This window comes from Dyadobacter sp. CY261, from assembly GCF_021440085.1.
In the GTDB taxonomy this organism is placed as follows: Bacteria; Bacteroidota; Bacteroidia; order Cytophagales; family Spirosomataceae; genus Dyadobacter.
In genome coordinates, this window is sequence record NZ_JAKCPW010000003.1 from 461371 (window position 1) to 576713 (window position 115343).

Here is a 115343-nt window from a genome sequence, read left to right on the forward strand (position 1 = left end):
TGCCAGGATTGGCGGGATCAGGCTTTTCGGAAGCATCGTACATCCAGGCGACCTGCAACTGCCCCACATTGCCGAGATTAATCTGATCCAGTGGCGAATAACGGTTCCCAGCCTTGTTACCGCCATAATTCGGCCAGTCTGAGCCGGGGCCTGGCTGATCCGGGGCTGAAAAACCATTGCCCAGCATCATCGCTACACATACTGCGCCCACCGACATGCCAATGCCCTTTCTCCAAAGCGCAGGCCGCAAAAACTGCTTGCTTACCATTAATTTCAAGTTTCGGTTTAAAGAATCAGTTATTGGATCGATAGTTCATCAAGCGTATAGGCCTTGTCACGCGATGCCGTTTGTTCCCGGATCGTTTTCACATCTGCGGGGCGTACGGGTGGAGAGTTCGTGAATTCGAAGCGTACATAACTCAGTACCGACGCAATCCATTCGTCGTCGTTATCTTTCATCGACGGCATCTCCGTCGGATAGGTATTGCCTTCAATAGGTCCCGATAGGCCATGCAGCAGAATACGGACGGATGCATTGGTATTGTTCCTGTTCAAACGCCGCGAACCGGCAAGTGGTGGTGCCGTTTTACTAACTAATCCCCTTCCATCCGCACCATGACAGGTCGCGCAAAGAGATTTATAAATCACCGAGCCATTCATCACCAGCGTGCGGTCCGGCGCATCCAACCGGCCCAGTTTCGTCCCGAATTTCTTGGCATCCTCATTTTTCTCAACACTTCGTTGTGCACGGGCCAGCACCTCTACTCCTGCCGATTGTTTGACAATATCATCGGCCAAGGCCTTTGCTTTCGGCGACTTGCTTTGTGCCAATGAAAATATCAGTTGCATACGAACGTCTGCAACCGCGTCGGATTTCAGAGCGGCCAGGTTTTCAATCATCGCATCGTCTTTTTTCAGGAACGGCTCCGTCATACGCACGGCGGCTTTGCGGATTTCGAAATCACCGTCTTTCAATGCTGAGGCAATGCTGTTTTGATCCAAAGCTCCCAACCCTTCCAGCGTCCACAACGCATGCAACCGCGCCAATGCCGATGGTTCTTTGATCGCATCGTTGCTTTTACCGGCGGCTATTGCTTTTAAAAGTGGCACAATCGATTGGTCATTGCGGATAATGAGCTCCTTCTGCGCATTGTCCCGCCACCAGCCGTTGGAATGGCCGAGATAACCTGCTAATGTCCTGGGGCTTTCGTCGAGCATTTGGGGCTTGGGCCCGGGAGCCATGCCGTCGTGTACGAGGCGGTAAATGCGTCCGTGCTGGATATTTTTATCCAGACCAAACCGCTTGATCTGCGGACGGAGATAGCTATTGGGGCCGGTCCAGTTACCTTCCTGGATGATACCGCGGTTCATATCCACAATGTACAGACAGCCGTCGGGGCCGGTGTACATGTTCACCGCGCGGAAATTCATGTCGGTAGAGGCTATAAACTCTTCATTTTGATAAGCATTTTCCAAAGTGATCTTGCCGTTTTTGTTGATCACTTTCGCGCGACGAATGAGTCGACCAACCGGTTCGCTGATCAGCAAGTCTCCTCGGAGATCGGCCGGCAGCCGGTCGCCACGAAAAATTAGCTGGCCACAACTTGCAGTGAAATGGTTGAGCGTGGTATCGGGCTTCAATCTTTTCAGACCGCCTTCCACATCGGGTGTTTTGATAATTGGCCAGACTTCGTTGAATTCTTCCTTATACTGATCATTAAACTCCATCCGTCCATAAATCGGGTTGATCTGGAAACCCAATGCGGGTACCTCGCCACCCGCCGAGGAGAAGTACAGCCGTCCAAAGTTATCGTGCGTCAGCCCCCATTGCCCATTAGATCCGCTCGGAATAGAGTCGGGCTTGAGAATGCCATCGGCATACCGGAAGCGGACTGGGTCAACGGCCACGTAAATCCAGTTATCGACGTTCCAATCCAAGCCGCTACGCTGGTGTTCGAGGTTGCCGGGTGCTTTTTTATCAGGCGTGTAAACGGGACGTTTTACATCGGCCACACCGTCTCTATCGGTGTCCTTATAGCCGTAAACATTATAAGTATCCGTCTCATTTACAAGCAATTCATTACCTACGCAGAGCAACATCCGCGGCAGGAGCATTTTATCGATGAACACCGAGCTCTTGTCCATCTTTCCATCATTATTAGTGTCTTCGAGCAGCATTACCCGGCTCGTGGGTGCATGCTCGTTGGTACCTTCTACATCTTGCATGTACGTGTTGAGTTCGGCCACATACATGCGCGCATTGCCATCCCAGGCAACGGCCACGGGCTCGTGGATCATCGGCTCGCTGGCTACCAGTTCAAGATGATAGCCTTTGGGTAATTTAAATGTCTTGATACTTTGCTCGGGCGTAAGGTGTGCGGGTGAAGGGTTTTCGGTAAATGCCGGGATAGCATTCACCGACTCATCGGTCGTGCGCAGCACTTCGTCTTTGGAGCTGTTCTGCCTTGAAACCTGGCAGGTAACGAGCGTCACAGCCAGCGCGCCGGCTATCCAGATCTTCTTATTCATGGTGATGGGTTTAGAAAGGGTGTTACCAGGTGAATGTGTATGTCTTGCCTTTTTCGGTTTTGAAATCGTAAAGGGCCGTTTCAGGTAAGGTCAAACCAGTGATTTTTGCCGCCGGTGAAATCAATGGCTTCGGGATGTCGAGTGTTTGGTAAAATGGATTGCTGTTGGCGTTTCCATTGGTCGCCAGGACAATTCCATTTCCTTTCAATGCATTGGATAGTCTCAAACGGCAATTGCCGCCCAAGGTGGATTTGATGACCAGCTTCGAGACCTTTCCCTCTTTCCATTCCAATGACACGATTTCAAAACCGCCACGGGCCCGTAAGCCGCTGATCGATCCGGCTTTCCAGCTGTCAGGGAGGGCCGGAAGCAAGTGAATGGCGCCGTCGTGGCTTTGCATCAGCATTTCAGCGATACCCGCTGTGCATCCAAAGTTGCCGTCTATCTGAAATGGCGGGTGGGCGTCAAAAAGATTGGTGTAGGTGCCGCCCCCGCCTTTTTTACCGGGCGCGTCCACAGGTGAAAGCTGGTCTGTAATCAATTTGTAAGCGCGGTTTCCATCGAGCAGGCGCGCCCACCAGTTGACCTTCCAGCCCATTGACCAGCCCGTAGACACATCGCCGCGGTGTTCGAGCGATGTTTTGGCCGCGCTGAAAAGCTCAGGAGTCCGGTAGGCCGAGAGCTGATGTGAAGGATACAAGCCATACAAATGCGAAATGTGGCGGTGCTTATCTTCCGGACTGTCCAGGTCTTCCAGCCACTCCTGTAACTGCCCAAATTTCCCAACCTGCATCGGCGGAAGCTGCTCGCGTTTCGTTTTCAACGTTTTGACAAAATCGGCATCGGTCCCCAATGCCTCCGCAGCGCGAATTGTACTGGTGAAAATGTCATAAACGATCTGATTATCCATGGTATTCCCAGCACCGATCGTCGTTTTCGGACGGATGGAGGGCGCATTCTCGGGCGACATACCTGGTGCAACCACCAGCCATTGATGTGTAGGCTCGGGAACCAGAAAATCCACAAAAAACTGCGCTGAGCCCTTCAAAGCCGGATACACCGATTTCAGGAACATCTTATCTCCCGAATAGCAATACTTCTCCCACAAATGCGTGCTCAGCCACGCACCGCCCATCGGCCACATGGCGTAGAAGATCGGGTCGACCGGACCGGTTATGCGCCATAAATCGGTGTTATGATGTGCCAGCCAGCCTTTTGCACCATACATGACCCTGGCCGTTTCCTGACCGGTTACCGACAATTCCTTCACCATCTGGACCAACGGCTCGTGCATTTCGGTCAAATTGGTGACCTCGGCAGGCCAGTAATTCATTTCCGTGTTGATATTGATCGTGTATTTGCTGCCCCAGGGCGGGTTCATTTCCTGGTTCCAGATTCCCTGTAAATTGGCAGGCTGCCCAGCGGGCATGCCATTGCTGCCCGGCTGTGAGGAGGATATCAGCAGGTAGCGGCCAAACTGGAAGTACAATGCAACCAGCTGCGGATCATTTCCGGAAGCAAATTGGACGATCCGTTCATCCGTAGGCCGTTTTGCCGCTTCGGATGTCCCCAAATCAAGCTTCACACGATTGAAATAGTGCTGATATGCTGTAATGTGACTTTTCAGGATTGTGTCAAAAGACCTTACCGAGGCTTTACTCAAATATTCACTGGCTTTTACCTGTGGATTGGCCGTCAATGTCTTATAATCGATAAAATTCGTAGCAATAGAAATGTAAATTGTAGCTGCATTAGCTCCCTTGACGGTCAAAGACGTGTCTCGTTCACTCAACTGCCCGCCCTCAGGTTTCACCAGCACATGCGCCTGAAATGCAACCTGCCCTTTTACACCCTCTTTATCTCCACTAACACCCGCAAAAACCAACTTCCCTCCTTTCTCCATCCTCCTTTCTCCTTTCTGAGGACTGTTCAAAAATGAAGTAAACGTGAGCTTCCCGGGCTTATCGGCCGTCAAACGGATCGCGATGACCTCATCGGGCACTGAGGCGATCACCTGACGCGTATATTTTACTCCATCCACAATATAGGACGTCGTGGTTACTGCCTTCTCAATATCCAGCTCACGGTAATAGTCAGTAAACTTCTCGTGTCCCGGAAAGTCGATATTCAGGTTCCCCACCGGCTGGTACATCATCCCATTGGTGGTTTTCGACTCGATTTTCTCTGCCGCGAGCTTGGCGGCATCATTCTGTTTGCCTTCAAAAATCAGTTTTCGGACTTCGGGTAATGCGGCGAGAGCATTCGGGTTATCATTCCGGTTCGGGCCACCTGCCCATACGGTCGATTCGTTGAGTTTAAGAACCTCTTTTTCGGGATTGCCATACACCATCGCACCCAGCCGGCCATTTCCGACAGGCAGCGCGTCGGTCCAGGTTTTCCCGGCTGGCTTTTTATACCAGAGTTTTAACGAACCTGATGTTTGTGCAAAAATTGGATTGATAAACAGAAAAAGGGTCAGGCTTAGGAATAGGCGTTTCATGAAAGATGGTTACGTGATCTTGTCCTTTGTGTTAAGAGGACACGAACCCGGATTTTTAATGCTTTGGGTTATTAAAGTTTGGGTTAACCGGGACGACTATGTGCTCCGGCATGGCGTGAATGCCAGTTTCGGACTTACCCGACAACGGCAGGCAAATTAGACGGGCAGGATTAACGGGGGCATTAATAAAAGCTTAATGCGTAGGGAAAACTGTAAATAGTTCTTTGGAAAGTGAAAAATCACAAGATAAGCTCTCGTCGAAACGGTCATCATTTCCTCGGGATGCTGTTAGTTCCACAGAAAATGAGCCGTTGATTGTATTACCGCAGGAACGGCACTTGCGGTATTGGACGAAGGTGCAGGCTTTTTTAAAAAAATCATTGCGCCGGCAAATGCAGGCATCCGGTTTGGTACGATTGTTTAATAGAGGTGTCGAAAACCGATCTTACACGAATGTAAACTACCCTTCCAATGGCCGCCACACGCACATATTCCAGAAAAAAACGTACAGCCAAAATCCTGATCGGCATTCTGATAGCCATAGTTGTTATCCGATTGGTGTTGCCTTACGTAATCCTGCATTTCGCCAACCGCAGCCTGGCAAATATGAATGGTTATTATGGACACATCAAAGACATTGACCTCGCCATTATCCGCGGCGCTTACAAGATAGACAGCATTTATATTGATAAAAAAGACACCGTATCAAGCAAGCGAACACCGTTTTTTGCGTCCAAAACGATTGACCTCTCTGTCGAATGGAAGGCTTTGCTAAAAGGTTCTATTGTAGGTGAACTTGTGCTTCAGGGGCCGTATTTGTTATTTACCAAAGATAAAGTCGAACCAAAGGAAATTGTAAGGGACTCGGCGGATTTCCGGCAGGTGCTCGACAAGTTTATGCCACTGAGTATCAACCGCTGCGAACTACGCGACGGGAAAATCCAGTATAAGGATTTTGGGTCCACGCCGAATGTGGACATAGCGATGACCAATCTGCATTTGGTCGCCCAAAACCTGAAGAACAGCTACGACTCGACGACAGTCCTGCCCGCAAACATTCATGCGACCGCAGATGTGTACGAAGGCAAATTACGCTTCGACGCCAAGCTCAATCCGCTAGCCGCTTCCCCTACTTTTGATATGAGCGCGGAACTTAAAAATACTAATTTGGTGAAGCTTAATGACTTTCTCCAGGCCTATGCCAAGATAGATGTCAATAAAGGGCGCTTCGGCCTTTATACAGAGGTAGCTGCCAAAGATGAGGCATTTAAAGGATATGTAAAACCGGTAATTAAAGACCTGGACGTCCTTGGGAAAGAAGACCGGGACGATAACCTGTTCCGGAAGCTTTGGGAAGCGGTTGCCGGAGGGGCAGGTAAGCTTTTTGAGAACAGATCAAAAGATCAGGTAGCTACCAAGGTGCCTTTTCAGGGCAGGCTGGACAATCCCAAAACCAATATCTGGCTAGCGATTACGAACATCCTTCAAAACGCTTTCATCCATGCTATTCAACCGTCCATTGATAACGAGATCAGCATTGCTTCGGTGAAGGAAGACAAAAAAGAGAAGAAGACCTTTCTTCAAAAGATCTTCTCCAAGGATGATGATAAGAACGACGATGATAAAAAGAAGAACAATAAAAAGGATAAGAAGAAAGGGAAATAATTATTCTATCTGCATCCGCCATATCGGCTATAACCAGAAATATTCCAAGCAAAAATTATAATTTCTTGTGATTGTCTGATAGTTACGAAAATCACAATTAGATTTTATTCAATTCTTCGTAAATTCCTAAAACATGACAAATGTCATATTTTAGGACGAACTACTTCATTTATATTTGTAGAAATACTTCAATTGCTTTACTCAACGTTGTAAAAAGGGCTTCCTAATGAAGCCCTTTTCCATATCAGTGATTCATGGCAGTGCCAGTTCCATGCTGTTCATGCGGATTTTCAGCTTTTCCCACTTTGTTGCTGTAATCTTTAAGCACTTTTTTGGAGTCCTCGGTGCCGATCGCTTCCACGCGCTGAATCATATAGGGTAGCATTTTAGGGAACTTCGATTTTTCCGCCAATTGCAATGCACGTCTGGCGTCTATCGGCGCTAATGGTTCAGCAGCGTACCACTCCAAGAGCGGCAGGTTATGATCGTCCTTGTCTTCGTCTTTCTGCACCAATGCATCGAGCACCTCCCAGCGTTGCGCGGGATCTAAGCGGAGCATTCCGGAAGTCAGGTACAGCCGTACCAGCTTGGAATTATCCTTTTGCGCCATTTCTGCGAATTTCCCCAGTGTTTCCGGAGAAACGGATTTATTTTCGGTCAAAAGCTGCACAGACCAGCTGCGAATGTACTCGCTGTCGCTGGAAAGCAGATCTGCAAGTTCTTTTTCTGTCAGGCCTTTGGTTACATGCAAAGTCCAGAGCGCCCGCAGTTTCCGTGTTTCATCCGGGTTTTTAGCTAAAATTTCTTTCAATGCCTTATGCACCTTCTTATTGGGGCCGCGCTCCTGCAAGATTGTGCGTGCCTGGCGGACGTACCATTCGTTAGCGTTCAACTGGTAATTAACCAGCTCCATATCTGACGCCTTCGACAAATCGACTTGCACCCATTTGTCGTTACTGTGGGTTATTTTGAAAATGCGCCCCATGGTCTTGTTATGAACGTCGGGATTCGGGCTGTGGCATTGGTTCTTGTCGTACCAGTCGATCGCCCATACCGAACCGCTCGCATCATACTTGAAGTTCAGCCATTGCGACCATGAGTCGTTCATGGCCATGAAGTCGTTCTTGTGTGTGGCTTCGTAGCCCGAACCCGAGCGCGTCAGATGGTCGGTATTCAGGCGGGCACCGTTGATGTTGTTCATAAAAATATCATTACGATACTCTTTCGGCCAGCTGTTACCCAGGTAAATCATCGCTCCTGCATGCGCATGGCCTCCTCCCGCGGATGCCGAACGGAAATTACCCGCATGCGGGCCCCGCTCGCCTACCCAATGCACGTGATCGGCAATGGTTTTAATATCATCATAGGTGTACGGATTGAAATGTTTACCGGCCTGGCGCTGATAGCGCGCGCCCTGGATGATGTGGTACATGTGCGGGATGACACAAACCGTGATAAATGGATGTCCATAGTCGTTAAAATCTATTCCCCAGGGGTTGCTGGACCCTTCGGCAAATACCTCGAATTTGTGGGCAGTCGGATGGTAACGCCACACACCGGCATTAATCTTCGTCCGCTCGGAGTCGGGGGCGCCTGGTTTGCCTACATTAGAATGGGTAAACACGCCATGCGTTCCGTAGAGCCAGCCATCCGGGCCCCAGCGGAGGTTGTTGAGCACCTCGTGCGTGTCTTCGAGGCCCCAGCCGTCGAGCAGGATCTGCGGCGGTCCGGCAGGTTTGTCGTTTTTGAAATCGGCTGGGATAAAAAGTAAATGAGGCGCTGAGCCAAGCCATACGCCGCCCATTCCCACTTCAATGCCGCTGATAAGGTTAAGACCTTCGGCAAATACTTTGCGCTTATCGAGCGTGCCGTCGCCGTTGGTGTCTTCAAATATCAGGATCTTGTCCTTGCCCTGACCTTCCGGGGCGCGTACCGGATAGGTATGGCCTTCTACTACCCACAATCTTCCACGAGAATCAATTGTAAAGCTGATTGGCCGGATAATGTCCGGTTCCGCTGCTGCGAGGCTGATTTTGAAGCCCTGTGGCGGCGTCATCGCCCGGGCCGCCTCAGTACCCGATAACCCTGCATTGAGAACCGGGTCGAGGGGAGGAAGAATGATGATATCCTTTTGTTTCAGCTCATTAGGAAAATCGGGGCGGCTCGGATAAAAGCGAAAATCGTCGAAGTTGATATGCCCCCATTTATCGTTGGGAATGTAAGGGATTTGCGAAATACCAGTCTCATTATCGACAATCCTGATAAAAATCTCTTTGTTTAAATATGGTTGTAAATCAACCACCGCCGGTTGCAAAGTGGCCCTACCCTGGCCGGTAATATGGTAAATGACCTTGTTATCAGCCACTGTGACAAGCTCCACCCGCGTATCCTGCAAAGCTCCACCCGAAACACGGAATGCGGCAAAAGGCTGAGTTACCTGAAATGGCACAGAAGTGAGCGTGCCGGTTTGTTTGTAATTGAGCGTGCCTCCGCTACTCAGAAAGTACTTCCCTTCGTAACCAATGTGCATTTCCTTCTCATGAACAGGCGAAGGATCGGAGCTGAACAGCGCGTTGGTAAATGCATCGCCAGTGGCAGTCCAGTTTTTCAGATCGCCCGTTTCAAAACCGAAGTTGAGCGGCTGACCATCCTTCACCGGCACTTGTCCTGCTACCGTTTCATCGGAAATCACCCCTTCTACTACCTCAAAACTGCCTACCATACCGGCAGCCCGGTGCCCGGGTACAGAGCAGAAGTAAGTGTCAGTTTGCTCCGCTTTGAATGTAATGCTTGTGCTGGTCCCTTTCTCGATAATCACCTTGCTTTTGATGCCTAGCTTTTCGAGGGCAATATCGTGGGTCATTAGCTCGCCGTTCGTGATCGTGATCCGGACACGGTCGCCTTTGTTGGCTTTCAATGTCGGGTTTCTGGCACCGTCTTTGGCGAAAAAGCCGAGCATGGTGGCTTCCAGCGCATAGTCGCGATCAAATTTTTCGGTGGTTTGTGTGGTTTTGGCCTGCTGCGCAATGGACTCATGCACGGGGATCGTCATCATTGCGAGCGCCAGCGGTAAGAGGATGTGGGTCAACCTTATCATATTCATCTGTTTAGGAATTTCTGCACCAAAATTTGAGGAATAAAGGAGTGGCATACCGGATTTATACTGATGGTAATTTTCCTGGAATTCATGAAAAAAAGAGGAAAAAATTCGATTATTGTTTTGAAAAAATTCCTAAATTTGATGTACTCAATCTCCTTTGTTATGAAAGCCCTTGCCCTCCAGCCCGGTTTGGCTTTAAAATCCAAATTTAAAGACATTGACATGGACAGCAACTTTGCCATCGTGCGCTCTGCCCGCAAAGGTTTGAACACAAAGGTTTTCTATGATTTCGCTGGGGCGATCAAAATGCCGGAAAAGCGGCTTGCGGCGATTATGAATGTTTCTGCGCGTACCATCAGCAATTATAAGGATGCGCAAAAAACACTGGAGCCGCTATATGGCGAGCACCTTTTGAAGCTCATTGCGCTGTTTAAGAAAGGAGAAGAGCTTTTGGGCTCAATCGATGAATTCAATTACTGGCTGCAAAAGCCGTTTTGGAATTCGGCTGAGAGGCCTGCTGAGTGGCTGACGACCGGTGGCGGTGTGGATTTTTTGAGCGAAGAGCTCGATAAGCTGGCCGAAGGTTATCCTGCATAAATATGCTGGTAGCCCGCATCGTTCACAAGCTATATGCCAACACCTTATTCGCATCAGGCATGCGCGGGCGATGGAACAGTACGGGTAACAAGGTCATTTACACATCCGAATCAATTCCCCTCGCGTTTATGGAAAACATGGTGCGAAGGCAGGGTGTCGGATTCAATACCGATTTCAAAATCATGCTCATTCAGATACCTGACGACGTGCTCATCGAGTCCGTCGCGATGACTAGCCTTGAAACCGGATGGCGTGATCCCAACGATTACTCGCAATGCCAGCCGCTAGGTGACAAGTGGTTCAATGCTGGTAAATCGCCTGTATTGAAAGTCCCTTCGGCCGTGATGCCGGAAGCATTCAACTATGTGATTAATACCAGCCACCCCGATTACGCACGGGTGGAATTGTTGGCCGTCACCGACCTGGTTCCGGATGCGCGGATTGAAGAGATTTTGAAAAAATACTCCTGAAAATCACCGTTACCCCCTTACTCTATTTCTTTGCCGCCATTTGATTTTCTGCCACGCGCAGTTTGGTAATTTTTTTGATCAAGTCCAGCGGCATCGGCTTGCTTAATGGGAAATGTACCGAACTCTTTGTGCCATTGTACGCCTCAAGTTCTGTTGAAAGTGCTTCAAAGATCTTTTCAGTGACCGGATAAAGTGCCACATGCTTCTTCCATCCTGCGAAATAGATGAGATAGGCCCCGTTCAGGTTGAACGTCGGCATATCATAGGAAATCACCTCTTCGGCATCGGGAGCCACTTGCCTGATCGTCGCGCGGATTTCTTGTAATACCCCCCGGACTTCTTCCGGAAAGCCTGCAATGTATTCATCGATTGAACTGGGTTTTATCGCAGCCATATTAGTTTTGTCGAATGGAGTTATAAGTTAGTAAAATTCCAGATTTTCTCCGACAGCCTGGTATCGCCGCCAGCTACGCAATAAACAAGCAGACTACTCAATTGACTGGTAGAGAATGCATTTGCAAAGATAGTTTTGTGTCATCATTCTATATCCTAAATCACTATGAGATGGATTCTATTTATTTCGACACTCATTGCATGGCTGTCTAGTAATATGGCCTCAGTGTCCTGTTGTGGTTACTTAACAGCTATTTTGAAGTACAAAAATCATCCGGTGGCATTCGTTTCACAACCATTACGAAAATCGAAGGGTCGGGTACGGTTTACGGGCAGAAGACCTACGATGCAGTGGATATATCGCCTTACGAACATACCTATTTCCGCCTTAAACAAGTCGATTACGATGGGACATTTAGCCTCTTTCTTATTATTTACGTTCAGCAGGCTGATCATGCCGGGTTTGCATTGTATGCCAATCCGGCGAGCGATGTGCTTTATTTATCGGGTGACAAGCGTCACGGCGATCTGCATATCTCGATTTTTGATCATAGTGGCCGCATTGCTTTACAGCAAACGCCCCCTCAGCAGGATCATATCAATTTGAAAATTGGCTCACTCTTGCCCGGAACTTACGTCATCCGGATAGCGAGACCTTTTTCGATGTCGTTATGGTCGTCTAGGTTTGTAAAGCGATGAATGTTCGTGTAAGTATCCGGCACCATCAATCGCGACTATTAGCTTTTCGGGGTTATATTGCTACGGAAATAGCCGCGCCGGAAATATAAGTGTAGACCGTTGACCACCGGCCTGCGCAGAATGCATCACTTTCATGTCTAAAACCAAACTATCCCTGCTTGCATTAGCCGTGCTGACCAGCTTCGGCCTTGTCGCATTGAACACCGGAAATGATCCGGGAACACCGAAGGCTGCCAAACGCCCGAACATTGTCGTGATCCTGGCCGATGATATGGGTTATTCGGATATGGGTTGTTACGGAGGTGAGGTCCGGACACCAAACCTCGACTTTCTGGCACAGAACGGCTTGCGCTACCGGCAGTTTTACAACACTTCACGTTGCTGTCCTACGCGCGCATCGCTGCTCACAGGCCTGTATAACCAGCAGGCGGGCATTGGCAAAATGACTGAAGCGGAGAACCAGCCGGGTTATCAGGGCCATATTACTGAAAATACCGTGACATTGGCCGAAGTGCTTAAAACGGCCGGGTACCGGACCGGCATGGTGGGCAAATGGCACGTTTCCAACACACTTACCCAAAAGAACGCACAAGACCAACTTGCATGGCTGAACCATCAGAAAGATTTCGGGCCCTTTTCGCCTATTGAACAATATCCGACAAGCCGGGGCTTCGACAGGTTTTTCGGGACAATATGGGGGGTGGTGGATTTTTTCGATCCATTCAGTCTCGTAAATGGGAAGGAACCTGTGAAAAGTGTCCCAAAAGACTATTACCACACCGACGCCATTAATGACACGACCGTGGCGTACATCAGCGAATACGCGAAATCGGAGAAACCATTTTTTCTTTACGTGGCGCAAAATGCTCCGCACTGGCCGTTACAAGCGAAGCCGGAAGATATAGAAAAGTACAAAGACACTTACAAAGGCGGCTGGGAGGCAATCCGCAAAAGGCGTTATGAAAGGATGGTCAAATGGGATTGATCGACCCGAAAACCACAAAACTACCCGAAACACCCGCGAGTGCCCCGAAATGGGAGGACAATCCCGACCGTGAGTGGGACGCGATGGCGATGGCCGTCCACGCTGCGATGATCGATCGGATGGACCAAGGCATCGGACGGATCATCCATGCTTTGAAACAAACCGGTGAACTGGACAATACGTTAATCCTCTTTCTGACTGACAATGGAGCCAGCCCCGAAAACTGCGCAAAATATGGCCCGGGCTTCGACCGCCCCAGCGAGACACGCGATGGACAGAAAATAGTTTATGCTACAGAAAAACAGGTAATGCCGGGACCACAAACCAGCTACGCGTCCATTGGTGCGCGCTGGGCCAGCGTTGCAAACACGCCCTACCGCTATGCCAAGGCCGAGTCATTCGAAGGCGGGGTCAACACGCCGATGATCGCTTTTTGGCCAAAAGGCATTACGGCTAAAAAAGGAGGTTTCAGCGACCATACCGGCCATGTGATGGATTTGATGGCGACATTCTGCGAGCTTTCGGGTGCGGTATATCCAAAGCAGTTCAACAACAAGCCTATTAAACCGACAACCGGTGCGAGCATTGTCACTTCTTTTGGCAACAACCCTTCAAAAGGCCATCCTATGCTCTTCAATGAGCATTTCGGGGCACGCTATGCCAGACAAGGCAACTGGAAACTGGTCTCCCCGGCCTCAGACTCGGCCTGGCAGTTATATGATCTTTCGACCGACCGCTCTGAAACGACAAACCTCGCTGAACAGCATTCCGATAAAGTTAAACGCCTGGCAAGTCTTTGGCACGAATGGGCCAATACCCACCAGGTATTCCCGAAACCGGGCAAACCGGCCTCGTCGAAATGAGCTTTTAACGCCCTAAACTGCCGCCAGCGTTGGTCAACGCCGAACTCAAAGCACCAGCTTATACCCTCTTCCCCGGATATTAATAATCTGAACCTTAGAATCTTCCCGGAGGTAGCGACGGAGTTTGGTGATGAATACGTCGAGGCTGCGACCATTAAAGAAGGAATCGTCGCCCCAGAGTTCGGTCAGGATTTCGCTGCGGCCGAGTACCTGGTTCCGTTGCTGGTAGAGCCTTCGGAGCAGCTCGGCTTCGCGATGCGATAATGTAACTTCACGGTCTTCGACGGTGAGCTTTTGTTTCGCGGGGTCGAACAAGTAACGGCCTATTTTCAAGGTTCCGTTCGTATTAGCCAGCGACGCTCCGGCACGGAGGAGCGCATTGATCCGCACGATCAGTTCGTCGAGGCTGAATGGCTTTTTGAGGTAATCGTTTCCACCCAGTTCGAACCCCCGCACGACGTCGGCTGTTTGCGAACGCGCCGTCAGGAACATGATCGGAACATTTGGGTCTTCACGGCGAATATGTTCGGCCATGGTGAATCCATCCATATCGGGCATCATGATATCGGCCACGACAATATCGGGCTGATGTCGGCGAAACTGTTGGAGCCCCTCTACACCATTATCAGCATAAAGCACTTCAAACCCTCTGAAAATCAGGCTATCTTTCACGATCATTCCCAGCGCAGTTTCGTCTTCGATCAATAATACCGTGGCCATTTTTCAGAATTTTAATACAAAAGCACTCCCCTTGCCCGGCTCGCTCGCCAGACTAATGCTCCCACCATGTTTTTCGACCACTTGCCGTACATAGGCAAGCCCCAAACCAAACCCTTTTACCTGATGCAAATCACCCGTTGGGACACGGAAAAAGCGATCGAAAACCGATGCCTGATACGTTTTTGGAATTCCAATACCATTATCGGTAACAGTCAATTGCCAGCCCTCCGGTTCCTGCCGGAAATCGAACGAAATCGTTACACGTTCATAGGAGTATTTGATCGCATTGTCGATGAGGTTATTGAGCACATTGCCAAAATGCATCCTGTCTACCTGCACCGTGGTCCCAAATGGAATATGCATATTAAAAATCACGGTCTTGGCAGCTTTGATCCTGTGATTTGCCGCCAGGTCGCTCACCATTTCTGCCAGGCCGACCGGCTCCTTCTGGAATTCCAGTTCCTGCTTTTCTTCAACAGCCAGGTTCAACACTTTCTCAACGAGATCCGACAGTCTTTGCAGGTTATTCTGCGAAATACGGAGATACTCCTCGCTTTTACGCGGATCATTCAAAGCGCCGAAATGCAGCATGGCGTCAACGGCTGCGGTTACCGTCGAAATCGGCGTTTTGAGCTCATGGGTCATGTTGTTGATGAAATCGTTCTTGATGTCGGAGAGCTTTTTCTGTCGGAGAATCGTCCGAAGCATGAATACGAAGCAGCAGGTGGTCAATAACAAAAGCATCATGGAACAGCCTAGCAGCCATCCCATTCGCCTCAGCAAATAAGGGACAGGCGTTTCGAAAGTAGCTTGCACGAACAAATGCCGGATAGGATTAATGGGCAGTGGCAGGGTTTTGAAACGGTCACCGCTTTGCTTTCTCAAACCGTTAAAAACGATCATGTTGTCAGACCCTGGTTCGGGAAGAATATATAGGGTATCAATCAAAAAAGCTGCGTCAATGTTTCTCCTCGACAATTCCGCCCGATAGGCAGCATAGATCTTCCGCAAATCCACCCGCTCGCCGTCCGTCCACTCTTGTACAACAAAGCGGGAAATGCGGCGAGCAAGCGTGTCGGCCGGCGCTACAACCGCGCTGTCATTGTTAAATTTATAATAGAAACGCGATCCGGCACCGCTGGTACCCAACCGGCTCACCACCCGAATGCCTTTGTGGGGCTGCCCGGGGCTGCGCTTCCCGAGCAGCCTGCTTGCACTTTCAACCTGATGCTCTTCGATAACACCAAATAAAGCATCCTGCACGATATTACCGAACTGCTGACGGTTGAGCTCGTAAGTCGTCCAAAGCCAATATCCCTGAAATGCGTTGATAGCAACAATGCAGATAGTCATCAGCCAGAAAATCGAACGGATACGGCGGTTCATCATACCACAAAGCTAACTTTCCGCACGGACGATTTCCGGCGGTTTAACACTATTTAACACTAAATAGCATTGATTAATAAGCCGTTCTAGGTAAAAGAGAAATCGAGGGATTTTCCTTGCGATGGAAGATCTTCACACCGTCCATATCCCGAATGAAGCGGTAATGTTTCCGCACATATTCACGGACTACCGGCACTTTATCGTGCGGTAAAAACAAGTGGCCTCGTTCCGAATAGTCCCTGATCATGGCTTCGACGAAGATTTTCGGTTTGTTTTCTTCCATATCTTCCAGGAAATCCTCGGTCCAGTTCGGAATGAGTGGCGATTTCATCGAAAAATGAAAAGTATGAACGTCGCGGTAACCCATTGGGCGTTGAGAGCTTACCAACAGGCCATCACGCCAGCCCCAGACCACCACAGGGTCGGTCGACCGCGAGTGCCGCATAATGTGTCCTACCACTTTTCGGTCAGTCTCGGATCGTCTGTCGTATGCAATGTCGGGATTGAGGTATTTCAAACTGACTGCGGTTTGTAAAACGCTTCCCAGCAAAAGAAATCCCACCGCGTATTTCCGTATCGAAGGTTCAGCAATCGAAAGAAATAATGCGTTGAAAATCAACAGCGGAACAAACAGGAAAAGTTTATAGTGCTCAAAATTGTTGCCCGACTGCAACACCGCATATATGCTGAGCAAAAGCAACAAAAACGAGAACAGAAATGGCAACCAGTTATTCGTGACCTCAAACCGCCATTTTTTAAAAGATAAAAGCGGCAAAGCAATGGCCAATGCAAAAAGCGTCAATGCGTAAATACCGGAACTGGTTGCATAGAAGAAAAAACGGATGATGCGGACAGGGTTGAACCGCTCGGCCATAGGCATGGATGAAAATTGCGTGGTGAATGAATAGTAAAAATAATTCCAGAAGTAATTATTCCAGAATACATCCACCTTCCCACGGAGACCATAAAATACATTCACCAGAACGGTCGGCAAAAGGCAACCCAGAAACAATGCAGCCATATTCCGCCAATCTTTTCGCCGGGCCATGCTCAGCAACAAAAATGCCCCAGTGAGTAATCCCATGGGGGCATTTTGAAACTTGGCGTAAATGAGGCTTCCAAGCAATATACCCGTCGACGCGGCGACTACCGGACTTGTCCATCGCCTGTAAACATATAAAAAGAACAATGCGACGCCCGCCGTCACCAAAAAAATGCTGCTATGCTCGGAGTTGTAGGCTGCGAAAATATGGCAGAAGGTAGCCAAAAAAAAGGCCAGGCTCGAAGTCACGACGAGACTGAGATTCCTGCCGGCGAACATTTTACATATCTGGTAGAGTAATAGAACCGTACCGGTCCAGAGAAGCAAACCGATAATTTCGGCACTACTGTAATTGACCGGCATTCCCACCCACGAACCGGCTAGTAATGGAAATACGGTGAGCGGCCGCGCATCGGTGTAATTGAGTAAAGTCCAAAGCTTGTCGGGGTAGTGATTGATAGCGATCACCGCGCTTAGCCAGGTGCTAGTGTCGATATCATACTCCTTTTCGCGCAAAAACGGCAGCCTGACGAGCCACACCATCAGAAGTATGATAGCAATAATCACTGTTACATTTTTTCCGGAAAGCTCACGGGTTGGGTTCCTGATATACCCCCTATAAATCCATAAACTCGACAGGAAAAAGATAATAAACAGAAATAATTTGAAGTAGAGGTTATAAACCATTAGTAAACAGATGGTTGCTGAGTATAATATAGTTCAACCAATATACGCAACCTTCGGGCCAACACCTGATGGAATGCGATGTTTTTTAGTTTACGGCCTGACGAAAGGACTTGGGCTGTGTTTTGAACTCTGCCGTGATCAGGGTCTTAACACTACTTAACATTAAATAGCAGTACCTTACAAACCGTCGACTGACCTTTGATACGTCAAATCAAAACTCAGGCGACATTATGAAAAAGCTTCTTTTAATCATCACGCTGCTCTTTGCGGCGAACTCCGACATCCTCGCACAAGCCTCCGGGCAAATCAATTACGAAGTCGTACGCAAGATCGACCAATCGAGATTACGCTTCATGGTCAACGGCGAGGAGGTAAAACAGGGCGATCCCAACTTCCCGACTGACGTTCCCGACACACGCACCATTGGGCAGAAAGTGCTGTTTGCCGGGAATTTTGTACGCGAAAACCGTGACGAAGAAAACATGATGAAAAGAGTGATGATGGAACCGGGCGGGGTCCCGCAAATGAGCAACGCCGGACGTCCATTTGAAGAATATCTGGTCACCGACATTGCGGCGCAAAAAATCCTGACGTTCGTGACCGTCGGCACAGAAAAAGAGGCCCGTACTTACAAAAGCGAAGCACCCATCGAACCGATCGGTGGATGGCAACTCACGCAGCAGACAAAGAAAATTGCAGGGTATATATGCCAGAAAGCGATAGTCACCTATCACAACGAACCCTACACTGTGTGGTTTACGACCGAATTGCCGATCCGATACGCACCTGTCCCAGCCCTTACGCCGGAGAAAGGAGTTGCATTGCTCATCGAAGGCAGCCGTGAGCAATTCCGGGCAACGAAGGTGAGCCTGGGCAAGGTTGAAGCTGTATCGGTCATGCCGGACATCCAGGCCGAAACTGTAAAGCCAGAGGAACTGACAGATATCCGCCAGAAAGCAATGGCCGATTTTCACCAGAAAATGGGACCCGGTGGTGGAGGCATTTAAGCGCGTATTGTTCCTGCTGCTGGTGGTGCTGGCACCAGCAGTCGCACAAAAACCGCCCGCCAGTGGTGAACTCACTGGTACGGTTCTTGACTCGGCCACCCGAAAACCTCTGCGGATGGCATCCGTGTCCCTGCTGCAAGCACGTGACTCCACATACGTAAGCGCGACGATCACCGATGGCGACGGGCATTTCCGGTTCCGGAAAGTCGCGCCAGGTGCCTATCGCCTCCTGGTTACATTTGTAGGATATAAAAACGCATCCCGATCTCTAACGGTAACCCGCGACACTCCTGCCGACGCAGGCACATTGCTCATGGAGGAACAGGGCAACTTGTTGAATGAAGTCGTGATCCGTCAGGAAAGTGCGCCGGTGACGATCAAACTGGATACACTGGAGTTCAATGCAGGATCATTCAAAACACAACCTAATGCACAGGTAGAAGAGCTTTTGCGCAAATTGCCTGGCGTGGAAGTTGCGCGAGACGGGTCTATTAAGGCCAATGGCCAGGCTGTGAACAAAGTACTGGTGGATGGCAAACCGTTTTTTGGCAACGACCCAAAAATGGCTACCCGTAACCTGCCCGCCGACATTGTGGATAAGGTACAGTTGTACGACCAATCCTCGGACCAGTCGCAGTTCTCGGGCGTCGACGATGGTGACCGAGAGCGGACTATCAACATTACCATTAAAAAGGACAAAGGGAAAGGCTATTTCGGACAAAATGCCCTGGGTGCTGGGCCAAGCGCTGGTGATCAGACGGCCCGCTACCAGGCCAGATTGAACATTAACCGGTTTAATAACCGCAACGGCGGTCCAACGAAACAGCTCTCGCTGATAGGACAGGCAAATAACCTCAATCAGCAGAATTTCACAATGTCCGATGGTAATCTACCGGGGCCGGGTTCAGGAGGGCCACAATTCATTGGGCAGCCAGGTGGTTCGCTTGACGGCCCTTCTACTCCATCCAATATTACGGAAGTTGGTGCATTGGGCATCAATTATCGGACCGAAAGCAAGACTATTAAATGGGGAAAGCGGGCTGAAATGGCCGCCAGTTATTTCGCGAACCGGTCGATGACGACGACCGACCAGCAAAGTCATCGGGAAAATGTTTTGCCCGGTCGCTCATTTTTGACAGATCAGGTAAATTATTCTAAAAATACCATGGTTACCCATCGTCTAAACGGCCGCTTCGACATGCCGCTGGATTCACTGACCAGCCTTCGTTTTACGCCGAACGTCAGCTTTCAAACCAAGGATTTCCTGAATAAAACCACCAGTTCCTCGTATCGCCCGGCAGCAGATTCACTGAATAAGGGGCTTACTCATTACGATTTGAGCGGTACAGGTGTGAATGGCTACAACAATCTGCTGCTCATGCGAAAATTCCGGAAGGAAGGCCGGTCACTTTCTGCAAACCTTAATTCAATACTCACAACGGGCAACACAACTGCTTACAATCAGTCTATGAATACGTTTTTTGATTCTTTGGCCACCTCTTCCAAAATCGATCAGCGCAATGCCCAGAACCAGTTCGCATTACAGAACACATTGAGCCTATCGTTTACCGAACCGCTTTCCCTCAACCAGAAACTGGAATTCCGGTATGCATATGGTAACAACTTTGGCAAACTCCTTCGCGATGTGGACAATAAAAGAGACGAAACGAATGGCTATGATTTGCCCGACAGTTTGCTAAGCAGAAATTTCGCAAGCACCTTCGAAACCAACCGCCTTGGCGCTACTTTCCAGACCAGGCGTTTGCGGTACACGATGGCATTGGGTGGCGACTTTCAACTGGCATCACTGCGGCCTGTGGACAGGTCTACCGACACCGCTTATGGCAGCAGATATGGCTATTTCATGCCGAATGCGCTTTTTTCATACACATTTCGCGGCGATAAAAGCTTGCGGCTGCAATACCGGACGCGCATTTCCCCACCCGGAATCATTCAGCTCATTCCCGCGGCCGATAATTCGAATCCTCTTAACATCAGTATAGGCAACCCAGCTCTGAAACCAGAGTATTACCACACCGTAACGCTTTCATTCAACGCTTCCTCGCGGGGTGGGAACGATAACCTGTTTGCTTTTCTGGCATTTAATCAAAGTAATAACCGGATCGGCTTGTCGACCAATACGGATGGGTCGGGCGCGCAAGTAACGACGCCTTTAAATACGCGTGGCTTTTTCTCTGCCAACGGTGTTGTTTCGCTGGGTAAAAAGATCGAACCCCTTCGGCTAACGGTGAACCTGACCACGCAGGGGAGTGTGGCACGCAATACGAACCTCATTAACCTGGCCGACAACATGGCTACATCGACCGCCGTTGGACAGAGCTTCCGGCTGCAATCGGATTACAATGGACGGATCGACTATGGCCTCACTGCCCGCATTACGTATCAGCAAGCCCGTTATTCGCTTTTACCTCAGCAAAATTTGCAGTACTGGTCGCAATACGCCACAGGAGACGTGCATGTTCAATTGCCGGGTAATCTGGTGATTGAATCGGATCTTACTTACACGGGCAACACTGGCCGCGCCGAGGGTTACAATCAGCGTTTCCTGCTCTGGAACGCTTCATTCGCCCGCCAGTTTCTACGTACCCGGCAGGCTGAGATACGATTGCAGGTATTCGACCTGCTCAACCAGAACCGCAGCCTTCTCCGGAACACCGGCGACGCTTATGTCGAAGATGTGCGTAGCCGGGTTTTGAAACGCTATTTCCTGATCAGCTTGGTATATAATCTGAGAAAGTTTGGTGTATAGGTCTTACTTCTTGCCCACGACCAGCCTACCCGTTCTATCACCCGTTCCGCTGCCTGTGATGGTATAGAAATAGGTTCCCGGCTCCAATTCTGAAATGTCGAGCGATTGGTTATCGGAGGTAATCTGGCTTGACAATGCCACTCTTCCCTGGTCATCGGTCAACCGAAACTGCCCGCCGCCGGTAGCGAGCCCGTTGGCCAATGTCACATCAGCAACCGACGGATTGGGATAGACGTAAAAATCCAGACGCGGAATTGTTTGCCGTGGAATTTCAAAAGATCTGCCTAAGGAAGTGCTGATCAAACCATGCTGTGTGGCCACATACAATCGTCCGTTAGCCTGGGCGATACTGTAAGTGTAATATCCCTGCAACGTATCGACCGTCGTCCAGGCATCCGATAGCGGGGCGGAAATGCGGCGGCTGTAAAGAATTGTATGGTTGTTACCGAAGTTTACCGCCGCATAAATGCGGCTCGTTGTCGCTGTCGCGCGTGCATGGCTTCCGTGGCGCATGCCGGCCGGCACGTATACCCATGTGCGGCCGTTGTCGCTGCTGGCATAGGCTTTGTTGTTGGTAAATGCCCAGATATGTTTGCTGGTTTGCAGGAAATCAAAGGTACTGAGGCCAGGCTGTATGCGTCCACCTTGAAAACGGATATCCCAGGCGGCAGTATTGTCGTCGAGGACCGCTAATGTACCGTTGGCCCCCACTCCGCCGATGAGGCAACTGTCGGTATTGATGAGTGCATTGAAACTGTAACTGGTCTTAAAATCCAGGCCTTTGTTAAATGACACCCAAGCCGTTCCGGCCGCATCGAGTTGCTGTATACCCTGGTCGTCGGTGGCAACGTACAATGCACCATTTCGCTCGGCAAACCGCACCGCCCCGGAGATTCCCTGTGATGCGAGACGCCACGTTTTGCCATTGTCAATGCTTTCGTAAATACCTTTCCCATAGCCGGTGGCATACAATTTCCCTTTGAATCTGATCAGGTCGTCGATCCCGTCGGGCGCAGGGCTAAAAAGGGCGGATTGGGTCCATGACAGACCGCGGTTATCGGCGACATAAACCTGGCTTGCGGTGGAAGCATAGAGTTTCCCCTCTATATTCCTGACGGTGTAGATGTCCGTAACCGGGATTTGTTTTTCAGTGCGCCACCCATGCGGGGATTGTGCTACCGCATATTGCAACGAGAGGAAACAAAGAATAAAAAGTGAAATTTTCATGGCTAATGAATAATGTTTAAAACATCAAGTCACATTTGCCACGAGAATGGTTTGAGCGGTTTGAGTGAACGTGCGGAATTCTTTTGGCGATAAACACAAAAAGCGTGTCGTAACAGCTCACGACACGCTTCCACACTACTGTTCGTTTATCGGCTTATTATTCTTTCTTACTGAAATTTCTGACATTTACATGCTGTCACGTATGGGCTTATCCGGTTGCCTATGGATAATGGACAGACGCTACAGAGACAATGTTAGTAAAATTAATTCTATATTACTAATAGCAAATAGTTTGTAGATTTATTTTAGTCAAACCGGCCCTTACCGTGCTGGTGTTCTGTCAGTTTTGGCATAGTCAAAATACCATCTGGAATCCAATACAGATATTTCGGCGGACAATTGGTAGGTCCCCCATGGATACTCCGCAACGGCGCGGACCATACGCTTTTTGAACTTAGGTACCGGCCTTCTCATTTTCCTCATGGGATAATCCCGGAAAAGCTCATGAATAACCCGGCCATTCCCACCTACCGGATTTGGCAAGCCATATATTGACAAGATAGAAGGCATAATATCCACGTTCGAAGTCGGGAAAGTGGTGGTGTCGCCGCTACGGATATAGGGCCCTGACGCGAGCAACGCAATATTGATCTCATAAGGGCTTGAACCGCCGTGACCTGCCACGCCGCCGGAAAAATCGGTTCCCGCATAACCTTTGTCATTCTTCGAGTCATTCCAGTTTGGAGCTACTAAAATATCTCCGGAGCGTTTTGGATGGTCGTAATGAATTGCATGGAACGAAAGCGTTCCTTTTACCCAACCTTGCATATCGCCCTTTTTCCTACTTTTGGTAAAAACAGCCCCTACCCATTCTTCCTTATGCAACGCTGCCACAATAGAACGAATGGTTTTCGGATCGTGGCCTTTCACATAGATTGCGCCTTCTGCCACCACCACGTCGTCCGATTCTTTGTCTTTTTTAAAACCCTGTTTGATCAGGAAGTCGGCCAATCCTTGTTTTCCGGTGTGTGTAACAAAGCCATGATCGGTCGAAATGATCACATTATAGCGTTCGCCCGCCCCTTTCGCGTTTAGTACATCCATAATCCGGCCAAACTGCCCGTCGACATATTTGATCGCGTCCACTGCCTGCTGCGAGCCAATACCATGTTCATGCGCCGCACCGTCCGGGTCCGAGAACCAGATCGCGCTCACGAGTGGTCCGTCTTTTACTAGTCCGTATTTCAGAAGCGCGTCGGTGATCCATTTGTGCCTGCCGAAATCCTCATCGGATCCTTGGGCAACTAGCCCTATCTCGTCAAACACGCGCTTCTTGAATGATTCAGGTAAAATCAAATCGGGATTGACTACCGCTCCATTCACGGTATGATTTTGTAAAAAAGCCTGTCCGGTTGTCCCGGAGCTGAAAACCATCATTTTCTGGCCTGCATCTGCCAACACTTCGCCAAGCGATTTGGCAGTGAGTAACGGACCGGATGTTGCTGCGGGTATTTTGCTCAAATCTCCATAACCGGTTCCAATCGCCTTGTTACCTGCCACTTCCGGGACGAAAATCGAGTTACCGAGTAACCCGTGGGTGCCAGGGTAAGAACCTGTTGCATAAGAGGCTGAATTTACGCGTGTCACGGTCGGGAACACGCTGTGATGGTTTTTGCCCCATGCCGCCGTTTTTTTGAATGCAAACAGGTTCGGCATTTGCTCTTCGGTAATGTAATCAGGCCTGAGACCGTCGAAAAAAATGATCAGCGTTTTGACTTCAAAGCGGTGGTTTACTTTCCTGGTCGTATCCTGCGCGCTAACAATGCCTGCGGAAGTAAGGAGAATGGCAATCAGTAGGAGTCGGAACTTCATGTTTACAAAGGTTAGCGGATTTCAGAAACAGTGACAGTGTGTTTGCTACGCTGGATGCCATACAACAATGCCTTTCCCGGCACCGCGCGGTCGATGGCGATCCCCTGACCTTCTATCGGCGCCGGAAGCGTGCGTATATATTCAAGCGTGTAGCCCGATTTCGGCAGTTTTAAAACGTACACCTCGGCGCGGTCGTGACCGGTACAATATAACAGTCCATCGGCACCCCATGCCCCGCCAGAATTACTTTTAGGTGTAAACAAATCGATCAGATTTTTCGGAAATACCCATGCCTCCACCTGCCGCCACTCCATATCGTACTTCACCAGCGATGTCCACCGCACATCCCGCCCCTCGCTCGACTCCTTCCCCGCATAATGCGCGAAGCCAATAAACCAATGCCCATCTTTCTGATCCAGCCAGGTTAGCGACCCATGCTGGGCAATGCCAAAACTATGTGTATCAACGTGCGTGAGCGTTTTTACATCAAAAATCTCTACCGAACTCGTCATCGGTATTTCAGGATAATTTGAATTCGCGCAATACAACCGTCCTTCGATCACCACCCCGCTGTTCAAATGCACAATGCCTTCTTTCGCACCGTCCCAGGTCGCTACTATCTTGCCATTGGCCTTGCTATGCTTGGTAATCGTGCTGTTGTTGATCACGTAAAAATACTGCGCATCCACTGCTACGGCCTGTTTGGCTTCCTTTACATCGAATTCCTTCGCCGGTAACAATATCTGCGCAAAACCTGTTTGCGAAAACAAAAACAGCAAGAAAGTACAGATTAACAGCGATTTGAGACGCGACATAGGGTTACAAATGTTTTCAAATGCTAAAAGTAGGGAAATGGCGTGTTTTCTACTTTACCTGAGTGTTATTCCGAAGCTTGATCATTGGAACCTACCCATATGAAATCGTCTGCGATGATCGGGATCGTTACTAATCACAACCCTCACCACGATTTGATCCGGAATGCACTTACAGGTATTCCTTGCTCGGACAACCAGTCGCTAGCCCAAGTCACCTCAAATACAGTATAACAGACACAACACCGAACTTGTACTTGTTATGCATTCCCCAATCCGCTTTATGCAAAAAGTTAACTTCCTGTTATCATGTACAATCCTGCTTATCTCAGCTACCTCATTGCAGTGCAAGGCGCAAGCTGTTGACCTGAAAAATGCATCTCTTATCATTTCCGCAAGCATTCCGTCACCTATGAGGGAAACAGCTCCGGAGGTGCTATCGCAGGAGATTTCGAAACGGACGGGCATAACGCTCAAAAACGTAGCTGCCTGGCCAAAAGGGAATGTACCTGTAATTGCTTTGGCACTGGCATCAGATAAAACTTTATTAATCCGAAACGTCCCCGCCAGTAATGGCAATGGACCCGAATCCAAGCCCGAAGGCTACCGCATCGTGACGGAGACGAATGGTAATTCCAAAACCATCTGGATTATTGGCGCCGATACGCGAGGAGTACTGTTCGGCGCTGGATATTTGCTGCGGCATTTGAAAATGAGCAAGTCTTTTATGGGCAAGCCGCTTTTGGAACTGGCTGGTCCGGTGAATGTAGCTTCGTCGCCCGCTTACGCTATCCGCGGACACCAACTCGGGTATCGCTCGACCGCGAATACGTACGATGCCTGGTCGGTGGCGCAGTTTGATCAGTATATCCGTGAACTCGCCATTTTTGGCAGCAATGCAGTAGAAGGTATTCCGTTTCACGAAGACGATAAGCCTAGTCCGCATTTCAAAATACCGGCGGCACAAATGCGCATCAAAATGAGCGGGATTTGCCAAAAGTATGACATGGACTACTGGGTATGGACCCCAGGTACCTTTGAACTGAAAGATGAGGCCAAACGCAAAGCGGAGCTAGACCTACACGAGCAATTTTACAAAGAATGTCCCCGCCTCGACCACATTTTCTTCCCAGGTGGTGACCCCGGTGACAATCATCCGTCGGAAGTACTGCCGTTCCTGAAAGAGCTTCAGTCAAAACTCATCAAATACCATCCCAAGGCCAAAATGTGGATTTCGCTGCAAGGCTTCGATACCGAGCAGATCGATTATTTTTACAAATACCTTGAAACGGAAAAACCAACCTGGCTCCAAGGTGTGGTATCCGGTCCCGGGAGCCCGCCCATAGCCGAAACACGTTACCGCCTGCCCAAGCAATACCAGCACCGCCAGTACCCCGACATCACGCATCAGGTCCGCTGCGAGTTTCCGGTGGAAAAATTTGATCAGGCATATGCATTGACGCTCGGACGGGAGTCGGTGAACCCGCGGCCGAATGCATTTGCCAAGATCCACGCGAAATATGCCCCGTTTACCGATGGCTTTGTGTCCTATTCCGACGGCAGCCACGACGACGTTAACAAAGTATTATGGAGCATGCGCGGCTGGGATCCCCAATTGGATGTGCATAGTATTTTAGAAGAATATTCGAATTTTTTCTTCAACCCTATGGCTGCTTCAACTGTCGCCAGCGGCATTGAAGGCTTGGAGCAAAACTGGAAAGGGCCACTAGCTGAAAATGGCGGTATAGAGATGACTTATCTGAACTGGCGAATACTTGAAAGAGTAGAAGAAACATTGACAGACAACTGGCGATGGCAAATGCTCGTTTTCAGGGCCTATTATGACCAATACACCCGACTGCGCCTGATCCGCGAACAGCGATTGGAAAAACAGGCAAACGAGGTTCTCGCCACGGCCAACCAAACTAATTTGCAGCAAGTCATGGACTCCGCGATGATTATTGTGAATAACAATCGCGCAGCACCGATCGAAAAAGACATCTGGAAACACCTCGACGTGCTTAGCGAAGCAATGTACAGTTCCATTGGATTTCAAACGAGTTCTAAACACAAACCCCGCAGCCCGGAGCGTGGCGTTGTGATGGATTTCGTAGACTATCCGCTCAACAACCGCTGGTGGCTGGCCGATGAGTTCGACAAAATCAAAAAAATGGATTCTCCCGAAAAACAGCTGGAAAGATTAAAAATGATTGCATTCTGGGAAAATCCGGGCATGGGAAGTTACTATGATGATATTTCGAGCGTCGCTAAGGGGCCAAGGGTGAAAACGATCTCGGATGATGCTACCGATGTGGCCTGGTGGGATAATGGTATGAGCCGTAAACGCTTGTCGACCCAGCTTTTCCAGCGCGAACCCGAGCTTGATTATGAAAATCTCGACCCGCATGGGCGTTACATCATACGCGTAGCAGGCGAAGGCGATGCGCTCCTGCGTGTGGATGGTCACCGCCTTTCCCCGACGGTTTACAACAAGGAGCCAGAGACATTCAAAGAATGGATAGTGCCATTGTCGCTCACGCGGGATGGAAAAATATCAGTGACTTTCGATGGGCCTGAGGAATCGCAACTCAATTGGCGGAAACAATCCAAGATTTCTGATATATGGTTATTGAAACAGCATTAAGACCGAACCTTAATCGTGAATACCTAAAAACCGGTTCCGAACCAGCAGGCATGCACCTAGCAACCCGGCATCCTCACCTAATTTGGAATGCACCAGTCGTGTGTCGTTGTTGACAAGGCTCAGGGAGTATTTGTTAATAGCAGTTTTAATGGGTAAACCAATATAGTCGCCGGTCGCGAGGAGGCTGCCTCCCAGGATAACCAGTTCTGGATTGAAGACGTTGATCAACGAGGCAATGCCCCTGCCAAGGTTATCACCCAACTGCGCGATGAGTTCAATGGCAAGGACGTCGTCGGCAATGGCCGCCTCTATAATGTCGTCCATGGTAATGCGATCGGGATCGGGGATTTTCTGGGTTATTAGCGAGGACGAACCTTCACGGATCTTTTCGCGGAACATTCTTTCCAGCGCCCAACCGGCCGCTTCGGTTTCGAGGCAGCCCTTCTTGCCACAGCGACAAATGTGTTCATTGTTAAAAACAGGCATGTGCCCAAATTCGCCCGCGTAGCCCGATTTGCCATAATACAGCTTGCCGTCCATCAGGATTCCGACGGCAATGCCGTAATCGAGGTTCAGGAAAAGCACATTTTGCTCTTTCTCCACAGCTCCCAGACAAAATTCACCATAAGCCATTGCGCGTGTATCGTTTTCAAGAAAAACCGGATACCCAATTTTTTCCTCCACGATCTCACTTAATGGCCGGTCGTCAAAATGGAAATAGCTGTAACTGTGGCCCGTCAGATAATTGACACGGCCTGAAAGGTTGACACCCACGCCTTTGATCCGGTCCTTTGAAACCGACAAGCCTTCGATAAACGCTCCAATATGCATACAAAGCGCGTCCCGCGATTCGAGGGTATTGGCCAGGGCATAAGGCAATGCACCTGAATGCACAATGAGCGTTTTGTCGAGATTCAGAAGCCCTATTGTAACATGACTTTGCTTTACATCGACACCGATAAAATATGCAGCTTCCGGCGCTACGCCGTACAGGTTCGGCTTGCGCCCGCCCGAAGATTCAATTTTACCATAATCGCTCACAAACCCCTCATTTCGCAGTTCACTGACTAGTACCGTCACCTTTGGTACGCTGATATTCAACTGCTTACCAAGCTCCGGTAACGTCATGCCGCCATGATTGGCCAAATACCCCAGGACGATTTGTGCCGGATCTTTGGTTTTGTAGTTGGCTGCAACACGTAGCGGTCTGCTCATAGGAGGTTCAAGACAAATGGGGCAGCAAAATTAAGCTTTACTTTGTTTATACCCATTTAAACCAAAAAACAGGATGAAAAGATAGCATACCAATGGCATCAGAAAGGCAATCTGCCAGTTGTAATGATCGATGAGCCAGCCTTGCAGATAGGACACCACTGCCCCGCCGACGATGGCCGTTGAAAGCCAGCCCGATGCCCGGGTCGCATATCGTTCCAGGCCTGCCACGGAAAGCGAAAAGATGGTAGCAAACATGATGGAATTGCACAAACCGACCGCGATCATACTCCATACCGCCAACATGCCGCTGGTCGAAACCGATAGCAGGATCAATGCAACAGCCGCTGTTGCGCAAACGCTTAATACAACCGGCGGACGTACAACTTTCAGAATGCCTGCGCCGACGAACCTGCCTACCAGCATGCTTCCCCAGTAAAATGCGACTAAAGTATTGGCTTTGTTTTCGTCAATCCCTGCTGTGTCGGCAATGTAATTGGTTAGAAAAGAGCCAATCGACACCTCCGCACCCACGTAACAAAACAATGCGACAACTCCGAAACGAAGGTTTCTGAAACTGAATATGCCGGTCTCTTGCTTCGCCGCTTCTCCAACTTCCGTTACTGGCACGGGTAATTTCAATCGACTCACCACTACCGCAATTAAAATAAGCAATGCCGTAATGCCAAGATACGGAACCCGCACTGCATCACTGGATTGAGCCAGCTGACCGGCTTTTGAAAGAATTAACCATCCACCTAAAAGCGGTGCAACAGTTGTTCCCAACGATCCTACGGCCTGAATAAGATTGAACCGCGAGGAAGCCGTTTTCGCCGGCCCAAGCATGGTAATGTATGGATTTGCGGCAACCTGCAACAATACGATGCCGATCGCCAGAATGAACAATGCAGCCAGAAACAGATAATACTGGTGCATCAGCGACGCCGGAAAAAACAAGAAAGTACCCACTGCCGCCACGGCGAAGCCTGCGACCATACTCTGCTTGAAACCCAATTTCCCTACAATCGCCCCGGCGGGAATGGACATTACACCATAAGTGGCGAAAAAATAGAACTGCACCAGCGCCGATTGCGTGTAATTAAGCTGAAAACTGTTCTTGAAAAAAGGCACGAGCGTGTCGTTCAGACAGGTGATAAGGCCCATCATAAAATACAAAACCGCGAGCGTCGCAAGGGCGGGTCGGTAGCTTTGGCCCTCCGCAATGCCCGCAGGCTGACCGGAAGCAACAGGTATCTGTGCCATAATCAGACGTTTACAGATGATTTTACCTGAATCGCTTCCAATGTTTTCCAGCATTGGTAAAGTCCGCGTGGAACGTGAAAGCACCCTTTCCATTTGCCGCCCTTCAATGTGACCAGCGGCTCACCCTGGCGGTTGAGATAGCCAAACCACTCCCCATATTCGGGATCGGGGAAATGGCTCCATGTGTACGCATGCATGCGTTCGAACCACTGCGCGCACCGCTCGTCACCCGTGTGCAGGTAACCTTTTAGTAGCGTAATGAGCGTTTCCATATGCACCCACCAGAGTTTCTGGTCCCATTCGAGCTGCTGGGGCGGGTTGCCTTTTACATCCATGAAATAGAAAATACCGCCATGCTCCTTGTCCCAGCCGTATTCGATCAGTTGAATGGCAATGTCCACCGCCCGCTGCGCCAGCTTTTGATCCGAAGTCCGTTGGGCAAGATCCATAATAAACCACATCGCTTCGAGCCCGTGCCCGGGATTGACCAGCCTGCCTTCGAACGAATCCGAAAACGAGCCGTCCGGACTGATGTTTTCGAGGATTACTCCCAGCTCAGGCCGGTAAAACTTGTTCATCACAGTGTCGATCCCGCGCTCGATCACCTGGTTCACCAGTGCCGGATCCAATAGCGACTCTATTTCCAGCACCAGGTTACAAAGGATCATCGGCAGTGCAAAACTTTCCAGCGGCCGCGCGCCCGGTACGGCTTTGCTGTAAACGCCCTTTGGGTTATCCTGATTTTTTAAGATATTCTCAAACGTATCTGCCGCAATGGCCTTGAACTCCGCATTGCCGGTTGCATTGTACAACTGGCCAAATGCCATGGTGGCAAAACAATCCGAGAATATACTGTGTGGCTGCATGAGTGGGTTACCGTGGCGGTCTAATGAAAAATACCAGCCGTTGGCACTATTCTCATTAGCGCGAACGTCCCGTTCGTGCCGCCGCCCGTGCTTTTGTAAAAATGTAGCCCCCGAAAGTGCCATATCGAGCCAATCCTGCCGCTTTTCGACTTGGTTATAAAACATGGCAAAGCACCATACCTGCCGGCACTGGAGCCACATAAACTTATCGGTATCAAAAACCTTCCCCTCACGGTCGAGGCAGGTAAAAAAACCACCCGATTCGCGGTCAGGCGAGTTTTTCATCCAGAAAGGGATCACATCGTTTAACAGCGCGTGGCGGTACTGGTCAATATACTTCTCGGGTTGCATGAAAGGTTTGGTTTCGGTTTCAGGAATAGTACTGATCGTGGGTTATGCAAGGTCAGGGATTAAGATCGTTTTCGAAATACATCCAGTCGATATGGAACATCGGCGCTTTGATCTTTTCATTTTTGAAAACCAAATAAAGATCATGAACCCCAATGGCACTGTTTACTGGCAGTAAAACCTCTTTCCACCCGATTTTCAGATCCTCCAAACGGCCATCTGTAATATCCACCTTGCCCAGCAGCATGCCATCCCGCGCGTCCTGCCTCAGCTCAATCGTCCCTCCTGCACCATGCTCCTGAATGCGGAAACGGATGTTTTTGATATGGGTTAAGTCAATTTGATTGAAACGGGTGTATTTGCCATTCGTGATGTTGGAAATGTAGGAAACAAAACCCGTGTTCTGCGTAGCCACCACCACGCCCACATTGCCTTCCTGATAGTCCTCCATCTGGATCAGCGGGTTTCGCAGCACAATGTGCGTTGCCATTTTCTGCGGCCCGATGCCGTTTGCACCCTTATCCGTATACGAAGCCAGCAATACATAAGCGCCTTCATTGCCTTTTCCGACATGTTCGGTCAGCTTTACTTGTGCTGTCAGCGGCGTCCGGGAACTGGTTTTGCTTAATGATAAAATATAGCCGGCGATTTCCTTCGCATCTTTTTCGGGCAAATCGGCATGCGGGGGCATCGGGTAAGAACCCCACGTGCCGCTCCCGCCGGTAATGATCTTACGTGCCAGCATATCGGCCACGTCGGGTTTACCTTCGTATCGCTTCGAAATAGCCTTCAATGCCGGTCCGATAGACTTGGTTTCCATCGTGTGGCACGCTTTGCAATCGAGCGAGGAGTACAGTTTGGCCGTGGCGGCATACCGGATATTCTCCCCTTCCGAACCCGACAATGCCCCGGCCAAATCTTTTCCAAATGCCAGGTAATTGAACCCTGCATGGATTTTGGAAGGCTCGATTTTACCGTCTTCCTTATCTGTAACCGTGATTTTGTAATCAAAAGGAACATTGTCCCAATAAAAACTGCGGTTCGCTTTGGTCAAAATTTTCACATCGGGAGGTGTGTTACCGATCTTGAATTCGGTGGTTGCCGTACCCCTTCCCCCATGCTGGTCTGACACGCTGAGGACTACATTATAAATGCCTGGTTTTGTGAATGTATGTTTGATCTCCTCGCTGACCAGCTTCTTCGCTCCTATTTTCCATTCATAGGTTAGCTGATCACCTTCATCGTAATCCTTCGAGCCCTTCGCCGAAAGTGTGACCGTAAATGGCGCGGCTCCGATAGTCTTGGAAGTTGACACCGTCGCGATCGGGTTGCGGTTGCCCTCGGCATATTCCACCCGGATAATGCCAGAGTCGGTATTGCGGGCAAACCAGTTAGTACCGTAGGCCAACAGATAAATGGCACCGTCGGGCGCAATCTGCATATCGATCGGCGCGACGACTTTCAGTTGCGGCAGAAACGGCTCCATGCGCGCGTAATTACCGTTTGCGTCCATTGTCACGGCCATAATCCATTTACGGATCCATTCAAAAATGAACAATTTGCCATTGTAGTACTCCGGCAGTTTGTAAGGCGCATTGGGGTACAGATCACTGTAATACACCGGCCCGGCCATAGCACTGGCCCCACCTTTGCCAACGAGCGGATATTTTTTGGATGGTCCCTTCCCGTACCAGATCCATGCGGGTTGTGCAGGCGGCAGCTCACGGACGCCCGTATTGTGCGGCGAATCGTTGACCGGCTTTTGCGGGTCTTTGCCAGGACCTTCTTTCTTGGTAGCAAAATCATAATCCGGAAATACTTCGTTATCGCCGAGGAAATAGGGATAACCAAAGAAACCAGGCTTCCTGGCCTGATTGATCTCATCGTAACTCATCTTGCCTTCGCTTCCCGGCACTTCGGTATCCGGGCCAACGTCGCCCCAATACAAATATTTGGTCTTCGGATCGACGGAAATGCGGAACGGATTGCGAACACCCATCACGTAAATTTCAGGCTTGCCTTGTGAGCCGTCTTTGGGAAAAAGGTTTCCATCCGGAATGCTATAAGTACCATCCGGCTCCGGCTTAATGCGCAGGATTTTGCCGCGAAAATCATTGCTATTGGCCGTCGCCGCCTGATCATCCGAAAGCTCACGGCCAGGCCGTTCGTCGATGGGCGTATGTCCTTCGATTTCCTCAGCATTGGTATTATCACCGATTGATAAATAAAGTAATCCGTCCGAAAACGTGATATAACCCGCCGAATGGCAGCAATACTTCCGCTGGGTTGGCACTTCCAGCAACACTTTTTTGGAATCCCGGACCAGGCTTTGTCCTTTCAGCTCGAACCGCGCCAGTTGACTGATACTTTTCTCACCACCTAGTCCATAATAAAAGTAAATCCAGTTGTTGTTCTTGAAATCCGGATCGACGGCCACTCCAAGCAATCCATCTTCGATCCCGCTGAAAACGTTAAGTTGAGCGACGGTCGAAAGCTCTTTGGTGGCGTTATTGAAATAACGCACAGCTCCTTTTCGCTCGGCTACGACGACGTCGTAGTTAGGCAGTATCGCCATTTCCATCGGCTCGTCGAGACCCGACACCAATTTGGTGTAAGTAAACCGGCTCGAATCCGGCCCCTCCGACATGCTTGTTATATGCACCGAACGGGCATTGTCCACTTCCCGAAACAATGCAGTGTCATGCCGGGCCACAGAAGCTACGCAGAGCCCCGCGGCGAGTAGAAGTCCGAAAGAAGATTTCATTTTTTTCACCTGATAAACTTAATAAAGTAAATTATTAAATAATCAAGAATTAAAAAAACAATTTTCAATTTTATTGATCTATGTCCGTCGACTTAAGTCGACGGCAGGTGGGGCCTTGCTTACAACACTGACCAAAGTCAGTTTTCCCGCCTCCCCGCCGTCATCTGTTCCGCTGGTCATTTGCTACAATTTTGAGCAAAGGTTAACCATACCATGACCATGAACATATTGACGCCCCCCGAGGCTATTCCCGATACACGGCACGTTTGCTACCACTGCGGCGAGGATTGCCGCGATGAGGTACTGCATTCCGACGCCCATGATTTTTGCTGCGAAGGCTGTATGACGGTGTACGGCCTGCTGAAAGACAGTGACCTTTGCCAATATTACGCCATCGAAGGCGCGCAGGGCATTTCACCCGACTCTTCATTTTACAAAGGCAAATACGACCACCTCGATCTGCCGGAGGTTTATGGTAGCATGATCGAATTCACGGATGGTCGCCTGACCACCGTTTACTGGTACCTCCCCAAAATGCATTGCAGCTCGTGCATCTGGCTGCTCGAACACCTTTACAGGCTCAATCCGGCGGTGCGGAGTTCTGTGGTCAATTTCCCTGAGAAAAAAGTCAGGATCACTTTTAATGCCACGGCTCTGCGCCTGAGCGAGCTGGCGGCATTGCTGACGGGGATCGGGTATGAACCCTACCTGAGCATGGATGACCTTTCGGGCAAAAAGGCCAATAAATGGAACCGCACGCGTCTCTACAAGATCGGTATCGCGGGCTTTGCATTCGGGAACATCATGATGCTCAGCTTTCCTGAATATTTTCATTTAGGCCAAAATACATCGGACCAGAACCTGCGGACACTTTTCGGTGCGCTCAACCTGGCATTGAGCCTACCGGTGCTGTTTTATTGCGCGGCGGATTTCTACAAATCGGCCTGGTCGGCGCTGAAAGGGCGGTATTTGAATATCGACGCACCTATTGCCCTGGCATTGAGCTGCGTTTTCCTGATCAGCCTATATCAGTTGGCGACACAAACCGGTCCCGGTTACCTCGATTCCTTTGCCGGAGCGGTATTTTTCATGTTGGTTGGCCGTTATTTTCAGGATAAAACCTATGCGGGCGTTTCGTTCGACCGTGATTACAAATCCTATTTCCCCATTGCGATTTCTATCCTGGATAATGGCCAGGAAACCCGCAAACCCATTACCGACCTGCAGAAAGGCGACCGGATGCTGGTCCGCAACGAGGAACTCATCCCGGCCGACGCTGTGCTACAAAGCCCGGTCGCGATGATCGATTACAGTTTTGTTTCCGGCGAATCGCAGCCTATCGAAAGACGCAAGGGCGATACCATTTACGCCGGTGGCAAGCAGAAAGGCACCGCGATCGAGTTGGAGGTGCTGCGCGAAACTTCGCAAAGCTACCTAACCCAACTTTGGAACGACGAGGCATTTACACACGAGAAGGATGATGCCAACAAATCCCTCGCCGCACGTATTAACCGCTACTTTTCACTCACCGTGCTCGGTATTGCAGCGGTTACGTTTCTGATATGGTTTTTTGTATTTAAAAATCCCGAAACTGCATTCCTCGCATTCACCACTACCCTGCTCGTAGCCTGCCCCTGCGCATTACTGCTTTCATCAACATTCACGAACGGGAACCTGTTGAGCGTTTTCAGTCGCAATCGTTTCTACCCGAAAAATGCGCACAGCATTGAAAGACTGGCACAAATCAACGCGGTGGTTTTTGACAAAACAGGCACCATTACCTTGCCCGACGATGCCGAAATCAATTTTACAGGTGCCCCTTCGACGCGGGAAGAGCTGGTGATGACCAAATCGCTGGTAGGACAATCCTCGCATCCGCTGAGCCGGTTGCTGGCAAAGCATTTGGCAGATGTTCCGGCCAGCCGGCGCGTGCTGAGTGGATTTTCTGAAATCAGCGGCAAAGGAATGATGGCTCAATGGGGCCTGCGGACTGTAAAGGCAGGCTCTGCTAGCTGGGTCGGTGCAAATGCTGCCGAAAATCCCGAACAACAATCGAGCCGCGTGTATGTGGCGATTGATGACATTGTGAAAGGATATTTCACGATCCGCAGCAAATACCGGCCCGAGTTACCGGAAACGCTTGCCACATTACGCAAGGCGGGCATTCGCACCTACCTGCTTTCCGGCGACCGGCCTACCGACCTTGACGTGCTCAACCCGCTTTTCGGCCAGAATGCATTGCTTTTATTTAACCAAAAACCCGAACAAAAACTGGATTTCGTCCGCGACCTTCAACAGAAGGGCAGCCACGTACTCATGGTCGGCGACGGGCTGAACGACGCCGGGGCATTGCGCCAGAGCGATGTCGGGCTGGCCGTTTCCGACGATATCAACAACTTTTCGCCTTCTTGTGATGCGATTGTAGAAGGCAGTCAGCTCAGCTTACTGCCCGGTTATATTTCCCTCGCACGCAGTGGCCAGCGCATTATCCGGCAGAGCTTTGCCATTTCATTAATCTACAACATCCTGGGCTTGTCGTTCGCGGTCACAGGGCACCTGTCGCCGGTCATTGCGGCGATTCTGATGCCGGTCAGCTCCATCACCATTGTGGCTTTTACGACGCTCGCGAGTAATGCGGCAGCCAAACGATACCTGAAAAACTGACCAATGTCATAAACCGGACTTAGTGGTTGTCATGCTTTGCCAGCCATGCCACAGGTAGTTTTGACCTATCAAAATCACCTAACTCGATCCTCATCATGAGCGCATTATATCTGCTGATCATCGCCAGTTTGCTGGTGGCGCTGGGATTCCTGGGCGCGTTTATCTGGTCGGTCCGGAAGGGGCATTATGACGACGATTACACGCCTTCGGTGCGCATCCTGCTGGATGATTCCGAAAAGAACACCGCTAACTGACGCCACTCACCTGAACTGATTTTTACCATTTATCTCCACCAAGTTATGTCAAACGTTCCCCATCCCGACCTCGCCTCTGTTGAGTTGGATGAATTTCAATATGACAACCGCATTGTCCGGGACTTCGCCATCGCTACCATCCTCTTTGGGCTCATTGGCATGCTTGTGGGCTTGCTCGCCGCATTGCAGCTGGTTTTTCCGAACCTGAATTTCGACCTGCCGTTCCTGACATTCAGCCGCATCAGGCCGTTGCACACCAACGCAGTGATCTTTGCATTTGTCGGAAACGGCTTTTTCACCGGTTTGTATTACTCCGTTCCGCGCGTGCTGCGTACGCCCATCTGGAGTCCTGTCCTGAGCCGCTTCCATTTCTGGGCATGGCAGGCCATTATCCTTGGTGCGGCCATTTCTCTGCCAATGGGTTTCACTACTTCCAAAGAATACGCGGAGCTGGAATGGCCTTTCGACATCGCGATCGCGGTGGTGTGGGTTTCCGCACTGGTCAATATTATCATGACGACCATCAACCGCCGCGTGGAGCACATTTATGCCGCCGTGTGGTTCTACATTGCCTCATTCGTGACCGTCGCGATGCTTCACGTGGTCAACAGCATCGAGCTGCCGATCTCTTTCATGAAAAGTTACTCGGTATATGCAGGCGTGCAGGACGCGCTGGTGCAATGGTGGTACGGACATAATGCCGTGGCATTCTTTCTTACAACCCCGTATTTGGGTTTGATGTATTACTTTTTGCCCAAAGCAGCCAATCGGCCCATTTATTCATACAGGCTCTCCATTGTGCACTTTTGGGCGCTGATCTTCCTGTACATCTGGGCCGGCCCGCACCATTTGCTGTATACCGCATTGCCAGAATGGGCGCAGACGCTCGGTACCGTGTTCTCGGTAATGCTCATCGCGCCGTCGTGGGGTGGTATGATGAACGGACTGATGACATTGCGCGGCGCCTGGGACAAGGTTCGCGAAGACGTGGTACTGAAATTCATGGTGGTGGCGATTACCGCTTACGGTATGGCTACCTTCGAAGGACCGATGCTTTCACTCAAAAACGTGAACGCCATTGCCCACTACACCGACTGGATCGTGGCACACGTGCACGTGGGTGCGCTGGGCTGGAACGGCTTCCTCACTTTTGGCATTTTGTACTGGCTTTTCCCCCGCCTATATAACCGACCGTTATACTCCACCAAAGCCGCCAACTTCCACTTCTGGATCGGTACGTTGGGTATTCTCTTTTATACTATCCCAATGTATTGGGCTGGCTGGGTGCAAAGCTCGATGTGGAAGGAGTTTACGCAGGAAGGGCTTTTGAAATACCCTAACTTCCTTGAAACCGTCACGGCCCTTAAACCGCTCTATTTCCTCCGTAGTGTAGGTGGCACATTGTACCTGGTTGGTTTTGTAGTAATGATCTACAATCTCTGGATGACCGCCCTGAAAGGCAAGCTCGTACCCACCGAAACCGCCAAAGCCATGCCGCTGAATGCCATCTGGCACGCTGAGAAAAGCGAATACTGGCACCGCCGCCTCCTGGAACGCAAGCCATTGGCATTGACAATCTTCTCTCTAGTAGCCGTCGCGATCGGCGGGATGATCGAAATGATCCCGACATTCCTGGTCGAATCCAATGTGCCTACCATTGCCAGCGTGAAGCCTTACACGCCATTGGAATTGCAGGGGCGGGATATTTACGTCCGTGAGGGCTGCTATGTGTGCCATACCCAGATGATCCGTCCGTTCCGGTCCGAGATTGAGCGTTTTGGGGAGTATTCCAAATCGGGCGAGTTTGTGTATGACCACCCGCACCAATGGGGCTCCAAACGCACCGGCCCTGATTTACACCGCATAGGCGGCAAATACCCCGACTCCTGGCATTACAACCACATGGAAGATCCTACCTCCATGTCGCCCAGTTCCATTATGCCGCGCTATGGCTGGCTACTCGAAAATGATCTGGATACGGCCACGACGAAAGCTAAAATCAAGGCGATGCAAACATTGGGTGTGCCTTATGAAAAAGGGTACGAGCATCAGGCCAATGCGGATCTCGTGAAACAGGAAAAGGAAATCCAGGAACGCTTGAAGCAAAGCGGCATCAAAACCGCCGCCAACAAAGAGATCATCGCCCTGATCGCCTACATGCAAAGAATGGGAACTGATATTAGAAAATGAGTGAATGAGTCATTCAAAATTAACCTCTATGAAATTCCGGAATTACCTCGAAACCATCGCTGGGGTCGGCATTTACCCCCTCATATCCTTGCTGATTTTCTTTGTCTTCTTCGTCGGCCTGCTCATTTATGTGTGGGGTTTAGATCAAAAGAAGCTTGACAAAATGAGCAGCATTCCCTTAAATGACGGCATTAGCGGGAAAGCATTGCTGTCGTTGATTACCCTCGCTTGTTTCGCATTACCCGCATCAGCCCAGGAAACGACCGAAAAAATACGCGCTGTGAGCGAACTGGATTTGATCCTTTATGTGGTGCTGGCTGCATTGGTTTTCATCATTATCCAGCTGGCAATCCTGCTCACGTCGGCGATGCATGTGTTGAACAAAACGGCGCAGGCGTCCAAGGCCGAGCCTACGCACGTTTTCAGCGCGCATTGGTGGAAAAAATTCAGGGGCATTGGCGTCGCATTGCATGACGAAAAGCAAATCCTGATCGACGGCCACGACTACGACGGCATTCAGGAGCTCGACAACCGTATGCCGCCCTGGCTGCAATTTTTGTTCTATACGACCATCTTCTTCGCGGTGGTTTACGCCGCGGTGTATTTCGGCGGGATAGGCGATTTGCAGATCGCCGAGCTCGACAAGGAAATTGCCATCGCGGAAGCCGACAAAAAAGCATATATGGAAAAAGTAGGCGCGAGCATGGACGAAAACTCCGTAACGCTGCTTACCGAAAAGGTAGGCGTGGAAGCTGGAATGAAAATCTTCCAGGAAAAATGTACCGCCTGTCACGGGACCGAGGGCGGCGGCTCAGTAGGCCCTAACCTCACCGATGATTATTGGTTGCACGGCGGAGGCATTCATGATGTGTTCAAAGTGATCAAATATGGTGTACCTGAAAAGGGAATGATCTCCTGGGAAAAACAACTCTCCCCCACCGACATCCAGAAGGTAGCAAGTTTTGTGCTCTCCCTCAAAGGCACCAAACCCACTAATGCCAAAGAGCCGCAAGGCGACCTGGTAAGCGATGCGACAGTGGCCACGAAATAAGTAAATTATGAAAGCGAATACTGAAACACGGCCCCTTTATCCGCAACGCCCCATGGGCAAATGGCATAACCGCCGTGTGGCATTCAGCACAGCCATCATAGCGCTGCTGTTCGTCGTTCCGTTCATCCGGATCGACGGGCAGCAGCTCGTGTTGCTGAATGTGCTGGAAAGAAAATTCATCATTTTCGGTGTTTTCATCGGCCCACAGGATTACTGGTTGTTCGGGCTTTCGATGCTATCCTTCTTTGTGTTTATCGTCCTATTCACGACGGTTTTCGGCCGGTTATGGTGTGGCTGGGCTTGTCCGCAGACGGTTTTCATGGAAATGGTTTTCCGTAAAATCGAATATGCCATCGAAGGCGACGCCGGGAAACAGAAACTACTTGACAAAGCACCATGGACATCGGACAAAATCCTGAAAAAGGGTTTGAAATACACCCTTTTCCTCATTGTCTCTTTCGCCATTGCCAACCTGCTACTGGCTTATGTATTGGGGGTTGATGAATTGTACAAAATCATTTCCGAACCCATTCAGGACCACATTGGCCTCTTTTCCGGTATTATTATTTTCACGGCCATATTCTACTGGAACTTCGCGTGGCTGCGTGAGCAGGCGTGCACGGTCGTATGCCCCTACGGACGCCTGCAAAGTGTGTTACTCGATCGTAACTCCATTAATGTAGCCTACGACTACGAACGCGGCGAGCCGAGAGGCAAGTTGCACAAGGGAACACACCGCCCGGAAGGTGATTGTGTCAACTGTTTCCAATGTGTGTCTGTGTGTCCTACCGGCATCGACATCCGCAACGGTACTCAAATGGAATGCGTGAATTGCACGGCATGCATTGATGCCTGCGATACAATAATGGACAAGGTTGGATTTGACAAAGGCCTGATCCGCTATACTTCTGAAAACGCTATTGTTAAAAAGACTACGAAAGTGATCACTCCGCGCACCTGGGGTTATGCGGCAGTGCTCGTGCTGCTCTGGTCGGCATTAGGCTTTGTGGTAGCAACGCGCACCGACACCCAGACCACTCTCTTCCGTGCACCGGGCAGCCGCTACATCGAGAATGCCGACGGTACGGTCAGCAACCTCTATACCTTCAAAATATTTAATAAAACCAACAAAACCATAGTACCCTCCATCAGCCTCGACGCCCCGCACGGAAAGCTTCTGTTCGCCGGGTCACCGGACCTGACGCTAGAAGCTGCGGGGATGTCCGAGGGAACCGTGTTTGTGATCATCCAGAAATCAGAACTGAAAAGCCGTAAAACTGTGCTGAAACTATCGGTTTCACAGGGGAACCAGCGGCTCGAAAGCTTTGAAACTACTTTCATTGCGCCTGAGGAATAATGTATTAATCTGTTTTAAAACACTATGAAAATCAACTGGAAAGCCCTAATTGCCGCTGTGTACGTCAGCTTTGTTTCGATGATCCTCGTGCTCGTTAGCATGAGTGCGGGGCAGAAAATCGACCTTGCGTCGGAAGATTATTATGAAGAAGAACTCAAATTCCAGGGCAAGATCGACAAAACGCAACGCGCCTCGCAACTCACCGAACCATTGTCGTGGACGGTCGCGGACAGTGGCTTGCAGATCCATTATCCGTCCACATTCGCAGATTCGGCTATTTCGGGTAAAATCAGCCTGTATTGCCCTTCCGACGACCGCAATGACCGCCAGTTTAGCATTCATTCAAGCTATCACGAACAGACAATCGCATTGTCCCAAATCCCCGTCGGCCGTTATAAAATTCAGGTCGACTGGAAAGGCGGCACCGAAACTTACTGGAATGAAGGCGTGGTCGTGATCGGAAACAAAACACGTTGGCCATGATTACCGCGCTACCTTACCTCGCTCTGACCATGGGACTGGTCAGCAGTTTTCATTGCGTAGGTATGTGCGGGCCTATCGCGCTCGCATTGCCTGTGCACAAGGGCACACGCGCACAGCAGATAACAGGCATACTGGCCTATAACGCGGGACGTGCGCTTACTTATGCAACGTTTGGAATACTCATAGGGACACTGGGCGCTTCGCTCGCGTGGCTGGGCGTACTCCGCTACGCATCCGTGGTGGTAGGCGTAACGATGCTAGGTTATGTGGTCTGGCCTGCCGGGTTGGGAGAGCGGCTGCATATGCCAATGTTCTGGCAAAAAGCCATCGGCCGGGCGAAGCAAAAAATGGGCTTATACCTCAAAAAAAACGATTTACCCAGTATGCTCCTGCTGGGAATACTGAATGGTGCGATCCCCTGCGGCATGGTGTATATAGCACTGATGAGCTCCATTTCCACCGGAAGTTCCTGGGGCGGCGCGGTGTTTATGGCACTTTTCGGACTTGGTACGATGCCTGCCATGCTTGCTTTGGGCATTGCACGCCAACAATTCACACCTGCATTGCGGACGCGCATACGTAAGCTGACGCCTCTACTGGTGGCGATCGCAGGTATCTGGCTCGTCGTGCGCGGCGTGATGACCACCTACCCAGATCATTCCAAGGAATCCGCAGGCATTACTACCTGCCGCTAACGACCCCGAAAGTCTGTTTTTTACATGACAAACATCATGTTTTTCACCTGCGCTCCTGGGTAGTTTTGATTGATCATCTACATCAAAACTTTGACCAATGGACAAGGACCTGCTATTCAAATATAACATTCCGGGACCGCGCTACACGAGCTACCCGACCGTTCCGTACTGGCAGAAAACACCGCCCCCCATTCGCGAATGGAAAGAAATGGTGCAGGATGCATTCAGGGTTTCCAACCAGAAGGAAGGGATCAGCTTATACATTCACCTGCCCTTCTGCGAGAGCTTATGCACCTATTGTGGTTGCAATACGCGCATTACGGTCAATCATGCCGTTGAGAACAAATATATCCAGGCTGTTTTGAAGGAGTGGAAGATGTATTGTGAGCTGTTTGGGAACGAAAAACCGGTGATCCGGGAATTGCACCTTGGCGGCGGAACGCCTACGTTTTTCAGTCCGGCCAATCTGGTGAAACTGGTCAAAGGTTTGTTGGGAAATGTCCTGGTGCATGTGGACGCCCGTTTTGGATTTGAGGCGCATCCGGGAAATACAACGGATGATCATCTGGAAGCATTGTACTCGGTGGGGTTTCGGAGAATCAGCATTGGTGTGCAGGATTTCAACCCGGTGGTGCTGGCGATGATCAACCGGCACCAGACTTACGAACAGGTCCGCCACCTTACATTAAAAGCCCGTGAAATAGGCTATACGTCCGTGAACTATGATATTGTTTACGGCCTGCCGCAGCAGAAAAATTGCTCGATGATGCAAACCATGCTGCGTGTGATCCAGCTCAAACCCGACCGCATTGCTTTTTACAGCTATGCCCATGTGCCCTGGATCAAACCGGGCCAGCGCAGCTACACCGAAAAAGATTTGCCCGACGCCGATCACAAAATGGCAATCTACGAAACCGGTCGCAACGCATTGGAACTGGCGGGCTACGAAGATATCGGTATGGACCATTTTGCACTCAAGACCGACGACCTCTTTAAAGCGGCCATCCAGGAACGCCTCCACCGAAATTTTATGGGTTATACCGACACCCGCACGCAGCTTTTGATCGGTCTTGGCGCCTCTTCGATTTCCGACTCCTGGCGGGGTTATGCGCAGAATGAGAAGAAAGTGGAAGATTATTACAAAAGGCTCGCCGCCGACGAATTCCCCATATTCCGTGGCCACGAGCTCAGCCGCGAAGACCTGATCCTGAGAAAGCACATTCTCCGCCTGATGACCAGCTTTGAGACTTCCTGGGCCGGCACTTCGGAAGTTTGCATGGAAGTTTACCAGGCCCTCGAACGGCTCTCCGAGATGGAATTTGACGGGTTGGTCGAAGTAGAACCTTTCCGACTGAGGATCACGGAGAAAGGCAAGGCATTTGTCCGTAATGTCTGCATGGCATTCGACGCCCGTCTGTGGTCTGATTTGCCACAAACCACATTATTCAGCCAAACAGTTTAGTCATGAATTCTTGCGGTGTTCACCTGTGTCCTGTACTTTGGTATGTTTGATACGGATATTTTAATTCATACGCAGGTGATGACACGGCATATTGAGATGCTGGATGCCTTGTTCAAGCACGCGACCGAAGGGATCGTGGTGGTGGACAAACAGGCAAACATTGTAATGCTCAACCCCAAAGCAAAAGAACTTTTCGGCTACACCGACCGTGAACTGATTGGCAGAAAAGTAGAGACGCTGATCCCGATGCGGTTCAACAGAAACCATGTAGGCTATCGCGACGAATACCTGGAAGCGCCCCGGGCACGTGGTATGGGGCATATGATGGATCTTTTTGCCCGCCGCAAAGATGGCACCGAGTTCCCGGTGGAGGTCAGTCTCAGTCCGTTCAAAACAAGCGATGGTGAATTTGTCGTGAGTTTCGTGATAGATATTACCGAGCGTAAAAAACAGGAAAGCCGCATTATCGAGGCTAATCTTGAAATACAAAAACTGAATGCAGAGCTGGAAGAGCGCGTGCAGCAACGGACCGAAGAACTGGCTGCGGCGATTAAGCGCATCGAACAGTCGCAAGAGGAAGTGATGCGAGCGCTCACAAAGGAACGTGAGCTGAATAATATGAAAAGCCAGTTTGTAACCATCGCTTCCCACGAGTTCCGTACGCCATTGGCGACCATTCTGTCGTCGGCTTCGCTGATAGGCCGTTATGCACGCACGGAAGACGAAGAAAAGCGCCAAAAACACGTCCAGCGCATCAAATCGACCGTGAGCAATCTCACCGAGATCCTGAATGACTTCTTATCCATCGGTAAGCTGGAAGAAGGCCGGATGCATGCCATTCCGGTACTCACGGACCTCAGCGGGTTTTGCAAAAATCTGATAGAAGAAATCAAGGGTTTGTGTAAGGAGGGGCAGCAAATGGCTTTCTCTTATGAAGGGGAAGTTGATGCCTGGCTCGACAAGCAACTGCTGCGCAACGTGCTCTTCAACCTGCTTTCTAATGCGATCAAATATTCCGAAGCGGGGAAATCTATTTTCCTGAGCGCCCAAAATCGGGACGGGCTGATCCGCATCGAAGTGCGGGACCAGGGGATCGGTATCCCGGAGCAGGACCAGGGGCATATATTCGACCGCTTTTTCCGCGCCAACAATGCGGGTAATGCGCAAGGCACAGGCCTGGGCCTAAACATCGTGCAAAACTATATAGAGCTCATGGGCGGCACCGTACACTTCAGAAGCGAAGTGGGCGTTGGAACTACCTTTTTTCTGGAACTTCCAAACCGCGAGCCCGCATCCATAAGAATCGATTCCTGACAAAAAAGCATGCAATTTGGAAACGCGAAAGATACTTTTGATTGAAGACAATCCCGAAATGCGGGAGAATACGGCAGAGATCCTGGAACTCGCCAACTACGAGGTGGTAACCGCCCAAAACGGTAAGGAAGGCGTGCAGCACGCCGCCCAGCACCACCCCGATCTCATTATCTGCGACATTATGATGCCCGAGCTGGACGGCTACGGCGTGCTCCACATGCTTGGCAAAGATGAGCGCACGGCCTCTATTCCATTCATTTTCCTGACCGCCAAAGCTGAGAAGGAAGACTATCGCAAGGGCATGACCATGGGCGCCGACGATTACCTCACGAAACCCTACGATGATGTAGAGCTTTTGAACGCGGTGGAAATGCGTCTTAAAAAAAGTGACCGGTTGAAAAAACAGTTCGAGCGCTCTGCCGACGGGCTTGATCAGTTCATCAGGGATGCACAAGCATTCGATCCGATCGTCAAGCTGGCAGAAGATAAAAAAGTGAAACTTCTACGAAAAAAAGAAACCATTTACACCGAAGGCAGCTTTCCGTCACATGTTTTCTTTCTGCAAAAAGGGAAGGTTAAAGCATACAAATCCAATGAAAACGGCAAGGAATACATTACGGATCTGCTGAAAGAAGGGGAATTTTTCGGCTATCTCGACCTGCTGCAAGGTGCGCCTTACGAAGAGACCGCCATTGCATTGGAAAAGTCGGAAGTAGCGATGATCCCGAAAGACGACTTCTTCAATTTGCTGCAAGGCAACCGGGACGTTTCTTCGAAATTTATCCGAATGCTTTCCAATGAGATCAAGGAACGTGAAGAGCGGCTTTTGCAGCTGGCTTACAACTCGGTGCGCAAGCGGGTAGCGCAGGCGCTCGTGATGCTCGTGCAACGTTACCAGGAAGACCGCACGAAGCCATTCTCCATGGCCGTTACCCGCGAAGACATCGCGTCCATGGTAGGAACCGCCACCGAAACGGTGATCCGGACCCTTTCGGACTTCAAAGACGAACGTCTGGTGGATATGAAAGGGAGCCAGATTACTGTTTTGGAATACGAGAAGCTGGCCCGCATGCGGAATTAGCGTGCCAGGTAACTCAAATCCTCTCTTCGAACTAGTTTTTCAACCGTTAATTACTTCGCGAGATCCGGCTGATCATTTGTCAATTTTAGGTGGACAATAGTTCACTTGGTTTTTCTAGTTTTAAGACCTTGTAACCACTTTTCAAACTATGGAACAACCAAAACCAACAAATGCGCCTAGTGCTACGGAAACTCCGAGTACCGAAAACCGTCCGCCTGCACTTACCCTCGAAATGCTTATTGGGAGAATGATGCAAACACAAAGAAACATAGAGGCTTACCATAGGGGCGAAATGACAAAAGCTGAATTTGAAGCGCTTGGAATCAAATTTTTCTGAAATTTATCCCTACCAATCTCTGGGAAAATACTACCAGTTTACGACCGCGCAAAATATTGTCGTGCATTTATTCCTGGATCCGAAATGGTTTCCGGACAATCCCGAAATAGCAGAAGCTTGTAGTTTCTTCATTCTAACAAATAAGCCATCCATAGGTGTGGACATCCGACTCAGAAACACTGTGCTCGATATTCTGGCCAATTTCCTGAAAGAGAACGAACCCATTATCATATACCATTGCGATCCGCATGACGGCAAGGGGCATAAGCGATTTACTAAATTTAACAGATGGTCCAGCCTGATTAATGATCAGACCATCGAAAAACACGACAGGCAGGTTATTGTCAAGGACTTGAAGATTGACGAGGACGGCAATTGCGTCAGATCGGAGCTAGTAGTTTATGCGTCCTTGCTGCTACGAAAGACACATCCGAATTATGAGGCTGCCATTCGTATCTTTTATTCAGGAGATTTAGATCAAACGGGCAAACTGTGAAAGCCTTCCTTCAATTGCCTCCAACTGCGCCATCATCTCCTGGCGATAGGCCACGGTCTGGTTGGTGATTTCGGGTATTAGTCGTTTGTAATAGTTGATCCCTTCCAGCAGGTTCGTATGGAATTTTGTAAAGTACTTCGCCTTCTTATCATTCAGCGCGGTGGCGTGGCGATCAATGTCTTTTTTGAGATAATCCACATACAAGTTAAGCTCGTTGATGAACATATTAGGCCGCAGATTTTTGGATAGCAAATCTATTTTTCCATAAATATGCCCTACCATTTCATCCAGCGAATAAATTTCTGAGAAAAAGGCCAGGTTTGGTCCGGGACAGATGGCGACGGCTTTGTTTTCCCTTGGTTTGATGAGGTCGTTTTTAATAAGTGCGGCGGTACTTAGTCCGTCGCAAAGGCAAAGCTTTTCGGTCACCGCGTCGATTTGTGTTTGCTGGTTGGTGGATTGCGGATCCTTGGCAATCAGCTGCTTGATTTTCAATTGCTGATATTGTCGCGAGGCCGTACAAATAGGTTCTTTGGTAAATTCAGTATTCGACACCAGGTAACGTTTGTGGCACGGGCTGCCGGGCCTTCCTTTGGCAATCCGTTCTAGCCGCTGCCTTTCGGCGCTGCTGTTTTTGAAGTTGTTGAAAAGCACACCGAGTGGCGATGAATCACTTACGTAATAGTCGTCGCTTTTCGCGGTGGTCAGTTTATTCAATGTGGCTTCGTCGACATTGGTGACTTCGGGAACAAGCAGGAACGGGCTTCCCCAGCCTGTCGCTTCAATGCCGTAATGTTCGAGTAAAAATTTGTTTTCCGCGGCGGTGCCGATGCCTCCCTGCACGCTGATGCGCGTGTGCGGCGCGCCTACAAGTGCAATGCCTTTCGTTTCCAATGCTGGTTTGTAGAGCGCCAGCAGTTCGGTAAACATTTCGGAACGGCGGCTTTTAAATTCCTCCAAAACAGGCCCAAGCAAATTGCCTTCGGTCGCAAATGCGTGACCACCGCAGTTCAAGCCGGATTCGATCCGGAATTCGGAAACCCATATGCCTTTTTTTGCCAAAAATTTGGCCTGGATCAATGCGGAACGGTAGTCGCTCACTTTGAGGATCAGTTTCTTTGGAAAATCACCGGCGGCATCGGGAAAAAAGTCTGTAAAGGTCTCGAGATAGCTGTACAAACGCGGGTTCATTCCGGCGGACAGAATGATCGAGGATGACAATTTACTTAATGCAAAGCCCCTAAGCGCAGCCAATGCGTCGGTGTAGATCTCGTCGAGCAGGTTACCGTCCGCGTCGACATTCATTTTATCAACCTTCGACATGATGTTGACATCAATGCTGCCTGCTACAATGCTTTCACGAAGTGCAGCGTCCTCAGTCTCTTTCTCTGGGCCTCCGGGCATGTCCAACAATGCCACATAGCGACATTTCAGCTCCGAGTCGGCTGGCAAAAGACTGAAATAGCGGTCTATGTCGTTGCCTTTTCCGAATGGCTGCATTTTGAGGGTTTCAAATTCCTCATCGACAATTTTTTGCATCAGATCGAGGTAAGTCGTTATGCGGCGGCGGCGGTAGTCGGGCACTGTTTTAGGAATAGGCGTGGTGTCTTCGCCGCGCTGCCCGGCATAATGCACGCGCATGCGCTCGATGAGCTCGTCGTCGACGATGGAAGCGACCGACGAAATGCCGTATTTGGCTACTTTAATGGGAGTATCTATGGAATATCCCAGCCCGAGGACCGGGATATGAAATGTATGCGGCGTCATGTTATGGATGAGGTCTTGATAAGTCATCCAAAAGTACGGGGTCGTTACTGCGCGAAAACTGACAGTGCTTAGCTGCAATCCTGAGAAACATCATGCAACGGGCGAATGCATCATTTCTTTTTAGATTTTTGCGGTTTCGCTGCTTCGGCCAGCTCATTTTCCTTCACGCGGTATTCGACAATCCGTCTGATCATGTCAACAGGTAGCGGGTCTTTGTCGGGAAGCTGGATCGCCGATTTACTTACCTTATATGTTGAAAGCTCCGCTTTGAACTCAGCCAGCAATGCTTCGCTGAAAGGATAAGAAAGGGAAATATGGTTCGTCGCACCGGAATAGTAAACCAGGAAGCCAAAATGCTTGTAAGCCGGGATCTGGTAGCTGATCACCTCTTCGGCACCCGGCGCTGCTTCGCGGATGATTTCCCGGATCGCCTGCAATCGCTCTTTCTTCTCTCCCTGGAATGTCTCCTGGTATTCGTCAACCGATTTGAAATCTGTCTTGGCCATTTTGATCAGGTTGTTCGATGGATGATTAAAGTGTATTTCCTAAATTTTCGAAGATTTCGGGCCGTTGCTTGCTCCATATCGACATAGCATTTGCCATGATAAACCAACCCTGCCCAATGAGTTGCACACTGATGCTATGTTTCGAGCCAGGCTTTAAATGCAGGGGCCTTCTCCCTGCTGACCACCACTTCCTGCGATGTTTGTGGCCGGAGCTCTACTTTTAATTTACCATTAAAATAGGTGTGGATCTTTTGAATGGCGTCGATGCGGGCGATAAACTGGCGGTTGAGCCTGAAAAAGTTCATCGGGTCGACCAGCGATTCCAATTCTTCCAGCTTGTAATCGACCAGGTACTGCCGACCATCCGTAGCGACAAGGCACGACATTTCATTGGCTGTATAAAAATAGGCCACATTCTCCTGGTTGATCGGAATTAACTGCTCGCCGTTTTTAACGAGGAAACGCGTTTTGAAAGGCCTTTTTGTCATTTCAAGGCTGTCGAGCAACGTCTCGACTTTTCGGGCATAAGCTCTGGGCGAAAAATCCTCGCGGATATTCTCGTATTTCCGGATCGCTTCGGCCAGTTCGGGCGCTTTAATGGGTTTCAGCAGATAATCGATGCTTTTGACGCGGAATGCCTTGATCGCGTACTCGTCGTAGGAAGTCGTAAAAATAATCGGGCTGTGAGCGGGAAATTCCTCGAAAATCTGAAAACTGAGCCCGTCGGCCAGCTGGATATCGGAAAAGATCAGATCCACAGGTTCGGCGTCGGCAAACCATTTTCTGGCAGCTTCCACGCTTTCCAGCACCGCTCTCACCTCCATCCGGGGATCGAGCTTTTTGATCAGCTTTTCCAGCCTTTCCGCTGCCGGATATTCGTCTTCAATGATCAGTATTTTCATAGCTTTCGGGCGTCACACCGCCCCGGTGTCAGGTATTTATTCAACCAACTGGCCCAGCAGCGGTATTTTTACGGTAAATTGCTCCTTACTGCGAATGATCTCCACTTCCTTGTTAGTCAGGAGATTGTAACGATTGATAATGTTTTGCAACCCTACCCGCGTCGACTTTTCGAGGATCGTTTTTTCTGAAATATTGTTTTCGACCACCAGGTATTCGCCGTCCTCACGGATCACGATCTTCAACGGATTCTCGCGCGAAGCGATATTATGCTTGATCGCATTCTCGATCAGCATTTGCAGGCTCAGCGGCGTGACGTGGCTGGACAGGGCTGTATTAGAGAGCAGCTTTTCAACCTGTAAGTTGTCCCGGAAACGGATTTTATTCAAATACACATAAGCATCCACAAACGCTATCTCCTCACTCAATAGCACGGTATTCTTGTTCCGGCTCACCAACACATAACGGTACACATCCGACAGCCTTTCGAGGTAATCCTGCGCCGCCGTATTTTCATCGTCGATCAACGCCGCCAGCGTGTTCATACTATTGAACAGAAAATGCGGGTCAAGTTGATTTTTAAGCACCTCCAGTTGCGATTGCACATTTTCCCGTGTGAGCGCCTCCGTCTTACGTACATTCATTTTCCAGGAATCAAAAAAGTAAACCGCTTCGTAGACGAGGTAAACGATCACCGTAGGCACGATACTGATCCGGAAGCCCATTCCCAACCCGCTAATGTGGTACACGGGTTTATAATATAGCTCATCGAGCAGGAGCGAAATCAGAAACACATAGGCTACCGCCAGCACAGCCTGCCCGATCACACGCCTGCCGGTTTGGCCATATTCGGGAAATGCCCGACGCATCCTAATGATAATGAACCGGTTGCCCTCCCAGAATGTAAGCGTCAGCAAAGTAGAGAAAAGCACACTGATGAAGAAAAGCTGGCTCAGTTTCAGGAACTCGTCGAAATTGACCATGATGGCGATCGTCAGTCCCAGGAGCGGGATACCGATCATTCTCCATTTCTGGTCATTGAGCGTATAAGCTTTTTCTTTCATGCGATGAATATCAGTGGGCAAACTACTCGTTTGCCCACCAAATTTCAATTAAAATGTATATCTGAAATACGGCACAGGGAAAAACGGCTGCTGATACTGGTTCACCAGCTCGTTGGTACGCGGGTTATAGGTTTGCTGGAAAATGTTTTTGCGTGCCGTCACGTTCTGCAAATCCATTGAAAACTCCATTGTGCTCCGGCGCATTTCGCGGCGGTACGAGAAGCGGATGTCCGTCCTGAAATAGACGCTTTGCCGGAGTGAATAGGCCTGGTTTTCGTCATACACCGCTGAGCCTTTAAGCCGCGATGCCGCCAGGTTCAGCGGGGTAATGTATTTGCCCCCTACAAGCGAAGTCTTAATGTTGGCGCTCAAAATATTGTCTTTCCCTAACTTAAACTCCTTGCCTCCCAGCACATTGAGTACATATTTAGTATTGAAAGCCGTATTGCGTTCCACCTTGTCGCTACCCTTGTATTTCGAATCGAAGACCGAGGTTGTCAGCAAGAAGTAGTAGCCCTTGTTGAAATATCTTTCCAAGGTCAATTCGACACCCATATTGTGGCCGCTGCCTTCGTTCACAAGGCTGTCGCGGTCCGACGGGCCGAACGATGCACCCATATTTAATGCGGAGTAAGTAGATGTCCGCCGTTCGACCGGAACGTCAAACAATTTCTGGTAGTAAGGTTCGATTTTCAGGAGCAGGTTTTCCGTCAGGCGGTTTTGATAGCTCAGCACGAAATGGTGGCTTTTGGTAAAACCAAGGTCCTTATTGTTCCGCACAGGGCCCGATTCTCCGGGAGTTTGTACAAAATAAGTATAAATATTCTGCGCCTGGCTATTCAGCCCATATCCCAGGCTCACCGACTGTCCCTTGCCAAATGCATATTGCAGACCCGCACGCGGCTCTACCGCCACATTGTTGTTTAGATCATAATGCTGGAAATGAACGCCGGTCGTAAAAATTAACCCCTGCGAAATGCGGTACTTCCATTGCGCATAAACCTGAGTGAGCACTGTTTTTTCTCCGCTCACATTCGCACGGACAGTGTCGATCTTCCCGGCCTGATAAATGGAGCGACTGTAAAGATCGAAGTCCAGCAAATCCACGGTTACGCCACCGTAAAGACTGCTTTTTGCATTCATTTTATGTCTTAAATTCAATACTGCTGAATATTTGGATGTGTTGTACTTTGCCTCGCCGCTCAGAAATGCCTCGCGGGTTACATTGCTGATGGAGTCGCCACTGAACCGCTCGCGGGTGGTGCTCATGCCAAGGGTTAGTTTGGCGAATGTTTTGGGCGATAAATTGTGTTCGTAGGATAATCCAAATACGTTGGTACCGTACTTGACACGTGTATTCGTGTTTTCAGTTCCGTACAAGTTGGTGAGGGTCGTGTCTACTTCATTACCCAGAAAATTCACGTCGCTGCTTCCTGTAACGCCAAAAAGTGTCAGTTTCCCCTTTTCGCCAGTAGGCACGGCCACTTTGAAATTTAAATCCTGATAATCGGGAATAGCGGTACCGGTCCCGAACGACAAGCCCAGCGCCTTAAAAAGTCCGAGCGTCGAATAGCGGTAATTCAACAAAAAAGAGGCCTTTGAATTCTTTGAAAATGGACCTTCGGCCCCAAGTTCAAATCCGTTGAAACCCACTTGGCCCATCAGTTCATGTTTCTGATTATTGCCTTCCCGGAATTGGAGGTCAAACACCGCTGAGAGGGCATTTCCGTACTGGGCAGGAAAGGCGCCGGTAAGAAAGTCGGATTTACCGAGCACGTTGTTATTGAGCATGCTCACAGGCCCGCCAGTGGCTGCGAAAGAGCCAAAATGGTTGGGATTGGGGATGTTGAGGCCTTCGAGCTGCCATAATGTACCCGATGGCGAGTTTCCGCGGACTACGATGTCATTGCGCGAATCGTCACCCGATACCACACCCGCAAAGTTGGCGGCCATCCTCGAAGGATCGCCCAGGGCACCGGCGTAACGTTTGGTATCATCCACATTGAACGACCGGCCGCTTACCAGCGACAGTTCGTTATTGGTCTTGGTTTTATCATTCTTGCGATCGGCAGTCACAATCACCTCGTCCAGGTTTTGTACAGCCTCGGTCATGGTCACATTCAAAATGACCTCTTTACCGGCCGTTACAACGATCGCGGATAGTTTTTGCGTTTCGTAACCGACCATCGTGACCTGAAACGACTGGCGCCCCACAGGCACGCCGGAAATGCTAAAACTTCCCTCGACATCTGTAACAGCGCCGATAGGACTTTCACCAGCCTCTCCGATCAACAAAACCGATGCGCCGATCACCGGCGATTTAGAAACTTCGTCCCGGATAGTCCCGCGGATCGTTTGCGTGCCTTCCTGTGCATAAAGGTCGACAACGAAAAGTAAAGTCATGGCTAATAGTAATGCTTTCATTGGCTATGTTTTTTGAATTGATGCACCAAAATTCTCCATAACATGCTGTGTTTGAAATACAATGAGAGGTCAACCGTAAAGAATGGAGGGTGAAACGGCGGCATCATAAGGGGAATCGTGACAGAAGTCACAGGGATATAATAGGAAAGAGAAAACAAACTTATTTGGACTTATTATAAACAAAGGGCTATATTTACTGCATTGAACTCCGTTCGCACCCATGATTGCATGACTACCAACGCGCCCGATAATGCTCCATTCCGGATAGACGAACAGTCTTTCAAGCAGATCTATCTGGCTCACTGGGAGAAGGTTTACGCGGTTTGCTACAACACCATCCGTGATCCTGAGCCTGCCAAGGGTATGGTCCAGGAAATCTTCAAATCGCTTTGGGAGCGGAAAGATGCACTGGAAATTACGACATCCGTAGAACGTTATCTGCTGCGCTCGGCCAAATTCAAGGTTTTTGAATACCTCCGCAATACCAAATCGCGCAAAGAGCACAATGAAATCGCATTTGCCGATTACTGCGACCGTACGCATTGCACCGAGAACGACGTTCTTTATAATAACCTCAAAAGCAAGGTCGACGGCCTGGTAGACACCCTGCCATGCCAATGTCGGCGTGTTTACAAAATGAGCCGTGAAGAAGGGCTTAGCAACAGAGAGATCGCCTCTGCCCTACTGATCTCCGAAAGGGCTGTCGAATACCACATTACTCGTGCGCTTTCCACACTTCGCGCCAACCTCGCCGAATATATCCACTAGAATCGTCGGGGCGGCTTACGGCTAATGTCAATTTATGCTACTTTTACTTTTGGAAGCATCACCAACCGAACTGTGCAGTACCTGAATGAAGATCAGTAAAGAGCTTATTGAAAAATACCATCATGGCCGCTGCACCGAAGTGGAAAAGACGGCAGTGGAAGACTGGTTGCTCAACGACGATGCCGAGGAAACCGTAAGCTGGGAATCACCACAAGAAAGAATGACGTTGAAGGCTGAAATGTGGAATGACATTTCAGGCGTGCTTCCGGAGTCTCAAAGCAATCTTACTCCGAAAATCAAACATACCATTGTCCGTTCGTTCTGGAAACCGGCCATGGCTGCCTGCCTGCTTGCTGTACTGGGAACGGTTCTTTACAGCGTTCAGCGAGAGTCGGTGAATGAAGAAGTAATCTCTCTCGACAATATTTCCGGTACCCGAAATAAAGACCTTCACGAAAAAGGGTTTACCCTATCCATCGCCCCAAAAAGCAACGTAGCTATTAACAGCAAAACGGGCATCATGGATTTTTGCGGTGCCGTACTGATCAACCCCAAAGAGGATATCAAACTTACCATTCAGGGTTCATGCGCCAACCCTACCCAGAACCGGGAAACAGTTTCCATGAAAAAAGGGCAAAACTACATTGCACTTAACTACGGCGGCAATACTCAAAGCGGAGAAGCATCAACCGGCGAGGTCATCGTTGTGGAGGAAGGTGCGATGGTAAGCCTCCCTCCACTTGTTTTGAAGCAGCTCATGCATCAGTTCAATATTTGACCTAACTCATGGCACAGCGTTACCGGAGTGTTTGTCACTTCGCTTTACTCCTTCTTTTCGTCAGTGTATGGATGAACGGCTGCCAGCCGCAAAACCATGAAGATAAAGGTGGCTCCAAAAAGAAGTACAGCATTTATGTCATGATGCAAAATGGCAAGGAATATGTTTTACAAACAGATTCCCTTGCTTCGGGTGAACTAAGCCCTGAAAAAACCGGTGCAAGGGTCGTTCCTGCGCCACTTTACTACGACCTCATCATACGCGACGGGCAGTATTACAGCATTGATCGCCGGAGGAAATCTTTTGTGCGATATAAGATTGCAAACGGAGAGTTTGTAGCGGATACGGCCATTGCGGTTACCGGATTTCCTTCTGTCGAAAATTACAACTGGATTTCCCGCGACTCGCTGATGATCCTGGGCTATGACGACGAGGCCCGTAAAGTGAGGTATGTCAAAATACAAGTCAGTAATATGACCATTTCGCAGGGTACGGTGCCTATTCCGGCGCCGTTTGGCGGCTACAACTGGCTTTCGATCGGCTTTTCGCAGTTTTTGGATAACAAACTGTACATCGGCTATTGCTACCACGCCTACAATCTGAACAACTACACTACTGGCGACACTATCTACACCGCCGTGCTGGATTACTCGCGACTGACACCCCTCAATACGCTCAAAGACACCCGCTCCGTCTACCCGGGAGGCGAAAACACGCGTCAAAGTCATTCTTTTGTTACTGAAAAAGGGGATTTTTACTTCATTGCCTGCCCCGGCATCGCGGCCGGCAATTATCCGAACAAGGCTACGGGGATTTTCCGAATCAAACAGTCACAGGAAGAAATTGATCCGGATTATTTTTTCAACATTTCTACTTCTCCAATTAAAAACCACGGCTACGGCTTCTGGTATGTAGGCAATGGAAAGGCCATCGTAAGAACCGAACGGAAAGGCATATACACTGGCATGAAAGACCACTATAAAGTCCCTCATTTCGACTTTTACCTCCTCGACCTAGAAAAACAAACCACCAGCAGGCTTGATTTGCCGCTCGATAAGGGTACTGCACGGCAATGCGTACTGGTAGAGGACGGGACCGTGTACATCACCGTTAGTTCAGGTAACGAGGGCCGTTATGTCTGGCTATTCAATCCAGAGACAGGTTCTTTGAAAAAGGGATTGAAATTCAGTGACGATACTGAATATATTTTGAGATTGGAGCGGCTGAATTGATGAATGCCAACTAGGCCTTCTCGGTTTCCTCAGGCGTGAGACCCAACGCCGCTCACCTGCCAGCAGCTCATTCAGAAATCAATCAAAACATCCTTATTGGCTTCCGTGCCAAAGATCCATTTAAAACCAAAATCGGTCAGTGGATCGATAATCTGCCGGAGTGTGTGTCTTCCATTAACAAGGGACTAGTGTGTATGAATCGCCAAAAATCAATATCCCGAAAATATAAAATCGTTTAATGCAATGCTTGGCACAATGCCGTTCGCAAAGTCCTTTTTTTGCCAAACGGCCTTCGGGAACTGAGCAATTGGGCTACTCCATTCAAAAGGGCGAACGTCCCTATCAACATTAATACATTGGCGAAATAAGTACAGTGTCCTCCATGAACATTCTTAAAAAAATCAATGCCTGGCTTCATCTCTGGCTTGGGCTGGCTTCCGGAATTGTAGTAGTTATCGTCGGCTTTACGGGCTGCATACTTGTGTTTGAAAGCGAATTGGAGGACATGACCATGAGCCACCTTCATGCCGACAACCCGGACAACAACGAAATGCTGCCGCCTTCGGCATTGTGGCAATCGGTGAAAGAGGCCTTGCCCGACAAGGAAATCCACAGTGTATGGTATCACGGAAAGAACCAGACGGCCCATTTAAGCCTCAATTCCGATTCGCTGGTTTATATTAACCCTTATACCGCGGAGATTGTGGCCATGGTGGACCATGAGGATTTTTTCCATTTCATTCTCGATGGCCATACCAGCCTGTGGATCGAAGGCAAAGTCGGGACAGGTATCGTAAGCTATGCCACACTGATCTTTTTTATTCTGCTAATCACAGGAATGGTGCTTTGGTGGCCGAAAAAATGGCAGAAGTCGGAAAGGCAAAAGGCGCTGACGATCAAGTGGAGCGCCAGGTTCAAGCGTGTAAATTATGATCTGCATAATGTGCTGGGATTTTACTCGCTCACTATCGCATTAATTCTGACAATTACCGGACTGATTATGGGTTTTCAATGGTTTTCCAAAAGCTTTTACTGGATGGTGTCCGGCGGCGCGGCACCGCAACGTTATGAGCAGGCGTTTTCGGATACTACCCAAAACCTGCCGCTTGCCAGCATGTCGAATGTGGATGCTGCCTGGCGAAAAGGCGTTACGGAGATCGGGGTGCTGAACAAGGACGCCATCATCGTTTCCTTTCCTGAGAAGCCTTCCGAACCAATTGACCTCTGTACGGACATGTACAATGGTTCATGGCGTTATGTGTACCTAGACCAGCATACTTTGAAACAACTACCGGCCAGCCAGACACAGATTTCGGACCTTAATGTCGCGCAGTGGCTGCGACGGACCAACTACGCGTTGCACGTGGGGGCGGTGGGCGGATTAACCACCAAAATACTATATTTCCTAGCGAGCCTTATCTGCACCAGTCTACCTATTACCGGATTCTATATTTGGTGGGGTAAAAAAGTTAAACCTAAAAAGCGAAGCAAGACGTTTTCAGCCAGTTCTCAATTTTCTGTTTCTACCGGCAAAGCCTGATCATTATTATTGTACACTTCATCACCTCTTTCCATTCCCGGTAATGAGCCGGATTCTTTTTCTCAAATATGAAATTTCAATACTTTTTGCGGCCTCTTGTCACCTTTCTATTTGCATTAATTGGATTACAAACAGGTTTTGCTCAATCATTGCCTGATTACCTGATCAAGGGTACGCTCGTTGACTCTGCCTCTTCCAAAGCCATTGAATTTGCTACGATCAGCATTCTCGACGAGCAACAGCAAGCGGTAGCACTGACCTATTCCGACGAAAATGGCATTTTCAAGTCGACCGACGTCAAGCCTGGCTCCTATTTTCTGAACCTCTCTTTTGTAGGCTACCGCCAGAAACGGCTGGCATTCAAAATCAATTCGACGACCCCTTACGATTTCGGCATGGTACGCCTCGTTCCTGATGTAACACAACTCGACGCAGTGACCGTAACAGGCATGCGCCAACTGGTTGAACAACAACCCGGAATGCTTATTTATAATGCAGAAAAGGACATCAGCAACTCGGGCGGAACGGCGGCTGACGTGCTCCGCAAGGCGCCCATCCTGAACGTTGACGCGGCGGGAAATGTAACGATGCGCGGAAATTCCAACCTGCGTATCCTCATTAATGGCAAGTACTCGGGACAAATGGCGCGGAATGCAGCCGATGCATTGAATATGATGCCGGCGGGGGCGATCAAGTCGGTGGAAGTGATCACAAGCCCGTCTGCCCGCTACGATGCGGAGGGAGCTGCCGGCGTTATTAATATTATTACTAAAAAAGGGAACCAGAGCACCAGTGGCACGATCGAACTGGTAGGTGGTAATCTTGAACAGGCCATTAACCCACGCATTGCATTGAACCGCGATAAATGGAATGTTAGCTCAACGCTGCATTTGCACCGTTTTCGTAATAAAGAACTCTCGAACCTAGACCGGACTACATTTGAAAATGGCGTAGCAACGGGCAAAGTTCGCCAGGAAATTGTGCGGGACAATGCCAGCCCGCACAGCTCCGGCGATGTGCAAATGGAGTATTTGCCCGACAGCGCTAATGTTTTCAACTTCTCCGTCAATGGCTGGCTGGGTAACTGGCCGCAGAACAGCGAGCAGCGCAACAGCCAGTTGACGCCCGATGGGCAAATAACCGATCAATTCTATCAGTCAGTCAAAACCAAAGCGCCCAATAAAGGCATTGACCTGAATTTGGGTTATACTAAAAAATTTAAAAAACCGGGCGAAGAATTGTACCTGATGGTGCAACATAACCGCTCGATCGACGATTACCGTTACAATGCCTATCAGCGCGACGATGAGCAATTCCTGATCTACCGCGAGATCAATAACAATAGCACGCACAACCGTGAATGGACATTTCAGGCCGACTACATTTTACCATTGACACCATCCGGTAAACATGCCCTCGAAAGCGGTGTAAAAGCAATTTTGCGCAATGTCGGAAGCCATTATCAGGTGCAAGCCAGCGGGAATGGCACACCGGATGAACTCAGCATTGTCCCATCCCGTACCGATCGTTTCGACTACCGCCAGGATGTGCTGGCTGCTTATGGCCAGCTCAAATTGAAATGGGGCAATGGCTGGGCGCTGCATACAGGAGCGCGTATGGAGGGCACTTTCCTCGAAGGAAACCAACGAGATGCCAACGTGCATTTCATCAGCGATTTCCGGAACTTTGTGCCCAGTGCGACGATTTTCAAAAAACTGAATGCTAATAATAACCTGACGCTGAGTTATACCAAACGCATTTCGAGACCATCGATCTGGGACCTTAATCCCAACCGCGACAGCCAGGACCCAAAGAATATCGTCGTAGGTAACCCTTCACTGAAACCCGAGGAGCTGAACCAGGTAGAGTTCACTTACGCCTTGCAGACCAACTCTGATTTCTTCCTGAACCTTTCGGCATTTGGCAGAAAAACCGATAATTCCATCGAAAGCATTGTAACCATGGACAGCGAGGGCATTGCAACGACCACGAAACAGAACCTCGCCTCGAATGAGCAATACGGAATCAACTTTTCGACCTCACTCTCTCCCCTTCCCGACTGGAAGATCAACAGCAATGCCAACATCCGACATGCCCGTTTCAAAAGCGGTGCACTCAGCATCGACAACAAAGGCGCTGCCTGGGGTGTCAACATCAATACCAGCGTCAAACTGCGTAAAAATTACAGTGTGCAGGCGTATGGGGACTATGATGCTCGCAGCATACAGCTCCAAGGATTCGAAGGGGCTTGGTTCTATTACAGCTTCTCAGCCAAAAAAGAGCTTCCCGCACGCAAGCTTACGATCACGCTCATGACAGTGAGCCCATTCGGCGCCTATCGCCCGCAAAAAGAGGTGGTAAGTTCACCAGAATTCCATTCTGTGATGCGTAACCAATATTTGATGCGCTCGGTCAGGGTTTCGCTCAACTGGGAGTTCGGCGGGTTGTTCAAACAGGGCTCGGGACGGAAGATTACGAACGACGACCTCAAAAATGTCAAACAAGGCGGCTAATACCTAGGGATCGAGCGGCTCATCGGCATCAATGTGCAGCGCGTCGAGCACCGGGTAGAATTCAAAATCCGTCTCGCTGAGCCGCTTACCTAGTTTGTACGGCACGTGGTTAATCTCCTTCATGCAACGTGCCACGAAAGCGTCGTTGGTAATATAATAGCTCTGGGAGCGCATAGTCGACACCAGGCAGGGCTTCTCTACCGGCATTCCATAACGATACAACAGCCGCACGCCATTGCGCATATTAGTGGTCGTATGGCGTGCATGCGGGTCCATGATGATGGCGTTCTCAGGAACGTGCAGCGTCTCCATTAAAAACTTCTTCATTTCAAATGCTTCGCTATATTTTGTTTTGAAAGGATGCACGCGGCCTCCCGAAACGAGAATGTACGGAGCTGCTCCCTCAAAATAGCGCAATGCGGCCACACGGCAGCGGAGCATACCGCCTTCGCTCAACGCACGGTCGTAAGTATCCGGCCCGGCACCGGGAACGAGTATCAGGGTGTATTTGAATTTGTTCCAATCGATTTTTTTCACCCGCTCGAAAGCTGCTTTGTTGACCGTCGATGCCATCGGCTCGTAATCCGCGGCCTCGTGCCGCTCATTTACTTCGAGGAATTGCAGCGCATAATGCATGGACGGCCCAAAGAACATTCCCATGCTTTTCTTCTCCTGACGGACGATATCGGTTACATCGTAAACAAGTGCAGGGTAACTTTTCGCAGTGGTTTTAAATTCAATGGAGTCAATGGCGGGATAATTCGGCTTTTTGCCTTCCGCATATACTTCAATGGTGTGGTTAATGCCTTTTGCATCCTGTTCCCAGGCTTTTCTGAGTAATTCTTTTTCGCTGGCGTCCTTGAAAAGAATATACGTTCCGGAAGGGATCAGGTGTTGTTTTACCAATTTACCCAATGCATTGTTCTCACTATAAAGCGCTTCCAGCCTGGCCCCTATTGCATTGATCTCTTCAGCTGAGAATTTCATTTTACCGGTGTAGCACTGGAAGTCGCTTTTGCATTCCTTGACCGATGTTTCCAGGTTTTTGTACCTGGCGGCAGCCACACCACCCAGTTCGTTGTCTTTTTCCAGCAAAGCCTTTACCTCCGGAAGCGATTCAAAAAGTGTGAGCAAATACCAGTTTTTGGATTGAACGAATGAGTTGCCTGTCAGTAGGTGATAGTCCTGCGTCGGGGCGCGAATGGTTTGGGCAAATCCACTGATCGTGGCAAACAACAGGAAGAAAAAGGTCAAAGGCTTAGTCATAGCTTGTAAAAGGAGTTGTGAAAAGGCCTGCAAACTAAATGAATCCGTTTGACGGGATCGTTAACTTAAAGTTAAATATGCACAAAGTATCGCGCTGCAAAAAACCGGAATCTTCCCGTTTATTAACTCCTTCGATCTGAACGTATGTCTATATACGAACAATCGGAATCCTTAGATAAAACAATGCTTACCTGCGTGACCACCATTTGCCAATATTTAGCTACAAACCAGCTAAGTCTTTTCGCTAAAATTGAATTAAATCACTAACCGTAAACTAGTAGAATTGAAAACAAAAAAGCCCCTGGCAAAATGCCAGGAGCTTTTTATTTTTTAAGCACCCATTTTACTTATAAAAGTTGACGTTTTCCAGTAGCCCAAGTATGTTGTTTTGGTTTGATAAATTGCCCTTTTCCGGGTTAAATCCTAATTAAACAACCCATTCAATACACCTTAACTACATGGAAGTAAGAGATCACCAGGTTAATTGTTCAGAAATTAAACTGCGCAAGACCGGATAGCCTGTGTCGTTTGCAAATGAAGTGTAATCACGGTTTATATGGAGCAGAAGCGGACACATTGGAATCCCGCTTGTGAAAACAATTGTTAAAGATCTTTTTATCATGGCCAATAGTATCTATTATTCTCTTGCCAAACGTCATTCCATTTAGCGAGTTAAAAGTAATCTCAAATGCTTCGTGAAGTAAAATAATTTCGCCGAATGATGCATTTATTTCGACCAATACCTATATTATTGCAGACGAATGAAATTTAGTACCGAAGTTATGCTAACAGTATGTTGTCTCCCGGACGGTTGCGTTGTATTATAGTAGACGATGAGGCTGATGCACGCCGATTGATTGAAATATACGTACAGAAAGTGCCCTATCTCGAACTGGTCGGTTTTGCCGAGAACGCCACGGATGCATTGTTCATGATTCGGGATATAAAGCCGGACATTGTATTCCTTGACATTGAAATGCCCGAAATGACGGGTTTTGAGCTATTAAAGCTCCTTCCGGCCGCCCGCCCTGCTGTGATTATGATTACAGCAGACCCTTCCTATGCGCTCGAAGGTTACGAGCATGAACTGACCGATTACCTGCTTAAACCCGTTCCTTTCGAGCGGTTTTTAAAGGCCGTCAACAAGGTCGACAGTGCACATTTACCAAAACATTTGCAAGGCGCCTCCGAACCCCGGCGGGAATTTGTTCAGCCAGCCGGTGAATCGCATGAGGCAGACGATGTTAACACTTTTACAGGGGCCTTAAATGACTTTCTTTTATTAAAAGAGAATAAAAAACTCATTAAAGTAGCACCAAGTGAAATCCATTTCATTGAAGGTATGCGCGATTATCTTAAATTATATTGGGCCGATCGCGTGGCGGTAATCCATATGACCATGTCCAAAATTGAAGAAGTGCTGTCTCCCACGCAGTTTCTGAGGGTAAATCGCTCCTATATTGTCAACAAAAAAGTAATACGGGAAATTGAGGGAAATGAGATCACCACAAACACCGGCCGGAAGATTCCAATTGGCGTAACCTACCGGGCCAACGTACTCGCTGCTTTACAGAAAAACAGAATATGACAGGCCACGCAGCTTATTCTGGTTCATCCCCTGTTACTCTGCACCAAGGTAACGTGGCACATTGTTTATTCGACGACAAAAAATATGCAGCTTGAAATGGAACGGCTGCAACTGAAAAGGGCAAACCTCAACCTGCAAACCCAAAGCTTGCAGTTAGAGCGCACTCAGTGCAATTTATACCAAAACAGTTGACATAAGCAGGCAGCCGACTTCGAACGCGTCCGATTTTCTGATCAGGTAACTATCGACTGACCGGAAACGCTGAACAATCCCTCATTGCGTCGTTACTATTGTCCTTAAGACACAAGTTGTCGGTCCGGCAGACAGGCTCCGAATTGTCTATCGATCTCGACCTGGAACCAGATCAGGCCATTATGAGGCAGCATATCGCTCCTGATGTGTCTTAGCGAAGGTGATCCGTATATGCCAGGACGTCAGGTCAGGAGCGCATATTATCAATAACAAAGACGTTCCCAGTCAATCAGTTACCCGTGTGCTTAGTATTTTCCGGGAGAAGACCCTAAAATAGGCTGGTTGTCTACATTTCCTCAAAAAAATTAACCGGGTTATTGATTTACTTTTATTTTTGAAATTTCCTTTTGATATTGAAACGTCTATTTAAATACAGGTAAAAAGAATTTTATATATCCATTGATTTTGATCAGCACATTAGATTCAACGATCTAGAAGGGCGCTTGTTTTTCTATCTCGTGGAGTTCCATTTGTATACCGATTCATTCACTGGGCCTTCCGCAAAAAAATGGAATTGATTTTTTGTATTTGATCATGTCCGGATGAAAAATATTTTAATTGTCGAAGATTATCAGATTATACGACTGGCTACAAAAATACTCGTACAGGATTTATATAAAGGCGCAGCCATTCATGAAGCAACGTCTTTTTGTGCCGCTTTATCTGAACTACAAGCACACCCGCAGGACTTGATCATCCTGGATGTTCAGATTCCTGGGGGAGAGGGTTTTGAAATGATCAGGTTGATGCGGGCCATTCAAAAGAATGTCGCTGTTCTGGTTTTCTCGGCTATTGAAGAAAGAATTTACGGCATACATTATCTGCGCTCCGGAGCGAATGGCTTCGTCTCTAAAAATTCTACAACCGAAGAATTGCGGACTGCCATTACTTCCGTCGCGGAAACGGGCCGGTACGTAAGCCCGAGGATCAAGGTGGAACTGCTGAATCAGATCGATAAACACAATTACCGCGCCGACAATCCACTGCTCGATCTGTCGGTCCGTGAAATCACCATCATGGATATGCTCATCGAAGGATTTTGGATCAAAGAAATAGCCTCGAAACTAGACCTTACCGAGAGCTCTGTCAGCACCTACAAGGCAAGGCTTTTTGAAAAACTCCAGGTGACGACACTCATTGAAATGTTCCAGAAAGTGAGGCATTATAAGGATATGGATTAAGACCAGGAAGGTTGGGCATCAGAGCACGATAGTCTCCGCGCCCCTTTCCTCGCCAACCAGCTCTTTGTGTTGCAACCCCCATTCATTCATATATTCAATAATGGGCATAATGCTCCGGCCGATGTCCGTGAGCGTGTACTCGGTACACAGCGGAAACCCGGCTGACTGACATTTCTCGACGATCCCGCTCACTTCGAGTTCGCGCAATTGCATGTCGAGTACACGTGGCGTGGCACCTTTGATCTCCCGGTGCATTTCACTTGGCCTGCGAAAGCCGCGCTGAATGGCATCGAGCAGGCAAGGCTTCCATTTGGCCCCGAAAACTTTCATGGCAATGGTAATACCGCATTCAAGATCTTCCGGTGTTTTTCGCTGGTACATATGGCTGATGAATAGGTTGGTCGCTATGGTTTAAGAACACCCAATTTAGTCAATACCGAATAAATTTTCGGTAACCGAATCTTTTTTCGGTTATTGATGTCCGGCGGATGGCTTCCGAATTTTGTGTTCATCAAATCAACATGAACAGTAAAATGGGCACAAAACAAATCACAGTTATAGGCTTAGGTCAAATGGGCACTCGACTGGCGGAGCTCCTGGTAGCGAAAGGTTACAAAGTTTCGGTCTGGAACCGGACCCGCGCAAAGGCCGATACGATTGCTGGCGTGCAGGTGTATGAAGACGTGCAGGAAGCAATCCGTCAAAGCCAGTTGATCGTCATTTGCGTACTCGACTATGCAGCCGTCGATCGCGTATTCGACAGCATTACCGATAAAGCGATTCTCGTCGGCAAAACACTGATCAATTTTACAACCGCCGATCCGCAAGAAGCTGAGGCATTGGAAACAAGCCTCGCCGGCGTAAATGCAGGCTATATTAATGGGGCATTACAGGTGGCTCCCGACCAGATGGGCCTCCGTGAAACGACTATTATCGTATCAGGAAACCAGGACCATTTCGAAAGCAGCCGTGACACCTTAGCCGTTTTCGGTGGCAATATCAAATACCTGGGCGACCGCGCGGCCCTGGCATCTGCGATGGATCTCGCTACTCTTACCTGGCTTTATGGTTCATATACCGGCTTGATCCACGGTATTGTATTGGCTCAAAAAACGGGCCTACCCCTGTCGGCATTCAACGAGATCCTGGGAGAAATTACGCCTGGCTTCACGGAATTTTTCAAACACCAGATCGGTGTGGTGGAAAAAGGCGATTTCACGATCAGCCAGAGCCCCCTAGCGATCAGCGTAGCTGCTACACAACGCATTCACCACGCATTTCGAAATGCCAACATTCAGCCCGCGTTTGTAAAAGGAATCAGTGATTTACTGCAACAAGCCGAAGCACAAGGACTTGCCGATCAGGAACTTGCTTCACTTGTTAAAGTTATCGGATAGGATTTTCCGATAAACTGGAAGCCGCGCGTAGAAAGGTTCTGGTAGGCCGCATTTCCGACCACTTATCGACCGAAATAATTTGTGAGGGCGAAGCATTCTTTGTGCTGTCGGATGACCGCCTGATGCAGCTTGTCAGGCAACTTATGAATAGCGACCTTACGCCTGGCAAATATATCGGGATCCTGTCGTACCAGAAAAACGATGCGAAAAAATCCATGCTGAATGGCATTACTACCATTTCCCCCGATTTTAAGGCAATGGGGAAAGCCACTGCCGAAATGGTATTGACAGGACATATGCAACAGGTTGATAATCCCTACCGAGTGCTTGCGCGCGGCTTGCTGTGAGCAATGCGGGCATAATTGTTTAGGCTAATGGGTCAGCTTAAAACTGATCCGATCATGCATAGTTTCCCGTTATTTCTGCTCACAGCATTATCAATCTTTTTGATGACAGCCCAATCTTCCGCTCAGCAGGCCAGTCAGCAGCGGTACACCAAAATCCCTGCGGGCTATCTGATGGTGCTGCGGCAGGGCGATGATGTTTTTGCAGAAATAGAGAAACTGGCCATAAAGCAAAAGATCCCCTCGGCCACGTTAGCGGGAATGGGCTTTGTGAATGCGCGGTTTGGCTTTTTCAATTTCAAAACCAAAGAATACGACCCAAAAGAGTTCGAGGACGTGGAAATGGCTTCAATGACAGGTTCCATTGCCTGGCAGGATGGCAAGCCATCGCTGCATTGCCACGGCGTAATTACGGGCAAAGATTTCCGTGCTTATGGCGGCCATTTGCTCGGCGCGACGGTGAGTACCGGCTCGCTGGAAATCACCTTCACCGTTCACGACAAACTGCTCGAACGGACCATGGAACAACCCCTCGGCGCCAATGTCCTCCAATTGAAAGATTAGTGTCCGCTTCGGAATTTTATGCGACTTTACAATTAGATAACATTTCAATAACACTCTGGATAAGTAGATCCTCTTCTTTTGCGGCGAATTTTGTTTAACCCAGAACGCAACCATGCATAAGAGAATTCTACTTTTTATCACCCTGACATTGCTTTGTTACCTAAGTAACATTGTGGTACTGAGGGCACAAACGACGCAGGCATCCATTTCCGGAACGGTAACCGATGACCAAAACGCAGAGCTGGCCGGTGCGACGGTCCAGGTCAAAAACGAATCGACGGGCTTCACAACCGGAACCGTTACTAACGCAAAAGGTGAATACGCATTCAAAGAGCTCCCATTAGGCGGACCTTACACAGTTACAGCCACTTACGTAGGGTTTGGCGAGCAGAAGCTGACGGGATACCTACTCCATCAGGGAGATGCCATCAAGGTTAGAATGAACATGAAAGAGGCCGGTCAAACTCTTGAAGTAGTGAGTGTTGTGGCATCGGGTATCAAGAACAAAATCGAAAACCTGGGTGCTTCCACGTCCATTTCTGCGAGAGACATTACCCGCCTGCCAGTGAACGGACGGAATTTTACGTCGCTGATGGAGCTTTCTCCATTGAGCCGCGGCGGTAACATTTCCGGTCAGCTCGGCTCTTCAACGGGTTATACCATCGACGGTATGAGTGCGAAAAACCCGACTTCTGCGGGTGCGACCACCAGCCGAAGCGGGGCTCCGTATTCGATCTCGATCGAAGCCGTACGTGAATTTCAGGTGGTTACTAACCAATATGATGTCACTTACGGGCGTAGCGGTGGTGGTACCATCAGTGCGGTAACGAAATCGGGTACCAACCAGCTTAGCGGTAGCGCATTCAACTACACACGCGCCGACTGGTTGTCGAGCCCGTACGATATTCGCGGCAATAAGATCAATAACAAATTCTCTACCAACCAGTTCGGCTTTTCATTGGGCGGACCGATATTAAAAGACAAGCTGCATTTCTTCATGGCATGGGATCACCAGCAGGACAGCCGTCCTTTAATAATCGCGGATATTCTCAGCCCGGTTGACGAAAACCGTTTCAATGTGACGCGCGCTACACTCGACAGATTTGTGGAAATCGCCCGCAGTAAGTACGGCATGGCCAACACCCCGCAATTTGGTTCTTTTGATAAAAAGCGTGGTTCAGATGCAGCATTTCTCCGTCTCGACTGGCAGTTGAACAACAGAAACCTTTTGACGATCCGGAACAACTACACCAACGACCGCAACAAACTAGGTCTGGCGGATAATACGACGATCAACGCCTACGAATCTTACGGAAACGACTTCAACCAGGACAACAGCTTGCTCGCGTCCCTCCGTTCGACACTCAATTCGAAAGTGACCAACGAGCTGAAAGTGCAACATTTGTTTATCAAACAAAAAAGTGCTCCCGGCGACCAGCTTCCTTCTGCCAACATCCCAAGAGCGATTGTGGAGAACGTCAACTCCGTGCTGAGCGACGGTAACTCGCGCTCGACCAACATCCAAATGGGTGGTCACCGTTTCGCGCAGGAACGCTTTACCAACAATGTGGTACAATTGGTTGATAACCTGTACTATAACACTGATAAAGTAGAATATACTTTCGGTGCCGACATCATGATGACCCGTTCGCATTCGACTTATGGCTCGGAGGTAAATGGTCGTTTCCACTACAATGTGGACGCTGCTGCCGGTAAAACTGCCCTCGATCAGTTCAATGAACTGAAACCTTACCGTTACTACCGAGAAGTACCTTTGATGGACGACTGGTCAGTAAAAGGAACGATCTGGAATGCAGGCGTTTATGGTCAGTTGAAAACTGCCCTGGCAACAGGTTTGGATGTGGTTGCAGGTCTGCGCCTCGACTATGCGCATTACCCAAGCTCTCCTTTGAACCAGACTTTATACGACGCATTGCAAATCCGCACCGACAACAAGATCAAATCATTCGTAGTACAACCACGCGTTCAGTTCACGTGGGACGTGAACGACAAGCACACCGATATTTTCCGTCTCGGCGGTGGTGTGTTCGCGTCGGATATCAACAACTATGTGGTGATCAACAACCTTACGTTTGACGGAAAGCACCTGGCGACGGTCGATGTACGCAGCCCGAATATCCCTACCCCGGATTTTGCCGCTTACCGCGCCAACTACAACAGCATTCCGACTTTGTCACAATTCCAACTGCCGACGATCAATACCAACGGTTCAGATGCGCGGGTGCCTATTATGTATAAGGCCAACTTTACCTACAACAAGTATCTGACCGACAAGCTGAAAGTGGGTGTTGCAGGTTATATGACTTTGGGCCGCAACAACTATATGTACGTGGACAGGAACATGGTGGACGAGCCATTCTTCCGCCTGGCCAACGAGGGTAACCGTGGCGTATACGTACCGGGTGGTAACGATATGCCAACGAATGGTGCCGGTGACTGGCTGAAAGGTCGGAAAGCTACACAGTTCGGTCGCGTACTGGAATTGAACAGCGAAGGCAAGGTTAATGCATTTTCTTTTGTAGCCGATGTAAAGTATCAATACTTCCGCGATGGGGAGATTACTTTAAGCTATACTTACAACGATGTGAAAGACAACACCTCGTTCAACGGTAATGTTGCTAACAGTGCGACGCTTTCGTTGCCCGTCAGAGACGATCCGCGTAACCTGAGCCTGATGTCGTATTCCGACAACCAGTTCCGTCACAAGATCGTATTTTACGGCACATTGCCGAGTTTCTGGGGTGTAAATGTGGGTGTTCGTTATTCCGGAATCGGCGGCACGCGCTACACCCTACTCTCGGGCGGTAACACCAACGGCGACTTCGTAGGTACCAATGACCTCGCATTTGTATTCGACAAAAACGACCCGAGTGTGCCTGAAAACGTTAGAACTGGTCTTCAGGCGATCCTCGACAACCCCGATGCGAGCCAAAGCATTAAAGATTATATCACTAAAAACTCAGGCAAAATCGCTGAAAGAAACGGTGGTATCAACGGCTTCTACGGCATATTCGACATTCGCGCATCGAAGCGTATCAAGATCGCCGGCACGCACGCCATCGAAGTTTCTGCCGACATCTTCAACTTCGCCAACTTCCTCAATAAGGAATGGGGGCGCACTAAAACCCTGGGTACACAAGCGCTTTACGCATTGGGTGTCCCCGCTGCAAACGGCAACCCTGCGCAGCCTGCGTTTGACAGAGCAAAAAACCAATATGTATACCGTGTAAACACTGCCGGTGTGGTGACGCCGTCGGGTAACCCTTACCAGGTACAATTCGGTTTGCGTTATAGTTTCTAAGATTACTCCTTTAAAATACAGAATCCCCTCTTCCGCTTGGAGGAGGGGATTTTTTTGTGCGATTATTCCGCTTGATTATTCATCCGTGGCCGTATGGTCATTGCCGAGCGCCGCGGAGAAAATGATGCTTTATTTTATCGCATATTAATTCAGAAGCAGCGAATTGAAGATTGTACCTATCCCTTTCATACTATCTGAATTTGATCAATATGCCATGAAAAAAGACATCACAAAACTACTGTTGCCTCTGCTTATACTGACACCTTCATTTTCCTGCGAGTTCAAGCGCAGCACCTGCATTTTCGGGAAAGTAGTCGACCAAAATCAACAGCCTGTGGATAGCATCATGGTTTTGGCGGCGGGTTCCTGTTACCTCCATGCGGAGAAGTTGGGACAGACATTCACGAATAAAAAGGGTGAATACGTCATTAACATTGATGTCCCGGAAGAATATTATGCGCTGGATCTATTCATTCCGAGTCTCTGCGAAAGTCCCGAGAGCCAGGCCCGATACAAAACCACCAAAATCTTCAAGGACAGGCGTAAGACTGCCAGCTGCTGTATCTCAAAAATCGAAGAAAAAACACGGTGGGACTTTGAGCTGGAAGTTAGATGACCACTACTTCCATTGGCCTTAATTCTCCTCTTGATCATTCCCCGGTTGCCGATCGGTCATTGCATCGTGCCGGAAAGAAAATATGTTTTTGATTTGAGAAATATTCGTCATTAAACTAAATGCTCATGCTATGAAAACATGGTTTGAATGTTGCAAAACTTACAATCCGTCTGTCTTGCTATTACTCTTATCATCTCGCTCGCCGCCTGTGAATTTGAGCGCACCACCTACATTTACGGAAAGGTGATTGATCAAAATCAACAGCCTGTCGATAGTATTATGCTTATGGTAACGGGAGCAAATCTATCTCCCAATACCGTTCATCTGGCTTCCACATACACGGATGCGAATGGAGAATATGAAATACTCTTAGAAGTGCCTAGGAAATATCTCTTCCTAAGCATATACATTCCCTATCTACCTGACATCCCAAATTTGAAAGGCTTTATGAAGTCGCGATGAAAAAGGTTGCTGCGGTGGTCCGATAATCGGGAAGAAAATGCGATGGGACTTTGAGTTAGAGCCAAAGTAAATTTTGCATTCATTCATTAAACAAGCAATCAAATTATGAATAAACACTCCAGAACTCTATCAGGTATTTTCAAAACATGTCTATTTCTCGCAGTGCTGTCGATGCTCGCTTGCGGACATTTAGGTGATCGCACCACGGTCGTGTATGGCAAAGTGTATGACCAAAATCAGCAGCCTGTGGACAGCATTAAGATTTTGGTAAGCGGCTTAAAATTGAACGGCGTGTACGACCTTGAATCGACCTACACCGATGAGAATGGTGATTATGAGATTCTCCTGGAAGTACCTAGAAAGTTTGGAAACATTAGCGTCATGGTTCCGTACGGTCTGGACAATCCAAAGTATGAAAAGATGTATCGTCATGCTAAGCTTATAAACGAACAGAACATTCGGATGATCGGCAAGAAAACAGAATGGAACTTTCAGTTAGAACCTAAATAATTTTTCACTTCAAATACATACACCAATGACACATTTCAAAAAATGTGACACGGGAAAGCTATGCCTTTTCCTGGCGTCCCTCCTATTGTCTTGTCAAACCATTTTAGCTCAAGACTATCAGACATTACGACAAAATGCCCTGGACGAACTGGACCTGTCGGGCCTCGGCGATAAGCTATTTATGAATGCGGCGGTCACTACACGCCATGAAATTGATTACTTAAAGCAAATTTACTCCGGCAAGCTTTCGAAACCGGAACCTGTTTCGGCAGAAGAATGGCACAACCTCTACGAACGCATGTACGACGCCGACCTCCGTGCAAAAAATGCGCACATACCATCCCTGAAAGATTTAGTGGAGATCAACCCTTCGAAACTGACCCGGAACGATACCATTCCGCTTGGCATTATCGATATGGAAGCCGTGTATCTGACTGAAAAACAGCTTCGATTGAACGAGGATACCAAACGTGCGGGGAAGCGGGTCGATTTCTCCGCTTATGCGCCGTTCAGGATTGTTTACGCAGCTGCTCTGCAACAGGACGCTTATCAGGCCGAGGTTTTTTTCAAGATCAGCCCCAAATTGTTCATTACCAATCACACACAACCGATTACCGGAATCGCGATCGACTTTGACGACGGCAAGGGCTTTGCCAGTTATTCATTTCAGGAACAACTGGTAAAGCACCACTTTGAAACGGAAGGCAAGCATCCGATCACAATAAGGCTGATTGCGAAAAACCGAAACTACGATTTTGAAACGTATGTCGATGTACGGCAACTAGAACGCATACCACCGTCGATGGAATTCCATATCTCCGCACCTGCCGCCATTAACGACACTTCCCTGCATAATGCTCGGACGCAAGTCCTTGGCGCGACCATTCGCATTGTAACGGGCTGCGACGGAATACTCGACAAAGCCGTGATCATAGGGGAAGGTTTTGATTTCGCGAACGATGTAAATCTGGACGAGTTAGAAGCAATGTTTCGCGAGCGGTTTGCACAATGGATCAGGGAGGGTTTTGACCTCGTATTTATAGATTACGACGATGGAACAGCTGCTATTGAAAACAACGCGCAGGTTATGAAAGCGGTCATTCAGCAAATCAATTCTATTAAGCAGGGTAATACTGACAACATCGTTTTGGGTGTCTGCATGAGCGGTCTGGTTGCCCGGTACGCATTACGAAAAATGGAAGTGGATGGAATCAATCACCATGTCAGGCTCATGATTTGCTATGATACCCCGAATCAGGGTGCTAATGTCCCCGTTGGGCTGACACAGCTCCTATGGGAGTCTGGCCCGACATTGCTAACACAAGTAATCCTCAAATTTTTCGCAAAAACCTGGCGTGACTACTATTACTCGATGACCACGCCAGCCGCAACGCAAATGATGCTCCACTGGGGCGGCAAGCTTACTGGCGGCGTTGGCTCCAAGTCGCCTGCATTTGATGCTTTCCAGGCCAGTCTTAATAGCCTTGGCAATAGCGGATACCCGCAAAACTGCCGAAATATTGCTATAACACACGGTAGTATGAATGCCCAAGATCGCGACCTGTTCGACAAATACAACTATGGTGATCGCATATTGCGAAGCTGGACACCTTTCGGCCTGCAAAACAGCAATATTGACATCCATACGAATTCACTTAACCAGAACACTAATGTGCTTCGTTTTGCAACGTGGGGGATATTTTCCAAAAAGTTGGGAGTTAGTCTTAATTATATTTCTCCGTTTAATGATGACTTTTTGCCCGGTGGCATAACCCCGAGGGCAGTTCCTAACAAATTATTTTTTGACACCAAATATTTCACATTTTGCTTCATACCGACGTTTAGCGCAATCGACTATAAAGGCCCTTTAAACACGCAAGTACAACGAGAGTTACTGGACTTACACGCAGTCAATGCCGTCACTGGCCCCGGAAGGCAGACGCCGTTTGCAAATATTTATGGTACTGATGACGACACCGAACATATCCAAGCCGGATTTATCCCCTGGACAACCATCGGCCAAGCCGAAAACCTCCTCGCTGGAGGCACGACCTGCCCGGCACTCCCCCTCCCACCCCAGCCGATCATTTCAGTCTACAACGTCTGCTATCCTTTCAACCAGAGCCGCGCGACGGAGGGCAATACGGCCAATATCTCCGTTTCACTGGCAACGCCGTCCGGTGGGCAGTACATTCACAATTGGCTGATACTTCCCACGCAACAGGCCTTCACAACCACGGGTGATCAGATCACATTTCAGGCTGAGCAACCGGGGCAGTATCAGGTAATTTGCACCAGGACTTATCCGAACCGCAGGGACCTGGAATCGAAGCATGAGGTGACTTTTACCGTAACTACCTGTGGCGATCCGGCTATTCTGGTGCCGGAAAACCCGCAGATACCGCCACTGATCGATCCGGACATCAGTATATTCGACATTTGGGAAGATGATTTCCTCCTTACCACACCTAACCCTGATTCCGTTGCGGTATTTGCCCATTACGAAGGGACGCTTCCGGCCATTCTTTATGCCTCGAAAGCCAATGAAAGCTTTGTACCGGCAAGTCAACTCGAAGTCGCCGGCATGTTTCCCGAATTTGCCCAGCTCTTTGCGGAACAAGATCCCCGTGACCCTTTACCGGTTACGCTCGCTACATTCACGGCCTCGCGCGAGGGTGGTATAATCTGCCTGCGTTGGGCAACCACCAGTGAGGTCGATAGTGATCACTTTGAAATTGAAAGGAGCAACGATGTGAAGGCATGGCAGAAAATCGGTGAGGTCCATTCCAAGAAAACCGACGAAACTATCATGCATTATACTTTCAATGATCTCGCCGACCTCAATGGAACAACCTATTACAGGTTAAAAATGGTGGATCATGACAGCTCTTTCGCATACAGTCGCATTTGTCCCGTCAACCTGGATGAAAGCAACATGATCGCGTTTCCCAATCCGTTTGAAGCCGACAGGCCGCTAAGATTGCTTTGGGGCAACAAGGCAGTAGAAAAATTGACGTTTTACGACTTATCGGGAAACATCGCAATAGAAACAACCGGAGAACCGACACCTGCGCAAATACGGGTACTTGCGGCAGGAAAATATCTGATAAAGGCAATATTTACCAACGGTACCACGGCGACCAAGCTTGTGATGAAGCGTTGATCAAATTAAAACAGCACCGGAAGTTGCGATTACGGCCACAGCGGTGTTTAAAAATCAAATTTCCTGCAACTTATTGACAGATTTCTGCGAAATGGTCGTTAACGGGTGAACAGATTACACCAAATTTTGGACGGTTTGACCCTGCGTTTCAGCAGTTCATCACATTGGCGTTCTGTATGTTGAATTTCAGACTTTAATTTAGAGCATGTTTCATTCATTTGGAAGCTCGTCTTCCGGAACATTAACATCATTTAGCCATGATCACTATTGAAATTGAACAAGAACAGGAAATTACTCCAATGAACATCATCCGGATCGGAACAGGATTCTGGTCTGCGAAACCGCTATTAACAGCCGTCAGACTAGGACTTTTCACCGAACTGGCCGACGGTCCGCTTTTCGTATCCGAGATCCGGCAAAAACTCGGCCTGCACAGCGGCAGCTCCCTTGAATTTCTCGACGCGCTTGTTTCCTGGGGCATTATTGAGCGCCAGGGCAAAGGCTTCACCGCCATTTACCGCAACTCACCCGAAGCCAACACATTCCTCAACCCCCGGAAGCCGGATTACCTGGGCAATTTGCTGGAAATGGTGAATGACGAGAGATCGCCGATAAGTGGCCATTTAAAAGAAGTAGTCAATGTTGCCGGGATCAAAAATCGTTTGGACTGGAAGGGAATATCCACGATGGTGGCTTAAAACAACATTCGGACAACCTTACTTTTTCGGGAGCGGTATCATCATCGCTCCCTCAGTTTTTGCAATTATTTCTTCAATTCAGATGTCCACCAAGTATCAAAGCGGGCTACCTGTTCATTAGCTGCCCCCAAGTGCCGGATATTGCTACTTTAATTCTTCATCAGCAATAAATTTTGGGCGATGTTTCTTCCGTTGGTGATATTTACTTCCATTGAAAAACCGCATTTCATCGCGGCAAATCTGCACCTTGTCAATCCGATTTGCCGTAGCCTGACCTCCGGTTTACATTTGATGCATTCACAACTTCCAACCGAACCGACTATGCCAACCTATAAGCTTTCTGTCAATGGCAAAACCTACTCTGTCGAGGCGGAGGAGCAAATGCCGCTGCTTTGGGTAATCCGTGATCTGATTGGCCTTACGGGTACGAAATATGGTTGTGGTATTGCGCAATGCGGGGCTTGTACGGTGCATTTGAGCGGCGCGCCGGTTCGGTCTTGCTCTTTTCCCGTAGCTGCGGTGGGTGAGCAACCGGTAACGACGATTGAGGGGCTTTCGGACGACAATTCACATCCTGTGCAACGCGCCTGGATCGCGGAGCAGGTGCCACAATGCGGCTATTGCCAAAGCGGGCAGATCATGTCGGCGGTAGCATTGCTGGCAAGTAACAAAAATCCTGACGACCAGGCGATTAACGAGGCTATGAACGGCAATATATGCCGGTGCGGGACTTATCCGCGCATTCGCAAGGCCATTAAAACTGCTGCCAGCTACCCGCATTGATCGCTTCCCATGAAACTACAAGACATCTCACGACGCGATTTTATCCGTCAGGCAGCCTGGTCCGGTGCGGCGTTGACGCTTGCTGCCTATATGCCTGCAAACGGGAAAGCGGTGGCTGAAATCGTCAATCCCGTCACGAACGGGATCGCATCGGGTACCGAATTGATGTCCTGGATCTCCATTGGACCGGCAGGCAAAGTCACACTCATGTGCAACCGTTCCGAAATGGGGCAGGGTACTTTCCAGGCGCTTCCGCAAATGCTGGCCGAAGAACTGGAAGTATCTCTGGATGATGTTCATATTATTTTCGCCCCAGCTAACCCGGCAAAATATGGCCCGCAACCGCAGGAAGGAAGTTTCTCCGTACGCGGATGGGCACCGCAGCTGCTACGAACGGGCGCCAGTGCGAGGGAAATGCTGATAGAGGCGGCGGCGTCAGAATGGAAAGTACCAAAATCAGAATGCTATGCCGAAAATGGCGAGGTAATCCATCGTGTCTCCGGCAGAAGAGCGGCTTACAGTGCCTTGGTAGAAAAAGCTGCCAAGCTCGAACCACCAGCAGACGTTCAGCTCAAAAAGCGGGCCGATTACAAGATCATCGGCAAGCCGGTTCCGCGAAAAGATATTCCATTGAAAACCAATGGCTCCGCAATTTTTGGTTTAGATAAAAAATTACCCGGCATGAAATATGCCGTTGTGGAGCGCAGCAAGAGGTTCAGGGAAACGGTAAAAAGCTTCGATGATTCCGAAACACGGAAAGTGCCGGGCGTTACCCATGTTTTTAAAGTACAGAGACCCGTCTTTAGCCAGTTCTGCGAAGGCGTTGCCGTAGTAGCCGATTCGCTTTGGGCCGCCATGCAAGGCCGCAAATTACTAAAAGTCGATTGGGCCGATTTCGGATCTGAGCACCCTAGCACTGCTTCGCTCGAAAAACAAATGCGTGAAAATCTGCAAAAAATAGCGCATCAACCAAAATTCGACGGGGAATACGCTCAATGTGTTCAAAAATTGGAAGCTTCTTATGAAACGCCCTACCAGTCGCATAGCTGCATGGAGCCGCTCAACTGCATTGCGGATGTCCGCCCCGACAGCATCGAGATATGGGGACCGATACAAGAAGCCAACTGGATCCAAGCCGATCTCAGTCAACGGTTTAATATTCCAACGGAACAGGTAACAGTGAATATGACGTTCCTGGGTGGCGGTTTCGGCCGGAAAGGCTTTACCGATTATCCATTCGAAGCGGCGTTTATTTCGAAAGAAATACAGGCACCCGTGCAAGTGGTCTGGACGCGGGAAGACGATATGACCGCTGGTCCTTTCCGCCCCGGCGCATTTTACACATTGAAGGGGGGACTCGACGCCAAAGGGCATATACATGCATTTCAGGCCATCACGGCCACCCAGTGGATCGGGCAGGAATGGTCGCCAAAGCCTCCGTCCGCACCAGATGCCCCCGGCTATAACAGCAGCGATTTTGAAGGATTGCTGCATCCTTACCGAAAGGGCATTCCGCATTACAGTTTTGGCGGCGCGGGCACGCACTCGCCGATACCCGTCATGTGGTGGCGCTCGGTGTATGCATCCACGAACGGGTTCGCGTGTGAAAGTTTCATCGATGAAATGGCGCATTTGGCCGGTAAAGATCCATTGCAATTTCGACGTGATCATCTTCCCGATACCCGTTACCAGGCATTGGTCGACAAGATGGCTGAATTGACCAACTGGTCGTCGCGCAGCTCAAAACAAGGTTGGGGCGTGGCATTTACGGAATGCTTCACCGGCATTTGCGGCCATGCTGTGAAAGTCATGCGCAATGCGGAAGGGAAAGTCAGGATCGAAAAAGTGATTGCGCTGATGGACTGCGGCTGGTATGTCAATCCCGATACCATTCGTGCACAGGTGGAGGGCAGCATTGTGATGGCACTGGGAGCTGCCACGACCCATGCGACAACATTCGGGGACGGAAAGGCCGTTCAGCAAAATTTCGACAGCTATCCTATGCCGCGGATTACCGACATCCCGCCCATTGAAGTACATATCATGGAAAATGACGAGAAGCCCGGCGGTGTGGGAGAGCCGGGGCTGCCTCCATTTGCCCCGGCCCTTGCCAATGCGATTTTTGACCTCACCGGCCAGCGCGTCCGCCGCCTGCCATTCAGTCTGGATGAAATATCTCAGTGATTATTTTCTTGAAAGTGATTTAATAAACAAAATCACCGATTCGATATCATTGTCAGAAAGCACGCCGACAAACGACGGCATTTCTTCATTATAACCTTTTACAATGTGTTTGGAAGGCATCAGGATCGATTCGCGCAGATAGGCTTCATCGGCCACTACCTTGCTACCATCATCAAAAGTGCGCTCCGATTTGTACAGGTTCTGGAATGGAGGCCCGTACATACCTTTGGTACGGGTGCCTTCGGAATGACATCCTGCACAGGCCATTTTCTGGAATATTTCCCGCCCTTTTTCCGCCGATGCCGCCGTTTCTGAAGCTGCTGCTATCGCCAGGGGCTCAGGCCGCTTCGCATTCAGCAATGCCAGGTCCACGCCTTCAAAACCTTTTAAATCTACATCTGTGGATTGATTGACAGTAAACCAGAACTGATCATTCACCTTTTTACCATCCGCTGCCTGTAAGTGGTAGCTGACCTCCATTTGCATGATCTCGGTCATTTCCGGCACGAGCAAAAAGACGCTTTTACGGTCGGCGGATAAATAAGATGCTGCCACATACATGATCTCCTGGCCCGTAGAACCATCGAGCTTAAAATGGCCTGAACCATATTCTTCGGTGCGCTTGTAATTCCACCTTTTTACTTCAAAATTCTTCGGATCGCTGGCCGTGCCTTTGTCGAGCGGGGAATCGAAACGCAGCACAATGCCTTGCTTACCAGCGCGGAAATGGTTGGGTGAATAGCTTGGCTTGCCGGTGTAACGTAAACGTAGCAATGCGCTGATTCCATTCGAGCTGGAACCCCATAGGTTGAAGCCAGCTATGTACAACTGTTCGTCTGTCGGGTTCATCGCACCTTTCGAAGTTGGGGCAGGATAATTTGCATTGATAACGGAAACACCACCTTGAACCACGCTGGTTGTGCTGTCGATGAGCACGCGGAAAAGGCCTGGCCGTCCAAATGAGAAATGGATCAGATTACCATTCAATGGACCCATTTTAGAGCTGGTCGCCCACACCTGGCTGATTGCCGAACGGTCGACGCTATGAGGGATCCAGGTCAACGGCGGCGTTACAGTCGGGTTGTCCTTCCGGTGTAATGTTGGTTCCACTCCGAAGTAATCCCCTTTGTGAATTACAAAAATGGGGGTCGACGGCACAAAGTTCCCCTGCTGGTCGGAGGCGGTAAGAATGCCTTTTGTAGGGTGTATACCAAGATAAGGACCGCGCAAACCTGTTGCTACAACCTCAGCACTCCGGCCATCCTCCGAAATTTTGAGGATCGCACCATTCTGATCGGAGCCTGCCCGGAAGCCCTTGCCCGTTACCTTCGTCATCCCTGGCCCGTTGCTTAAACTACCGCCTTTGGCAACATAGAAACTGCCGTCCGGCGCGGTTACCAGGTCCGCCGCCCACTCGCGCGACTCAGCCGATTGCGCCATGACATTGGAAAAATTCTCGTAATAATCCGCCACGCCGTCGTTGTTCAGGTCGCGGAGCTGCACAATGCCATTTCTGTCAAAAACATAAATATTTTCCTTCACGATTTCGATGCTCATCGGTTCGTGAAGACCGGAGGCAAACCGCCGCCATTTAATATTTTGCAGGTCTTTATCAATGCCTTCAATCGTCCAGACGTCCCCGTCGAAAGTCACGACTGCCGCTCTTCCATCCTTAAAAAAAGCGACATCTGCCACTCGCACATTTCTTTTCCAGGGATTGTTCAATGGCAATGTAAGCTGGTCGGTTACGAATGCAGCCGTATCCGGTGCCAGCTTGCCCTGCGTTACCACCGTTTCCTTCCACAATGCAGGGCCCCCTTTTTTGAAGTCCGGCAAAGCAGTATGTTTTGTTTTACAAAATTTCTCAAATGCTTTTTTGTCTTTGGAAAGACCCTTCCAGATAGCGACGGTCATTTCCTCAGGTTGCGTTGATACGGGAACCTTAACCGTCAGGTATTTTCCTTCTTCAACCCCGGGCTGCCAGGATTTTCCTTTTCCCAAAACAGCCACAGCCGTCACCGTATCCTTGCTGGCACCTTGGTACACGTACGCAATGCGGCCTTTCACCTCACTTCCCGTCGCATTACCGATCTCGGCAGCGGTCAGGTACAACTCCGAGGAGACATTGCTGGTTTGAATGGCGCGGGTAAATGCGACATCACCATCGAATTTTGCACTGCCGGGCATTTCATAAATGCGGGCGTTGCCCACCGAATAGTCGAGCACCGACTTATTGCCATATACATACACCCCATTCCACCGTGCCTTTTCGGCAGGAAGCGGCTTCCAGGTCGGTGGTAAGGATTGGTCTGTGCGGTAGGCAGGCTTGCCCGTCGACCAGCCCGCATAGGCACCGGTAGCGAGCACGGGTGAGCCTGTAACGGTGGCGATGTTATTGTTTTTGTTAAAAAAGTCTTTGTACGAAACCTGCGCCATCAACACCATCGGCAAGAATTTACCAGTCCACGCCACCGACCACCGCAGCAAGTCGGTATCGAAGCAGGCATAGGCGCTGTCGCCAAGCTGTAATGCCAGCGAGCGGGCAGCCTGATTGTCTTTCGGGAAACCGCCTCCCAGCTTCCGGGCATCCACCGAAGTTGAAATATAGGGAAATCCGGGTTCGACAAATGAGGCCAGTTGCAGCGAATCGGGACGGTCGGAAGCAGTGTTGCGGGTGTAGGTGTAGCCGGTCAGAAGTACGGACGCCAGGGAAACGCCGCCCAGCAGAGCTATGCTCAGCCGTTTAGGAATGTTAAGCATGTATGGTTCAGGTGATAAAAGAACAAATTTTAAAGCAATGCAAAATAGGAACTTACTGGAATACTAATGACCAATTTTCTGCACCTATTCCCTTACAGCCGATAAAATAGCGGCCCCGTTGAATTTAAATCAATATATTTGAAATAAACCTAAACGATATGTTCTCTTTCTCCGGACTTCGCAAAGAGCAGATCTCCACCGAAATCCTGGCCGGGGTTTCTTCATTCCTGGCAACTGCCTATATCATCGTTGTCAATCCGTCGATACTTAGCCAAACAGGCATGCCCTTTTCGGCAGTACTCACAGCCACGATCCTCGTTTCATTCTTCAGCAGCCTGATGATGGGCCTCTATGCCAATAACCCGATTCTGGTCGCGCCGGGAATGGGCCTGAATGCATTCTTCACGTTCACTGCCGTACTCACCGATAAGCTTACCTGGCAAGTCGCACTCGGCACGGTGTTCTGGTCGGGCGTCTTTTTCCTGATCCTTTCCGCATTTAATATCCGTTCCTATATTGTTAAAGCTATCCCTAAGCCGCTACGTTTTGGCATTGCGGCGGGTATCGGGCTGTTTATCACGCTGATCGGCTTTGCAAATGCGAAGTTCATCGTACCGAACCCGGCGACGATGATCAGTTTGGGCAACCTCAATGCGCCTACAATCACGTTCATTGCCGGATTGCTCATTACCGTGATCTTATTGATCCGCAATGTAAAAGGCAGCATCCTGATCGGCATCGTGGTAACGAGCCTGCTAGCGTGGCCTATCGGCCGCTGGTGGGGCGGTGCCGAGACCGTCATTACCATCGACCAGATTATCGCCAAACCTGATTTCAGCCTCCTTTTCCAGTTAGACCTCGTTCATTCGCTGCAATGGAGCCTCGCTCCGATCATTCTCGCATTTGTTTTTACCGACATGTTCGATAGCCTTTCCACCTTCGTCGGCCTGGCCGAAGCCTCCAACCTGCTCGACGAGCATGGCGAACCGCGGAATATCCGTCGTTCGCTCATGGTGGACGCCATTTCGACAACCATTGCGGGCCTCGTCGGCAGCAGCCCGGGCACGGCGTATATAGAATCGGCGGTAGGGATCGAGCAAGGTGGTAAAACCGGACTGACTGCCGTTACCGGAGCCGTTTTATTCCTGCCTTTTCTGTTCCTTTCACCGCTTTTGAGCGCCGTTCCGGCCATCGCCACGGCACCGGCTTTGGTGCTGGTGGGCGTTTTTATGATGAAACCAGTGATCCGCATTAATTGGAACGATCTTTCAGAAGCGTTCCCGGCATTTCTGGCTATGGTACTTATTCCATTTACCTATTCCATCACGCAGGGCATCATCTGGGGCTTTTTGAGCTGGACGACATTGAAACTGCTGTCCGGGCAAGCGCGGGATATTAGTATCGCACTTATTATCATCGATATTTTCGCCATTCTGGCGCTGATCTTTTAAAACTCAATATGAAGAAAAAATCACTACTCACGTCCCTCGTTTTCCTGACAGTTCTTTCAGCAGATTCCCAAAGTATTACCGGTATATTAGGCGCTTTCCCGCCGGAGCTGGTGCTGCTGGAAAGTGAAATGACGCAGAAACAGGACACTGTCATCAGTCAGGTACGTTTCATCCGGGGCCAACTGCGGGGCAGAAATGTGGTGCTTGCCGAAACCGGTGTCGGGAAGGTAAACGCAGCCATTACCACCGTGCTGATGATCCAGCATTTCAAACCCCGCGAAATCGTCTTTTCTGGTATTGCAGGTGGCGTAGATCCGGCATTGGCACCGGGCGACCTGGTGATCGGGACGCAAGTTTCCTATCACGATTTCGGGCAGATCGACGATGCGGGCATGCATTATTGGGCTACCAAAAACCCTTTTACCAAAAAAGATAACCCATTGAAGTTCCAATGTGATTCGGCACTGGTGAGCAAGGCACTTTCCGTATCCAAAACTTTGAGCCTGGCGAAGGTGGAACGGGATAATGGCAGCTTTGTCCCGGCCGTCAAAAAAGGCATTATCGTGACTGGCGATGTGTTTGTTTCTTCCGAAAAAACGACCCGCCGCCTGCTCAAAGACCTGAACGCGGCCGCCACTGAAATGGAAGGTGCCGCCATCGCGCAAACATGTTACCAGCAAAACATCCCCTTTCTGATCATCCGCAGCCTGAGCGATAAGGCCGATGGCAAAGCTAAAAGGGATATGGACCAGTTTTACGACGTCGCCGCACGCAATGCAGCCACGCTGGTAATGGCGGTAATTGGTGAAAAATAAGCGCTCAGGCGTGTTTCACCTGATACGTGTAAACCGAATAAGGGAAAATTGCCGAGGCCACCCATTTTGACACCAGGCTTGCGACAACAATCGGGATAAACAGAATGTAGTTATCGGCCAGCGCACAAACCAGGAAAATGGAAGTAAAAGGTGCGTGAATGCTTCCGCTCAATACCGCCGCCATTCCAATGAGCACGAAATTGACGGGTATCAGTCCCAGTCCGAAGAAATGGTTGAGTACCCCGCAAACGATCAGCCCGAGAAACGCACCGATAAACAGGCTCGGTGCGAACACGCCCCCGTCACCGCCTGCGCCAAGTGTCACTGAGGTCGCTATCGGTTTCAAAAGCAATACAGCAAGCATTGGCATCATGACAGCCGGTGAAGGTGCACTGGCCTGCTGAAATGCGTGTTTGATTCCCTCATAACCTTCTCCATACAGATTGGGCACAAAAAAGATCATCGTAGAAATAAGCAATGAACCTCCGATTATGCGGACGTAATCGTTTTGCAGCGAACTGAAAAATTTCTTAAAAAACAGCACGGATTTGGTCAGATACACCGAATTCAGTCCTGCCAGAACGCCCAGCAACACCATGTAAGGCAATGCCGCCGTGCGCCAGTCGGTGACGTTGAAATGAAAGGTCTGTTTGTAGAAGAAAAACTTCGTGAGAAGATAGGACGACAGCACAGCCGTAACCACCGCTGCCGTGTGCAGTTTGCTTTTACGTCGGGTAAAAACTTCAAATGCAAACAAGAATCCCGCGACGGGTGCATTGAAAAGTGCTGTCACGCCTGCTGCCAGGCCTGCGCATACGAGGTCTGTACGATATTTACGCAAATAACTCACTTTCCGGCTCGACAGCGCCCCGATAGCCGCCGTCGAGACTACGGTAGACACTTCAATGCCGGTGGAGCCTCCGAAAATTACGGTTAGCAGGCCATTGAAATAGTGCGATGGAATTTTATAAGCCGGTAATGTGTGTGCATTCTTGTTGATCGTATCGAGGACTTCTTTAATTCCCTTATTTGCCTTATTTCTGAAAAGAAAACGGCGCAGCAAATGAATAGTCGTCAGGCCAATGAGTGGAATAATGAAAATCAAATAGCGGTTATGCCCCAGGTTTTCGAGAAAAGCTTCCTCATAATGCTCGGTAATTACTTTAAGCGTATCGGCCACCAGTGCGGAAAAAACGCCTGTTATAGCCGCCGCAAATATTACCGCAAACACTCTTTTTGATTTTTTAACCTGGTAAGAATTAGAATCCATTGCCGTATCTTGAATCTGTGCCGGGCAATACCCGCATCCAAAGGTAACGCAGCTCGTTCTATTTTTGTTTAATTAAGGTTTTTTCGGACGGTAGGATTGATAATCCTATTGCTTTTTAAACCGTCCCTTACAACACATTAACCATTCATTGTCAACCTATTAAACGCATGTAAATCATGAAAAAAGTTTACCTCTTGTTGGCAGCACTCGCGGGGCTTGTGTTTCTGGCTAACATTTCGCGTACGGCCCGCGGCAAATATGGCATGGTGGTGGGCACGCCGGAGATCAAATCGATCAGCGGACTGGCTTTCGGGCCGGAGGGTGTGCTTCTCGTAGGCGACTCTAAAAGCGCAACGATTTTTGCGATCGACACTAAAGACGCTGCGGCGAATGCCAACGCCCAACCAGTGGAAATCAAGAATATCGATCAGAAAATTGCATCACTGCTGGGTACCGAAGTGGCAAATATCAGCATTCAGGACATTGCGGTGAACCCTGTTTCCAAAAACGTTTATTGTGCCGTACAAAGCGGTGATGGCACGCCGGTGCTCCTGAAAATCACGGGTGATAAAATTGAAGCGGTGAATACGAAGAATGTGCCGTTTTCGAGCCTTGCCCTGAACAATGCGCCTGCCGAAGATGCAAAAGACAAACGCGGCAATTCGGTGCGGGTTTCGGCCATTTCGGATATTGGCTTTGCCGATGGCAAGGTGCTCGTGAGCGGGTTGTCCGGCCAGGAGTTCAACTCCACTTTCCGGAGCATTCCGTTTCCTTTTTCCAACAAGCAAGATCAGTCTACGCTGGAAATTTACCACGCCGCGCATGGGAAGTATGAAACACTGTCCCCTATCCGCACATTTACGACCGCTGAAATTAAAGGCAAAAAGTATCTCGTAGCGAGCTATACCTGCACACCCTTGGTACTCTTCCCGATGGATGAGTTGAAACCCGGAACGCATGTGAAAGGCCGGACTGTTGCAGAAATGGGTAGCGGCAATTCGCCGATCGATATGGTAACGGTTAGTAAGGGCGGAGAGTCCTTCCTGATGATGTCCAATTCGGCACGCCCCGTTTTTAAAGTAAAATACAAAAGCATAGAGGCATACCAGGGCGCATTAAGCACGCCGGTAGAGGAAAGTTTCGCCACTGCCGGTGTCGATTTCGTATCCCTGCCAGTAACGAATGTGATCCAGATGGACAAGTTGGACGACTCACGCATGGTTATTCTGCAACGCCGTTCCAATGGCAGTCTCGATCTCTGGACTTCGAGTGAAAGATATTTGTAATATTTGGGTGAAGGGATTAGTCAGGCTGGTAATTATACCCGGCCTGACTTTTTTTGTATGTCTCATTTCCTGTAACCCAAAACCGGAAAGTAGGGAAATTCGCGTTCGTTGGGAGAACGAGCAGGCCATTTCGATTGTCATCCCCGCATCACTAACACAAGGCATCCCGGACGATTCTGCCTCGAAAGCCATCGTCGTAAGCCTTGCCGGTCAGCCGAATCCCGTGGCTATTTTCGGAGCGTATACCCGCGATGGCGCCGGCCTTTTATTCACTCCGCTCATTCCCTTCACACGCGGAATGCATTATGACGTACGCATTCGCGGAAAGCTCACACGAAACTTTGAAATACCGGAAAACAATACAGGTAACGTCCCAGCTGTTACGGCCATTTATCCATCGGCAGACACTTTGCCTGAAAATCTGTTGAAAATTTATCTGCATTTCGACAGGCCGATGCGTGAAGGCGTCTCCGGCACATATGTAAAGTTGGTCAAAAACCAGCGTGACACGGTCGATGGCGCATTTCTTGACCTTCAACCCGAACTATGGAACCCCGAACGCACGGTACTGACCCTATGGCTGGACCCGGGCCGTATCAAACGCGACTTGCAGCCTAACAAACGCCTCGGCGCACCGATGCAAAGCGGCACGCATTATCACGTGGTGGTATCGCCGGAATGGCCAGATGTTCGTAGCAAAAAACTGGTAAAATCTTACGGAAAGACTTTCGTTACCCTGGGCAAAGACTCCCTCTCGCCGCAACTTTCCGAATGGAAATTGTCATTACCCGCCCGTTCTACTAAGCAGCCTTTGACCATCGATTTTAACGAATCGCTCGACCATAGTCTTTTACAAGAGGTATTTGTAATACAAAAAACTGATGGCGACCTAATAAATGGAAAATGGGAGATTCGTCGATTTGAAAAACAATGCAGTTTTATCCCAAATACCACCTGGGAGGCGGGGGCTTACAAACTAGTGATTCAAACAAGGCTGGAAGATTTGGCAGGCAATAACCTGAACCGCCCTTTCGACCGGGATGTAAGCCGGCAAACGTCGCAAACAAATGGCGCGTTTAGTGAACTACGTTTTATGATTAAATAAGCTAGCGGTTCTTATCCATTAGCCGCCGGTTTACCACCTGTTCAATTACCTGCTCGCGGTAGTTCCTGCTGATGGGAATACGGTGTGGTTGGATGAAGATCTCATTCCCGTCGATCCCTTCTATTTTCCCAATTGAAACAATAAAGGACTTGTGAACCCGTATGAAATGTCGGCTGCCGAGGTTTTGTTCAAGATGTTTGAGGTTGAGTAGTGTAATGTATTTACCCTTCCTGGTGTTGATCGTCACGTAGTTTTGCAGGCCTTCGATATAGAGAATGTCGTCGAAAAAGATCTTCTCGTATTTGCTGCCGCATTTAATGAAAAAATAGTCCTCCTCCACTTTCGATGCAGCCGATTTGGTCAGCAATTTGTGATAATCCCGGGCCTTGCCTGCCGATTTGAAAAAGCGTTCAAAAGTGATCGGTTTGAGCAGATAATCCATCACATTGAGCTGGAATCCTTCAAGCGCATAGCTGGGATAAGCTGTTGTAATAATAGCCATTGGGGGATTCTGTACAATTTTCAGGAAATCGATACCACTCATTTTAGGCATTTGGATGTCCAGGAAAATCAGGTCCACCGGTTCGCGGTCCATCAGGTTCATGAGCTCCACCGGATTTTCGCAAACGCCTGTTAGTTTCAGAAAATCCACTTCCTTCACGTAGTCGGCCAAGCCTTCCCGTGCCAGCGGTTCATCATCGACTATCGCACAACTGATCATTTATTCTAATTGATTTAGAGACAATTGTTGTATTTCCGCTACTTCCAGCTCTTCGAGTTCGGCTTCAAAATGCACGCTGAAATGGTCGGTATCCCGCTGTATATCTAATTTGTACTTTTCAGGATAGATCAGATCAAGCCTTCGGCGTACATTCTTCAAGCCAATTCCTCCATAGCTGACAACCTCCCTGTTCTGTTCGTCAGAAATGCTGTTGCTCAGTTTAAACGTAAGTGATGTATTTTCCAATCGCAAATCACCAAATATCCGGTTAGGCCGGTCGTGATACCGGGAGACATGCTTGAAGGCATTCTCCACAAAGGTCATCAGGATAAATGGCGCTATGCCTGGCTGCTCCCCACTATGCACATCCACATTGAAAACCACTTCCAAGGCATCGCTCTGCCTCAGTTTTTCCAGTTCGATAAAATTTTCCAGATAAGCAATTTCCTTACTCAGCGGAATCTGGTGGCCATTGCATTCATAAAGCTGGTGCCTGAGCAACTCAGAGAATTTAGCCAGCGAGGCCGAGGCCATATCGGGATTCTTGTGAATCAGGAAAAAAATTGAATTAATACTATTAAAAAGAAAATGCGGGTTGAACTGGTATTTCAAAAAGTTCAACTCGGTTTCCAGCTTTTCCTTTTCGAGGGCCTGCTGCCTCTGTTGCGTTTGCAGCCAGTTTTTGGCGAGCTTGATACTCATCGCAAATGTTGTCGCGGCAACAGTCGACGAAAGAGGTCCACCCATCATCATATGAAGGAAACCATAATTTCCCTCACCAAAATATTCTTCCAGCGTTTTGCCAGCTACCCATGCGCTTATATAATAACCAGGGACGATCGTTGCTGCGGTGGCAAGGATCGTCAGGGACAATAATGCTAAAAACTGCCAGTACCGACCCTTTTCCAAATAGCGTGGGATCAGAAAGTACAGGTTAAAATAAACTGCCAGTGCCTGCAATATGACGTAGAAAAGGAATTTAGCAACCGACGAGGTCAACAAGGCCTCCACCACTTTAATAGGATTACCCAATGCTACGACCCACCAGATGTAATGATAAACGAGCCAGAAAGGAATATGATAGAGCTTATATCTGAAAAACCAATGCGCCTGCCGGTGCGACGGGCTGAATTCCGGATCGGGATGTGGCTGGGTGATCATGCAGGGCGAGAGGCAATATGATCCTACAATTTACTGCAATTAGCATGAAATGTGAGTGGGCTGGATGAAGCGTCGAAAATTATTGATGAACCACTTACTCCACTATACAATGATGCCTGGCGAACAAGCTTGTACGTCAGGCATCATTAGAATTTTTTGTTTAATACTTATGTCAAACTAACGCCGCAAGGGCAAGCCGAGCTGGGTTTGGCACCATTGGTGAATTCCAATTTCAACCGCTTGCCTTTTTCATCAGCTTCTTCGAGCAGCTCAAAAGTACGCCGTTCGCCGATCATCAGCAGCGACTGGAAAAGGATACCGGCATATTTACTTTCTTCGCTGCCGGGGCCTTTTTCCTTGGCGAGGTCATTGTAGTGTCCGAAAAGATCTTTCCCTTTTCCCATGATCTTATGTTTTGCTTTGAATTTCAGAACCTTAGCTTTTGATACTCAAAAACGCATCAAAACGCTCATTTGCCAATTTAGGAAATAATCATAGAAAATCTCAAAAAATGCATGACAAATGTGCGATGGAGTCGGGATTGTGGCCCGCCGACCGCCGACCGCCGACGACCGACCGTTTGTCCAGCTGTGGCTGGATTTGCTCAGATGTGTCAGAAAGTCGAAGATTAGTAAAATGGCAAAAGCTATTAGGATCTTGCTTGTTTTCTCACAGCGGTCAGCGGTCAGCAGTCGGCGGTCAGCAGTCAGCGGTCAGCGGTCAGCAGTCAGCAGTCAGCGGTCGGCGGTCAGCAGTCAGCAGTCAGCGGTCAGCGGTCAGCAGTCAGCGGTCAGCGGTCAGCGGTCAGCAGTCAGCAGTCAGCGGTCAGCGGTCGCTCAACGCTCAGCCAATCTCCTCCGTTCCGCCAACACATCCCGCATCCGCTGAAACGTCTCGATTGGGGCGCGGCAGGCGAACATATTGACAATATGGGGAGGAATGTGGCCTCCTGGATCGACCTGCAAAGTGTATTCAACCCAGACTTTCCCATTCGCCAACGGCCGCAGCAACCAGCGGTTTACCGAATGCTGCACCCTGACAATTCCTTTCCGGACGGGCATGATACCCGGTACCGCGGGGGCGTCGACTGTGACAATGTCGGTTTTAGGGTCGCGGATCACTTTGAGATGTGTTACAAAATCGCGGTTATCCAACGGCCAGGGCAAACTTACTTCTGTATGATAGAACAATTCAGTGTCCGAAACTTTCCTGACCACGGTGCAAGACTTCGTGTGGCACACCCATTGCTCGGCCGATTTTACATCCATCAGCAAGGCTATTACTTCCTCCACATTTGCATTCAATGCGCATTCAGCCTTCATGGCCTTGACCTTCGAATCTGAAATGGCTTTTGCATACACTTTAATGCCATCATGTGCAGCCACACGCTTCCAATCCGACTGCGCGTTCACACCCGCAACACACAGGAAAAGAGCCAGTAAAGAGAGCACCGCATGTTTCATAGCGATGCAAAATTCTCATTTCAAAAGTCATCACCGAAACCCTTTAGTCTTCTGATGCCTTAAAGCGCGTTTCAACTGACAGAAAGCGCGATTGAACTGCTGAAAGGTCATTCCGGCCTCTTGCTCATTTAGTTACACTAGGAACTACAAACATGTTATTATAGGAATTCGGATCGGGCGGTATTCTGCAAATGTCCGCCGCAATAGTTGGCCAACTATTTTTTACTTTTAATTCATCACAAAGGTTGCAGCTTCGAACTGACTAAGCTGCCCATGAAAATTGTACCTGGATTATTACTTAAAAAATTCGGACGTGCTAAAAGATTTCCCAACGGCGAAATTGATTAGGGGCAGCATAGCGCGTTTCAAAAGCAGTGGAAATAAATACCGTCTGATCGTTGAAATCGACTATGTTGATTCAATAGTAGAAGTCCGCTTCATTGGTACACACACAGAATATGACTGGATTAACGCTGAACAATTTAATATGGAAACGAAACAATGCTATCTGATTGAAAACGATGCGGAGTATGACAACGCGCTCATTCGTGAATACAGTTTAAAAAACGGTTATTAAAAATAAACCGAACCCCCAATCTTGTACATATTCTTCATCGCGGTGTTTTGACCTTGTGGAATCAAATAGGCGAAATCAAGCCCGTAATGTTCAAGGAATTTGACGCCGGCACCTACTGTGAAAAATTTGCGCCCTCCTTTATCTATGCTTTCGGTTCGATAGCCGCCCCGAAGTCCAAATTGCTCCTTATACCAGTATTCTGCACCCATAGCCACCACAACTTCCTGCATTTCCTCCTTAAATCCGCCCGGCGCATCGGAAAATGACTGGATAATACCTTCCAAGTAGGGTTTTTGATTGACATTCCGGCCCGAAACAGGCGTAGGTACCAGCAGCTTTCCAGCCTCCGCCGCCACGTTCAGTTTGTGCTGACCGCTGGCTGTATACGAGAACCCACCTCCGAGTCGGAGCGTTGTCGGCAGAAAATAGTCATTTGCTCCGCCATAGTTTAGCTTAGGGCCAATATTCGTCAGCGACACACCAACCGTCCAGTTCATATTTTCTGCTCCTTCGACATCCGGGGATTGGCTTCTATAAAACGCGCCAATATCCCCGGCAACGACATTGGCCGTTTTAAGTACAACGCCGTTTATGACACCACTCCCGATACTTGAAGATAAATATTTGAGTGTCATTCCCATCGAAAAGTGACTACCCAACTGCTTCGCATAGGCAGCATTGAAGGCAATATCTCTGCCCGCAAAGACGGAAGGTGAAGGACTATTCATTTGCGCCTGACTGAAATAATGCACAGACGCTCCCATAACCTGGCCCTTATTCAACTTTTTATAACCAGACACATACCCTACCCAGGCATTATCGATCAGAGACGGCAACCATGGCGAATATGTCGCCGAAACCCCGAAGCTCCGTGGAGCGTCCGGCAGCTTGCCCGGATTCCAAAACATCGCATTCGCATCGCCATTGGTAGCGGTACCCGTGTATCCCATTCCACCCGCACGAGCATCCGGGGCAAGAGACAGGGCATAAGCTCCCGGATCCGGAATTCGTGGACTTGTCTGGGCACAGACAACCGTTGCATTGCATATCAGTATGCACGCAAGTATGAGCCAAATTGCTTTCATGGAGATATGATTAGATTTAAATAGAGTCGGCATTCGGTTACAAAATTCAGAACGCAACAGCCTTTTCATTATTATACGCAATCTTCTATAAGTTCAAATAGCGCTAACACGAGCACTAGATAGGTATGGCGAAAATATTTTCAGAAATTTAATGATATTTTCAGAATCATTTTTTTGATATTAAAAACATCTTTATTATTTTTACAAGTGAAATTTTTAACACAAAAATTTTATTACACTTCATCAACATGAAATCTATTCACTTCAACAACAACGATTTGAGTACGATCAGGAATATCCGGGAGCACTTGTACGACTACCTCCTGGTTTTTTCCTGTGATCCGGTGACCGAGGCAGCCATCGGAAGTATCAAGCAGTATTTTCAAAAAGCTTACGGGTGTGAACAGGCGGCTCATCTCCGCCCACACCTGACGCTTTTTAACTGCATTATCCACGAACACAAAATTGAGCGGGTCGTCCAGGGATTTGAAAAAGTGGCGCGTCATACGGCCCCTTTCCGCATCAAGCTGGATGGTTTCAACCGGTATGAAGGTGGAACATTCTACGTCGACCTGGAAGAAAACTCTTCGAAGGATGTGGCCGGGCTTGTGAAAGGTCTGAAATCCGAGACATTCGATCATCTTACGAAATGGGCGTCCGGGGAGTTCAGGTTTTGCTCTGATCCTCACATCACCGTTGCACGCCAAATGACGCCTGAACAGGTGAACAGCGCTGCGAAAGAATGGACGTACAAAAAATTCAGCTCATCATTCCGCGTGACAGAAATGATATTGCTCAAACGGTCCCTCCTGAATGGCTCAAAATGTCAGGAAATAGCTCGTATGCCGTTACTGGGCTTGCCGGACAAGGCGTTGTTTGTGCAGGGGAGTTTGTTTTGAATTTAAAACGATGGTTTCCACGGCATGAAAATACAAATTGGACCGGTTAGCCCTGAAACACTATTGCGAGCGCCAGGTGTTTTCCCAACGATCCCGTAAGGATTGGTAGTAGTTTGGTTTCATGCTGCCTTGTTCAAAAGCGGTCTTTACACTTCCGTAGTGTTTCATTACGTAAGGCTGTTCGGCATGCCAGATGATATACCAGGCGATTTCAGCCCCTTGTTCGCCAAACAAATCTGTTCCAGGCCAACCGTATTTAGCAATGATCCGGCTCAAAAGAATTTGATTAACCGCATCCGTAGCCATAATGTTTCGCCAATAATATACTTGCCGCAGCGAATCTTTTGATCCGTTATGGAGACTATCGCGATATTGCTGATCGGCATCATACATCTTTTGAAGGGTGATTTTCACTTCACCGACAGTTTGCTTTTCAATCGCAAGCACAACGGACACCCTATCCTTTGGCTCTATGCGGAACCATTCGTTGTAATACTTGTGCCAACCAGTTGGCCTCTTTTCCAGTTCGCGCGCCAGCTGAGCGTAAGTTGTGTGAAAGTTCAATGTGGCCAGTACCAACAAAAGTATCGTCACTCGGCTGATCTTGTTTTTTTCAGGCATTAGAGATTGTCGAAGATGGAGACTAAAACCGGTAACGCATATCTTAATCGGATTGACTTTCTGGTCAAAGTTACGCACGAACCTAACGGTACGGCACTGGAAAAATAATCAGAAAGTAGCGTACGGAAAATCCTACGAGTACCGTACCACATATGACGGCAACGGGAATCCCACCAAAAGTGAGAATCTTATCGATCGGAGCGTTGATAACTACACCACCAATACCTACGGACCGGCCGATCTGCAATCCCAAGCGAGGCCAGTTCATAAAGGGCATCCTGTCATTAAATCCCCGCTTGGAAGCAATGCCAATTTGATTACGTGCCCAATAAGTTATGACCGGCAAAACGGTCAAAGCGCAATCAAGAGGTCGGAAACGACTTACGTCTACGAGTTCAATGCAAAAGGCTATGTGTCGGTAAATCGCTCCATTTCTAAGCGATATAATGCCTTAGGAAATTTTAGCGGGTCATCCGAAGGGACCGTTACGTATACTTACACCGGCTGTAACTGATTTTGAATGGAAAGCCGGGTTTAGTAACTTGTAGCCTGACATTCGACGGTCGAAATGCATTCTACCCTGAATGCGCAAGGCCTACGTTTCCTAACCACCTTTTTATGAAACCAAAACTCCTTTTACGCTCAACGGTCGGACTGATGTTTTGTGGGCTCAGCGCCTTTTCGCAGTCGTTCAACAACTTCCCTGTTACTACCCAAAAACCGCCGCTGCATGGCAAGCATTGGATGGGAATCACCGGCAAGCCGTTGGCTGCAACTGCCGGTGCGATGATTTTCAGTAAAGGCGGTAATGCCATTGATGCGTCATGTGCTATGCTGGCTGCTACCTGTACGATGTGGGATGTTCTGAGCTGGGGCGGGGAAACACAGGCGTTAATCTATAATCCCAAGACCAAAAAGGTGATCGCGCTCAATGCGATGGGCGTTGCCCCTACCGGCGCCACGGCTGAGTTTTTCAAGAATAAAGGGATGAACTACCCACCTGAATACGGTCCGTTGGCCGCTACGACGCCTGGTACACCCGGCGGACTGATGACCATGCTGGCCGAATATGGCACAATGAGCCTCAAAGATGTGCTCGGGCCTGCGATGCAAATCGCGGAAGGTTATCCGATTGAAGCACAAACAGCCAATTCGATCGAGCGCGAAAAAGCCGAGATCAAAAAATGGCCTTATTCAACAAAGGTTTTCCTACCACATTTAGGCCAAAAACGCGAAGCACCGGACGCAGGCGAGATATTTGTTCAAAAAGACCTTCGCGCCACGCTCCAAAACTTGGTCGATACCGAGCAGCAAGCGCTGAAAAGCGGTAAAAACCGCAAGGAAGCTATTTACGCGGCTAATGACCGGTTCTATAAAGGCGATATCGCAAAAGAGATCGCCCGGGGTTGCCAGGAACAGGGCGGGCTGATCACCGAACAGGATATGGCCAACTGGAAAGTCAAGATCGAGGAGCCTTTAATGGTCACTTACAAAGGGATCGAGGTTTACAAAATGCAGCAGTGGACGCAAGGCCCCGTCATGTTGCAAGCCCTCAATATGTTGGAAAACTTTGATTTAAAGGGAATGGGATACAACTCCTCCCGCTATGTGCACACTTTGTATCAGGTTATGAACATGGCGTTTGCTGACCGGGATTTCTATTATGGCGACCCTGCTTTCGCACCGGAAGAACCCATGAAAGGCCTGCTTTCGAAGGAATATGCCAAGGAAAGGATCAAGCAGATCAACTGGGAACGGAACGATATAAAAACTTTGCCGGGCGATCCTTATCCCTTTGAAGGCAAAAAGAATCCATTCGCGGATCAAATCAAAAGCTGGGGTAACTTCCAGGCGTCGACGAGCCGTAATGTGAACGGATTAGACGAGAAATTCATGGGGGAATTTACGGCAGGCACAACTTCTGTAGAAGCTGCCGACGAAGAGGGATGGGTGGTAAGCATCACGCCCAGCGGTGGCTGGGTCCCTGCCTGCATTGCTGGTAATACGGGCGTTGGCCTTAGCCAGCGCATGCAATCGTTCGTGCTCGATGCGCGTGAAAACCCGTTCAATGTAGTTGAACCCGGCAAACGGCCAAGGGTGACGCTTACGCCCAGTCTCACATTAAAAGACGGCAAGCCGTTTCTTTCCTTTGCCAAGCAAGCCGGTGACGAGCAGGATCAACTGCTTTTACAATTCTTTTTGAATGTAGTTGAATTTGGGATGACCGTGCAGGAGGCAACGGAGGCCCCCAGCTTCAAAACGTTGCAGATGTACGCCAGCTTCGGAAAACACGAAAAGGAACCAGGTGGTCTGATCCTTAATCAATCCATGCCCGACTGGACGCGTAAGGAGCTGTCTCGAATGGGGTACAAACTGACCTATCAACCTCGCACCAGCGGACCTATCAACGCTATCTATTTCGATTGGCAACATGGCTCATTCTGGGGAGGATCCAGTAATCATGGGGAAGATTACGGTTTCGGATGGTGATCACCCGACGGTTTGTCCAAAGCGGATCCCGCTCCCATTCGAATCGGTCGCCACGAATTTGCGAAGCCCCAGAGCTGGCTATCCGGTTCATTCGGCAGGTTAGATAAAAAAAATTTCATAATTGCGACCGGTCCATAATGCGGATCATGCCAAATACCTGACCGAAACCGGTTTGCCGATAAAAAGGGGCTAAACCCTCAGCCGTGAACAGTCCGACCAATGCGCCTTCGGGCGCGTTGGCATCCAGCCAACGTTTTACCTCCTTCATGATCACCGAGCCGACCTTTTTACGCTGCCATTCCTCATGCACCATGACATCCTTGATATAGAAAAAGCTAATTCCGTCACCTAAGACCAATGCACAGCCGATCGCCTCACCGGTTTCTGCATTTTCCGCGACGGCTATAAAAAGCGTTGCGTCCAGTTTCTTTTGAAGTAGTTCATCCGGCTGTGTACTCGCCCACCCGACCGATTTGGCAAGGTGGCGGTATTCCGCGATTGTTAGCATACGACCTACAACCCTGACGGCCGTCGGCAACGGCTCCGACTTGTGACCACTCTCCGATGACGACGGGGCAGCGAAAGTCACGTAATTGCCGTTAAGGTCCTTCACAACATATTCCTCAAAACCCCACGGCTGCTTGGCCAGAGGCATTATAATTTCCGCCCTAAGTTCCTGATGCACTTGATAAAGCTCCCGGATATTCTTGACCCTAAGCCACACACATTGCCCACGCAGCCGTTCGGCGGCTTCCGCATTCCGGGAGAACTGAATAAATGCCCCATGCCAGTTGACGCCTCCATGATTTGGGGGGGTGCCCCATGTCCAATGACCGGGAAAACCCAGTACTTCATGCCAATATTTTACAGTTGCAGCGACGTCGTTAACCGCTAATACCGGTTCGGCATGGGAAATGAACGGCTCGGGCTGGATCTCGGTAGTTTGCATGGTCGCTTTCGTTTGAATATCCGGTCTTGTTTTGGCCCTTGTCTCAGGCATTGGGCCAGTTTAATGCCAATACATTTTCATACCCGCGCCTTTCAGCCCACGCACGCGGGCGCGACCAGGGTTTGTCTGTCGGCAAATTCGGGTCGGCACCATTATCGAGCAGGAATTGCACCATTTCCGCCTTATTGGCTTTGGCCGACCAACCGAGCGGCGTTGTACAATGTTGTTCGCCGACCGCATTAATGTCAGCACCATTTTCGAGAAAAATAGCGGCATTATGCACATCACCATGTTCTGCGAAACGGTGCAATGGAGTAATACCAAGCCAGTTCTTCAAATTGGGATCCATTCCCCGCCGAAATAAAAATTCAGTTAATTCGCGGCTTTTAATAGCATGCGCAAAACATTTTCCAAACATCGGTACCCAGTCCCGTAGACCAGAATAACGGCTCTTCTTTTTGGAGTGCGGCGGGCTGTGTCATCTTGAAACGGGTTTGATCCGGCGTATTTTTGTAATAAAATACTCGTGTAGTTAATTATTTTTCAAATCAAATGAAAGGCGTGGATTCAATTGAAATTCAAAAAGTTAATGCTGATGATCTGATGGATATCCGGCATGTTGTACTCTGGCCGGACAAGCCCCGCGAATTTATTAAAGTACCGGAAGACGAAAGCGGCACACACTTTGGGTTATACTTTGATGGCGCTATTGTGTCGGCAATCTCGCTCTTTCCAGACGGCTTGAATATCCGGTTCAGAAAATTTGCAACATTACCTGGCTTTCAAGGCAAAGGACTTGGTTCCAAGCTATTGCAACACGCCATTATACATGCTCAGAATCAAGGATTTGTACGAATGTGGTGCGACGCACGTACCGACGCATTGCGTTTTTACGAGCGTTTCGGTTTCACCAAGTTTTCAGAACCTTTCTTTAAGGAACATTTAGAGTACTACAAGATCGAACGAATGCTTTAAGGTTCGTTTCTTTCAAAAACTATATTTTTCTTCCCAATAAATCGCGCATAGGACGCACCTGCCGCTTGAAGAGATCTTTCTGCCGATGCGGGTATTTTGGCCAAAGGTGTAATTTCAATACTAACTAAGTCCTTCTTCTCCGTCCGCCGCCATGCAGCGACGATCTTCCCTTTGACCATCATTGACGGCTTGAAGATACCGTTCCCGGACTCCGGATTCTGCGCAACGGCATCGTCCATCGCCGCACGCCGATCGGCGTAACCGACGGTAAGCTCGTCATATGGCGGAATCAGCAAGGCCTTGGAAGGCATTACCGGCAATTCGGAATAACCTGTAAAAATATACTCCCATTCTCTTACCTTGGCCGTTTCAAAATCACCTCTGACAGCTTCGAAACCGAGTTTTGCATCGCTAACCGGCAAGCCGCTCCACCACGCAAAATCCTGGATAGTCGCCGGCCCGTGGCTTTTGAAATAGCGCTTAGCCAAGGCTGCTAATGCCTCTTCGCGTGGCAACACCGTCGCTGCGGGCACTTTACGATCGAACAGCGCATAAGTAAACTTTTTCCCGCGCCGCGCGCCGTTGCATATTACCTTGTCGAGCTCCGCCTGGAACATAATATGCGTGGCGCGGAGATTGTCCGTTTCGATCCCCGCCTTGTTGACTTCCGCAATGATTTCCTCCCGCGTCAGTTCATCGCCGTCAGCTAACAGCTTACCGATCAGATCATTGGTAATATTGAATACTGCATTGTCGAGTTTGAGCTGCCGGTACATAGTGCCTGCGAGTCTGATGACGTGTGGGGCGGTGAGGTCCGTCATCCAGCGGACATCCTCTTTTGCTACAAAATGCCAGGTAGGGCGCATAATGTGTGTCCGGATAATGCCACCGGCGTCGATGGCCTTCTCCACGCTGGCGTCCGTTTCCTTTTTAAGCCGTAAACCCAATGCCCATTTCGCCATGGCAAAGTCCTGTGCTTGCACAGCACCCATCCAGGCTACCAATGCGGCCGGATCTGTGAACCTGGTTTGGAGGATTTGCTGATTGGCAAAGCGCAACGCTTGGATGTCGGATAAGGTCATGGCCGGATAAATGGAGTTTGATACACAAAGATCGGGTTTGCTAAAATGAGGATTTATATCAAAAAAAGAAACCCTATCTACCCGAACGGTGACAGGGCCTCACTACTAAATGGACATCATTTAAGCGTTATCCGGTAACATTCCGGATCTTTCATGGCTTCGATACATTTACTTTGAAACGGAAACTTGTTTAAGCCCGGCAGACTGGAAGTAAGCCATCGCAGCTACCCACGCTGCCACCGCGCCGATAAGGATATATCCGAGGATCGAAATCGGAAATGGCTGGAAGAGTACAATTGCTGCGCTACCGATTACCCAAGCCGCGTCCAGCACGATAACCAGTCGCACGGCGCGAACATTTATGGGGTTTCCACGGCTTACCGAAAAGACCAGTGTCGCGAAAGCGATCAGGAAAATACCTGTTTCAATAAAAGGCATTGTAGCGGTTGTTTCGAATATGCCCGCTATGGCTTCGAAAAAAACGGCAAGCCCCAAACCGGTTGCACCTGAACTGATTGCATTGATGAGCATTACATTTCTGAGCGTTTTCATATGTCGATTGTTTGGTTGTTTTTGATGAAACAAAGGTAGAGGCGTCCCTCCGCTTGGAGCTTACCTCCACGCGCCAACGGCTTACCATTTTATGACAAACCTGCAATCATAACAACCGAAGAAGATGCCCCGGAACGTCGTCGGGCGTCCGGAGCGAAACATCAGGACTAAATAAATGTTAAATGCCAGTGGCAAGCCGCATTTCGGTGAGCATTTTTTTGAAACCTACCTTTTCGTAGGCGGCAATGGCCGGTGTGTTGTCGGAATAAACCTGCAATCGGACCTCGTCCAGTCCTTTGCCGCGCGCCCATTCGACGAGCCCATCGATAATCAGCTTATTAATCCCTCTACCGCGCATATCGGGTTCTGTATACATAAAACCCAGGAATGCGTACCGTTTGAAGCGATTGTAAGGTTTTCCTTCGAGAATTCGGGCATTACCGCTTGCAACGAGCCTGTCGCCCATCACAGCCACGACCACTTCGGCGTCGTCACTGCGGATCATTTTTTCCAGATCGTAATAATGAAATTCCTCTGCGACAAAAGTATCGTCGAGCGGACGCTCGTTGGCGATCAGGTTTTGTTCGAATGCAAGAAGTGCGGGAAGCTCGTCGAGCCGCGCCTGGCGGATTTGAATGTTTTCCATGGAAATGTTGATGTTGTATCGCCACAAATCTACCATTTCAATGCAAAGGACACTGTTTTTCACTAAATAAATAGGGCATTAGCCGACTGTCACGCGACTTTCACCCAGCTCCGGCAAGACGTTTTCCAGTATCTCCCCTGCCCTGCCGACAGACTCGGCGCCGGCAAACACAGGTAATCCAAAACTGCTGATCTGCAATCCCGATTCGCTTAATTCTTCGTTGAAATGTTCCGCAAAACGCATATTGAAGGCCAGTAAAGCCTGCTCCCAACCCGGCACCGGATGCGAATAGCACCAAAGGTCGATTACCCTTGCATGCGCATGGAGCAGCAAATTGGGTAGCAATTGATGCAGATATAGGATGCCACTGGCGTGATTGGTTTTCAATTTTCGATCCAGCGAGCGGATATCGTAATCTTCCAGCGGCAGTGGAAAACCGGTTTCCACATGGTTGACGAGCAAATCTACTTCGAACCGGTCGTTGATCTTCTCACAAACGGAAATGATACTTCCCGTGTCGGCATCATCGGCAACCAGGTAATGTACAAGTATCCGGTGTTTTTGTACGATTTCGCGCGTGAGCGTTTCGAGCGCAGCCTCCCGTGCGCCGATCAGTATCAGATGTCGTTTGTTTGTCGCGAGTATTCTGGCGAAAACCCTTCCCCAAGGCTTATCAGCTCCGCGGATTACAGAAAAATTCATGGCTTTGATGATTTGGTAAAAAAATACAGACTTAGCTGAGGTTAAATGCCATCAGAGTTGTCCTATCCTTACACCTGCAAAGAAAACCGGGATATCAATGAGAGGAAATACTGATTTATCATTACAAAGCCTGCCGGGAAGGTCTATGAGATCTTCGCCCGATTACCTGCAATTGCTTAACACATATTATGATTTTGATGGTGTAGAACCCGATAGGCTTGATAAACAGCTTGCGTTAGTACGGGCGATGGCGCAACTCAGCAGCAGTGGAGTAACGGTTTACGACTTGCAAAAACAGGTGCATGTGTATGCCTCTCGTAACTTTTATCAGCTCTACGGATACAATTTCGAAGACTGGCAATCGCAGGTCGAAAACGAGGTTTTTGATCGTAAAATCCATCCGGACGATCGCGACGCGCTGGCACGTAACGGCTATGGTGCAATGAAATTCATGATGCAACAATCCGTTCACACGCGCAAACACTTCAAACTGGTAACTGAATACCGCATCCTCACGGACGAGCAGGCCTACGTGCGGGTCAGCGAGCAGCACCAGGTGTTAGAACTGGACGCGTCCGGCAACATCTGGCTTTCGCTGGGCGTGATCGATATCTCGCCCAATCAGAAGCTTACCGAAGTGAGTATGCAGATCAATAATTTTCACACAGGGGAGCTTATTAAGCTGGAAAACAACTGCATTTCGGAACGTGTGAAGCTGACGGCACGTGAAAAAGAGATACTTGGAATGGTGGGTTCAGGGAAATTAAGTAAAGAAATTTCCGCATTACTGGACATCAGTGTCCACACTGTCAACACTCACAGGCAACGGATACTTGAAAAATTACGGGCTGACAACTCGATTGAGGCCTTGCAAAGCGCTAAATTGATCGGCTTGATCGCCTGAAAATAATCAATACCAGCCCCATGATAATAGCAAGTCAAATTGTGAGCTAATTCTACAATATAATACAAGAAGTTGGTATAGTTTTAATGTGGTAGTCGGTTACATTTTGTACTTATATACAAAGTTTAACCAGATCGCTATGGAAACTGCAAACGAAAAACAGCCTGTAATCACGCTAAACGATGAGAGTTTCAAGCACTACCTGATCGAACGCTACAGCGGCACCAATGAAAATTCTAATTGGCAAAAATTGAAAGACGCCTCGCAGGAACTTATCTCTTCGGAAACATGGGTCCAGTTATTTAATCACGCGAAGGAAGACCTGGCTAAAAAAGGCGGTTCGCTGATCGGCTACGAACTTGTCAATAATATATTGCTGAGTCATGACGGTGTCACTTCTCACTGGCCTATGAACTGGATGTGGGTAATCCGTTTCTAATGCAACTAAATTCCCGTAAACGGGAATTTAGTTTTCAAGTCTTGCAGCACCCATTTTAACACAGTCCTAACCGTGTCGTTTTTGTTCTATTTTTCCGGTATTTCCGGGCCGAACTTTGAATAAAAAGACATGACGACGATCAACATTTTCTTACTTGCTACCGCAACGGCCAGCGGCCTCATTGCCGGATTATTTTATAGCTACTCGTGCTCCGTTAACCCTGGTCTGGGTGCACTTTCGGACGCTAACTATCTTGCAGCCATGCAATCCATTAACCGCGCCATTCTTAACCCGGTATTCTTCCTCAGTTTTATGGGGACACTGCTGCTATTACCCGTCAGCGCCTACCAGCATTTTGGGACGGGACGGTTTTACTGGCTGCTCGCCGCCAGCATTGTCTACATTATCGCTACTTTCGGGGTAACTATGGCAGGAAATGTGCCTTTGAATGAAGCGTTAAACAAAATCAGTCTCACAAACGCGTCTGCACAGGAACTTGCCGCCCATCGTTTACAGTTTGAAGTTCCGTGGAACAGACTGCATGCGATCCGCACCTATGCTTCGGTTCTTTCGTTCATACTTGTGCTGGTTGCCTGCCTCCATACATTTGACAAACACTGATAGCGAACACGACCATTCATTCGCTTAATCCACCCTACCCTTTTCGTCGTCCGAAGCATTGTTGCTATGCCGACGTTTGCGGGCGAACGTTTCCTTTCCGAATTTGTAGCTAAATGCGACGCCGACGCGCTGCGTGTCGGTTCTGTTAACCTGATAATAGTCGGATTGCCGGATACTGAACGAACGGTTGTGGTACACCCAAGAATGGAACAAGTCTTCGAAATTCAGTGCCACGGCACCTTTTCCTTTCCATATCTTTTTCTGAATGGCGCCATTGACCCGAAACATGCCGGATGTCTGCGCCTGGCCATTTACGTCGCGGCTGGCATAGTAACCACCGAGTTCGGCATTCCAGCCGTTGCCGAGGTTGAAATAGTTATTGATCTCCAGACGCGCCACATTGGTAGCGTAGTTCAGCGATTCGGTGTAGAGCGGGCCTTTCATGGTGATACGGGACAGTCGGAGTGTTGTGTTGTTATACCACCAGCTTGCTAATTGACCCGAAACGCTGGTGTTCAGCAATACCATATAACCGCGGGCGATATTGTCGGGGCGGCTGATGAAAGTATCGCCCTGCGCTTCGATGGTGGTAAAAATGCCGTTAGTGAACCGATTGTAGCTCAATCCCATGTTTAGAAAGCTTTTGTGCTGGTATTTAAGCTCCAAACGGTCTTGATACTGGGGTGTTAGCTGAGGGTTTCCCGCGCTGTAGGTGTATTGATCTTTATAAAACACAAACGGGTTCAGCATCTGGTAATTAGGGCGATTAATTCTTCTGACGGCCATCAGTACAAAGACATTTTGGGCATTCACCTTATAATTCAGGAAAATACTGGGGAAAATTTTGGTGTAGTTTTTGGTAAAACGCATGGCCTGAACGGAATCATTCCCGAACTGATGGCCTCTGGCGACCGTATTTTCCAAACGAAGACCCATTTGCATGCCGAAGCGTGCCCATCGTTTTTCACCGCTTGCGTACGCAGCACTGATGTTTTCGCGATACTGAAAGTGGTTGGACCGGCGATTATCGATAACTGGCAAACCATCGGTCATATTGAAATGATCAAACACAAAGTCATTATCCACGTAACTTGACTTAAAGCCAGCCTCAAAACGCGCTTTGTTTTTCAATGGATGCACATAATCAGCTTTAAAAGTATAAATATTGATATCCGATGGCGTGTGGTAACGGAACAGCTCATTTTGCATCAGCACCCCATCCGCATCGAATAGCCGGTTTTCGAGGTCCTGTTTCCCGTTTGAATGATAGTGCAGATAGTTGGCGTCAACCGCCAACTCGCGGCCTTTGTCGTTGAATTTGTGCAACATATTCACGTTCACACTGGTATTGTTGCGAATATCTTTCGAAACCGTGTTACCGTTCCCTGAGCCTGACAACTTGTTCAGGGAGTTCAATTGTGCACTTTGATAGGCAAAATTGCCTTTCCTGGACGAACCGTTCAGGTTGATGATGGTGCCCAAAACAGTTTTGGAAGTGACGTTCCAGTCCATCCCCAGATTTGCATTATAGCCGTTCGAAGCATAATGCTGATCATTTTTCAGGCTTACCCGCGATTTCAGGGCCCCAGCTTCGTTGTAGTAACGGCGGCTGAAATCATCTTCGCTGTAATTCTTTTCATATCCGTAGCCCAGATTGGCGAATACGTTCAATTTTTTGTGGTTGTAATTGAGATTGAGCGCATCGTTGGTTCTTGCATAACGCCCCAGGCTGCCGCCTAATGCCAGGCTACCCGTAAGTCCACCGACGCGGGCCTTTTTCAAACGAATGTCGATCACCGCATTACCAGCAGCATCATACCGTGCAGGCGGATTGTCCATCAATTCAATTCTGTCGAGTACGCCGCCAGGAAGTGATTTCAAATAAGCAGCCAGATCAGCCCCCGACATGTAGGTACTGCGGCCATCGATCAACACCATGACGCCTCCCTTGCCGTTCAGACTAATCTCTCCATTGGCATTGACCGTTACGCCTGGTGTTTTGGCCAGCACATCGAAAGTATTGCTCGTGGCGCTGCCGATCATGGCGCCCACATTCACGATCGTCCGGTCCAGTTCCTGTTCGATCAATGGCTTACGGGCCTTCACGGTCACTTCGTTAAGCTCAATACTCTTGGCAGGAAGCATGATAATTACGGGTAATGCGATGGTGGGGTGTGTGGCATCGATCGTTAATGGCACACTCGCGAAATCCTTCTGCCCCAGGGCGGCAACGGCCAGTATATAAGTGCTATTTTGAAGGTTGATGAAGCGAAAGCTGCCGTTCGCGTCTGTTATCTCGCCTGCGACGAGCGTCGAATCAGAGATTTTTAGTAACCGGACGGTGGCGCCCGGCAAGCTTTCATTTCCGGCATCTTTAACGGCCCCCGAAATCGAGCTGCCGGGTTGCGCCATAGAAGTGAGCGTGATAACGAGGAAAGTCAGGACGGTGAAAAGCGTTTTCATGGCTGTATGATTTGGTCAATTGATGAAGCAAATATTGTCCAGGCTTGTAAACCCGAGAAATAAATGTGTTGTAACTTCCCATAATCGTGATGGAAGCCGTTTCCGGGCTGACAAACCAGCTCGGCCAACTTTAAGCCTCGTCCGTCACGAAATCGGGGCTTTCCGTCCTGCTCCCGCCGAAGATCCACGGGCATACGACATATTTGCCAGTGATATCAGGCAAGGGCAATAAACCGAATAAACCATGAGCAATATTCTCAACAATAAAGACGCAACCCAGACGGGCATCTACGTCGTGCTAACGGCCGCGAGCGCTGTTCCGGTCTTTTTTGGTATAGATACCTATCTGAACACTATTGGTGCTCCTCATGACGAAGCGTTGGCTACGGCGGCTACGATCGTATTTTTTGGATGCGTTTACACTGGCAGGCACCTTGCGACGATCTGGGCGGCGAGGCAACGCGAGATTTCGAAAGACGTGTTGAATAGCCTGGGTATAGCCATTGCTGTCTGTTTTGTCTGGCTTTTCATTCACGCGGATTTTAATTTTCAGGCGTTTCCAGCCATTAATCTGCTTTTGTACTGGATACCATTTCTTGTGATCGGGCTATGTACGGGGGCGTTGATCAAGCTATTCAGGATGAGCACACAAAAGGAACTGGAAGCAGCCAAAACGCAGGCGGCACAGAGCCAGAGCGAACTGCATTTGCTGCAGTCCCAGCTGAGCCCGCATTTTCTGTTCAACACATTAAATAATATGTACGGCCTGTCGATCACACAGCACGAAAAGATCCCGCCGCTCATACTCAAACTGTCTGATCTACTGCGATATTCCGTTTATGAGGCAAACGAAACCTATGTACCGCTAAAAGACGAACTCGCGTACATTCGTAACTACATTGATTTCGAACAGCTCCGAATGGGTGATCGCCTGGACCTAAAAACTGAGATGGAGCAAGTCGGGAGCACAGACATCCGCATTGCGCCGATGTTGCTGATCGTATTTATTGAAAATGCTTTCAAACACTCTAAAAACACAGCGGATCCAAAGGTTTTTATTGAAATGCACCTCAAAATATGGGGAAATTCGATTCTTTTTTACCTCCGGAATTCGCACAACCGTAAAGTACCAAACGATACAACGGTGGAAAAACACAGCGGATTCGGTCTTGCGAATGTCAGAAAGCGGTTGCTACTGCTTTATCCGAACCAGCACGACCTCGCTATTGAGAATGAAGAAACGACTTATACCATCAATTTGCGTCTGAACCTCCGCTAATATGAGCCCCATGGATTGCCTGATCGTCGACGACGAACCCATTGCAAGGGATATTATACTTAAATATTGCAGCCACCTGCCCTACCTGCGGGTAACGGGCTCCTGTGGGAGCGCGCTGGAAGCCAAGGCAGTGCTGATGCAGCAAAAAGCGGATATCGTGTTTCTGGACATCAATATGCCTGTTATCGATGGCATTTCATTCCTCAATACCCTCAAATCGCCACCACAAGTCATCTTTACCACCGCCTATAAGGAATATGCTGTCGACGCTTTCGACCTCGCTGCCTGCGATTACCTGCTCAAACCCTTTTCCTTGGAAAGGTTTATGGTGGCTGTGGACAAGGCTATGGAAAAAATACAACCTGCCAATTATCCTGAGGTAGAATCTGGAAATCTAAAGGAAGATGACTTTCTCTTTCTCAAAGCGGATGGCAAGATTTACAAAATCATGCACGATGACTTGCTTTATGCGGAAGCCAACGGGAATTATACCAAAGTAAAGACCTCACAGCACACACTATTGCCTGCGATGACATTTTCAGGATTTGAAGAACTGGTGCCCAAATCGAAGTTCCTGCGCATTCACCGCTCCTTTATCATCAACAAATCCAGGATCGACCATATTGAAGGTAATCGCGTATTTATCCAAAATACGGAGATACCCATAGGCAGTAATTATCGTGAGCAGTTTTTGAAGCAAATCGGACTTTCGTCTTAATTAAAAACGCAAAAAAGCAGGGATTTCTCCCTGCTCCTAAGATGCAATCTCAAAATTTTCCTCTCAAAAATTCCCTATTTGTGAGCGGGGATCGCGAAGAATAAGCTGAACTGGATCACGCTGTTCTTAAAATCGGGATTCATCGCGGCGGTTTCGTCAAAATCTCCCACTTTCGAAAAACCGGCTATATACCGCGCACCAATACCCAGACCGAAGTTGGCCTGATAACCCAGGCCTACGCCTCCTGCCAAGTCGAGGTTCTTTGCAAAATTATCGATCGTCTGGTCAGGAATATTTTCCCCTGTTTTGAATGACGCCTGTGGTCCGAATTCGAAATAGAACCCGCCCTTTGAACGGAATTTCAGCATTACCGGCACCGTCACATAAGTCGTTTTAAATTCCTGCGTTCCCGCATTTTTAAATTTCGCACCCTGCGTGGAGAAAAGTACCTCCGGCTGGATCGAAAATACCTGTCCGATGCCAAAGTTCAGAATACCACCCAAATGGTATCCAATGCGTGCATCGGATTCAACGTCACTACCGGTATAGTTGCTGATATTTACCCCCGCTTTCGGGCCGATAGAAAAGGACTGCGCAAACGCCGCACTGCTGAACACCGACAGAAGAACGAGCAAAGAGAATTTTCTCATGGTTTGTTGATTTAATATGGTTTTAAATGTGGATTACCAGTTGTAGTTCAAAAACCATACCAAGTGCATTGAAAAACGCCGGATATTCATCAATATACCGTAATCCCGCAGGGTAGACCGGTCATAATCTATGCTTTTAAAAACCATCTGCTTCCACGATTATGCAATACGCCCAATTTGAATTCAACGCCAGGGGCCCCGATGGCCGAACCTACGAATGCACGATGTTCTACGAGCAACCGAGCCAGCCGGACGCAGCGCAAGCCATCGCCAACGCAGCCCGGTACTATCCTGATTTCACAGACATTCACATTACGGCGACAAAAACTCTATCTCTCGAGGAATACTCTTTCCGGGTACGCCAAATGTCGGATTGCGATGAATGGGGTTTCCAACTTATCCGGTAAAGCCCAGCAGCCACTAACAGGCCACAACAAAAAAAGCAAATTCATGCACTACTCATAATGAAGAACTTACTAAAAATCACAATAAAATCACCAAAATTTTCTTGCGCTTATCGATAATAACTTTACATTTGCACCACGTTTCGCATACGGCGAAGCATTTTAGAGAGATGGCAGAGTGGTCGATTGCGACGGTCTTGAAAACCGTTGACTGTAACAGGTCCGGGGGTTCGAATCCCTCTCTCTCTGCAGAAGATGTCTGATTTCATTTTGAACGCAGTACTGACTTAAAAAAAACTACACGGCCTCCCGTGTAGTTTTTTTGTTTTTGCCCCATCTGAGTCATATTTCACCCACAGTTACGATGAAGGTTACGACTAATTATGGCCGATTACGGCTTAGTTAATTGTTATACTAACCTTCCCACGAACAGTGTTTTACAACAGTGCCAACATGAAGATTTTATTCTGGTTCAGAAAATCAGAGAGTAAGGATCTCGGTAAGTCGGTTGATCCAACAGGTAACATCCAATGCCGCATTACTATCCAGAATGCGACAGTAGAGATAGGTTCGACATCTATCACCTGCTTAAAATCCCGCTGGAACCCAGCCGAGCAGCGAGTCAGAGGGGACAGCAGCCGAGCCGAAAGGGGGAATCGTAGGCTTCGTGAAATAACTTCTGCACTTGAAAAATTGTATGACATACTTAGTGCGAAGTATCCCTACGTATCACCATCCACGGTAAAGGATTATTACCTAACTAAAAGGAAGTTTATCTACTCACTCGGAGAGATCATCGGCGCATTTATGCTACACCGTGAGGCACTTGTCAAGCGCAAAGCCATTACCAAAAGCACCCTCGAAACGAATGAAAATTACGCGCGTCACATTACCGCTTTTTGCAAGGCGAGAAAAATCAACGGCGCCATTGAGATCCAGGATACATTCTTCCACGATCTGTTTGACTGGATGATTGTTAGCGATCGCGCTGGCGAGCGATTTTCAAGGAAAGTGTGCGAATTTGCAAAACAGATACTGACGTGGGGATACAAAAAGAAAATGTGTCCGCCACTGGCGGCTTTTGCGGAGTCCATGCCTGGGCATCCAGATTCCGACGAAGATATGGACACAACCCACCTGTCGATTATAGAGCTCACCAGGTTGATCGATTTTGATTTTAACAAGCTCGTTTCTCAAAAGAAGATCGTACAGCAAACTGCCGATACCCTTTCTGCTGAACGGGATGCCTTTGTATTCAACTGCTTCACAGGGATGCACCACTGCGACTACACAAACAAGGATTTTCAGATCGAGGTATATAAGGAAACCTATTTCCTAACTGGCCAGCGGCAAAAAACAAAAAAGAGGTTTTCGATTAAGCTACTGAATCCGGCAGTCCGGATCCTCGAACGCTACGGCTCCAATCTGCAAAATCTACCAGCTAAAAGCAATCAGAAGCGAAATGCGACTCTCAAACAAATTGCCGTATTCGTCGAGCTACCGGTCGTACTGTCAACGAAAATTGCTCGTAAGACCTTCTCGGATATGGCTATTAATGAAATGATGATGAGCCTGGACGATGTCGCCCAATGCATAGGCCTGACATCGACAAAGTACTTGAAGCACTACGCCCGGATCCGGCAACAACGCCTATTGAAGATTATGCCGAACTGGGATGAATTGAAGGAGGCCTCATAGTGCTACTGAAACGTTAAAAAGTGCCTTCCGTTTTTTGTTGACGGTAGGCACTTTTAATTACCGGTGGCAGCAATTGCTGTTAAGCACCATCGAAGTACTTTTGGCCTTATTATTCCGAGCGGCGGGAATCGATAGAGGCTTTATACACTTGATAAAATTCTATGATTAGGAGATTCAAGTTGCTCGTCCATTTTTGCACTTGTAGATCTGGAATACTCATTAGCTGCCCTATTAACGGACGTTCATCGCGCAGCCAATAAGGAACAGTTCCCTTTCTATGCGTCTCGTCAGCCAATTCTTTTCTGTCAAGTTTTCCCAAAATGATGCAGAAAACTTCTAGCACATCGGCTACCAGGTAGAAAGCACCATTTTCATTGGGATTTCCACTCATCGCAATGGCCTTCTGAGCACAATTAAGCGACTCCCAGTATGCATTGCAAGCAACCCAACCTTCTTTTACATCCCCATAGTTGAGTACATTCTGCGCACGGAGACTTCCCAGGTGAGCCATTGTCGTTGCCATGTTGTGATTTGTTTCAATCAAAGATGACTGGATCTCGTTCTTTAATGAACTGACGTCAACCTTTACCGACTTAACTTCGGACCATTGCTTTTCCAATCTCACAATATAGACGACACCTCCTAAGGAGAAAAATCCGATTACCCCAAAAATGATTGTAATTAGATTATCCAGTTTTCCTCCATACCTCTCAAAAAGTCCAATGTATAGATCTTCCTTTTGCCGAAAGTAATATAACTCCTTGGTTAGCGAGTCTCTCGAAACTTTCACCATCGCAAGTTCTCCTTCGATTTTATCTAGTCGAGCCAATGTTGAATCGCCTTTATCAATGGATTTAATTCTGCTCTGTGCCGACGCGGTCTGACAGATCATCAATAGGATTAAGAGAAGGTATTTCATTCAGTTTTTTTCCGAAAGTTACAAAATGCTGCAAGTTCTAAGCACTTGCTCTCTGGCGGGTATTAGCAATCTGGTCCTCAAATTTTTCAAAAACTTCATAATTGATTCCCGAAGGCTTGTCAACAACCTTTTGCAGGAGTCCTATCATGATAGCAAACTGTGTAGACATGTCACCAGTCATCGGCCCCGCTGCCGGCATCGCAGTGCTGCCCCCATCAGCAAACGCCCGCCCGGTCCGCATTGCTTCGAGCATACTGGTGAAATCAGCGACTACGGGGTTTTGTAGCATCTTGTTGCTTACGACATACTCCGCGCCGGCTTCCCCTGCGACATAGCTCCGTCGGCCGAGCGAGAATAGGGTCGGGCGCGTTACCCATCCCGCCGGCGCTCCGGATTTATCAACCTCAATGCTGCCCAAGTCAGTCGGACCACCTTGCGCGCGGAACGCCGGCGCGTCAGGCTGCTCAGCTGAGTTGATCAGCGCTTTGGCCTTCACCATGCCTGCGGTAACCGCGGCAACGGCGGCTGCGATCCGGAGCGCGACGGTGTAAGGATCCCCTTTCGTTCCAGCGGCAACAGCGGATGCAATGGCGGTACCAGTGTCGACGGCAATCTGAAAAATCCCGAGTGCTTTCTGAAATTCTGCATACTCATTCTGGTTTCCTGCGGCCAGGGTGAGCACGTCAGAAATAACCTGACCGCCTTCCGACATCGCCTGGCCAGTCTTTTGGATCTGATCCAGCTTTATAGCGAGCAATTCCCGATCGGCTTTGGCAATCTCGGAATTGATCCGCTTTTGCTGATCGATTTCCATTGTGCCATAGTCTTCACGGAGTAACCGAAGCCGTTCGAGCTGATCACGGACGATCTGCTCTTTGCTTTCCCCGTTTTCTTCCGCCATGGCCAGCTCACTACGGTAGCTGTCGACAACGCCGTCGAGCAGTTCGTCGTTGGCTTTTTTGGCGCGCTCAGCCTTTAAGGCATCAACTTCCTGACGCCAGCGTTTTTCGATTTCAACGATCGATTCGCCCCGCGCTTTTGCGGCTGCTATCTCCTGCTCATAGTGGTGATTAATCTCAAAAAGCTGCTCATCCTGGCGTTTTAAGATTTCGTCCTGGTGTTTCTGCTCAGCTTCATTTTCTTCCTTCGCCTGGCTGTTAATTACGTTCAGCTGCCCGCGAATGGTTTTATCGAAGTCGGTCAGAAACTTTTTATTGTACTTCTGGGAAATGTTGCCGACTTCCTGCTGATGGAGCTCGTTGATTCGTTCGAGATCTTTCGAATTTTTGCCTGCACGTTTCCGGAGCTCGTCGTACTTGTATTGAGCAGCTTGAAGTTCCTTGTCGCGCTCACCCATCATATTGATGGTATTGCGTTGCTGTTCTTTCAGCAGATCATCGTTCAGCTTCTTCTGCTCTTCTCGTGCCTTTTTAGCCTGGTCCCTGGTCGGCCCTACGTATGGTACAGCAGGTGAATCTGATGGATTTCCAGCTTGAAGTTTTCCACGGTTAGGATCCCGACGCTTCCGCCTGGTGTCGATATCGTCAATACCTTCCAGGCCCGCCAGGTCGCGCCGGCGTTGGGTAATTTCTTCATTGAGTTTTTGGGCTTCCTTCCGGCGCTGCTCAAATTCCTCCTTCGTAAAATTTTGTTCAACCAACTGACCGCCGCTGTTGACGACCATTTTTTTCTTTTGGTTCAGCTCCCATTGCACAACCTTCGCGCGCCGATCCAGATCCGCGACTTCCTCTTTGAGCATTTCACGGCGAGTCTGGCGCATTGTCTCCAATAACGATCGTTGATTAGCAATAAACTGAGCAGCTTTGTCCCTGCTGATATCCATCGCATTCCCATACTTATCGAACGATGTTGCCGCCTGGGGAACTTCGTCCGCGATCGCATTTACAATTTTTTGCAGTTCCTGCTGCTCTTTGGTAGAAAGGTTGGTTTTAGATTTCAACTCGTCATACCTGGCGAGTAGCGCGGGGAATTTGGATTCAACCGCGGCTACTTTTTCCTGCTGCTTTTGCAGCTCCTTCAAATTCAGATCCAGTTCGGACACTACACCAGCCCATTTTCCGAACAGCTCAATGAATGGGGAAATACCAGCCGCGGTCGATTCCCACCACGTGGATAGTTTCTTTTGGATTTTATCCAGGATCGCCGCGTTGTTCTGGTTCTTGGTATTAAACTCATCGATGACCGAAGTGCCTTTTTCGAACGCCGAGTTTGCAATTTCCTGCTGTTTGCGTACCAGCTCGGTATTTTTTGCAAATGCTCCCAGTACTGCCGCGCCCTCGCTACCTTCGATCCCCAGGGTTTCAAGCATTTTAGCCAAACCTTCGACGCCTTTGGTGCTACTTTTCGCACCTTCCAGCACGCGCAGGAACGCCTCGTTACCATCGGTTTTAAGCAGCTTCGAGAATTCTTTCACCTGCATGCCGGCCACCTTGGCAAAATACGGCACGTCTTTACCCATGGCGATTATCATCTTACCAATGTTGGTAGCCGACAGCTCTGAACTTTGTCCCAGAATGTCAGCTGCTGCTGCCATCCCCATCGTGTCGGCAATGCTAATTCCGGCATTGGGCGCAATACCGGCAAAACGTTTCGCCCAGTTCACCAGATAACCCTCATTCGCCTGGCTACTTGCGCCCACTGTATTAATGGCCGATCCGACTTTGAGCATTGATTTTTCAATCCCAAATTCCTGCTCGAGACCGAAAATCGCCACTAGTTTTCCGATATCGTTGAGCGCTTCCTCAGTATTGCCTCCCAGATCTTCACCCAACGCGACATTGAGCATATCAGCTGCTTTCACAAAAGACAAAACTTCATCTTTGGTCTCGTATCCAAGTTTTCCCGCAACGACAGCCAGTTTACGCAATTCGTCGACCGGAGTCCGGGTATTGAGCTCATTCAGCTCCGTATTGAGCTCGGTGAGATCCTTCCCGGTAATTCCAGTTTGTTTTGATACATCAGCCAAAGAATCCGACAATAGCGCGTTTGTC

The 115343-nt window shown here is 49.0% G+C and carries 94 protein-coding genes and 1 tRNA gene (2 of these 95 only partly in view); 54 read left to right on the forward strand and 41 right to left on the reverse strand.

Annotated features, from left to right (window positions below; translation table 11 throughout):
* The 3 genes in view from LZD49_RS11920 to LZD49_RS11930 are tightly spaced (at most 29 nt apart) and all read right to left on the reverse strand, a layout consistent with a single transcriptional unit that may run on beyond the window.
* Positions 1-268: the beginning of a PQQ-binding-like beta-propeller repeat protein gene (locus LZD49_RS11920; RefSeq protein ID WP_234667576.1), read on the reverse strand. It extends 1943 nt beyond the left edge of the window; 268 of the gene's 2211 nt are visible here — the first part of the coding sequence; its start codon is at positions 266-268; its stop codon lies off the left edge, out of view.
* 29 nt (positions 269-297) lie between these two features.
* Positions 298-2529, reverse strand: a complete 2232-nt coding sequence (locus tag LZD49_RS11925; RefSeq protein WP_234667577.1) for a c-type cytochrome — start codon at positions 2527-2529, stop codon at positions 298-300.
* A 22-nt stretch (positions 2530-2551) separates the two neighbouring features.
* Positions 2552-5029: a glycosyl hydrolase family 95 catalytic domain-containing protein gene (locus LZD49_RS11930; RefSeq protein ID WP_234667578.1), complete on the reverse strand. Its 2478-nt coding sequence runs from the start codon at positions 5027-5029 to the stop codon at positions 2552-2554.
* 471 nt (positions 5030-5500) lie between these two features.
* Here LZD49_RS11930 and LZD49_RS11935 point away from each other — a divergent pair, with 471 nt between their 5' ends.
* Positions 5501-6694: a DUF748 domain-containing protein gene (locus LZD49_RS11935; RefSeq protein ID WP_234667579.1), complete on the forward strand. Its 1194-nt coding sequence runs from the start codon at positions 5501-5503 to the stop codon at positions 6692-6694.
* 244 nt (positions 6695-6938) lie between these two features.
* Here LZD49_RS11935 and LZD49_RS11940 read toward each other — a convergent pair whose 3' ends face one another.
* Positions 6939-9746, reverse strand: coding sequence for a PVC-type heme-binding CxxCH protein (locus LZD49_RS11940; protein WP_409021319.1), 2808 nt, complete (start codon positions 9744-9746; stop codon positions 6939-6941).
* Between the two features lie 210 nt (positions 9747-9956).
* Between LZD49_RS11940 and LZD49_RS11945 the strand changes: the two genes are divergently transcribed.
* Both LZD49_RS11945 and LZD49_RS11950 read left to right on the forward strand, forming a co-directional pair.
* Positions 9957-10391 (forward strand): MbcA/ParS/Xre antitoxin family protein, encoded by a 435-nt coding sequence (locus LZD49_RS11945; RefSeq protein WP_234667581.1) that lies wholly within the window; start codon positions 9957-9959, stop codon positions 10389-10391.
* Between the two features lie 2 nt (positions 10392-10393).
* Positions 10394-10861: an RES family NAD+ phosphorylase gene (locus tag LZD49_RS11950; RefSeq protein WP_234667582.1), complete on the forward strand. Its 468-nt coding sequence runs from the start codon at positions 10394-10396 to the stop codon at positions 10859-10861.
* Positions 10862-10883: 22 nt separating this feature from the next.
* On the opposite strand, the gene LZD49_RS11955 is transcribed toward LZD49_RS11950, so the two are convergent.
* On the reverse strand, positions 10884-11255 hold the full coding sequence (locus LZD49_RS11955) for an iron chaperone (protein WP_234667583.1): 372 nt from the start codon (positions 11253-11255) through the stop codon (positions 10884-10886).
* Positions 11256-11488: 233 nt separating this feature from the next.
* Here LZD49_RS11955 and LZD49_RS11960 point away from each other — a divergent pair, with 233 nt between their 5' ends.
* The 3 genes from LZD49_RS11960 to LZD49_RS35535 all read left to right on the forward strand — a co-directional run bounded on the left by LZD49_RS11960 (position 11489) and on the right by LZD49_RS35535 (position 13801).
* Positions 11489-11953, forward strand: coding sequence for a T9SS type A sorting domain-containing protein (locus LZD49_RS11960; protein WP_234667584.1), 465 nt, complete (start codon positions 11489-11491; stop codon positions 11951-11953).
* 133 nt (positions 11954-12086) lie between these two features.
* Entirely contained in the window at positions 12087-12938 is an 852-nt protein-coding gene (locus LZD49_RS35530; RefSeq protein WP_255720989.1) for a sulfatase-like hydrolase/transferase, read from the forward strand.
* Positions 12929-13801, forward strand: coding sequence for a sulfatase-like hydrolase/transferase (locus tag LZD49_RS35535; protein WP_255720990.1), 873 nt, complete (start codon positions 12929-12931; stop codon positions 13799-13801). The genes LZD49_RS35530 and LZD49_RS35535 overlap by 10 nt, the downstream gene beginning before the upstream one ends.
* A 45-nt stretch (positions 13802-13846) precedes the next feature.
* Here LZD49_RS35535 and LZD49_RS11970 read toward each other — a convergent pair whose 3' ends face one another.
* The 3 genes from LZD49_RS11970 to LZD49_RS11980 all read right to left on the reverse strand — a co-directional run bounded on the left by LZD49_RS11970 (position 13847) and on the right by LZD49_RS11980 (position 17516).
* The gene (locus tag LZD49_RS11970) at positions 13847-14521 is read right to left on the reverse strand and encodes a response regulator transcription factor (protein WP_234667585.1); all 675 of its coding nucleotides are present in this window, start codon (positions 14519-14521) and stop codon (positions 13847-13849) included.
* A gap of 3 nt (positions 14522-14524) precedes the next feature.
* Complete coding sequence (locus tag LZD49_RS11975; RefSeq protein ID WP_234667586.1) at positions 14525-15910, reverse strand: sensor histidine kinase KdpD; 1386 nt, start codon at positions 15908-15910, stop codon at positions 14525-14527.
* A gap of 70 nt (positions 15911-15980) precedes the next feature.
* Positions 15981-17516, reverse strand: a complete 1536-nt coding sequence (locus LZD49_RS11980) for a hypothetical protein (RefSeq protein WP_234667587.1) — start codon at positions 17514-17516, stop codon at positions 15981-15983.
* Between the two features lie 350 nt (positions 17517-17866).
* Here LZD49_RS11980 and LZD49_RS11985 point away from each other — a divergent pair, with 350 nt between their 5' ends.
* On the forward strand, positions 17867-18643 hold the full coding sequence (locus tag LZD49_RS11985) for a GLPGLI family protein (protein WP_234667588.1): 777 nt from the start codon (positions 17867-17869) through the stop codon (positions 18641-18643).
* Positions 18630-21413, forward strand: a complete 2784-nt coding sequence (locus LZD49_RS11990) for an outer membrane beta-barrel protein (RefSeq protein ID WP_234667589.1) — start codon at positions 18630-18632, stop codon at positions 21411-21413. Before LZD49_RS11985 ends, LZD49_RS11990 begins: the two co-directional genes overlap by 14 nt.
* 3 nt (positions 21414-21416) lie before the next feature.
* On the opposite strand, the gene LZD49_RS11995 is transcribed toward LZD49_RS11990, so the two are convergent.
* The 3 genes from LZD49_RS11995 to LZD49_RS12005 all read right to left on the reverse strand — a co-directional run bounded on the left by LZD49_RS11995 (position 21417) and on the right by LZD49_RS12005 (position 25327).
* Positions 21417-22640: a T9SS type A sorting domain-containing protein gene (locus tag LZD49_RS11995; protein ID WP_234667590.1), complete on the reverse strand. Its 1224-nt coding sequence runs from the start codon at positions 22638-22640 to the stop codon at positions 21417-21419.
* Between the two features lie 321 nt (positions 22641-22961).
* A complete protein-coding gene (locus LZD49_RS12000) occupies positions 22962-24512 on the reverse strand; it encodes an alkaline phosphatase family protein (RefSeq protein ID WP_234667591.1) in 1551 nt (516 codons plus the stop codon).
* 11 nt (positions 24513-24523) lie between these two features.
* A complete protein-coding gene (locus LZD49_RS12005) occupies positions 24524-25327 on the reverse strand; it encodes a hypothetical protein (RefSeq protein WP_234667592.1) in 804 nt (267 codons plus the stop codon).
* Between the two features lie 280 nt (positions 25328-25607).
* On the opposite strand from LZD49_RS12005, the gene LZD49_RS12010 reads away from it, so the two are divergent.
* Entirely contained in the window at positions 25608-27968 is a 2361-nt protein-coding gene (locus tag LZD49_RS12010; RefSeq protein ID WP_234667593.1) for a hypothetical protein, read from the forward strand.
* A gap of 9 nt (positions 27969-27977) precedes the next feature.
* Here LZD49_RS12010 and LZD49_RS12015 read toward each other — a convergent pair whose 3' ends face one another.
* From LZD49_RS12015 to LZD49_RS12030, 4 genes are read right to left on the reverse strand one after another with little or no spacing between them, the layout of a single operon-like run.
* Complete coding sequence (locus LZD49_RS12015) at positions 27978-29183, reverse strand: ROK family transcriptional regulator (RefSeq protein ID WP_234667594.1); 1206 nt, start codon at positions 29181-29183, stop codon at positions 27978-27980.
* A 30-nt stretch (positions 29184-29213) separates the two neighbouring features.
* Complete coding sequence (locus LZD49_RS12020) at positions 29214-30443, reverse strand: sugar MFS transporter (protein ID WP_234667595.1); 1230 nt, start codon at positions 30441-30443, stop codon at positions 29214-29216.
* Between the two features lie 2 nt (positions 30444-30445).
* Complete coding sequence (locus LZD49_RS12025; protein ID WP_234667596.1) at positions 30446-31660, reverse strand: AGE family epimerase/isomerase; 1215 nt, start codon at positions 31658-31660, stop codon at positions 30446-30448.
* A gap of 52 nt (positions 31661-31712) precedes the next feature.
* Positions 31713-34421 carry a PQQ-dependent sugar dehydrogenase gene (locus LZD49_RS12030; RefSeq protein ID WP_234667597.1) on the reverse strand — a complete coding sequence of 903 codons (2709 nt, stop codon included), beginning with the start codon at positions 34419-34421 and terminating at the stop codon, positions 31713-31715.
* A 219-nt stretch (positions 34422-34640) separates the two neighbouring features.
* Between LZD49_RS12030 and LZD49_RS12035 the strand changes: the two genes are divergently transcribed.
* The 11 genes from LZD49_RS12035 to LZD49_RS12085 all read left to right on the forward strand — a co-directional run bounded on the left by LZD49_RS12035 (position 34641) and on the right by LZD49_RS12085 (position 47805).
* Positions 34641-37085: a heavy metal translocating P-type ATPase metal-binding domain-containing protein gene (locus tag LZD49_RS12035; protein ID WP_234667598.1), complete on the forward strand. Its 2445-nt coding sequence runs from the start codon at positions 34641-34643 to the stop codon at positions 37083-37085.
* A 95-nt stretch (positions 37086-37180) separates the two neighbouring features.
* Positions 37181-37339: a cbb3-type cytochrome oxidase assembly protein CcoS gene (gene ccoS / locus LZD49_RS12040; protein WP_234667599.1), complete on the forward strand. Its 159-nt coding sequence runs from the start codon at positions 37181-37183 to the stop codon at positions 37337-37339.
* Positions 37340-37384: 45 nt separating this feature from the next.
* Entirely contained in the window at positions 37385-39529 is a 2145-nt protein-coding gene (gene ccoN, locus LZD49_RS12045; RefSeq protein WP_234667600.1) for a cytochrome-c oxidase, cbb3-type subunit I, read from the forward strand.
* A gap of 28 nt (positions 39530-39557) precedes the next feature.
* Positions 39558-40580 carry a cbb3-type cytochrome c oxidase N-terminal domain-containing protein gene (locus tag LZD49_RS12050; protein ID WP_234667601.1) on the forward strand — a complete coding sequence of 341 codons (1023 nt, stop codon included), beginning with the start codon at positions 39558-39560 and terminating at the stop codon, positions 40578-40580.
* Between the two features lie 7 nt (positions 40581-40587).
* Positions 40588-41937: a cytochrome c oxidase accessory protein CcoG gene (gene ccoG / locus LZD49_RS12055; RefSeq protein WP_234667602.1), complete on the forward strand. Its 1350-nt coding sequence runs from the start codon at positions 40588-40590 to the stop codon at positions 41935-41937.
* A gap of 24 nt (positions 41938-41961) precedes the next feature.
* Positions 41962-42420: a FixH family protein gene (locus tag LZD49_RS12060; RefSeq protein ID WP_234667603.1), complete on the forward strand. Its 459-nt coding sequence runs from the start codon at positions 41962-41964 to the stop codon at positions 42418-42420.
* Positions 42417-43115: a sulfite exporter TauE/SafE family protein gene (locus tag LZD49_RS12065; protein ID WP_234667604.1), complete on the forward strand. Its 699-nt coding sequence runs from the start codon at positions 42417-42419 to the stop codon at positions 43113-43115. Before LZD49_RS12060 ends, LZD49_RS12065 begins: the two co-directional genes overlap by 4 nt.
* A gap of 97 nt (positions 43116-43212) precedes the next feature.
* Complete coding sequence (gene hemN / locus LZD49_RS12070) at positions 43213-44577, forward strand: oxygen-independent coproporphyrinogen III oxidase (protein ID WP_234667605.1); 1365 nt, start codon at positions 43213-43215, stop codon at positions 44575-44577.
* 78 nt (positions 44578-44655) lie between these two features.
* Positions 44656-45891 (forward strand): PAS domain-containing sensor histidine kinase, encoded by a 1236-nt coding sequence (locus tag LZD49_RS12075; RefSeq protein ID WP_234667606.1) that lies wholly within the window; start codon positions 44656-44658, stop codon positions 45889-45891.
* A 16-nt stretch (positions 45892-45907) separates the two neighbouring features.
* Entirely contained in the window at positions 45908-46972 is a 1065-nt protein-coding gene (locus LZD49_RS12080) for a response regulator (RefSeq protein ID WP_255720992.1), read from the forward strand.
* A gap of 317 nt (positions 46973-47289) precedes the next feature.
* On the forward strand, positions 47290-47805 hold the full coding sequence (locus tag LZD49_RS12085; protein ID WP_234667607.1) for a DUF6169 family protein: 516 nt from the start codon (positions 47290-47292) through the stop codon (positions 47803-47805).
* Here LZD49_RS12085 and LZD49_RS12090 read toward each other — a convergent pair.
* The 5 genes from LZD49_RS12090 to LZD49_RS12110 form a co-directional block, all read right to left on the reverse strand.
* Positions 47782-49599 (reverse strand): hypothetical protein, encoded by a 1818-nt coding sequence (locus LZD49_RS12090; protein ID WP_234667608.1) that lies wholly within the window; start codon positions 49597-49599, stop codon positions 47782-47784. The two genes, LZD49_RS12085 and LZD49_RS12090, sit on opposite strands and share 24 nt — an antisense overlap.
* Before the next feature lie 83 nt (positions 49600-49682).
* Positions 49683-50078, reverse strand: coding sequence for an iron chaperone (locus tag LZD49_RS12095; RefSeq protein ID WP_234667609.1), 396 nt, complete (start codon positions 50076-50078; stop codon positions 49683-49685).
* A 134-nt stretch (positions 50079-50212) separates the two neighbouring features.
* The gene (locus LZD49_RS12100) at positions 50213-50980 is read right to left on the reverse strand and encodes a LytTR family DNA-binding domain-containing protein (protein ID WP_234667610.1); all 768 of its coding nucleotides are present in this window, start codon (positions 50978-50980) and stop codon (positions 50213-50215) included.
* A gap of 36 nt (positions 50981-51016) precedes the next feature.
* Positions 51017-52042 (reverse strand): sensor histidine kinase, encoded by a 1026-nt coding sequence (locus tag LZD49_RS12105; protein WP_234667611.1) that lies wholly within the window; start codon positions 52040-52042, stop codon positions 51017-51019.
* Positions 52043-52090: 48 nt separating this feature from the next.
* On the reverse strand, positions 52091-54466 hold the full coding sequence (locus LZD49_RS12110) for a TonB-dependent receptor (protein WP_234667612.1): 2376 nt from the start codon (positions 54464-54466) through the stop codon (positions 52091-52093).
* A 228-nt stretch (positions 54467-54694) separates the two neighbouring features.
* Here LZD49_RS12110 and LZD49_RS12115 point away from each other — a divergent pair, with 228 nt between their 5' ends.
* From LZD49_RS12115 to LZD49_RS12125, 3 genes are all read left to right on the forward strand, one after another.
* On the forward strand, positions 54695-55234 hold the full coding sequence (locus LZD49_RS12115) for an RNA polymerase sigma-70 factor (RefSeq protein ID WP_234667613.1): 540 nt from the start codon (positions 54695-54697) through the stop codon (positions 55232-55234).
* Between the two features lie 85 nt (positions 55235-55319).
* Entirely contained in the window at positions 55320-56012 is a 693-nt protein-coding gene (locus tag LZD49_RS12120; RefSeq protein WP_234667614.1) for a hypothetical protein, read from the forward strand.
* Between the two features lie 8 nt (positions 56013-56020).
* Complete coding sequence (locus LZD49_RS12125) at positions 56021-57244, forward strand: DUF4374 domain-containing protein (RefSeq protein WP_234667615.1); 1224 nt, start codon at positions 56021-56023, stop codon at positions 57242-57244.
* A 71-nt stretch (positions 57245-57315) separates the two neighbouring features.
* Here the strand turns inward: LZD49_RS12125 and LZD49_RS36055 are convergent, their stop codons facing one another.
* Positions 57316-57396 carry a PD-(D/E)XK nuclease family transposase gene (locus LZD49_RS36055; protein WP_409021320.1) on the reverse strand — a complete coding sequence of 27 codons (81 nt, stop codon included), beginning with the start codon at positions 57394-57396 and terminating at the stop codon, positions 57316-57318.
* 230 nt (positions 57397-57626) lie between these two features.
* On the opposite strand from LZD49_RS36055, the gene LZD49_RS12130 reads away from it, so the two are divergent.
* Together LZD49_RS12130 and LZD49_RS12135 are read left to right on the forward strand one after the other, a co-directional pair.
* Complete coding sequence (locus LZD49_RS12130; RefSeq protein WP_234667616.1) at positions 57627-58784, forward strand: PepSY domain-containing protein; 1158 nt, start codon at positions 57627-57629, stop codon at positions 58782-58784.
* A gap of 68 nt (positions 58785-58852) precedes the next feature.
* Entirely contained in the window at positions 58853-61297 is a 2445-nt protein-coding gene (locus LZD49_RS12135; protein ID WP_234667617.1) for an outer membrane beta-barrel family protein, read from the forward strand.
* 3 nt (positions 61298-61300) lie between these two features.
* Here LZD49_RS12135 and LZD49_RS12140 read toward each other — a convergent pair whose 3' ends face one another.
* The gene (locus LZD49_RS12140) at positions 61301-62563 is read right to left on the reverse strand and encodes a YdcF family protein (RefSeq protein ID WP_234667618.1); all 1263 of its coding nucleotides are present in this window, start codon (positions 62561-62563) and stop codon (positions 61301-61303) included.
* Positions 62564-63356: 793 nt separating this feature from the next.
* Between LZD49_RS12140 and LZD49_RS12145 the strand changes: the two genes are divergently transcribed.
* Both LZD49_RS12145 and LZD49_RS12150 read left to right on the forward strand, forming a co-directional pair.
* The gene (locus LZD49_RS12145; RefSeq protein WP_234667619.1) at positions 63357-64151 is read left to right on the forward strand and encodes a LytTR family DNA-binding domain-containing protein; all 795 of its coding nucleotides are present in this window, start codon (positions 63357-63359) and stop codon (positions 64149-64151) included.
* Between the two features lie 794 nt (positions 64152-64945).
* The gene (locus LZD49_RS12150) at positions 64946-65584 is read left to right on the forward strand and encodes a response regulator transcription factor (RefSeq protein ID WP_234667620.1); all 639 of its coding nucleotides are present in this window, start codon (positions 64946-64948) and stop codon (positions 65582-65584) included.
* 18 nt (positions 65585-65602) lie between these two features.
* On the opposite strand, the gene LZD49_RS12155 is transcribed toward LZD49_RS12150, so the two are convergent.
* Positions 65603-65965: a helix-turn-helix domain-containing protein gene (locus LZD49_RS12155; RefSeq protein WP_234667621.1), complete on the reverse strand. Its 363-nt coding sequence runs from the start codon at positions 65963-65965 to the stop codon at positions 65603-65605.
* A 140-nt stretch (positions 65966-66105) separates the two neighbouring features.
* Here LZD49_RS12155 and LZD49_RS12160 point away from each other — a divergent pair, with 140 nt between their 5' ends.
* The 10 genes from LZD49_RS12160 to LZD49_RS12205 all read left to right on the forward strand — a co-directional run bounded on the left by LZD49_RS12160 (position 66106) and on the right by LZD49_RS12205 (position 79627).
* Positions 66106-66981 (forward strand): NAD(P)-dependent oxidoreductase, encoded by an 876-nt coding sequence (locus tag LZD49_RS12160; RefSeq protein ID WP_255720993.1) that lies wholly within the window; start codon positions 66106-66108, stop codon positions 66979-66981.
* A 143-nt stretch (positions 66982-67124) separates the two neighbouring features.
* The gene (locus tag LZD49_RS12165; RefSeq protein WP_234667623.1) at positions 67125-67328 is read left to right on the forward strand and encodes a hypothetical protein; all 204 of its coding nucleotides are present in this window, start codon (positions 67125-67127) and stop codon (positions 67326-67328) included.
* Positions 67329-67382: 54 nt separating this feature from the next.
* Entirely contained in the window at positions 67383-67889 is a 507-nt protein-coding gene (locus tag LZD49_RS12170) for a PPC domain-containing DNA-binding protein (protein ID WP_234667624.1), read from the forward strand.
* Positions 67890-68001: 112 nt separating this feature from the next.
* Entirely contained in the window at positions 68002-71211 is a 3210-nt protein-coding gene (locus tag LZD49_RS12175) for a TonB-dependent receptor (protein WP_234667625.1), read from the forward strand.
* 214 nt (positions 71212-71425) lie between these two features.
* Complete coding sequence (locus LZD49_RS12180) at positions 71426-71827, forward strand: hypothetical protein (RefSeq protein ID WP_234667626.1); 402 nt, start codon at positions 71426-71428, stop codon at positions 71825-71827.
* A gap of 567 nt (positions 71828-72394) precedes the next feature.
* Positions 72395-72799 carry a hypothetical protein gene (locus tag LZD49_RS12185; protein WP_234667627.1) on the forward strand — a complete coding sequence of 135 codons (405 nt, stop codon included), beginning with the start codon at positions 72395-72397 and terminating at the stop codon, positions 72797-72799.
* 25 nt (positions 72800-72824) lie between these two features.
* Positions 72825-75962: a T9SS type A sorting domain-containing protein gene (locus tag LZD49_RS12190; RefSeq protein WP_234667628.1), complete on the forward strand. Its 3138-nt coding sequence runs from the start codon at positions 72825-72827 to the stop codon at positions 75960-75962.
* Positions 75963-76219: 257 nt separating this feature from the next.
* Positions 76220-76660, forward strand: coding sequence for a methyltransferase dimerization domain-containing protein (locus LZD49_RS12195; RefSeq protein ID WP_234667629.1), 441 nt, complete (start codon positions 76220-76222; stop codon positions 76658-76660).
* Positions 76661-76981: 321 nt separating this feature from the next.
* A complete protein-coding gene (locus tag LZD49_RS12200) occupies positions 76982-77443 on the forward strand; it encodes a (2Fe-2S)-binding protein (RefSeq protein ID WP_234667630.1) in 462 nt (153 codons plus the stop codon).
* A 9-nt stretch (positions 77444-77452) separates the two neighbouring features.
* Positions 77453-79627: a xanthine dehydrogenase family protein molybdopterin-binding subunit gene (locus LZD49_RS12205; protein WP_234667631.1), complete on the forward strand. Its 2175-nt coding sequence runs from the start codon at positions 77453-77455 to the stop codon at positions 79625-79627.
* Here the strand turns inward: LZD49_RS12205 and LZD49_RS12210 are convergent, their stop codons facing one another.
* Entirely contained in the window at positions 79628-82387 is a 2760-nt protein-coding gene (locus LZD49_RS12210) for a DUF6797 domain-containing protein (RefSeq protein WP_234667632.1), read from the reverse strand. It abuts the gene before it with no gap.
* Between the two features lie 158 nt (positions 82388-82545).
* Between LZD49_RS12210 and LZD49_RS12215 the strand changes: the two genes are divergently transcribed.
* Positions 82546-83838: an NCS2 family permease gene (locus LZD49_RS12215; protein ID WP_234667633.1), complete on the forward strand. Its 1293-nt coding sequence runs from the start codon at positions 82546-82548 to the stop codon at positions 83836-83838.
* An 8-nt stretch (positions 83839-83846) separates the two neighbouring features.
* A complete protein-coding gene (locus tag LZD49_RS12220; protein WP_234667634.1) occupies positions 83847-84653 on the forward strand; it encodes a 5'-methylthioadenosine/adenosylhomocysteine nucleosidase in 807 nt (268 codons plus the stop codon).
* Between the two features lie 4 nt (positions 84654-84657).
* Here LZD49_RS12220 and LZD49_RS12225 read toward each other — a convergent pair whose 3' ends face one another.
* Positions 84658-85923, reverse strand: a complete 1266-nt coding sequence (locus tag LZD49_RS12225) for a chloride channel protein (RefSeq protein ID WP_234667635.1) — start codon at positions 85921-85923, stop codon at positions 84658-84660.
* A 176-nt stretch (positions 85924-86099) separates the two neighbouring features.
* Between LZD49_RS12225 and LZD49_RS12230 the strand changes: the two genes are divergently transcribed.
* A complete protein-coding gene (locus LZD49_RS12230; protein WP_234667636.1) occupies positions 86100-87209 on the forward strand; it encodes a hypothetical protein in 1110 nt (369 codons plus the stop codon).
* Positions 87193-88314: a hypothetical protein gene (locus tag LZD49_RS12235; RefSeq protein WP_234667637.1), complete on the forward strand. Its 1122-nt coding sequence runs from the start codon at positions 87193-87195 to the stop codon at positions 88312-88314. Before LZD49_RS12230 ends, LZD49_RS12235 begins: the two co-directional genes overlap by 17 nt.
* A 1-nt stretch (position 88315) precedes the next feature.
* Here LZD49_RS12235 and LZD49_RS12240 read toward each other — a convergent pair whose 3' ends face one another.
* The 4 genes from LZD49_RS12240 to LZD49_RS12255 form a co-directional block, all read right to left on the reverse strand.
* Positions 88316-89035, reverse strand: a complete 720-nt coding sequence (locus tag LZD49_RS12240; protein WP_234667638.1) for a LytTR family DNA-binding domain-containing protein — start codon at positions 89033-89035, stop codon at positions 88316-88318.
* Positions 89036-90196, reverse strand: coding sequence for a sensor histidine kinase (locus LZD49_RS12245; protein WP_234667639.1), 1161 nt, complete (start codon positions 90194-90196; stop codon positions 89036-89038).
* Between the two features lie 167 nt (positions 90197-90363).
* Entirely contained in the window at positions 90364-90600 is a 237-nt protein-coding gene (locus LZD49_RS12250) for a hypothetical protein (RefSeq protein WP_234667640.1), read from the reverse strand.
* 432 nt (positions 90601-91032) lie between these two features.
* A complete protein-coding gene (locus LZD49_RS12255) occupies positions 91033-91659 on the reverse strand; it encodes an START domain-containing protein (RefSeq protein ID WP_234667641.1) in 627 nt (208 codons plus the stop codon).
* Between the two features lie 313 nt (positions 91660-91972).
* On the opposite strand from LZD49_RS12255, the gene LZD49_RS12260 reads away from it, so the two are divergent.
* Complete coding sequence (locus LZD49_RS12260; RefSeq protein ID WP_234667642.1) at positions 91973-92236, forward strand: type II toxin-antitoxin system HigB family toxin; 264 nt, start codon at positions 91973-91975, stop codon at positions 92234-92236.
* Here LZD49_RS12260 and porV read toward each other — a convergent pair.
* Positions 92233-93321: a type IX secretion system outer membrane channel protein PorV gene (porV, locus tag LZD49_RS12265; protein WP_234667643.1), complete on the reverse strand. Its 1089-nt coding sequence runs from the start codon at positions 93319-93321 to the stop codon at positions 92233-92235. The two genes, LZD49_RS12260 and porV, sit on opposite strands and share 4 nt — an antisense overlap.
* Positions 93322-93569: 248 nt before the next feature.
* Here porV and LZD49_RS12270 point away from each other — a divergent pair, with 248 nt between their 5' ends.
* A complete protein-coding gene (locus tag LZD49_RS12270) occupies positions 93570-94220 on the forward strand; it encodes a 2'-5' RNA ligase family protein (RefSeq protein ID WP_234667644.1) in 651 nt (216 codons plus the stop codon).
* Between the two features lie 60 nt (positions 94221-94280).
* On the opposite strand, the gene LZD49_RS12275 is transcribed toward LZD49_RS12270, so the two are convergent.
* The gene (locus LZD49_RS12275) at positions 94281-94841 is read right to left on the reverse strand and encodes a hypothetical protein (protein WP_234667645.1); all 561 of its coding nucleotides are present in this window, start codon (positions 94839-94841) and stop codon (positions 94281-94283) included.
* Between the two features lie 52 nt (positions 94842-94893).
* Here LZD49_RS12275 and LZD49_RS12280 point away from each other — a divergent pair, with 52 nt between their 5' ends.
* Both LZD49_RS12280 and LZD49_RS12285 read left to right on the forward strand, forming a co-directional pair.
* Positions 94894-95355, forward strand: a complete 462-nt coding sequence (locus LZD49_RS12280) for a hypothetical protein (protein ID WP_234667646.1) — start codon at positions 94894-94896, stop codon at positions 95353-95355.
* Between the two features lie 143 nt (positions 95356-95498).
* Positions 95499-97331: a gamma-glutamyltransferase family protein gene (locus LZD49_RS12285; protein WP_234667756.1), complete on the forward strand. Its 1833-nt coding sequence runs from the start codon at positions 95499-95501 to the stop codon at positions 97329-97331.
* Between the two features lie 115 nt (positions 97332-97446).
* Here the strand turns inward: LZD49_RS12285 and LZD49_RS12290 are convergent, their stop codons facing one another.
* Together LZD49_RS12290 and LZD49_RS12295 are read right to left on the reverse strand one after the other, a co-directional pair.
* Positions 97447-98331, reverse strand: a complete 885-nt coding sequence (locus LZD49_RS12290; protein ID WP_234667647.1) for a GNAT family N-acetyltransferase — start codon at positions 98329-98331, stop codon at positions 97447-97449.
* Positions 98324-98698, reverse strand: coding sequence for an ankyrin repeat domain-containing protein (locus tag LZD49_RS12295; protein ID WP_255720995.1), 375 nt, complete (start codon positions 98696-98698; stop codon positions 98324-98326). The genes LZD49_RS12290 and LZD49_RS12295 overlap by 8 nt, the downstream gene beginning before the upstream one ends.
* Positions 98699-98832: 134 nt before the next feature.
* On the opposite strand from LZD49_RS12295, the gene LZD49_RS12300 reads away from it, so the two are divergent.
* A complete protein-coding gene (locus tag LZD49_RS12300; protein WP_234667649.1) occupies positions 98833-99255 on the forward strand; it encodes a GNAT family N-acetyltransferase in 423 nt (140 codons plus the stop codon).
* On the opposite strand, the gene LZD49_RS12305 is transcribed toward LZD49_RS12300, so the two are convergent.
* From LZD49_RS12305 to LZD49_RS12320, 4 genes are all read right to left on the reverse strand, one after another.
* Positions 99252-100337 (reverse strand): winged helix DNA-binding domain-containing protein, encoded by a 1086-nt coding sequence (locus LZD49_RS12305; protein WP_234667650.1) that lies wholly within the window; start codon positions 100335-100337, stop codon positions 99252-99254. The two genes, LZD49_RS12300 and LZD49_RS12305, sit on opposite strands and share 4 nt — an antisense overlap.
* A gap of 168 nt (positions 100338-100505) precedes the next feature.
* Complete coding sequence (locus LZD49_RS12310; RefSeq protein WP_234667651.1) at positions 100506-100889, reverse strand: hypothetical protein; 384 nt, start codon at positions 100887-100889, stop codon at positions 100506-100508.
* Between the two features lie 178 nt (positions 100890-101067).
* A complete protein-coding gene (locus LZD49_RS12315; RefSeq protein WP_234667652.1) occupies positions 101068-101535 on the reverse strand; it encodes a GNAT family N-acetyltransferase in 468 nt (155 codons plus the stop codon).
* 78 nt (positions 101536-101613) lie between these two features.
* Positions 101614-102237 (reverse strand): SDR family NAD(P)-dependent oxidoreductase, encoded by a 624-nt coding sequence (locus LZD49_RS12320; protein ID WP_234667653.1) that lies wholly within the window; start codon positions 102235-102237, stop codon positions 101614-101616.
* 97 nt (positions 102238-102334) lie between these two features.
* Between LZD49_RS12320 and LZD49_RS12325 the strand changes: the two genes are divergently transcribed.
* The 3 genes from LZD49_RS12325 (at position 102335) to LZD49_RS12335 (ending at position 104201) form a co-directional block, all read left to right on the forward strand.
* Positions 102335-103141 (forward strand): LuxR C-terminal-related transcriptional regulator, encoded by an 807-nt coding sequence (locus tag LZD49_RS12325; RefSeq protein ID WP_234667654.1) that lies wholly within the window; start codon positions 102335-102337, stop codon positions 103139-103141.
* A 139-nt stretch (positions 103142-103280) separates the two neighbouring features.
* A complete protein-coding gene (locus LZD49_RS12330) occupies positions 103281-103580 on the forward strand; it encodes a hypothetical protein (RefSeq protein WP_234667655.1) in 300 nt (99 codons plus the stop codon).
* 129 nt (positions 103581-103709) lie between these two features.
* Entirely contained in the window at positions 103710-104201 is a 492-nt protein-coding gene (locus LZD49_RS12335; protein WP_234667656.1) for a DUF1772 domain-containing protein, read from the forward strand.
* Between the two features lie 24 nt (positions 104202-104225).
* On the opposite strand, the gene LZD49_RS12340 is transcribed toward LZD49_RS12335, so the two are convergent.
* Positions 104226-106664 carry an outer membrane beta-barrel protein gene (locus tag LZD49_RS12340; RefSeq protein WP_234667657.1) on the reverse strand — a complete coding sequence of 813 codons (2439 nt, stop codon included), beginning with the start codon at positions 106662-106664 and terminating at the stop codon, positions 104226-104228.
* 244 nt (positions 106665-106908) lie between these two features.
* On the opposite strand from LZD49_RS12340, the gene LZD49_RS12345 reads away from it, so the two are divergent.
* Both LZD49_RS12345 and LZD49_RS12350 read left to right on the forward strand, forming a co-directional pair.
* On the forward strand, positions 106909-107943 hold the full coding sequence (locus LZD49_RS12345) for a sensor histidine kinase (RefSeq protein WP_234667658.1): 1035 nt from the start codon (positions 106909-106911) through the stop codon (positions 107941-107943).
* Between the two features lies 1 nt (position 107944).
* Positions 107945-108661: a LytTR family DNA-binding domain-containing protein gene (locus LZD49_RS12350; protein ID WP_234667659.1), complete on the forward strand. Its 717-nt coding sequence runs from the start codon at positions 107945-107947 to the stop codon at positions 108659-108661.
* Between the two features lie 74 nt (positions 108662-108735).
* Here LZD49_RS12350 and LZD49_RS12355 read toward each other — a convergent pair whose 3' ends face one another.
* Positions 108736-109311 carry a porin family protein gene (locus LZD49_RS12355; protein WP_234667660.1) on the reverse strand — a complete coding sequence of 192 codons (576 nt, stop codon included), beginning with the start codon at positions 109309-109311 and terminating at the stop codon, positions 108736-108738.
* A 161-nt stretch (positions 109312-109472) separates the two neighbouring features.
* Between LZD49_RS12355 and LZD49_RS12360 the strand changes: the two genes are divergently transcribed.
* From LZD49_RS12360 to LZD49_RS12370, 3 genes are all read left to right on the forward strand, one after another.
* Complete coding sequence (locus tag LZD49_RS12360; protein ID WP_234667661.1) at positions 109473-109718, forward strand: hypothetical protein; 246 nt, start codon at positions 109473-109475, stop codon at positions 109716-109718.
* A 161-nt stretch (positions 109719-109879) separates the two neighbouring features.
* Positions 109880-109964 (forward strand) — tRNA-Ser (locus LZD49_RS12365).
* A gap of 204 nt (positions 109965-110168) precedes the next feature.
* On the forward strand, positions 110169-111413 hold the full coding sequence (locus LZD49_RS12370) for a hypothetical protein (RefSeq protein WP_234667662.1): 1245 nt from the start codon (positions 110169-110171) through the stop codon (positions 111411-111413).
* A gap of 109 nt (positions 111414-111522) precedes the next feature.
* On the opposite strand, the gene LZD49_RS12375 is transcribed toward LZD49_RS12370, so the two are convergent.
* Together LZD49_RS12375 and LZD49_RS12380 are read right to left on the reverse strand one after the other, a co-directional pair.
* Positions 111523-112332: a hypothetical protein gene (locus LZD49_RS12375; protein ID WP_234667663.1), complete on the reverse strand. Its 810-nt coding sequence runs from the start codon at positions 112330-112332 to the stop codon at positions 111523-111525.
* A 37-nt stretch (positions 112333-112369) separates the two neighbouring features.
* A protein-coding gene (locus LZD49_RS12380) for a phage tail tape measure protein (protein WP_234667664.1) crosses the window boundary here: on the reverse strand, positions 112370-115343 show its 3' portion. Its footprint extends 344 nt past the window's final position; the window shows 2974 of its 3318 coding nt (coding positions 345-3318); the start codon falls outside the window, past its right edge; its stop codon occupies positions 112370-112372.

What these genes read in the sequence shown, in the direction of transcription:
- LZD49_RS12140 (WP_234667618.1), bottom strand. Translation starts at nt 62,563, where the DNA reads ATGACTAAGCCTTTGACCTTTTTCTTCCTGTTGTTTGCCACGATCAGT.
- LZD49_RS11925 (WP_234667577.1), bottom strand. Translation starts at nt 2,529, where the DNA reads ATGAATAAGAAGATCTGGATAGCCGGCGCGCTGGCTGTGACGCTCGTT.
- LZD49_RS12175 (WP_234667625.1), top strand. Translation starts at nt 68,002, where the DNA reads ATGCATAAGAGAATTCTACTTTTTATCACCCTGACATTGCTTTGTTAC.
- LZD49_RS12285 (WP_234667756.1), top strand. Translation starts at nt 95,499, where the DNA reads ATGTTTTGTGGGCTCAGCGCCTTTTCGCAGTCGTTCAACAACTTCCCT.
- LZD49_RS12100 (WP_234667610.1), bottom strand. Translation starts at nt 50,980, where the DNA reads ATGAAAATACTGATCATTGAAGACGAATATCCGGCAGCGGAAAGGCTG.
- porV (WP_234667643.1), bottom strand. Translation starts at nt 93,321, where the DNA reads ATGAAAGCAATTTGGCTCATACTTGCGTGCATACTGATATGCAATGCA.
- LZD49_RS12095 (WP_234667609.1), bottom strand. Translation starts at nt 50,078, where the DNA reads ATGGCCAAGACAGATTTCAAATCGGTTGACGAATACCAGGAGACATTC.
- LZD49_RS12060 (WP_234667603.1), top strand. Translation starts at nt 41,962, where the DNA reads ATGAAAATCAACTGGAAAGCCCTAATTGCCGCTGTGTACGTCAGCTTT.
- LZD49_RS12240 (WP_234667638.1), bottom strand. Translation starts at nt 89,035, where the DNA reads ATGATCAGTTGTGCGATAGTCGATGATGAACCGCTGGCACGGGAAGGC.
- LZD49_RS12300 (WP_234667649.1), top strand. Translation starts at nt 98,833, where the DNA reads ATGAAAGGCGTGGATTCAATTGAAATTCAAAAAGTTAATGCTGATGAT.
- LZD49_RS12165 (WP_234667623.1), top strand. Translation starts at nt 67,125, where the DNA reads ATGAATAGCGACCTTACGCCTGGCAAATATATCGGGATCCTGTCGTAC.
- LZD49_RS11950 (WP_234667582.1), top strand. Translation starts at nt 10,394, where the DNA reads ATGCTGGTAGCCCGCATCGTTCACAAGCTATATGCCAACACCTTATTC.
- LZD49_RS11955 (WP_234667583.1), bottom strand. Translation starts at nt 11,255, where the DNA reads ATGGCTGCGATAAAACCCAGTTCAATCGATGAATACATTGCAGGCTTT.
- LZD49_RS12160 (WP_255720993.1), top strand. Translation starts at nt 66,106, where the DNA reads ATGAACAGTAAAATGGGCACAAAACAAATCACAGTTATAGGCTTAGGT.
- LZD49_RS12090 (WP_234667608.1), bottom strand. Translation starts at nt 49,599, where the DNA reads ATGACTTATCAAGACCTCATCCATAACATGACGCCGCATACATTTCAT.
- LZD49_RS12195 (WP_234667629.1), top strand. Translation starts at nt 76,220, where the DNA reads ATGATCACTATTGAAATTGAACAAGAACAGGAAATTACTCCAATGAAC.
- LZD49_RS12135 (WP_234667617.1), top strand. Translation starts at nt 58,853, where the DNA reads ATGAAATTTCAATACTTTTTGCGGCCTCTTGTCACCTTTCTATTTGCA.
- LZD49_RS11995 (WP_234667590.1), bottom strand. Translation starts at nt 22,640, where the DNA reads ATGAAAATTTCACTTTTTATTCTTTGTTTCCTCTCGTTGCAATATGCG.
- LZD49_RS12325 (WP_234667654.1), top strand. Translation starts at nt 102,335, where the DNA reads ATGAGAGGAAATACTGATTTATCATTACAAAGCCTGCCGGGAAGGTCT.
- LZD49_RS12275 (WP_234667645.1), bottom strand. Translation starts at nt 94,841, where the DNA reads ATGCCTGAAAAAAACAAGATCAGCCGAGTGACGATACTTTTGTTGGTA.
- LZD49_RS12290 (WP_234667647.1), bottom strand. Translation starts at nt 98,331, where the DNA reads ATGCCTGAGACAAGGGCCAAAACAAGACCGGATATTCAAACGAAAGCG.
- ccoG (WP_234667602.1), top strand. Translation starts at nt 40,588, where the DNA reads ATGAAAGCGAATACTGAAACACGGCCCCTTTATCCGCAACGCCCCATG.
- LZD49_RS11985 (WP_234667588.1), top strand. Translation starts at nt 17,867, where the DNA reads ATGAAAAAGCTTCTTTTAATCATCACGCTGCTCTTTGCGGCGAACTCC.
- LZD49_RS12355 (WP_234667660.1), bottom strand. Translation starts at nt 109,311, where the DNA reads ATGAGAAAATTCTCTTTGCTCGTTCTTCTGTCGGTGTTCAGCAGTGCG.
- LZD49_RS12130 (WP_234667616.1), top strand. Translation starts at nt 57,627, where the DNA reads ATGAACATTCTTAAAAAAATCAATGCCTGGCTTCATCTCTGGCTTGGG.
- LZD49_RS12270 (WP_234667644.1), top strand. Translation starts at nt 93,570, where the DNA reads ATGAAATCTATTCACTTCAACAACAACGATTTGAGTACGATCAGGAAT.
- ccoN (WP_234667600.1), top strand. Translation starts at nt 37,385, where the DNA reads ATGTCAAACGTTCCCCATCCCGACCTCGCCTCTGTTGAGTTGGATGAA.
- LZD49_RS12170 (WP_234667624.1), top strand. Translation starts at nt 67,383, where the DNA reads ATGCATAGTTTCCCGTTATTTCTGCTCACAGCATTATCAATCTTTTTG.
- LZD49_RS12215 (WP_234667633.1), top strand. Translation starts at nt 82,546, where the DNA reads ATGTTCTCTTTCTCCGGACTTCGCAAAGAGCAGATCTCCACCGAAATC.
- LZD49_RS12205 (WP_234667631.1), top strand. Translation starts at nt 77,453, where the DNA reads ATGAAACTACAAGACATCTCACGACGCGATTTTATCCGTCAGGCAGCC.
- LZD49_RS11930 (WP_234667578.1), bottom strand. Translation starts at nt 5,029, where the DNA reads ATGAAACGCCTATTCCTAAGCCTGACCCTTTTTCTGTTTATCAATCCA.
- LZD49_RS12330 (WP_234667655.1), top strand. Translation starts at nt 103,281, where the DNA reads ATGGAAACTGCAAACGAAAAACAGCCTGTAATCACGCTAAACGATGAG.
- LZD49_RS12320 (WP_234667653.1), bottom strand. Translation starts at nt 102,237, where the DNA reads ATGAATTTTTCTGTAATCCGCGGAGCTGATAAGCCTTGGGGAAGGGTT.
- LZD49_RS12150 (WP_234667620.1), top strand. Translation starts at nt 64,946, where the DNA reads ATGAAAAATATTTTAATTGTCGAAGATTATCAGATTATACGACTGGCT.
- LZD49_RS12255 (WP_234667641.1), bottom strand. Translation starts at nt 91,659, where the DNA reads ATGAAACATGCGGTGCTCTCTTTACTGGCTCTTTTCCTGTGTGTTGCG.
- LZD49_RS11975 (WP_234667586.1), bottom strand. Translation starts at nt 15,910, where the DNA reads ATGATGAACCGCCGTATCCGTTCGATTTTCTGGCTGATGACTATCTGC.
- LZD49_RS12015 (WP_234667594.1), bottom strand. Translation starts at nt 29,183, where the DNA reads ATGAGCAGACCGCTACGTGTTGCAGCCAACTACAAAACCAAAGATCCG.
- LZD49_RS12295 (WP_255720995.1), bottom strand. Translation starts at nt 98,698, where the DNA reads ATGTTTGGAAAATGTTTTGCGCATGCTATTAAAAGCCGCGAATTAACT.
- LZD49_RS12360 (WP_234667661.1), top strand. Translation starts at nt 109,473, where the DNA reads ATGCAATACGCCCAATTTGAATTCAACGCCAGGGGCCCCGATGGCCGA.
- LZD49_RS12075 (WP_234667606.1), top strand. Translation starts at nt 44,656, where the DNA reads ATGACACGGCATATTGAGATGCTGGATGCCTTGTTCAAGCACGCGACC.
- LZD49_RS12000 (WP_234667591.1), bottom strand. Translation starts at nt 24,512, where the DNA reads ATGAAGTTCCGACTCCTACTGATTGCCATTCTCCTTACTTCCGCAGGC.
- LZD49_RS12190 (WP_234667628.1), top strand. Translation starts at nt 72,825, where the DNA reads ATGACACATTTCAAAAAATGTGACACGGGAAAGCTATGCCTTTTCCTG.
- LZD49_RS12065 (WP_234667604.1), top strand. Translation starts at nt 42,417, where the DNA reads ATGATTACCGCGCTACCTTACCTCGCTCTGACCATGGGACTGGTCAGC.
- ccoS (WP_234667599.1), top strand. Translation starts at nt 37,181, where the DNA reads ATGAGCGCATTATATCTGCTGATCATCGCCAGTTTGCTGGTGGCGCTG.
- hemN (WP_234667605.1), top strand. Translation starts at nt 43,213, where the DNA reads ATGGACAAGGACCTGCTATTCAAATATAACATTCCGGGACCGCGCTAC.
- LZD49_RS12030 (WP_234667597.1), bottom strand. Translation starts at nt 34,421, where the DNA reads ATGAAATCTTCTTTCGGACTTCTACTCGCCGCGGGGCTCTGCGTAGCT.
- LZD49_RS12120 (WP_234667614.1), top strand. Translation starts at nt 55,320, where the DNA reads ATGAAGATCAGTAAAGAGCTTATTGAAAAATACCATCATGGCCGCTGC.
- LZD49_RS11935 (WP_234667579.1), top strand. Translation starts at nt 5,501, where the DNA reads ATGGCCGCCACACGCACATATTCCAGAAAAAAACGTACAGCCAAAATC.
- LZD49_RS12115 (WP_234667613.1), top strand. Translation starts at nt 54,695, where the DNA reads ATGACTACCAACGCGCCCGATAATGCTCCATTCCGGATAGACGAACAG.
- LZD49_RS12200 (WP_234667630.1), top strand. Translation starts at nt 76,982, where the DNA reads ATGCCAACCTATAAGCTTTCTGTCAATGGCAAAACCTACTCTGTCGAG.
- LZD49_RS35530 (WP_255720989.1), top strand. Translation starts at nt 12,087, where the DNA reads ATGTCTAAAACCAAACTATCCCTGCTTGCATTAGCCGTGCTGACCAGC.
- LZD49_RS12230 (WP_234667636.1), top strand. Translation starts at nt 86,100, where the DNA reads ATGAAAAAAGTTTACCTCTTGTTGGCAGCACTCGCGGGGCTTGTGTTT.
- LZD49_RS12105 (WP_234667611.1), bottom strand. Translation starts at nt 52,042, where the DNA reads ATGAAAGAAAAAGCTTATACGCTCAATGACCAGAAATGGAGAATGATC.
- LZD49_RS12345 (WP_234667658.1), top strand. Translation starts at nt 106,909, where the DNA reads ATGAGCAATATTCTCAACAATAAAGACGCAACCCAGACGGGCATCTAC.
- LZD49_RS12315 (WP_234667652.1), bottom strand. Translation starts at nt 101,535, where the DNA reads ATGGAAAACATTCAAATCCGCCAGGCGCGGCTCGACGAGCTTCCCGCA.
- LZD49_RS12310 (WP_234667651.1), bottom strand. Translation starts at nt 100,889, where the DNA reads ATGAAAACGCTCAGAAATGTAATGCTCATCAATGCAATCAGTTCAGGT.
- LZD49_RS12145 (WP_234667619.1), top strand. Translation starts at nt 63,357, where the DNA reads ATGTTGTCTCCCGGACGGTTGCGTTGTATTATAGTAGACGATGAGGCT.
- LZD49_RS12335 (WP_234667656.1), top strand. Translation starts at nt 103,710, where the DNA reads ATGACGACGATCAACATTTTCTTACTTGCTACCGCAACGGCCAGCGGC.
- LZD49_RS12035 (WP_234667598.1), top strand. Translation starts at nt 34,641, where the DNA reads ATGAACATATTGACGCCCCCCGAGGCTATTCCCGATACACGGCACGTT.
- LZD49_RS12155 (WP_234667621.1), bottom strand. Translation starts at nt 65,965, where the DNA reads ATGTACCAGCGAAAAACACCGGAAGATCTTGAATGCGGTATTACCATT.
- LZD49_RS11940 (WP_409021319.1), bottom strand. Translation starts at nt 9,746, where the DNA reads ATGACGATCCCCGTGCATGAGTCCATTGCGCAGCAGGCCAAAACCACA.
- LZD49_RS12210 (WP_234667632.1), bottom strand. Translation starts at nt 82,387, where the DNA reads ATGCTTAACATTCCTAAACGGCTGAGCATAGCTCTGCTGGGCGGCGTT.
- LZD49_RS12340 (WP_234667657.1), bottom strand. Translation starts at nt 106,664, where the DNA reads ATGAAAACGCTTTTCACCGTCCTGACTTTCCTCGTTATCACGCTCACT.
- LZD49_RS12305 (WP_234667650.1), bottom strand. Translation starts at nt 100,337, where the DNA reads ATGACCTTATCCGACATCCAAGCGTTGCGCTTTGCCAATCAGCAAATC.
- LZD49_RS12020 (WP_234667595.1), bottom strand. Translation starts at nt 30,443, where the DNA reads ATGGCACAGATACCTGTTGCTTCCGGTCAGCCTGCGGGCATTGCGGAG.
- LZD49_RS12010 (WP_234667593.1), top strand. Translation starts at nt 25,608, where the DNA reads ATGCAAAAAGTTAACTTCCTGTTATCATGTACAATCCTGCTTATCTCA.
- LZD49_RS12005 (WP_234667592.1), bottom strand. Translation starts at nt 25,327, where the DNA reads ATGTCGCGTCTCAAATCGCTGTTAATCTGTACTTTCTTGCTGTTTTTG.
- LZD49_RS12050 (WP_234667601.1), top strand. Translation starts at nt 39,558, where the DNA reads ATGAAATTCCGGAATTACCTCGAAACCATCGCTGGGGTCGGCATTTAC.
- LZD49_RS12370 (WP_234667662.1), top strand. Translation starts at nt 110,169, where the DNA reads ATGAAGATTTTATTCTGGTTCAGAAAATCAGAGAGTAAGGATCTCGGT.
- LZD49_RS11945 (WP_234667581.1), top strand. Translation starts at nt 9,957, where the DNA reads ATGAAAGCCCTTGCCCTCCAGCCCGGTTTGGCTTTAAAATCCAAATTT.
- LZD49_RS12185 (WP_234667627.1), top strand. Translation starts at nt 72,395, where the DNA reads ATGAATAAACACTCCAGAACTCTATCAGGTATTTTCAAAACATGTCTA.
- LZD49_RS12220 (WP_234667634.1), top strand. Translation starts at nt 83,847, where the DNA reads ATGAAGAAAAAATCACTACTCACGTCCCTCGTTTTCCTGACAGTTCTT.
- LZD49_RS35535 (WP_255720990.1), top strand. Translation starts at nt 12,929, where the DNA reads ATGGGATTGATCGACCCGAAAACCACAAAACTACCCGAAACACCCGCG.
- LZD49_RS12350 (WP_234667659.1), top strand. Translation starts at nt 107,945, where the DNA reads ATGAGCCCCATGGATTGCCTGATCGTCGACGACGAACCCATTGCAAGG.
- LZD49_RS12245 (WP_234667639.1), bottom strand. Translation starts at nt 90,196, where the DNA reads ATGATCACCCAGCCACATCCCGATCCGGAATTCAGCCCGTCGCACCGG.
- LZD49_RS12250 (WP_234667640.1), bottom strand. Translation starts at nt 90,600, where the DNA reads ATGGGAAAAGGGAAAGATCTTTTCGGACACTACAATGACCTCGCCAAG.
- LZD49_RS12180 (WP_234667626.1), top strand. Translation starts at nt 71,426, where the DNA reads ATGAAAAAAGACATCACAAAACTACTGTTGCCTCTGCTTATACTGACA.
- LZD49_RS12110 (WP_234667612.1), bottom strand. Translation starts at nt 54,466, where the DNA reads ATGAAAGCATTACTATTAGCCATGACTTTACTTTTCGTTGTCGACCTT.
- LZD49_RS12025 (WP_234667596.1), bottom strand. Translation starts at nt 31,660, where the DNA reads ATGCAACCCGAGAAGTATATTGACCAGTACCGCCACGCGCTGTTAAAC.
- LZD49_RS12375 (WP_234667663.1), bottom strand. Translation starts at nt 112,332, where the DNA reads ATGAAATACCTTCTCTTAATCCTATTGATGATCTGTCAGACCGCGTCG.
- LZD49_RS12125 (WP_234667615.1), top strand. Translation starts at nt 56,021, where the DNA reads ATGGCACAGCGTTACCGGAGTGTTTGTCACTTCGCTTTACTCCTTCTT.
- LZD49_RS12225 (WP_234667635.1), bottom strand. Translation starts at nt 85,923, where the DNA reads ATGGATTCTAATTCTTACCAGGTTAAAAAATCAAAAAGAGTGTTTGCG.
- LZD49_RS11970 (WP_234667585.1), bottom strand. Translation starts at nt 14,521, where the DNA reads ATGGCCACGGTATTATTGATCGAAGACGAAACTGCGCTGGGAATGATC.